The organism is Myxococcales bacterium (assembly GCA_022563535.1).
Lineage (GTDB): Bacteria > Myxococcota_A > UBA9160 > UBA9160 > UBA4427 > DUBZ01.
In genome coordinates, this window is the sequence record JADFNE010000014.1 from 1 (window position 1) to 82211 (window position 82211).

Below are 82211 nucleotides of genomic sequence, written 5' to 3' on the forward strand. Positions count from 1 at the left end.
CGTTAGCCGTCGCGACGGCAATTTCCGCCCGCAGATCTACGTGATGAATGCGAATGGCTCTGATCAGCGAAACTTAAGCAATAATCCTTCATCAGATTCAGAGCCTTTCTGGTCACCGGATGGAACCAGGATCGTTTTCTCGAGCCAGCGTTCCGATGGTGGAAGCGCTAACCCTGACATATATGTCATGAACGCCGATGGCTCCAACCCGCAAAGGCTAACCATCAATTCCGCGCTTGACCTGCATCCATCCTGGTCGCCGGAGGGAGCGAAGATTACTTTTAGGAGCAGGCGTGATGGCAGTACCGATTTCAGTGATGAAATCTACTTAATGAATCCGGATGGCTCAGATCAACAAAGACTGACCAATAATTCTTCGATAGACCGGCAACCTGCCTGGATAAGAACTCTATTTCTCCCCGACACAGGTCAGACGACTTGTTATGTACCCGGCTTCGGTGACGTGAAAGGCTGCGCTGGGACGGGCCAAGATGGAGAATACTCCATCAATCCCATGAGCTTTACCGATAATGGTGACGGCACGGTAACGGATAACCTAACAACTCTCATGTGGCAGCAGGATGGCGCCAGTAGCAGTCTCAACTGGTATGAGGCTTCGGGCACCATGGATGCCACCGATAATCCAACTTCTACTGATGTCTGCGGCTCGCTTGCACTGGGGGGACACAACGACTGGCGGCTACCCACGCCGATAGAACTCATGGGCATAGTGGACTACGGGACAGACGGCCCTGCGATAGACACCACGTATTTTCCGAACACCGCTAGTTTTTCGACTGCACAATATTGGACATCTACTACTCTCAACATCTCCCCGTCAAATGCATGGGTCGTCTTCTCAGACGAGGGAGATGTTAGATGGGCACGTAAGGGAGCCGATTTCAGCAGCCAGCATGTTCGTTGTGTGCGCGGTGTTTCATTTGTAGCCCGCTACACCGATAAGGGAAACGGAACTGTAACGGACAGAGTGACGGGCCTTATATGGCAACAAGAGGATGACAATACAGGAAAGACTTGGCAGCAGGCCCTTGATTATTGCAATGGACTTGCGCTTGCTGGACACAGTAACTGGAGACTGCCGAATGCGAAGGAGCTTGAATCCATCACCGACTACACCAAGAACACACCCGCAATAGACTCCAATTATTTTTTGAACACGGCTGAGGATCATGCTTCCTATTGGTCGTCTACTACCTACAAATTCACTCCGAGCAGCGCGTGGGTGGTGTACTTCAGATGGGGACTCTTACAAGCCGACGGCCAGACCGGCAACCACCAGAAAGCTCGTTGCGTGTACTGAGTCACGCATTCTGCACAGCTGCGTCCAAAAACATTCTGCAGTTGAAGTGTTGCAGTTGCAACGCTCGGGAATTGCATCATAAATCCGACTAGATGCCGATCCACGATTGGCGCCACTCGTTACGCCGATACACCATGGCATGCAGAGTATTCGCCCTCGACGAAGCTACGACTACCGGATCCGCGAGGCGATCTGTGAGTCGGGTGATCAACGACAATTACTTTTGCCGCACCGTGTTGCCTCAGTTTTCAATGCTACCGCATGCCTCGTGTAGGAATCGTACCCGACTGCCCCTAATTCCACTGGGGAATGATTGATTCCGGTGAACTTCAACCAATCCCGGCCCAGAATGCAACCACATAGACATCCGCTCTAATTCTCAGCGACGAGATCTGGGTGTGCGAAATAAGAGGAAAGACAGATGACCGAACCACCGGTAGAGTCCGGAAGCCCCCCTTGCTTCGGGCCACCAGTTTTTTTCGTGGCGAAGATGTGCGGATACGCACGACTTCCTGTGAATCGGGCTTCCATGACCGCCAGAACCGCAGACTCAAGTGCTCTCCCTCTTGCGCCATTGAAGGCTGTTCCCGTTTCGGAACTTACACGCGGCGAGTACGAGTTCGTCATTCGCTTCCTGTTTGGAGTCCTCGCCCGGTTAGCGCGACGGGGACTCGCGATTTCGCCCAACTTGGCAACAGAGATAAACGCGGGCCGCAGTGCTTTTTGAGCGCGAAACCCGCCGTCTCCGGTTCGGGTTGGCCATGGCTTAACGGCCAACACCCCGCGGAATCGCGGAGTTTTCTCGGACTGTTCCCAAGTGCGCGCGCGAAGTCTCTGCAATGCGAGACTAGGTGGCGGAGAGGGTGGGATTCGAACCCACGGTACCGTTGCCGGTACGCCTGATTTCGAATCAGGTACGTTCAACCGAGCTCCGCCACCTCTCCGCGGCCAGGCAGCCTAGCATTATTGTTCTCGACCGGCGTTGGGGAGCAGAGTTCGGGGCGGGTTCTCAGAAGGGCTTCGATCCGCTAGGGTCTTCGCCGAATCAAATCAGCGGGAGAGGGAGAGAGCTACTTGGCGCGAGACGACCTCATTCAGGCAACCGGCAGTGTCGACAAGATTCTGGGCGGCGGCCGCTATCAAATCACCCTCGAGTCCGGACAGGAAGTGACTGCACAGCTGTCTGGCCGAATGCGGCGTTTCCGAATTCGCGTCATTCCCGGCGACCGAGTCACCGTCGGCCTCTCACCCTACGATCCCACCCACGGCTTCATCACATTCCGATTGCGAGAAGGTCAGAGCAGACCCGGCGGCTGATTTCGCGCCGGGTGTTTTTCGACCGGGCGTCGCTGCTGCGAGGAGTTTTGGTGCAATCGAATCCAAAATTCATGGTCGTCGCCGTGTTGCGAGTCATCCAGGCTTGGGATCGACTGCGGCTGGCCTTCCGGTCAGCCCTGAATCCGGGACTCCACATCCACCCGGGCGCCAGCACCAACCTGGCATCCGCCAAGTTCGACCTGGGACCCGGGGCAAGCCTGTCGATCAGTACTGGAGTCACAACCGAACGACGCAATTTGGGCGTGCACTTCGAACTCGGTGCCAATGCAAATGTTGTCATCGAAGACGGCGTGTGGTTGCGCTCGGATGTCGGGCCGGTGTTTCTGCGGGCCTACGCCGGTGCGCGGATTCGAATCGGACCCGAGACCCAACTGAATGCGTGCATGTTGAGTGCCAAGCAAGAAATCACAATTGGACGGCGTGTGCTGATCGGCATGGGGACACGAATCTTCGATTCGGACCAGCATGCCATCGACGTCGAACATCCCGAAGTTACGCTTCCGGTCCGTATCGAGGATCATGCGTGGATCGCGGCGGATGTTACGGTCTTGCGCGGAACCACGATCGGAAACAGCAGTGTCGTGAGCACACGCTCGGTCGTACGCGGTATTGTCGAGCCCCATACGGTGGTCTCTGGAATTCCGGCCAAGCTCTACGGCAAGGTGGGCGATCGAGCTTCTCTGCCGGATTGAATTCGGCCGGATTGAGTCCTGCCAGCTTGAGCCGCTGCCGAAAACCAAAACTCGGAATTCACGACAATGGTCAGTTCCACGAAATTGTTTCATTCCGACAGTCCCGGTGTTCTGGGTCTCGATCCGGCACTCGCTGCCGCCGGTCTCAACGTCGCCGCTGTTCTCGCTCCCAGGGAGTACGACGCCCTGGTTCCCGAGTCCTGGAAATCTCGACATCTGCTCCCGCATGCGGCTTCGGTGATCGTGATCGGCTCGGGCGGGGCAGATTTCTATTGGGCGGCGCGAAAGGCACGGCCCGGCTCAGAGCATCCCGTCGACGAGTATTGCGAAGAGTTGGTCACCCGAGCCGCAGACCGGCTCGAGGCTGCGGGGTTCGCTACCCGCGCGGCTTTCTATTGGGAGCGCCGTACGTCGAACGATTGCGAATCCGGCGAGTTCGCCGATTTTGTCGCGTTGGCTCGAGCCGCGGGCTTGGGCGCTCCCAGCCGCTTGGGGCTGTTGCTCCATCCGCGTTATGGACCCTGGTTTGCCATTCGGGCGTTGCTGCTGAGCGAGCGTCCGCCAGCCGAAGGCGCACGCGAAAAAATAGCGTTTGCGAATCGTTTTGATCCGTGTCCGAACTGCAGCGCACCGTGCGTTGCGGCGTGCCCCGGAAACGCGGTTGGCCGGAGCGAAGAATTCGCAGGGGAACGCTGTGCACAGACTCGCCACGAGGTTCGTGGGTGCGCCACGCGCTGCGACGCACGCATGGCCTGTCCGGAGGGGGCGGATTATCGCTATGACGCCGAAGCCTTGTCCCACCACATGACATCACACTTTCGTACGGATGATCCGAAGCCAGGAGTTCCCCCGGGGCATAGGTTTCGCTGGGACGCTGAAAGATAGGGTCCAACTGGAAAAACCTTTGACACCTCGCTAGATTGCGCGGCCACTACGGACCGAGTTCGTAACCCCCAAAAAAGAAAGAGCGACCGTTTTAGTGGCACCCGACGGTGGCCGATTACCCCCTCCGACTTGCTGGCGCGTCGTCTTTGCTGTGTTGCAACGGCGAACAACAGCGAAGTCAGACGTCAGAAATCAGTCAATAGCCAACGGAAGGCAAGAACATGTTCAACGACCTGGCCTCAATCAGAAACATCGGCATTAGCGCACACATCGATTCAGGGAAGACGACGCTCACCGAGCGCATTCTCTTCTACACCGGAAAGATTCACGCCATTCACGAGGTGCGGGGCAAGGATGATGTCGGCGCGGTGATGGATTCCATGGAGCTCGAGCGCGAGCGCGGAATCACCATTGCCTCGGCGGCGACGCACTGTGTTTGGGACAATAACAACATCAACATCATCGACACACCGGGCCACGTCGACTTCACGATCGAAGTCGAGCGGGCTCTGCGCGTGCTCGACGGTGCGGTGCTGATTCTCTGTGGTGTGGCGGGGGTGCAGTCGCAGTCCATGACCGTTGACCGCCAGATGAAGCGCTACAACGTCCCGCGGATCGCGTTTATCAACAAGCTCGACCGCTCCGGTGCCAACCCCGACAGGGTGACGGGGCAACTGCGCGAAAAACTCAGCCACAACGCCGTCATGATGCAGATTCCGATCGGACTCGAGGCCGAATTCGACGGTATCGTCGATCTGGTCAAGATGAAGGCCTATCACTTCGAAGGGGAAAATGGCGAAAACGTCGTAGAAAAAGAAATTCCCGAAGCGATGCTGGCAGCTGCCGACACGGCCCGCGAAGAAATGCTCGACACGGTATCCATGTTCTCGGACGAGCTCATGGAGGCGATTCTCGAAGAAAAAATAACGGAAGAAATGATCGTCGAGGCCGTCCGGAACGGCGTGCTCTCGCTAGATCTCACCCCGGTTTTTCTAGGTTCCGCGTACAAGAACAAGGGCGTGCAGCTCTTGCTCGACGCCGTCGTCAGCTATCTCCCAGCGCCGACGGATGTCCGCAATACCGGTGTCGATCTCGACAACGACGAAGCCGAAGTGGTGATCGAGTCGGACTTCGACAAGCCGATGATCGCGCTGGCGTTCAAGCTCGAAGACGGTCGCTACGGCCAGCTCACCTATGTGCGTGTCTATCAGGGAACCCTGGCCAAGGGTTCGACGATCATCAATTCGCGCACCGGCAAGAAACACAAGGTTGGGCGCCTGGTGCGCATGCACTCCAACGAGATGCAGGACATCGTAGATGCCGGGGCGGGAGACATCGTTGCGCTGTTTGGCATCGATTGCGCTTCGGGGGACACGTTCACCGACGGCAAAGTCAACTACGCAATGAGTTCGATGCACGTGCCGGATCCCGTGATCTCGCTTTCGATCAAGCCCAAGGACCAGAAATCACAGGACAACATGGGCAAGGCGCTGGGTCGCTTCGTGCGCGAAGACCCGACGTTCCACGCCGAAGTGGATCCCGAGAGCAACGAGACCATAATTTCGGGCATGGGCGAACTGCATCTCGAGGTCTACGTCGAGCGGATGTTGCGCGAATACAAGTGCGAGGTCGAGACGGGCGCTCCCCAGGTGGCGTACCGCGAAGCCATCTCGCGTCGCGCCGAGTTCAACTACACCCACAAGAAGCAGACCGGTGGTTCGGGCCAGTACGGCAGGGTGGCGGGCTTCATGGAGCCCATCGAGCCGGGTGATGAGGGACCGAGTGATTTCCAGTTTTCGAGCGAGATCAAGGGCGCCTCAATTCCGACCGAGTACATCTCTTCGGTCGAGAAGGGCTTCCGCTCTTGTCTCGAGAAGGGCCGCTTGATCGGCTTCCCCGTTCTCGGTCTTCGGGTCGTGGTCAACGACGGCAAGGCGCACTCGGTGGACTCTTCCGAGATGGCCTTCCAGGCGGCAGCCCGGGGGGCGTTCCGCGACGGTTTTGCCAAGGCCAAGCCGATCGTGATGGAGCCCATCATGAAGCTCGAGGTCGAGGGACCCAGCGAATTCCAGGGTGCAATCCTCAAGACCGTGATGCAGCGCCGGGGCCAGGTTGTTGGCACTGTCGACACCGGTGGCTTCGTGCAGATCGAGGCCGACGTGCCGTTGGCGGAGATGTTCGGTTACGCGACAGATTTGCGCTCGTCGACCCAGGGCAAGGCGGAGTTCTCGATGGAGTTCAACCGCTATACGCCGGCTTCGGCGGAAGTCACCAAAGAACTCAAAGAGAAGTACTCGTCTAAGATTCCGGACGATGACGAATAGGTGTAGTGGCGCGATTCTGAGCGAATTGGGGTTCTGTTGATTGGGGGACGCCAGAATCGGCGAGAGGTGGGCTCCGGCTCATGGCTCGCAATCGTTTCCGCGCGCTAGCTTTGAGTTGCTTCTGTGGTTTCAGGTTATGTGGCTTCGGTGCGCTGTTGGTGGCTGCGCTTTACTTCGCCTGAGCCCACCTCTCGCCGATTCTGGCTCGAGGCCGCGCGAATTCAATTGCAGGTTTGGTCGAGAGCGGATTGTGTTGGCCGGATGCCGGCTCGCGGTTGGGCGGGTGTGCGCGGGGTTAGAAGGGCCAGACGTAGGGGATTACTGTCAGGGCGATGATGCCGCAGATGATGTTGAGAGGGAGTCCGACTCGGATGAAGTCGCTGAATTTGTAGCCTCCGGGGCCGTAGACGAGCAAGTGGGTTTGGTAGGCGACCGGGGAAGCGAAGGCGCAGTTGGCGCCCAGCGCAATGGCGATCACGAAACTTCGGGGGTCGACTCCCGCCTGGTTTGCGGCGGCGACTGCAACCGGAAACATCAGGGCCGCGGCGGCATTGTGGTGGAGCATTTCGGCGAGCAGCACCGTAACGATGTAGATCGTGGCGAGCACGGCGAGGGGGCCGTAGGGTTCGGACTGCGAGACCAGAACGTTTGCGATCGCGGTAGCCGCACCGGTCTTTTCGATTGCCGCCGCGACGCCAAGACCCGCGGCGATCACGATCAGAACGTGCATCTGGACGCTCTTTCGCGCCATCCCACCCGTGATGCAGCGGGCGGCAATCAAAATTCCACCGGCGACGAACGATCCGATCGAGATCGGCAACGTATCGGTGGCGGCGAGCACCACCATCACCACGAAGACCCCAATTGCGAACCAGGCGCGGTCGTGGCGTGGCGCATGGGATTCGGGCACCTCGCTGACCAGATAGAAGTCGGGACTGTCGCGGTGTCGCTCGGCAAAATTGGCGGCGGCCTGGAAGACCAATGTATCGCCAGCTCGCAGGATGATCTCGCCGAGTTTTCCCGGCACCCGCTCGCCGTTGCGATGCACGGCGATCACGGCTGCATCGTAGGTGCTGCGAAAACCCGCGTCCTTCAGCGTTTGATTCACCAAGGGTGAGGATCGCGAGACGACGGCTTCGGTGAGACGGTGTTGGTGCGAGCCCCGCGCGGGGGTGTCTTCGTCGTCAATGGGAACCAACCCGCGGATGCGCTGCAAATCGACGATCGTCGAAACCACCCCTGCGAAGACGAGGTGGTCTCCGCCGTGGATGATCTCTGCTGGACCCACGGAGGTGATCGTGTCCTCTCCACGGCGAATCTCGAACAAGAAGAGACCCGGTAGCGCACGTAGCCCCGCATCTTCGATGCTCTGGCCGATCAATCCGCATTCAGGCTCGACCAGCATCGACACCGTGTACTCGCGACGATGTTGGCCGACTTCGGAGGTTGGGTCGGTGCGCGAGGGCAGGATGCGCGGCGCCACGAAGATCAGGTACAGCAATCCCACGAGCGTAATCGGGATGCCCACGGGAGCGAGTTCAAACAGCGCGAGCGGTTTCATGCCGGCCTGGGTCACCAGGCCCGCGACAGCGAGGGTGACGCTGGTACCGATCACTGTGATCGTGCTGCCGAGAATCGTCGTATAGCTGAGCGGGATCAGAAGCCGGCTCGGTGCGACGTGGTTGCGCCGGCACCAGTCGATCAGCAGCGGAGTCATCATTGCGACGATCGGCGCATTGTTGAGGAAGGCGGACAAAAAGCTGAGGGCGGGAAGGGTGCGTACCATGCTGCCGAATTCGGTTTTTGCGCGACCAAAGAGTCTGCCCAGGGTCAGTTCGAGGGCGCCGGTCTCGCGCATCGCGGCCGACAGTACGAAGAGCGCCGCGACCGTAGCCATGGCGGGATTCGCAAAGCCGCTGAAGGTCTCTTCAGGGGTCAGGACCCCGGTCGTACCGAGTACGATCAGCCCGGCCAACATGACGAGATCGGGCGGCGCAAGTCCTCGCACCATTGCCACCAGCACGAGGAAAATCACCCCGAGTGTGAGCCAGCCCTGCCATTCGAGGGAATCCATCGTGGGCGACGATACCGGGAAGTGGCCAAAAGCTCCAACGACCGAGCTGGCATCCGGGTCGGCCGCTGAATCTGGGCAAAAACCAACAGTCGGGAGAATTGCCTGCTCGCAGTCTGCTAGGACTTTGGCAGGCCCTGGAACTCGGCCAGGTGACTCTTCCAGCCAGCCTTGACCGCGTTGGTCTCGTTTCGAGACAATCCCAGTTCTTCGGCGATTTTGGACACTTCGGCGCTCTCGGTGGTGGAGATGGTCCCGTCTGCCGCCGAAACCGCGTACAGGCACTCGACCAGACCCAGTCGCTGCTCTCGGTTGGAGATCTTGCGAAATTCTCTCGTGATCAGGTAGTTCGACGTGCCGCCTTCTTCGCGCGCCTGGCCCAGGCTGATCTCGACGACCAACTTCGCTTCGCTCTCTGCAAGATCTCCCAGGGAGGTTGCCGCCCGCACCATGGCGTCGATTTCGCTGTCCTCGATGCGCAGGTCCGCGTGGGCGATCCGGGCCAACACGTAGGCGAACGCCGCGAGGTAGTGGGCGCGCTCGGGGGCCATGCCATCGAGTGCTGCGATGATTCGATCGAGGGCTTCGGGCTCGGTGTTCGAGCGATCGTCCTGAATGTCGATACCCAAGAAGCGCTTCAACAGGGACACGCTGATTCTCCCATGACGGTGCGGGTGCATTACGCTGGACATCGCAGTTTCGGACACCGGCCCAACCCCGGCAAGGGGCGTGCATGGATCGGCACTGGGTATAGGCACTGGGTATAGGCACTGGGCTAAGCTCGCGAGCGGTGGATATCCGGGGCGGCAGCAGGACTTGGGTAATTGCGGGGGCGCTTCTCGCGCTTTGGGCCGTCGGCATCCGCGTCAACAACGCACTGTTCTATCCGCTTCACTTCGGTTTCGATGCGCCCGCAAATTGGGACTATATCGCGAGTCTTCTGACGTCCTGGCGTTTACCCGCACCGGGCGACGGTTGGTCGACCTCGCACCCTCCGCTCTTCTACTACCTGTCTGCGTTGGTCGGTCGAGCCATGCAGTTGGGCAGTACCACGAACGCGGTGGACGTCGAGGCCATCACCATTGCAGTTCGCCTGATCAGCAGCGCCATCGGTCTGGTTGGAATCGCGCTCGCCGTCGGGTGGGTGCGGCGCAGTGACCCTTTGAATCGGCCGCGGATTTTGATCGCAGCAGCGCTGCTGCTCTTCCTGCCGGTCCATGTCTACGTGAGTGCCATGCTGGGAGAGGAAATTCTCTCGAGTGCCTTGATGTCGGCGGTACTGGTTGGGGTCGCGGTCGATCTGCAGCGCGAACCCGAACAACGACTGCCGCCGATCGCCGTTGCCGGACTCGGTGTACTGGCTGGTCTGGCGTTTCTCACCAAACTGACGGGTCTGTTGGTGGTGGTGGCGGTCGGGTTCGCGTATCTGGCCGATGGACTCCGCCGGCGGGAAATCCCCAAAATGCTGCGGAGAGTTGCAGTGTTTGGCGTCGTGGCGATCAGCATCGGCGGTTGGCCCTATCTCCACAACAAAGCCGAGTACGGCTTCTTCTATCCGCAGAACCTGAGGGTTCACGAGATGATGTTCACGATGCCCCCCGGTGAGCGGGGCCTTGGCGACTACCTGAACTTTCCGCTCGCAACGTTTCGAGATCCCCAGGTGCTGGCGCCAGAGCTGCTGCACTCGGTTTGGGGCACCACCTATACGACGCTTTGGTTCGATGGACATCGCGTGATGCTTCCGCGACGGGAAAGTTCAGTAGCGTACATGGGCTCGCTACTTCTCGTCCTGGGCCTGGTCCCGACACTTGCGTTCGCGCTGGGGTTCGCACGTGGAATTCGTCGCGCTCTGCGCGAACCCGGTGGGCCCGACACCTTGTTCACTGCGATCATTGCGCTGACGCTTGCGGGGTATGTGTTGTTTACCTGGCAGAATCCCTGGTACGCGACACTCAAGGCGAGCTACTTGCTCGGGGCGCTCGTGCCCTATGGGGTCTACACCAGCGAAGTGCTCGCGGAGTGGATGCGTCCGGGGCGGCGGGCGAGACAAATTGCGGTTGCGCTTTCACTGGTTGTGTTGCTCGCGGGATCCGCCGTGACGTTTACCGTGAACCTGGTCTTCGAGAAGGGAGAAGGACCTGGCTTTCGATGGCCGAAAGTCGATCCCAGCCGACACTACGAACGTGTGATTCCAACTCGTCAGATGAATCTGGACACAAACGAGTGGTCGCCGGGGGAATCCTCGCAATGAGCGACGGCGACGATACCCAGAGCAATACCCAGAGCGATGCCTACACGAGACGTCTCGAGACTCTTGGTGACGCCGGTTGGAAGCGTTTCTTTGACGTCCAGGCACCGTACCGCTGGAATATCCGTCGCCTCGCCCTGGGTTTCACTTTGGATGTCGGCTGTGGCATCGGCCGCAACCTGTTGCATCTAGGGGGCCACGGCGTCGGAATCGACCCCAACGCGGATTCGATCGAAACCGCCAGGCGACGCGGTTGTACGGTACTGACCAGCGATGCCTTCGACAGTTCTGAATACGCGCGCGCCGACCACTTCGATTCCCTGCTGCTCGCTCACGTGGTTGAACACATGAGTGTCGACCAGGCGAGCGACCTGGTCGCACGCTACCTCGGTTTCATTCGCCCGGGTGGCAAGGTCGTGCTGATCGCGCCCCAGGAAGCGGGTTACCGAAGCGACGATACCCACGTCCAGTTCATGGACTTCAGCGCATTGGAAGTGATTCTTTCCCGAGCGGGAGTCGAGTACGAACGCAGCTATTCGTTTCCGTTTCCCCGCCCCGTGGGCCGGGTGTTTCTTCACAATGAATTCGTGGTGATGGGTCGCCGACCCGCATCCCGAGTCGGATCGACAGGAGTTCGATCCACTCATCTGTAAAACGCTTCAGATACCTGGGAACCGACTTGAGATAGAGAAGCCGACCCTCCAGCGGGACTTCACGTCGGGGGGCGCAGCAACGAGAAGCGAAAATCTCGCTGGGCATGCCCACGAGAAAGCGGGAGTTGATCGAACGGCAGGACCTGCGCCACCAGACGATCACACGCATGGAACACAGGGATGCCCGGGTAGGCGCCTAACGCAGGAACAAATCCTGAGCCAAGCTCCTGGCGCCGTATCCGAAACGCCAGTAGCCCCGGTTCAAGACCTCGTGTGCGATTGCGGGCAGGCGCGAGAAAAAGCCCGAGGCCATCTGGTCGCGCAGTTTGGCGTGGTGGATCTTGCCTTCGGTCAGGTCGACGACGCTCTGCCGGGGGGAGAAGCCCTTGTCGGCAGCGATGCGGAACCGTTCGCGCGCAGTCGAGAAGAAGGTGACGTTGTGTCGGAACGCGCCAATCGCAAGCTGCTCCCGTGCCTTCCCCAACTGTTCGCGCAAGTTGAAGCGCTGGAGTCCGAACTGATTGGTTCCGTGCAAGCGGTATTCGATCAGGTTCTCCTCGATGATGCGAATGTCGGCGACTCCCGCGATGCTAAAAGTGAGCCACGCATCGTGACAATCGTGCAGATCGGGGAAGGGCAGGTAGACGTTGCGATACCGGGAGCGAAAGGCGAGGGTGGTACCCGCTGCGACGACGTGCTTGACGAAGACTTCGGCGGCGCGTCCCTTGCGTACCAGTGCACGCTCCCGCGGATGGAACCAGAGCGAGTCCCAGAGATTGTATCCGAGGGGTTCGAGCGCTTCGTCTACCACGCGACCGTTGCTGAAGACGGCTCCGGCGTCGGGATGGGTCTCCAACTCGTCGACCATTTTTTCGATTTTGTCGGTGTGCCAGACGTCATCGTGATCGGCCAGGAAGATGAATTCTCCCCGACACAGCGAGACGGCCTTTTCGAAGTTGGGGGTCGTGGTGAGGTTTTCGGAGTTGCATTCGAGTTTTACCTCGAAGGGGGCGCCGTCTCTGAAGCGTTCGAGTGCGGCGATGGTGCCGTCGGTTGACCCGTCGTCGCACACCACCAGTTCATCTGGCAGCTGGCTCTGCTCGGCGATGCTGGCGAGCTGCTCGGCGAGCCAGGGCCCCGGGTTGTAGGTCGTCATGGCGATAGAGATGCGGGGCGCAGTCATTGTTTCAACTCACTGAAACTCGCGAGCACGAGTATGAATACCCGTGTATCGGGCGACGACCATGAACGACCAATAACGACTATCGGTGAACATAGACGACCATAGCCGACGACGGCATTTTGGGAAACGGAATGGGACCGCGACAGGAACGCGATTGGGTTATCCTGCGCATCGCGATCGTTGTGACTGCGCAAGGCAAGGCGCGGGATCTTCAGATTGTGGGAAAGGAGATTGCGTGGCCGGGGTCCAGTTCATCGAGGCGAAGATCGAAGATGTCGAGTTCGGAGACGATGTCACGGTCGTAAAGCCCGTCAATCTCTACGGTTGCAAAATTGGCGACGGATGCTTCATCGGGCCGTTTGTTGAAATTCAGCGCGACACAGTCGTGGGTGCCCGCACTCGGGTTCAGTCACACAGCTTTTTGTGCGAGATGGTGACGATCGGAGAAGATTGCTTCATCGGTCACGGCGTGATGACCATCAACGATCGATTCCAGCAGGGCGCTCCTTCGGCTGAGAAGGAGAATTGGGGGGCGATCAAGATTGGAGACCGCGTGTCGATCGGCAGCAACTCGACACTGTTGCCGGTCACGATCTGTGATGACGTGGTCGTTGGCGCCGGGTCGGTCGTTACGAAAGATATTTCCAAACCCGGAATCTACGTCGGCAATCCCGCGCGTTTCACCAGGGTGCTTTCGTAACGCATTTGGATCGCGCCGGAAGTTTGCGTCGGGCTACGTTTGCTTCGAAAAGAGACTCGGCAACAGCGCGGCGCCGATCGTTCCCGCGCGGTCTCCCAACTCACTGACCAGCAACGGGACCTCTGCCAACGGCTTGGCAAACGAGACCTCGAGCAACGTCTTGCGACAGCTCGGTTCAATCAAATCAAAGGCCGGGGAAATTCCGCCGGTAAAGACGATCGCGTCGACGTCGAGAACGTTCTGCATCGAACGAATTCCCATGGCGAGCACCTCTCCCATCATCTCGAAGACGGCCAGGCCCGCGGCCTCTCCCCCCCGCGCGTTGTCGGCGATGTCACGGATTTCCTCGGCCTCGCCACCGAGCTCCGCATACTTTCGCTTCAACCCCGGGGTTCCGACATAGGTCTCGAGGCATCCTGTTGCCCCACATACGCAGGGCCAGTTCTCATCGCGATTGACCACGACGTGTCCCAACTCTCCGGCGAATCCGTTGGCACCTCGCCGAGGCACTCCGTCGATCACCACGCCGCCGCCGATGCCCGTGCCCAGGGTGAGGATCAAGAAGCTTGGATGCTGCTGACCGTGTCCGAATTGCAGTTCGGCAAGGGCCGCCGCGGTACCGTCGTTTTCGACGCTGACTGGACAGTCGAGCAGTCGGCTGAGTTCGCTCTGCATCGGAACGCCTTCGAAGCCCGGCAGGTTGGGGAGGCGCCAACAGCGACCGCTCGAATCGACTTCGCCGGGGATCGCGAAACCCACAGAGTCGGGTTCGGGGGCGAGTTCGCGGATGGCGTCTGCGATGTCGGCTAGCAGTGCCAGCGGTTCTTTGGTTTTGTCGGTGGGAATCGAGTGCGCTTCGAGCACTTGCGCGCCGTCCACAATCGCGATCTTGATACGCGTCCCACCGAAATCAACACCAATCATCGTCGCGTCAGTATGCCGAAAGCTGCGGGGTTGGATCAAGCCGTGGGTGTGTTCTCAACGCCTCAGGGCGAGAAATGATCGGAAGATCCTGGCTACGGTCGGAGTCAGCTTGGTCTTGTTATATGCGTCGCCGAGCTGGCGGATGGCTTCGGCTTGGGTCGGGTAGGGGTGAATCACCGAGGCGAGTCGCGACAAGCCGACGCCGCCCGCCATCGCCACACTGATTTCGCTGATCATTTCGCCGGCGTGCTTTGCCACGATCGTGGCACCCAGGATCTTGTCCTTTCCCTTCTCGGTGTGAATCTTGACGAAGCCTTCCTCCTCTCCTTCCGTGATCGCGCGATCGACCAGAGCGAACGGACGTAGATAGGTATCGAGTTGGATGCCCTTCGCCATGGCATCGCGTTCGTACAATCCGACGTGTGCAATCTCCGGCCGGGTGTAGGTGCACCACGGAATCGTGAGGGCAGAGAGCTTCTTGCGCCCGAAGAACAGGGCATTTTGAATCACCGCGCGTGACGCGAAATCGGCCGCGTGAGTGAACTGGGTCGACATGCAAACGTCGCCGGAGGCAAATATGTTCTTGTTGTGTGTTCGCAAGCAATCGTCGACCAATACACCCCGGCGATCATGCCGGACGCCGGCCTGTTCTAGCCCGATGCCTTCGACGTTGGGGATGCGACCTGCACCGACGAGAATGGCGTCGACCTCGATTGGGTCTTCCTTCCCTTGTCGCGACAGCCGAAGACGTTTGATCGGCCCGGCGCTTTCGATCTCCTCGACCTGGGTGTCGAGGGCCACGTCGACTCCGTCCCGTTCGAGGGCTGTGCGCAAGATTGCCGCGGCGTCGGGATCCTCCCGGGAGAGGAACTGGCTCCCCCGTGCGATCAAGGTGACTCGACTCCCGAGGCACGCAAATGCCTGTGCGAGTTCGCAACCGATGGGGCCACCGCCAATGATCGCGAGGCGCTCTGGTAGTTCAGTGAGCGAGAAGATCGTCTCATTGGTGTAATAGCCAGCTTCTGCCAGCCCCTTGATCGGCGGAATGAAGGGACGGGCACCGGTGGCGATCACCGCTTTTTTGAAATCCAGCACTGCACCCGCGACTTCGATCTGGTTGCGACCTATGAACTGACCGTCGCCAATGAAAACATCGACTCCGAGATCGTCGCGGAATCGGCGCGCGGAATCGTTCGCGCTAATGCGGCTGCGAATCTCGCGTAGTCGCTCCATCACGCCGGAGAAATCAACTTCGACGCTGTCGTCTGGGACGTTGACGCCAACCGCCGCGGCCGAGCGCAGGTCTCCAATCGCGTGGGCCGAACGCAGTAGCGACTTGGAGGGAATACAGCCGGAGTTGAGGCAATCACCGCCCAACAGTGCGCGTTCGATCAAGGCAACCTTGGCTCCGATCCCGGCGGCTCCGGCGGCCGCGACCAGACCGGCAGTGCCGCCGCCGATCACGACCAGATTGTATCGACCCGTTGGCTCCGGATTGATCCAGTCGGCGGGGTGCACGTTGGCGACCAAAGCTCGGTTGTAAATGTCGTGGGGCGGAACCTCGATCGCAGTCACGGCTCGACTCGTCGTCATGGACTCGCTCACCTCAAAATTAGTCGGTGGGTTGCTTCGCGTTGTCTTCCACGGCCATCGTTCCGGCGTTGGGTGTGCTTTTGGCCAACGCCGTTTTTGCGATCCGGGTGACGATCGTGGTCACGGCGAGGGTTGCCACCAACCCCAACCCCAATACCAAGTAGTGAGCTGCGCCTTTGTCTACATCCCCGGCCGCGAAGGCCGCAGCATCTCCCGCGACCCTTCCGTAGTAGACGTAGAGAAGTGTTCCGGGAAGCATCCCGATCGAAGCGATCAGGTAGTCCCGAAAACTCACGCGCGTCACACCCAGGGCGTAGTTCATGAAGTTGAAGGGAAAGGCCGGAGAGAGTCGCAGCAAGAAGACGATCTTGAGACCCTGGTCGCCCACGGCGGAATCGAGGGCCGAGAACCGGGGATGGTCGCGCAGGCGTTCTTCGATCAATCCGCGCACGAGGTATCGGGCCACGAGAAATGCGAGGGACGATCCGATGACGGCCGCAGTGAAAACGTAGATCGTGCCCTGGACCAGATTGAACAACGCGCCCCCGGTCAGGGTCAGCAACGCCCCGGGCAAGAATGCCAGCACGCCGGCGATATAGGCCGCGATGAACACGATGGGGCCGAGGCTCCCGTGGTCTTCCACCCAACCTTGGAGTTGCGGAACGTAGCCGCCCAACTGCCGTGTGAGCGCAAAGAAGACGCCGAGTGCCACGACGATCCCAGCGATTTTGACGAGTCTTGCTCGGCCCGCGCTCGGGGGAGTGGTCTCAGGGCGAGACATCAGGCGTTTTCCTGCAGTGTCCCGCCGCAGCTCGAACCCGCGCCCGCAGTGCAGCCAAAACAGTGCTCTGCTGTCGCAATGGGTCTGCCATAGAGAAGTCCGAAGTCGTCCAGGTCCCAGATGGTCTTCTGGGGGCCGGGCATCGCCAGTTCGAGCTGTTGGTTGAAGTCGCAGTCGTAGAGGGTGCCGTCGTACCCAATCGAGACGAGGTCTCTGCACATCAAGCTCGAAACCGTCTTCGGATTGAAGTGGTTGACCAGCAATGAGAGATACTCGGAGGCGCGGCCTGAGCGCTCCAGATCGTGGGCGAATCGCTTGATCGGCATGTTGGTAATCGTGAGCAGACGGTTGAAGCGGATGTCGAATCGCGTGCCGAGTTCTTCGCGAAACTCGAGTTCCAACTCGGCTTGGGGTGGCGGGAGTGATGGGCCGCCGGGGTTGTAGACGAGGTCGAGGATCAAGCCGGTGTCGGGGTCGCCGTAGCCGAGTCGACCGAGCAGGCGGAGCCCCTCGATGCTCTTGTCGAAGACCCCCCGCCCACGCTGGGCCTCCACGTTTTCCGCGGTGTAACAGGGCAGCGAAGCCACGACCTCGACCTGGTGCTCGGCCAAAAACTTCGCGGTGTTCTCCTGCCCCGGTTCGAACAAGATCGTGAGGTTGCAGCGATCGATTACTCGCCGACCGAGCCTGCGGGCACCGATGACCAATTCATAAAAGTGTTCGCTCATCTCCGGCGCGCCACCCGTGAGATCGAGTGTCCGGATCTCGGGATTATTCGCGAGCAATTCGAGGACGCGCTCGATCGTCGCCTTGTCCATCGCCTCGCTGCGATTGGGACCCGATTCGACGTGGCAGTGGTGGCAGGCGAGATTGCAGCGCTTGGTGACGTTGAGCTGAAGGGTTTCGCAGCGATTGCGCCGCAAGCCCCGGTCCCAATGAAGTGCGGTATTGACCGCATCATCGAATCGGGCTGGGGTACCGAGAACACTCAACAACAGGAACTCCCTTTGTCACTGGACTCGCGGGTTTCGCGGTAATCGTGGCCCTTGGTTTCGCGCGGGTCCCGGGTATGGCTGCGGCAGCAGTCGAACTCAGCGCGATCCTCTTCGGCGACGGCGACCCGAGGCGGAACCGCGATGATCTGGTCGCTGTACGGCTCCGCGTTGAAGATTTTGTAGGTCTTGGCACAGACGGCCGTCCGTTCGCCGCGCACCAGGGTATGTCCGTCGTCGTCGACGACCTGCTTCCAGGGACCGCGGTAGATCACGGCTTCGTTTGCTTCGAGACGGGCCCCTTCTTTTCCCTTGGTGCCCGTGATCGTAACCGAGCGGAATTCGATTCCATCCACGACCGCAAAGGGCTTGTCTTCCCATTTGTCGATCTCGATTCCGTAGAAACCTGTGCGTTCGAGCTGGGCGAGGAGGTCCGATTCGCAAAACGCCCCCGAAATGCAGCCGCTCCAGAGTTTGGGATCGGCCTTCAGTTCGTCGCTGACCACTTCGTCGCTGACGATGTCCGAGATGGCGATGCGCCCGCCCACGTCGAGCACCCGGTAGATCTCCTCGATCAACTGATGCTTGTCTTCTTCGCGCACGAGGTTGAGAACGCAGTTCGAGACCACGATGTCGATCGATCCGTCTGGAATCATCGGGGCGTCGCGGCGCATCCGATCCTTGGCGTCTTCCAGGGCATCGAGGGAGTCGACGCCTGAAATCGGATTCTCTTGCATCCAGCTGTCGAGTTCATCCATGTCGAGCTTCAGATCTTGAATTCGCCCACGCAAGAATTCGACATTGCGGTAACCGTTCAATTCCGAAACCTTGGGAGCCGCAGAGCGCGCCAGGTTCAGCATGTCCGGGTTCATGTCCACGCCGATGACACTGCCCTCGGCCCCGACAATCTGTGAAGCGATGAAGCAGATCTTGCCACCGCCACTGCCCAGGTCGAGTACGCGGTCTCCAGCGTTTACGTATCGCGAGGGATCGCCGCAGCCGTAGTCTCGCTCGAGTACTTCTTGTGGAATGATCTCGAGGTATTGGGGGTCGTAGTCGATCGGGCAACAGAGTGCAGGCTCACGTGTGTTGGCCGCACGGCTGTAGCGATCGGAGGTAGCACGCTCACTGCTCGGATTCTGAACTGACGTTGACATGTCGCCTGCTTTCCTTTTTAACGATCCGTTTTCGGTATACAAGATCCGAAACACAACATCTGATATACAACACCTGAAATTGAACGGGCGATGATAGAACAAGCCGACATCCGGGCCCGCAAGTGGCGATGAACTCGAATTGGACGAGTTGTTTTGGGCAGAGCTTGCGGGAAGAATCCCCACAGGAATTGAGCGCGGCAGCGCGTCAGTCTCTCGCCCCCAACCCATAGGGATCTCACAATGAGCGACATCAGCTATCAAAATCGAGTGGCGATCATCACCGGAGCCGGCGGGGGTCTGGGGAAGACCTACGCCCTGGAATTCGCCCGTCGAGGCGCCATGGTGGTGGTCAACGACCTCGGCGGCGCCGCCGACGGCACCGGCGCCGGTTCGACACCCGCCGATGACGTGGTCGCGGAAATTGCCGAAGCCGGGGGCAAGGCTGTTGCCAATCACGATTCAGTGGCGACTCCCGAAGGCGGCGAGTCGATCGTGCAAGCCGCACTGGACAATTTTGGCAAGGTCGACATTGTGATCAACAACGCGGGGATCTTGCGGGACAAGACTTTTGCCAAGCTGACGCCCCCTGATCTCGAAATTGTTCTCGACGTGCACTTGAAGGGCGCATTCTTCGTTTCCCAGCCCGCCTTTCGCAACATGAAGGAAAATCAGTACGGCCGATTCGTCTTTACGGCGTCGGGAGCCGGCGTGTTCGGGAACTTCGGCCAATCGAACTATGGTGCTGCAAAGATGGGTCTGGTCGGCCTTTCGAATGTTCTGGCGGTCGAGGGAGCCAAGTACAACATCAAGTCGAACGTGATCGCGCCGATCGCCCGAACTCGCCTGACCGAGAATCTGCTCGGACCCTTGGCGGAGCATCTCGATCCAGGCTGCGTAACGCCGCTGGTCACCTACCTCGCCTCGGATGCCTGCGAGCACACCCACGAAATCTACGACGTGGGCGGAGGGCGATTCGCGCGCATCTTCATCGGCTTGTGTGAGGGCAAGACCTTTGGCAAGGGTGCCAAGCCCAGCGCAGAAGAGATCCGCGACAGCATTGGCGAGATCAACGACACCGATGGGTTCACGATTCCCACCAGCATTGCCGGTGAGATGGAAGCGGTCGTGAAGTCGTTCAAGGACTAGTACTTAAAAATTTTGTTTTGGCTCAGAGCTGCTCGATGTGCGAATCGAGTATTGGCCACTCGATGGCGTCCTGGGATGCAAAAGCCTTCAACAGGAGTTGGCGGTCGGGGTTGTCGTCCTTTCCGCAAAACTCCTTGATGGTCCCCTGGAGCTTTTTGGCCGCTGGCTCGGGAGGGTTGTTTTCTTTGAGGCTTCCGTCTTCGTGATCGATCTCCAGGGCGTCGAGCCATTCGACGAGGATCTCCTTCCTGCATTCCAGAAAGTAGATTGCGAGCATTTCTTCGGCTACGGGATTGTTGTTGACCCGGGACAGGGCCTTGCGCACCAGTGCAGCGCGGCTCGCGAAGGGTTGCTTGATCACGAACTTTGGACGGCTCTTGAACGCCGCCGCCGCGGCGTAGACGGCCTGGGTGAAGCTGCCCGGCGATTTTTCTGCAATTTCGCGAAAAAAGGCCTCGGCCTGCTCGGTATCCATCGCCGCAAAAATTTGAACTGCCCGCATCGTCCGTGCTCCCTGATTTACCCTTGCAGGTGCCAGTAGTTAGCATCCAGTCTCCGGCCCCGCTGCAGGACACCCGCAGGCTCCAGCCCGGGGCCCCCATGGGGCCATTCTCGACGGGAAAACGCCGCGCATATCGGCCGATCGAGGCTCGAAGTCCATTGCGATGTCTTTAGATTGGGAGTCTCGAGGTCGATAAGCTGGGTACTATGATTGAAGATGTGATGTCTGATTCGACTGTCGATGATCCCAGAAAACTCAGCGAACTGTTGGCTCGCATTGCCGAACTTGCGCAGTCCCATAACGTGAGTTCCGTTGTCGTCGGAATCACTGCCGAGGTCGGAAGCCTCCTGTTCTCCGAGTTCGTGGACTATCTACGCAGCGCCTTACGAGTGGAAGACGGGATCTATCGCATGACGCGAGAACGGGCAGTGATCCACCTGGCGGACCTCAATATGGAAGGTGGCCAGGTGGTGTTCAATCGCTTGCTCGAGGAATTCATCGAAGAGTTTCCGATGGCCAAAGAACCGAAATTCGACATCAACTTCTGTTTGGCCGAAGCGGGCTGCGAAACCCTCGCGAACAAACAGATTCTGGCGGAGATTTTTCCCAGCCGCATGCTCCACTAAATCGAAGGCACGATTTGAAGCTGGGGGTCGAGGCTTCTCGCATACTTCGAGGCTTCCGTTTCTCGGCTGCGGCGCTTTACCCATGAGTACGTCTCAGTGCTTTGCCCAGCGTCGCTGGGTGCCGGTTCTCGCTACGGTGCACCTACGTGGGACTCTCGGCGAACACCATTGCGCGTCGGCTCGAATGCAGGGCGCAGCTTTCATGGGGACGGTTTGCCGTCTCAGCCCTCGTCTGTGGATGGTTGTCGTTCTCGACTGTCGCCAGGAACGCCGAGGCGGAAGAGTTCTCGACCATCTCCAGCAGTAGCGTCCTCGGACGCAATACCGGGATTCCGACGGGCACGTCCGATCCGTTTGATACGGATACGGTCTCAGCCGAGCAAGTCGGCCGGGTTGACTTCGTTGTCGAATCCGTCGTCTACTTCAAGAACATGGAGCTCTTCGGGCTCGACGTGGTCGAAGGGGAAACCTTGTTCGGGGTTCTGCTTCCGATCCGGTTCCGCTACCGGGCCCACGAGCGTCTTCAGCTCGAGTTGGGCGGGTTGTTCGGAGAAGACTTCGGGGACTCGAAGCGGCTGAATGTTGCGGAGCCGCTCTTTCGCATCGGCTTTTCACCGTCGCCAAGGGTGCATCTCGTCGCGGGAACGATCTACCCAACCCACTGGATCCACGATGCGCTGGTCGACGATACGAACAAACTGCGCGGTCGCGCTGAACAGGGCGTTCAACTCAGGGTCGATCGCGATCGAGTGAAGCAGGATCTTTGGATCAATTGGCGGGTCCGGGAAACCGGCATGTGGGCGGAAGAGTTCGAAATTGCTTCGGCGAACTAGCTGCGGCTAATCCAGCAAAGGCTTTGGCTCGACGGCCAGTTGATCTGGAACCATGCGGGAGGGCAGATCTCGACCAGCGATCGGCTCGAACACAATCTGTCTTTCATGGTTGGCGGTTCATTCGGAGGGCCCATCGGCAAATCATCTCGCTGCGATCGCGGCTGCATCGATGGACTGCGGCTCGCCGGTCGATTCTTCTACAGCATCAAGAGTGGGCGCGGAATCGAGCGCCAGACAGGGACGGGGTGGGAAGCATCCGCAGCGCTGACGACGCCGCTCAGCCAGACCATTCGGGGCAGACTGCACGCCTCATATTTCGGAGGCAGCAGCTTGCTGGGAGAGCGCGGCGATCCGCTGTATCGCCTCGATCGCTATGCGCAGCTTGGAGGCAGCCTGTTGTTCCGCCCATTGCCCGGTCTGGGGATCGAGACGGGGATCTTGGGACAGTGGACCGACGCCGAACTCAATTTACCTACACGGTAAACTTCGTCTGGGGGCAGGCCTTCGTCACGCCGCTGCGGAAGGTCCAGAGCAAGGCTGCCCCCGGGCTTGCCGCTCCCTAATGAGTATCCGCGAGAAGAGCATCAAGGCGCTCTGCCCAGGGGCCCGGTGTACCGCTGCCGATTTCGCGGCCGTCGAGCTGGACGATTGAAACAGCACCCCGCACCGCATTGACGGCGATCAACTCCCGGGCGTCGGCGATGTCGCCCTTGTCGAGGGTCGCAATGCTGAGTTCGGCAGTGCACTCCGAGATGATGTCGAGCGCGATCCCCGCGATCGCGCCGAGCGCAAGATCCGGAGTTGCAAGGGTTCCCGCACGATTGACGATCAGCAAATTTGTGCTTGCGCCTTCAACGAGGTGTCCGTTCCCGTCGTAGAGCAGCGCTTCATCCGCGCCTGCATTCGTCGAAGCCGCGCGCGCTTCTTCGTAGACTTTCTGATGGGTGAGCTTGGCTCCCGAGAGCGAGCTGGGGCCGTGGTGGCTCATGGGTGCGGTGATTGCGGTCCAGCGATTACTCTCGGGGCCGATGGCGCGCGCCGTGGCCAGCAGGCTTGTACCCGGGCTGCGCGCCCTCGAGAGGGCCTCGATTCTGACGATTCCACTTCCGTCGGCGAAAGCCGCTCGGCCCAGATCCTCGAAGGCACGAAAAACCAATGAAGGATCGAATGCTCCGAGGCCGATCGCCTTGGCGTCCCGCTGCAACCGGCGCGCGTGATGATCGGGGTGATGTGCTCGGCCCGCCGTCACCCGGGCGGTGGTGTAGCAACTGGGCGTACTTTCACTCGATTGCTGGACGAGGCGGGCGACCGCTGGGTCGTTCTCATCAACCAAGCGGCCGTCGAGCCATAGGGTTGTCACAGATCTCGTACCCGACGCTAGCGATCGTCGATGGGGACGTAGCTGCGCACGGTTGATCCGGTGTAGATCTGTCGCGGGCGCGCGATCTTGAAGTCTGAGGACTGGTGGAGTTCCAGCCACTGGGAGATCCAGCCCGGCAGACGGCCCATTGCGAACAACGCCGTAAACATGTTCGACGGAGTTCCGATCGCGTTGTAGATCACGCCAGAATAGAAATCGACGTTGGGGTAGAGCTTGCGCTCAATGAAGTATTCGTCCTTGAGTGCGATTTCCTCGAGTTCAACGGCAATTTCGAGCAGCTTGCTGTGAACGCCCAACTTGTTGAGAACGTCGTGAGAGGCCGCCTTGATGATCTTGGCCCGGGGGTCAAAGTTCTTGTAGACCCGGTGACCAAAACCCATCAGCCGCGAAGTGTCGTCCCGACTCTTCGCGCGCTCGACAAACTCCTTGGCGCTCATTCCTTCGTCGCGAATCTCGGCCAGCATGTCGATCACGGCCTGGTTGGCTCCGCCATGCAGCGGACCCCATAGCGCGTTGATCCCCGCGGCGATTGCACCGAACAGATTCACCATCGACGAACCCACGAGTCGCACGCAACTGGTTGAACAGTTTTGCTCATGGTCCGCGTGCAGGATCAGCAACAGGTCGATTGCCTTTTCGATTACCGGATCCGGTTCGTAGTCTTCACACGGGTTCGCAAACATCATGTGCAGAAAATTGCCGACGTAACTGAGGCTGTTGCGCGGGTACATGAATGGGTGACCGATCGAATGCTTGTACGCGTACGCGGCCAGGGTCGGGAGTTTCGCGATGAGCCTGTGAGACGAAATTTCCACCTGCATTTTGTCTCGAGGTTCGAGGGAATCCGGGTAGAAGGTGGACAACGCACCCACAGCGGCCGAACAGGAGGCCATCGGATGAGCGTCCTTGGGGAACGCGCCGTAAAAGCGCTTCATGTCTTCGTGGAGCATGGTGTGGCGCTGGATCGATTCCTTGAAGGTATCGAGCTGATCTTTCGTCGGAAGGTTGCCCTTCATGAGCAGGTAGGCGACTTCGAGGAAGGAACTCTTGGCGGCCAATTCTTCAATGGGAATGCCGCGGTAGCGCAAAATTCCCTTGTCCCCGTCGATGAAGGTGATTGCGCTCTTGGTCGAGCCCGTGTTCGCGAAGCCCGGATCGAAAGTCGTCAAACCGGTTTCGGCGCGGAGTCCGGTGATGTCGATCGCTTGCTCCCCCTCGGAACCAATCAAGATGGGGAGTTCAATTGTCTGGTCACCGATCTTGAGTATCGCGACTTCGCCCATGTTCATTCCCTCCCCATTCCTCGTTAACGCGCTTGTTACGGCGCCTTACTCCGGTCGATTGTCCCCTCCGCATCTCTGCGGTGGTGCTCCGGCGCAATTCCGTTCAAGGTAAATCGATGAACGTTTCACACTTCCATTGGCATTGGCGATTGATTTCAGCGTTTACAGCCTGAGCCTGTTGGCCGAAAGGCCAAGCAAAGTCTGTCTGATCGGCTACAGCTCAAGTCTCCCCGGCGGCGCACATGGGACTCGACTCTCGTCCGTCGCCTGTCTCATCCGACTTCCGACTCGAGCCTCACCGCCGAAGCGTGCCCCGTGACACTAGCGAAAACGCGCAATTCCCGATAGCCCGACCGCCGGAAACGCTACATAAATCAAGCACTCACGGTGCCATTGTTAAACCTGTTTTTCATCGTCTATCGCCGCGAATCAAGTTCGGGGAGTCGTCAGCGGACGGCCACCGGAGGTGGTTGGGTCCCGGACGGACTGATGACCACCAGTTTGCGCTCACCACTGCGCGAGTGCGCGCGCACTTCGAACTTTGCCACCCGCGGTACTTGATCCACTTTCGTTTGCTTGACGATGATATTGCGACCGCCGGAGTCGAGAAAATCGCGCAGACTCTGCTCGCTGCGCAGGTTGACTACGGGATGTCCCGAGTAATACGCGATGCCACCCGCCAGGGCCGGATGATCGAACACGCCGATTGGAGAACCGCTTTCGCTCAAGACCGCTGCGGCCCGAGAAATTGGTCTGGGAGATTTCTCATCGTCAAAGGCGGGATAGGCGACCGCGAAGACCAGGACTTCCAGCAGGTAGATTCCCGCGAGCGGCGCACTCAACTGAACGAGCGGAGACGCTCGTCGCGCCATCAACAACAAACTCGCGGCCAGGCTGAACGTCGCGATGACAAGCAAGATCGAACCGAATGCGGCGGGCAACGCGAAGCCCGGGTAGCTGGGCAGGGCCGCTCCCCCGTTTCCCCAGACGAACGCGCCGAACCCCAACGCGGCGATTGCGACTCCAGCCAGTGTGGCCCAGACCACTCGCGGCAATTGGTTTCGCCGCACTAGAAACTCGTCGATCGCGGCGCCACAGAGGATCGCGACAGCCGGGTAGGTCGGCAGCAAATAAAGGCCGCGCTTGCCCGCCGAGAGCGAGAAGAAGGCGAAGCACAGTCCCACCCACACGATTAGAAGTCGCGTTCCGTTTCGTTGCACGGAAATCGATTCCCGTGTGGCTGTGCGCCAGACCTGGATCCCAACCCAGGGCCACAACAACGACCAGGGTAGGAACTCGAGGGGGAAGTGAATGAAAAAATATGAAAACGGGCGGACGTGTGCCGTGCCGGAAAAGAATCGAGCAAACACATTTTGGACGATGGCCTGGTCGAAAAAACCCGACGGAGCCATTGCGGTCGCCAGTGCAAGCCAAGCAACCGCTGGTCCTAGAGAGATGGCAAAGCTTCGCGCCGGAAACACTTGTCGGAAGTTTCGCAACTTCCCCTGCCAGGCCAGGTACAGGGCGAACGCCGGGATTGGCAAGAGTGCCACGGGTCCCTTGGTCAGCAGCGCCAGACCCAGCGCAATGTGAAGTGCATAGAACCAGCGACTGCGTTCACCCTCGGCGCCGTTGGGGTTTTCAACTCGACGTCGTCGGAGATCGACTTGACGGTCCAGTTGAAAGAGCGCGTAGAGAGCCAGCAACACGAAGAAGGTCAAGACGATGTCGAGTTGTGCGCGGCGAGCCATATGGGCAAAGCGAAAAACCGTAAGCAACACCGCACCACTGATCATGCCAGCGACAGGGCTTCGCGTGAGTGCGGTTCCAAATTGCAGGGTGAGCCAGATACATCCAACTCCGGCCAGTGCGGAGGGCAGGCGCGCGGCCAATTCGGTGACGCGTCCGGGAACCGCGCCGAACAGGGCGGCCATCCAGTAGTAGAGCGGGGGTTTCTGGGTATAGGGGGCGCCGTTTAGATGTAGCACCACGAGGCCGGTGGAGCCGTGTTCGAAGGATCGGAGCTCCTCGGCTACGGCTGCAAAGCGCGGTTCGTCCGGAGCCCAGAGGTCCGTGGCGCCCAGGCGAAAGAACAGCATGAACGCCGCGGCGATCAACAGCCCACCGATTGCCTGCTGCGGTCTCGCCGCCCTGCGAATGGAGTCCAACCGACAACCTCTCGGAGTGCTGGGGCCGCGCGGGAGTCAGTCTCGGCACTTGCGAGCTGATGACGCTTCAATCTGCGAGCAATCGACGGTACCCTGAATCCCCAGGAGGTGCCCCATGTCCGCGACCGAGATCCACAGCGCCGCTGAAGAACTAGTTGGCCGATTGCGTGAAAGCACGATAAAGACTGTCGATGTGGCTCAATTTCTCGACTCTCTTTCCGGAGAAGATCGCGTCCGAGCGGTTCGTGGGATGGGTGGGAAGGAACAGCGCAGGCTGTACGACGCTGTCGAAGGCTTCGCTCCGGTTCGACTGGTAGAGTTGGTTCCTCCGAGCGTTGAAGACCTCGGAGTCGTGCGGCACTACGGCAAGAACTCTCTTCCATTGTTCACCGAGTTCGAGAAGCGGTTTTCGCGAGCTCCCGATCGCAACCCAGCAGCGCCGGGGGAATTGATGGGGTTCAATTTTCAGACCATGTCCCCGGTTACCGGCCCGGGTTACTTCGTGGCCACCGAAGATGAGCAACGGGGGGAAGTGCTCGTCGACTACCGGCGCCTGCCCGACTGCCATCCCGCCGGATGGCCCGCAATCAAGAGCAATGAACGAGGTCTCTCGCGCTTCGTCTACGGCTTCATGGTCGATACCCTGCGCCGGGTTTCCGAGCACGTGACCATCGGGTCAGCGTCGCGCGACGGGAAGGATCTGGGGAATTGGTTCGTTCTCTGCAGAGAACCGTGAGCGTCAACTCTCGACACTCACGCAGGGGCGGTCGCTGCGTTTTCAGCGACGCGTTCAGCCGCCGGCTCGCTTGACTTTGAAATCGCGCTTCTTCAGTTCTTCAACCAATACATCGCAGTGGTCGCCCTGGATTTCGATCACTCCTTCCTTCACCGAGCCGCCGCCGCCGCAACGTCGCTTCAAATCTTTGGCCAATTCTTTGAGTTCTGCTTCCGGGAGTGCAATGCCGGTGAGGGTTGTCACGGTCTTTCCGTTGCGTCCCTTTGTTTCTCTCCGCACCCGAACAATGCCGTCGCCCTGGTCGAGCGCGACGTCGAGCTTGCGGGGGTTCTTGCGACACACGCAGCGCTTGCTCGGCAGGCCGCAATGCGGACACATGCGGCCGTGGTCCGAGGAGTAGACCAGGTTCGAATCGTCGTTGCGGGGGGCCATGTGCTGGGTGTCTCTTTTTGTCGGGCGGTTAGCCGGAGTGGGAAGCTTCGGCACCGAACAGTCGCCGGTGTTCGACCATGATACAGCGATCCTGAATCACGGTTATTCCTTCCGCGCGTAGCTCCGCGGCAGCGGCACCGTGATAGATCCCCAGTTGCATCCACACCGCCCTCGGTCGAATCTGCAGTTCAAGGATCTCCCGAGCGTGTTCGGGAATATTTTCTGGCGCCCGGAACAAGTTCACGAGGTCTATCGGCACATCGACATCAGAAAGGCTTCCGTACGTTCTTTCGCCGAGGATGTCCCCAGCCTGGGGATTGACCGGAATGATTCGCGCTCCCTGGGCTTGCATGTACTTGGGGATGCGGTGGGCATCTTCGGATTCGTCTTCCTTGATTCCGACGATCGCGATGATTTTGGCGCTGCGAAGAACTTCTCTCAACTCTCGGTCGTCATCCGACATGCGAGAATATCCCTGTTGGGTCAATGCGACGTCGCAGATATTTAGACCGCGACGGTCGACATCGGTCGACACCCTCGATACGGTATCGCGCCATGGGTTTTGCGCAGCACGAGACGAACCGCAAATGTCGGCGACGGGACGCCCCCAGCGGTGTTCTCAGGAAAAAACGACTGCTAGGCCTGTTTACGGCCACGCTCTGCGGGCTGGTCATCGCCACTCCGTATCCCCTTCACCCCGTCTATGCCCAGGAGATGGCCCAAGAGATGGCCCAATTGAGCGATCTCGCCGATCCGATTGAGCGGCTTCGGGAGACGCTGCTTCCCAACGGGCTGAAGATCTACACACTCGAAGATCACCGAACTCCGGTGGTTTCGTTCCAGGTCTGGGTACAAGTAGGTTCTGTGGACGAGACCCGGTACACCGGGCTCGCGCACTTGTTCGAGCACATGATGTTCAAGGGATCGAAGAATCTCGGCCCGGAGCAACACGCCCAGTGGGTGCAATCTCGCGGCGGGCGGATCAACGCTTTTACAAGCCGCGATGTCACCGTGTATCACGAGGATGTGACTTCGGAATCACTGCCCCTGGTGATCGACCTCGAAGCCGAGCGCTTTGGCAATCTGAACATTGGCGACCGTTCTCTCACCAGCGAGCGCGAAGTCGTGTTGGAAGAACGACGACTCAGGTCCGAGGACAGTCCCAGGGGTCGCGCCTCCGAGGCCCTTTCCGCGCTGCTCTGGAAGGCCCATCCGTATCGAAGGCCGGTCATCGGCTGGCGCAGCGATATCGAGGCGGTGACGGTCGAAGCTTGTCGCGCGTTTTTCAAGTCGTACTACGCGCCAAACAACTTCATCATCGTCGTGGTCGGCGACTTCGATTCAGAAGCAACGCTCTCACATATCAAACGATCCTTTGGCGCGCTTCCCCGCGGCCCCGAAATAGTCCGCACTCCGACCGTCGAGCCCGAACAACGGGGCGAGCGACGCGCCACCATCGAATTCGATGTAAAGGCCCCGATGGTGATTGCGGCCTGGCACGCGCCGCCCACGGGTCACGAAGACGGGCCGAGCCTCGATGTGGCGGGCCAGATTTTATCCGGCGGACGGTCGAGCCGTCTCTACCGATCCCTCGTCTACGATGCACAGCTCGCAACTCACGCCAGGGCGTACTACATCGAATACCACCAGGCCGGGATGTTCTACGCGAGCGCGGGGGTGCGTCCGGACAGCTCGATTGACGAAGCAGAGTCACTGTTGTTTTCGGAAATCCGTCGCATGGCAGAGGAGGGGGTCGACGAGGAGGAGGTCGCCAAGGCGACGCGCCAGCTCGAGGTCGCATTGGTCGGGAGTCTGGCCACGAACCACGCACTGGCGAACCGGATCGGAATTGAAATTACGGCATTCGGCAAAGTTCGCCCGTTGGCGAGCCGCCTGGAGGAAATTCGGCGCGTTACCCCAGCGGACGTGCAACGCGTGCTGCGGACCTACGTGAAAGACGACCAGCGCAGCGTCGTGCGGATGATTCCTGTTCATGCAGAACAAACAGATAAAAGCGAGCGGCAAAGCCCATGAAGATTCGATCGGTTCTCGTCGCGGGGGTGACCATTACGGGATCGCTTTGGCTGCTATCGGGTTGTGCCGGGCCACGTCCAGCGTGGGAACTCCCGACGCCACCGGTGAGGGAAGCCCCGATCATCGCCGAGGGTTCACTGATCCGGCGGACCCTGCCCAACGGCCTGCGCATCCTGATGTTGGAAGATCACTCGCGCCCGGTCGTGTCATTTGGGCTGGCCGTGCGCAGGGGCATCGCGATCGAAGCGCCGGGGGAGGAGGGCGTGGCCGCGCTCTGCAGCGAAGTCATGCAGCGCGGCGCTGGAGATCGGAACGCCCTCGCGATGGCGCGTTCGATAGACGAATTGGGCGCGACGTTTGGCGTCGCCGCCTCCTGGGATGCGATCCACATCCGTGCATCGGGCCTGGCGAGAGATGCCGATACGTTTTTGCAAATTGTCGCGGACGTCACACTGCGTCCGCGTTTCGATGAGATCGAAATCCAAAAAGCGCGCGACGAACAACTGGCCGGTCTCGCGAGTGGAAGCGACAACCCGAGGACCCTCCTGTCTTGGCAACTTGCCCGAACGCTGTATCCAGAGCACCGCTACGGAGTCCCCAGTAGGGGACTGCCGGAAAGTGTGCGTGCGCTTTCAAGGGCTGACGTACGCTCCTACTACGATCGAGTCTTCCACCCAAACAACGCAGTCTTCTACGCGACCGGAGACTTCGACAGCGGGCGACTGCTCGAGCAAGTCGAACTCGCGCTGGGGGCCTGGGCACGACACGCAGTTCCAGACCCGGTGGCTGCGCCGCCCCTACGGGTTCCAACGGCGCGCAAGATCGTAGTGGTGGACCGTCCGGAACTGTCCCAGGTGCGAATCGCGGTAGCCCACGAGGGCCTGCGACGCAGCGACCCGCGGAGAATCCCCGCCTCGCTGCTGAACGACATCTTGGGAGGGAGTGGGTTTTCGTCGCGTCTCACCGTGAGCATCCGCTCAAACGCGGGACTCACCTACAGCATTCGATCGGGCTTCGCGCTGCGCAGACGTCCCGGGCGCTTCAGCGTTACGACGTTTACCAGGGTGAATCAGGTGCGTCCGATGCTCGATCTATTGCTCGCAGAAGTGAAAGCGATCCGCAGCGATCGGCCGATCAGCGAGTACGAACTGCGCAACGCCAAGGCCTTCAGCGTGGGACAGTTCGCGCTCGGTCTCGAAACCTCGGTTGCGGTCATGGGGAGTCTGGTCAATCTCGATCTCTACGACCTGCCGGAAGATTCCCTCGACACCTATCGTGGACGCATACAACAGGTGACTCATCCCGAGGTCAAAGCGCTGGCGCAGGAGCTACTCTACCCCGACCGCGCCGCCATCGTCGTAGTGGGTCCCGCCGAAAAGTTGCTGCCGGAACTCGAGTCTCTCGGTCCGATCGAAGTCGTGACCTGGTAGTCCGAGTTCGAGGACGCGTCCCGGCTAACGCGGTGAGTAGCGCGCGGAAGTAGCCCGCAGCTCGGCGATCACGTCGTCGCGCAGAGACGCAGGTTCAAAGACCTCAGCGCCGGCACCAAAAGACATCACCCAATTGCGAAGTTCTGCGCTGCCCCCAACCTCCATCGTCAACTCGACCCCCCCATCTTCGAGCTCCGCAATCTTCTGACTCGGGTGCCAGTTGTGCTCCGTGACATGGGTTCGCCAGCTGGCATCGAAGCGAATTCGCACGCTGACTGGCGTCTCGGAAATCACGCCGAACGCGCTGGAGATGAACGCCTCGAAATCGAATGCTTCGTCGACCTCGAATGGTTTCGAGAGCGACGAAATCGCAAGGATCCGATCGACCGCAAAGGTGCGGATCTCCCCCGACCGGTGGTCGTGACCCACTACGTAGAGTCCCCCGCTGCGATACCAGACTCGATAGGGATCGAGTTCGCGGGTGTTCTTCTGCCCGCTGCGCGCTGTGCGATATTCGATCTCGACGGTCGTCTGGCTGAGCACGCTTTCGTTGAGCTGTCGAATCGTCTCGGACAATTGCTCGTAGCGTTTGTGTGGGCCGGGGAGGACGCGAAAGGAATCGGTGAGCCGGTTCAAGTAGGCGCCGAGTTCGGGACCGAGCCCGGCGCGAACCTTGCTGAGTGCCGAGCGGATCGAATCGTGGAATACCGTGCCCTCGAGCACCCGCAGTAGATCTTCGCTGAATGCCAGTGCGAGGAGTTCATCGGGTGTAAAGGGAACGTCGCCCAGGCGGAACGAGTCCATGAAACGGTAGAAGACGCGGTTGTCCCGCTTTTCGCTCACGACGGGGAAGCCGGCGTACATCAGCGCGTCGAGGTCGCGATACACAGTGCGGCGGACGCAGTCGAGGTCGTCGGCCAATTCGTCGAGTCCAACGCCTGTGCGGGTCTTGGCCAGGCGCTGAATGAGTTGCCACTGTCGCGCGAGCTGATCTCCCCGCATGCTTGCCCCCTCCTTGCTCCCGCCTGGTCGCTGGAGCTTAACCGAGGGTGAAGCTGCGCTACATCGGGTCGTCCGAAAAGAATCTGGCGAGTTCGTCCTCGTGCTCCCGGGCGTCGCGGTGGCCGAGTTCGATCAGGGGTCGCGCGTAGGCCTTGTCGAACAGCAAATACGAAAGTAAATCCGACTCTCTCGCCTCGGCACCCGTTCCAAGCATGCGCATCAAGACCCGCAAAAATGGTGAGAGTGAGAACTCGTTTCGGGAATCGGTCAGGAGTTGGCCTGCCATGATCCCGAGGTCTTGGGAGGGGCGAATCACCAGATCGTGAATCTTCTGCAGCGGACGCCCGTCGCCGGTTGCGACCGAAGTTGCATTGACCTTCTCGAGAAAATCCTCGCCGAAGGTCATTTCTCCATTTTTGATGAAGCGGTTGATCAGATGAAGTCGCGCGAGGTCGGAGTCGACCGGGCTCAGCATCAGCGCGTTCAACACCTTGCCCGCGAGGAACAAGGGATTGCCAAAGCCTTCGGTGCGCTGCTGGGCGAGTTCTTCGGACTCGGTCGCGGCGACGTTGCGCCCGGTTCCGATGACCAGCACGCGATTGGCTCCGAGTCGTACCGCGGGGGCCAGTGGCGTATTGAGCCGGAGTCCACCGTCGGCGTAGTAACGCGATCCAAGCCGCACGGCGGGGAACAGCATGGGAATTGCCGCCGAGGCGAGGGTGTGCATCGGGGACAGGCGAATGGGTTGCATGCGGATGCTGCCCTGGCTCGCCCAATGGGGCAGGCTGCGTTCCTTCTGTTCGACGAAGACCACCGCATGCCCCGTCGCAATCTGGGTGGTGGTGACGCAGACCGCTTCGAGCAGCCCGGCGCGCAGGTTGCGGCGAATGCCGCGCCAGGGAATCGATTCGAGGACGAGGCGTTCGAGTGGACGCGTGTCGAGCAGCCCGTACAGACGATCCGGACGCTGTCCTTCTCGCAGTTGCCGAGCGACCCGTCGCACGCCGAGCAGTCGACCGGGAATCTGAAGCATGTCTCGAGTCGTGAAGCGAAATATCTCGTCGACCCGCATCCGATCCCAGATCTGCTTCAGCAAATCGCCGCGTCCGCTCTCGCGGTCTGCCGTCGCCGCCAGGAAGGCGGCGTGAATGGCGCCGACCGAAGTCCCGCACACCACGTCAAAATCGATCGGCTTCCCGAGGCGATTGGGCAATTCCTCGAACAGGTAGTTGAGCACGCCGGCTTCGTAGGCGCCCCGGGCGCCGCCGCCCGCCAAAATGATTGCGCGCTTGACCTTCGGCGGTTGAGCCTGAGCAGCCAAGTCGAGGTCTAATTCACTCGCTCGACGTACGCTCCCGTGCGGGTATCGACCCGGACCTTCTCTCCTTCCTTGAGAAAGAGTGGGACCTGGATCACCGCGCCGGTTTCGAGCGTAGCGGGCTTGGTGGCCCCGGAGCTGGTGTCGCCTTTCAAGCCCGGGTCCGATTGAGCAATGGTGATTTCGACGAAGGAAGGCAATTCAATGTTGACCGGATTTCCCTTCCAAAAGAGCACATCGACTTCGGCGTTTTCGAGCAAGAACTTTGCGTTGTTGCCGATCACTTCGTCCGAGATCGGGATCTGGTCGTAGTCCTTGGTGTCCATGAAGATGCAGCTTTCGCCGTCTTTGTAGAGGTACTGCATGGTCTTCTCTTCGATATCTGCTTCGTTCACCTTCTCGCCGGCACGAAACGTCTTGTCGACGGTCTTGCCGTTGAGCAGGTTCTTGATCTTGGTGCGCACGAAAGCGCCGCCCTTGCCGGGCTTTACGTGTTGAAAATAGATGATGACATAGGGCGAGCCATTGATGTCGATCTTGAGTCCGTTCTTGAAGTCAGAGGTGCCTAGTGCCATTTTCCGCTCGTCTTCACTTTTCGTGTAAGGGGTGATTTTGGGCCGTGCATCGTCGATCTATCCCTATCGCAATTCCCCGCGCGATTCTTGATCTCGCAGCGTATGGGAAAGGGCGCGCAGCATAGCTGAGAGCGGTTGGGAACGCATTTCTCAGCCAAATCAGCGTGATGTGCAAGAGACGTGTAACCGATGGCCCGCTAGATGGGGGCGCTCTCCAACTGGAAGCGGCCGTCGACCATTGGGCCCGGGGCGATCCGGTAGCCCGGCTCGAAGCCCAGTTCCAGTCGCGCGCGTTCGGTGTCGAGGGTGAATCCGTAGTTGAGGTGGGGTGTGGTCGCACTCGTGGCGCTGGCTCTCCCGCCCATGAAGCTTGAAAGGCGTGACGCCAACGGGATCAATCCGCTGGGGATCGGCACGCTGGGTTCTCCCGTCCACTTGGCAAAGACGCTCAGGGGGACGGTTTCGAACCCCGCAATGTTGAACACACCTCGGGCCGTGCCGTGCAGCGCGAGTTGTATGGCGCGGACGACATCCTTTTCCGACACCAGGGCGCAGATCGGGTCGAACCCCATGGATCGAATGCGGGACTTCAGCGTCGCCGCCAGGATCGGGTTGAAGTAGACCTCGCTGCCTGTGCCCACCACCGATGGCAACCGGAGCAGCACGACTCGCAGTCCGGGGTTCTGGAACTCACCCTGGAAAATCATGTCGGCATTGACCCAACAGCGAATCTCCGGCGGTGTGTCCGGTGCCAGATCCAACTCACTCGACTCAGTGAACAGGTTGGCGTTCCCAGGCGACAGGCGATACACCAGCGCACTGCCCAGACAGATCAAGTTGTTGAGATCGCGCAATTCGAGTGCATGCTTCAGCACGAGTCGAGCTTCGGCGGTCTGCGAAGTCAGGCCGCCGGCCAGGGGCGGAACACTCGTGGTCGGCCATCCGTGGGCGGGGACATAGATCAGCGAATCGATGCGCGCTTCCTTGACCAGAGATGAATTGAAATAGGTCGCCATGCTGCGATGTCGCGCGAGATCGATTCGCGAATACGTGAGCCGGCGCTCGTCGGAACTCAGAAACCGGTCAAAGACGCTCGGGGGCGGGCCGGGGCCGAGTGCCACGATGCGCTCGACGCTCGGGTCGTGATACAAGCTCTTGACCAGGCGCCGACCGATCGGCGAATCCGCGTGGGTAACGGCAATGCGACACCCATACGCCGCTTCGGTTCGAATCGAACTCATCGGTGCTGATCGACCAGCCGCTGCACGGCGCGTCGGACTTGCCGTGACAAGAAGCGGAGAAGCTCCGGGTCACGAGCGTCTTCGGCGCTATAGCGCTCGTAGAATCGCAGGGGTTCGCCGTATACGATTTCGTAGGAAACCGGATAGGGGAGCAGACCTAGCGGACCCAACCACGGGAAGGTCGGAGTGATGGGCAACATGGGCATGCCGAATCGTTTGGCAAATTTGCTGAGGTCGAAGAGTACGGGCATCTGGTCGTCGCTTCCCACGACTGCAGTCGGGACGATCGGAGCGCCGGCGGCGAGGGATTGTTCGATGAAGCCCACGCGGAAGTCCTGCAAGCGGTAACGCTCGCTGAAGGGTTTGAGGGCGCCGTTCATGCCTTCCGGGAGCACCATCACGGCCTGACCGCTCGCGAGCAGGTCGGCGAAATTCTCACGGCTTCCCGTCACCTGTCCGGCCCGAGCGTAGAAGATGTTGACCCACGGCAATGTCCCCGCCCAGCGATCGACCACCGTGCGCGCCAGGCGCGGCGGATCGCACTTGAGCAAGAGGTCGGTCACCACCATCGCTGCGTCGAAGGGAAGCACCCCCGCGTGGTTTCCGGCGAGAATCACGGGCCCACGCTTCGGAATGTTCTCGTGTCCGCAGCTGCGCACGCGAAAGTAGATCCGGTAGAGCGCCGTGAAGATCGGAAGCGTGTTCCGCACGACATCGGCGGAAAGACCAAACCGATCGTAAGCGGCGTCTCCACCGGCCAGGTGGGCAATCGAGGCGATCCGGCGCCGTTCCTCGTCGCTCAGCAGCCGATCGACCCAACTCGTTCGATCGGGAAGCTCGACCTCAGAAAGTTCGGGCACCTCGATCCACTCGCGTTCCTTGACTTGCGTTCGGTTGCGGACCGCAATCGCGGGGCGCCGGGGCGAATCGATTCGAGGCCTGCGCGCCGCTGGCATGGCGTCGGTCTGACGCAAGAGCAGCATGCCTTCGAGGAAGGGGTCTGGCTCATCTTTGTCGACGGCAAACGGATCAGAGCCGAGTGCGGGCTTGGGCCGGCGCAGCGCCCGGGGCGCTATGCGGGATTGAGAGTTGGACGAGTGGAGAATGGCAGTGTCGGTTGCATGAGTCATGAGGGGGGCTCCTTTCGTCTGGCCAATTGGCCGTCCAACTGTTTTTTTAACTCGTGGGTTGTTGCCTCGCTTCGAGTTCCTCGGCGATGGACGCCATTACCTCTGCGCCTCGATCCTTGGGCGCGAATTCGATGATCGACAAGCCGCGAGACTGGGCCTCGTCAATTTTCACGTTGTAGCCGACAATGGCCAAAGAGAGTTCTTTCGGGAAGCGCTGTTCGAGCTTGTTGAGGATTTCGTGAGCGAGTCGAGTGCGGCGATAGAACATCGGGACCACCATCACGAGTTGAAGTCCGGGTTTGTCGTAGCGACTGCGCACCATTTCCAGGGTGCGCATCATTTCGGCGCATCCATCGAGGGCGAGAAAGGTGAGGGGGACTGGAACCACCACCTCGTCGACGGCCCGCAGGATGTTCAACGTGAGGGGCCCAAAGGACGGGGGTGCATCGAACAGGATGAAGTCGTAGTCCGAGGTGTTGGGGGCTGCGTCGAGGGTCTGGGCCAGGCGGTTCGTTGCATCCTCGTCGGTCAGCAGCCCCCCAGTCCAATTTGGAAAAAGCGCCAAGGACTTGTTCGCGACGATTACATCGAGGTTCGCAATTCGTGTAGACATTGCCGGGAGTGCCCTCGGAAGCGCGTCTCGATCCCCTCGTCGCTCCGAAGCCTTGACGGTTTCGCCCAGGATGCTGTCTACCAAAAGTTCGATCGCGCTGTGCCGGGGGCGACGCACTTCCAAACCCAGAACCTTGCCGAGTTGCCCCTGCGGGTCCATGTCGATTGCGAGAGTCCGCCGGCCGCGCCGAAGCGCCAAGTGAGCGGCGACGTTCGCGACAAGAGTCGTCTTGCCGCTGCCTCCTTTTTCATTGATGAAGGCAATTCGACGTGGAATGGGGACCCCCCAATCTGACACATCCGGCGAATCCAATTAGGTTACTTGAACTAGTAGCCCGCCGTTTTATTCGCCCAGTACTTTCGTAGACGTGACAATGATGATTGTCAACAACGATTTGAAGCACGGGGCTTTTCCAGGGCACAACTCAAGAGAATTCCGGGTGTGCCATCCATTGCCCACTGCTCTCCCCACACGCGATCGGAGAACGGAAATCGAAAAGGGAAAGGGCCCGCAAACATCTGGTTTGCGAGCCCTGAACTCACGATCGCGTGATCGGAATCGTCAACCCTTCGCGGCTGCGACGGCCTCCGTGAGCGCGGGAACGATATCGAACAAATCGGCCACGATTCCGACATCGGCCACTTCGAAGATCGGCGCGTCGGCGTCCTGGTTGATGGCGACGATGTAGTTCGAACCCTTCATGCCCACCAGATGCTGGATCGCACCGCTGATGCCGCAGGCGATGTAGAGCTTCGGGGTCACGACCTGACCCGAAGATCCGACCTGGTGCGCGTGGGGGAGCCAGCCGGCGTCCACCACGGGACGTGAGGCACCCATTGCGCCGCCCAGAGCGTCGGCCAGGGGCAGGATGATCTCCGGGAACTTTTCCGGGTCGCCCACACCACGGCCGCCGGACACTACGACATCGGCCTTGGTGAGGTCGATACCGGTGGTCTCACCCATCTTGATCTCGACAAACTTGGCCTTGGATCCGCTCAGATCGACGTCCAATTTGTTCACCGCACCGTCCGAAGAACCTGCGAAGGGCTCCATTGCGCCGGGCTGTACGGTGGCGACCGCTGGGCCTGCGACGCTCAGCTGGGCGTCGAGCTTGCCGTTGAAGATCCGGCGGGTGAGGGTCAGGCCCGAACCGCTGGCTTCGATGTTCGTGCAATCGCTGACGAATGCACAATCGAGTTTGGCGGCGATGCGCGGGGCGACATCCCAACCCGTCGGCGTGTTGGACAGCAGCACGAGGTCTGCACCAGACGCCTCGACCGCCGCCAGGATGGCGTTCCGGAAAACTTCGACGCCGTAGTTTGCAGCTTCGGGGGAATCGACCAGATAGGTCTCTCCTCCGCCCTTGCTGGCCAGGTCGCTCGCGATGGCTTCGACGCCACTCCCGATCACGAGGCTCTTGACCTCGCGGTCGCTGCCCCCGGCCACTTTATGTGCAAACGCCACCAACTCGAGGCTGGCGTCGCGTAGTTTTCCGTCATTGATTTCTGCTACGACGAGAACACTGCTCATTGTAAATCTCTCTTCCGTCGGCTTAGAGAAGCCCGAGCTCTTTGATCTTGGTGATGAGTTGCCCGACGACTTCGTCGGTCGATCCTTCGAGGATCTCCGCGCTGTCGCTCTTCGGGGGAACGAAGATCTTTTCGATCTTGGACTTGACCGCACCGGCGCCCGCTTGATCTGCGACGCCCAGGTCGGCCATGGTCTTCACGTCCAGGGGCTTTTTCTTGGCCTGCATGATGCCCTTGAGCGAGGCGTAGCGGACCTGATTGGCGCCCGTCTGAATCGCCACGACACAGGGTTGCGGAAGCTCGATGACATCGAGGGCACCGCCTTCGAGTTCGCGTTCAACTTTGACACTGTCACCGACCTCGACATGGAGCACGCCGGTGGCAGAGGGCATATCGAGCATCTCGGCCAGCATGGCCGGGACTGCGGATGAGTTGCCATCGTCAGACATGAAGCCCGTGAAAATGAGATCGGGATTTTCTTCTTTTGCGATTGCGGCCAGGATCTTTGCGCAACCGAGCACGTCCGATGCGTCGGCATCCTCGTCGTTTACGTGGATGGCTCGATCTGCGCCCATGCCAAGCGAGGTTCGCAGGGCCTGGGTGACGCGGTCGGGACCGATGGAAACGACGAACACGTCAGCTTCACCGGCATCCTTGAGTTGAAGCGCCTGCTCCAACGCGTACGTGTCGTAGCTATTGATTTCGAACTTGATGTTGCTGTCCTGGATCCAGGTGCCGTCGGCGTTGACTTCCAAGCGGGCGTCCTGATGCGGGACCTGTTTTAGACACACCATGACCTTCATGGGGGGAAACCTCCGGAGTTGCTGTGATTTTGAACTGGGCTCGCAACGGGTTCGTCCCGGAGCCCTGAAGAGCGCCGGAACCCTAACGGACGATTCGTGGCATTTCAACGGGGGCCGCAAACTCGCTCAGGAGGCCCCGAGCCAGCACTGCCCAGAGCTTGGGCAGGGGTGCAAAAGAAAGTCAATTGAGGCTCAGGGGCAGGTCAGATCGCGCTAGATCGCGCTGTAGTGCTTGTCGCTCCAATCGAGCAGGTACTGGCAGACCTCGTCGTAGATCTCGTCGCTGCTGCGCAGCGATTCTCCCGGGACGGCAAAGTTCGCGTCGGCGTCCTGCACACTGCGGATCTCGGTCGTCGTCCCCATGCGGCGCACGGTCTTGACCAGGGATCCGATGTCGCATTGGTGATCGCGGCTTCCCTGCACGAAGAGCGTGGGAGAGGTAATGCGGTAGAGCTGTTCCGCGCTGATGGCCTCCGGCTCGCCTGCCGCGTGCAGTGGGAAGCTGATCAGAAACGTCCCCCCAATGCGAATCTGGCTCGTGGCGATCTGCGCCGCGACTCGAGCTCCCAGCCCGTGTCCTCCAATGAACACGTGGGCAGGGGAGGTGGTCGGGTCCCGGTGCAGGGCGGCGATTGCCGTGCGGAAGGTGCGGATCAGCATTTCGCCAGTGTCGGCGCTGGCGGGCTCGCGGGCTTCCGCAAAGGGAAAATTGAAGCGAAGGGTCAGAAACCTTTCGTTGGTCAGCCGGTCTTGCAGGTGTTCGAGCAAAGGGTGGTGCAGATCGGAATCTGCGTCGTGGGCGATCACCATCGCAATGCGCTGGCAGGTGGGCCACCACTCGGGGATGCCCAGAACAGCCGAAATAGACTCGTTCCCGTGAATCGGTGCCACGAGTGGAATTTGCAATTCCTGGAACTGTGCGGTTTGCTCGACCAAGAAGACCCCTCTGGGGGACACCATATAGCACGGAATGGCGAAATTAAGTTCACCGGGATGGGAAGGGCGGGGGTTGAGATCGAACCACCCCCCGTGAGCTGCGGCTCTACGATCGCCTGCGCGCCACTTTGATCGAGCGACAGCCCGGAGCGGACAGTGGCTTGCGCGACATTCTCATTGGGGATGCTCGCGGAAGCAACGTTCGTTGTACTCGCACCAATCACAGAGTTTGTTGCGTCGTACGGGGAATTCCGTCGCCGCTTCGATGCGGTCGATCAGGCCTCTGGTTTCGCTGCGCAGGGTTTTCAGCTGTTCGGGGGTCCGCGTCGAGGTTCGCTGCTCCCGGCGCTGCAAGTAGTGCCACACCAGGCGATAGGGTTGTTCTTCTCCGTAGCGCTCGAGCAGTCCCAATTGATAGAGCGCCAGTTGGCGGTCGTTGTTCAAGTCCTTTTGGGGCGGGACGTAGCGCCCGGTTTTGTAGTCGTGGATTTCAATCGCGCCGTCCGATCCCCGCACAACCCGGTCGATCACGCCCCGCATGGCGTAGCCAGTTGATTTGCCGTCATTTTCGTCGCCGTTCTTTTCGCTCTTCTTGTCGCCGAGGTCGAACGTCACCTCTTCTTCGATTCCGAGCGTCTCGGTGTGATCGAAGGGATGGAAGCGGCGGTAGTAGTACTCGATACAGCGCACGCCCAGGTCGCGGTAGAAGGAAACTGGCGTCCCCTGGCGCACGATCTTCACGCGCTTGACGTCGTAGTTTTCGTCCCAGAAAGCGTGGTAGCGGAAGATCACCTGTTCGAGGGAGGGGATCTGACCTTGCCCGACGAATTCATACAGCCGCTCGAGGACTTCGTGAACCCGCTTGCCCATGAAAGCCTCGATCCCCTCGCTTTCAGACGGGATCTCGAGGATGTACCTGTACTCGAACTGCTTGGGGCACTTCTCGAAGCTGGAGAGGCGCGAGTGGCTGTACACTGTCATGGCGTCACTCAGAAGAATCGAAAAATGAAAAATAGAAATGAGCTACAGAGAAGAGGTACTCAATCCGAATCCGGGCTGCCACGCGCGGATGCCGATGTGGCCTCCGAAGGGCCAGGGAGCGGCCCAAGAGCGGTCGCCTGGCGAAGGCGGGGGTTTTGGGGCGGGCTGCTAGACTTGTCCGACGCGCCAGTGAAGAAAGGATCAGGCGATGACGGGCAAGAACGCAGAAGCAAGGAACGGGCCACGTCTCGTGGGTGATGACGATCAATTCGAAGGCGTCGTCGAGTCCCTCACCCGGTGCGCAGAAGACGCGCTTTCCCAGGCGGCGTGCGGAGGGATCGTCGATCCCGCCGAAGCCATTTCCTGGACTGAATTCGCCAAGCGTTTGATCCTGTATCAGCGCGACGAAGAATCCCTGCGCGGCGAAGTACCCGAACTCGCACGAGGGCTTGCGCAGCTGTTGTGCGAAATCGAGCTGCCGGGGGGGGCTGAACCCAAAGCCCTGACCCGTCAATTCATGAGCAAGTTGGTCGAGGTTCGCAACAAGTTGGCCCTCGATGTCGAGGCGGCCTACCAGGGTGATCCGGCTTCTCAGAGCTATACCGAGATTGCGGTTTCCTATCCCTCGCTCCAGGCGTTGACAGTCCATCGCATCGCCCATGAGCTTCACCTCCTGGGCGTGCCCACACTGCCCCGGATCATGAGCGAGTACGCCCACAGCACGACCGGAATCGACATCCACCCCGGAGCCACGATTGGTTCATACTTCTTTATCGACCACGGAACAGGGGTGGTGATCGGAGAGACCGCCGAAGTGGGCGACCGGGTGCGTCTCTATCAAGGTGTAACCCTGGGCGCGGCCTCTCTGCGCGACGGTCCATCGCTCCGAGGGCACAAGCGCCACCCGACGGTCGAAGACGATGTCACGATCTATGCAGGCGCCACGATTCTGGGCGGCGATACGGTGATCGGCGCCGGCAGTGTGATCGGCGGCAACGTCTGGATCACCAGTTCGATCAAGCCGGGCTCGCGAGTGATCGCCGAGGCACCACGTCAGGCCGTGCGCGGGGAAGACCCCGCCGCTGCCGCGCAATTGAAGTGGGATATCTGAACGTGCGGTATTCGCGCGGGCGTCGCACCGCCTTGCTGTCGATCGTCGGGGCCGTGCTCGTTTTGGGGTTCTGCGCCGGCACTGCCTCGGCAATCGAAGGCGCTCCCCCGTGGAGCTATGCGATGGCGCATGATCTGATGAGCCCGTTTTGCCCGGGGCGCACCCTCGCCGAATGTCCGAGTCCACAGGCGACCGATCTGCGCTTCTGGATCCTCACCCAGGCGGCAGCGGGGGTGAGCGAAGCGGACGTGCGCATGATGCTTGCGGAGCGCTTTGGCGACGTACTCCTGGCCGCACCGCGGGCGGAGGGTTGGGGACTCACCGCATACGTCGTCCCCATCGCGTTCTTCGTGATCGGCGGGCCCGTTGTCGTGCTCATCCTTCGCCGCCTCACGACCGGGAGCCATGCCGCGGCTGCGCTCGGAGCTGAACCGGTCAGCGTCAACGACTCCGCCAGTGACTCCGTCATCGATCCAGATCTGGAGCGACAACTGGAGAGCGAACTCGGAGACTACTGATTGATGGCACAGTCAGAGTTCTTCTTTCGCATCAGTCCAGACCGGGTACTCGAGGCGGTCGAATCCGAAGGCTTTCAGACGACAGGCCATTGCATGGCACTGAACGCCCTGGAAAACCGGGTCTACGACGTGCGTCTCGAAGAAGGAAACCCGGTCGTGATCAAGTTCTACCGACCCGGACGCTGGAGTCGGGAGACCATCCTCGACGAACACCGGATGCTCTTTGCCCTGCGCGACGCAGAAATTCCCGTGTGTGCGCCCTTGGTCTTCGACGACGGCGAAACCGTGCACGAGATTGAAGACATTTTCTATGCCATCTGGCCGCGGACTGGGGGGCGCTCGCCCGACGAACTCGCCGACCACGAGGTCGACGTGCTGGGCCGGCTGCTCGCACGCATTCACAACACGGGTGCGGCGACTCAAATAAAGCATCGTCCAACCCTCGATGCCGCAACCCTTCCCCTGGCATCGCTTTCGCTGCTTGAAGACCGTGGCTTTCTGCCTCCGAGCGTCGCCAAACGCTACCGCGAGGTCGTCGAAGCGGTGGTCAGCGTGTACGAAGAACGCGTCGGCGGAATTGAACTGCTTCCAATTCACGGGGATTGCCACCGCGGCAACATCCTGCGCAACGACGCGGGTTGGTCCTTTCTCGATTTCGACGACATGATGATCGGCCCAGCGGTGCACGATGTCTGGATGATGATCCCGGGGCGCGACATCGAGGCGCACCGCCAGCGCGATCGCCTGGTCGAAGCCTACGAACAATTTCGTCCCTTCGACCACCGCAGTTTCGAGTTGATCGAACCCCTGCGCGCTTTCCGCTTCATCTTCTACGCCGGTTGGATCGCCAAGCGCTGGGAGGATCCGGCGTTCCCCGACGCATTCCCCCATTTCGGAACTGAGGAGTACTGGCAAAACGAAACGGCCGATCTCGAAGAGCAGTTCGATCTGATTGAATCCGGCGACGATGTGTTCGAGGAGGGCGACGCCCGGGCGGCGGCTTCGGAAAGCGAGGCCGAGGGGGGACTCACGAACAAGGATTTTTTCTGGGATCTTTGATCTTCCCGCCCCCCACTCGCTACAATCTCCCCGCAAAATAGTCCGTGAACACCAACGGGAAAGTCACGTTCATGTCCGCACCACCCTCCAAAACTACACCCAAAACTACACCGCACGACATTCCTCATGACATCGAGGACGCGATTCTCGAACTGAAACGCGAACGTTCTGCGATCATCCTCGCCCACTACTACCAGGAATCCGAGATCCAGGATCTCGCCGATGTGGTGGGGGACTCGCTCGCCTTGGCCCAGGCCGCTCAGCAGGCCGATTGTGATGTCATTGCGTTTTGCGGCGTGCACTTCATGGCCGAGACCGCGAAGATTTTGAATCCGGACAAGCCCGTGGTGGTTCCAGATCTCGATGCCGGCTGTTCATTGGCGGACGGATGCCCGGCCGATGCGTTTCGCGACTTCATCGATCAGCATCCGGGTGCGGCAGTGCTGACCTACATCAACGCCTCGGCCGAAGTCAAGGCCATGAGCGATCTGATCTGCACCTCGTCGAACGCCGTCAAAATGGTGGAACACCTGGGCGATTGCCCGATCATCTTTGCGCCGGATCGCCACCTGGCTCGCTACGTGGGCAAGCAAGCCAAGCGAGAAGATCTGATCGTGTGGCAGGGGGCGTGCGTCGTCCACGAGTTGTTCAGTGCGAAGGGTCTGGCGAAACTCAAGGTGCAGCACCCCGATGCGGAGGTTCTGGCGCATCCCGAATGCGATCAGGCGGTGCTCGACCAGGCCGACTTCATCGCCTCGACCACGGGGATCATCAAGCGAGCGGTCGAGACACCGGAGATCCCGTCGATCATCGCGACCGAGGACGGTGTCTTTCACTCGATCTGGAAACAAGTGCCGGACAAGGTCTTGTTCCAGTCACCCGGCATGGACGAAAGCTGCGCTTGCAACCGGTGTCCCTACATGCGCCTCAATACCCTCGAAAAGCTCTACCTGGCACTGCGAGACCTCACCTCCCAGGTGGAGGTCGAGGAGTCGATTCGCGTCAGGGCACAGGTTCCGATCGAACGGATGCTTTCCCTGTCCTGAGAGCTGCGAGGGCAGGGCGATGGACTGCTAGAACTCGTACGCTTTTTTGAGTTCCGGATCGCCATCGGCCAGCATGCGCGCCAGATCGATCATCACCTTGCACTGCTTGAACGTGGCGTCGTCCTGCATTTTGCCATCCAGCATTGCGGCACCGGAACCGTCGCCCATGGCTTCGACGACACGCTTGGCAAACAGAACTTCCTCGGTGGGTGGGCTGAAGACGCGCCGTGCGATCGAGATCTGTGACGGGTGGATACTCCAGGCTCCGACGCAGCCCATCAGGAATGCATTGCGGAACTGGTCTTCGCAGGCCAACTCGTCTTTGATGTCTCCAAAGGGTCCGTAATAGGGATAGATGCCGTTGGCCGCGCAGGCGTCGACCATGCGGGCCAAGGTGTAGTGCCACAAGTCCTGTTGGGCCGAGACCCGTGCCGAGTCCGGAGCGCCTTCTACCGGGTCCGTGCGCACGAGATATCCAGGATGGCCACCACCGACTCGGGTCGTTTTCATTCTGCGACTCGCAGCGAGGTCGGCGGGTCCCAGGGAAAGGCCCTGCATGCGGGGCGATGCTCCGCAGATTTCTTCGACGTTCGTGACCCCGAGTGCGGTTTCCAATATGGCGTGAAGCTGTATCGGTTTTTTCAGCCCCGCCTTCGCTTCGAGTTGAGCGAGCAATCGATCCACGTAATGGATGTCCCACGCCCCTTCGACTTTGGGCACCATGATGACGTCGAGTTTGTCGCCGATCTCTAGCACCAGACGGGTGATGTCGTCGAGCATCCAAGGCGAATCGAGGCTGTTGATGCGGGTCCATAGCTGGCAGGAACCGAGATCGGTGTTGCTGGCGATCTGGATTAGGCCTTCCCGTGCGGCTTCTTTCTTTTCGAGCTTGATGGCATCTTCGAGATTGCCAAGCAACACGTCGCACTTGCGTGCAATCTGCGGAACTTTGTCGACCATTTTGGGATTGCTCGGGTCGAAGAAGTGAATCATGCGCGACGGGCGCAGAGGAATTTCGCGCAGCGGTGTCGGGGCTCCGAGGGCGAGCGGTTGAAAGAAATCCTTGGCACTTCGCATAGGGAGTTCTCCTGAGTCGTTCGCGTAATCTATGGCTACCCATTGCGACGAGCAATCCAACCGGCTTTTAGCCTCGTCGCAGTTTCGATGAGCCCTCAACCCGATAGCCAGAATGGTCGATGTCTGATCAAATTAGCTGCAAGCGGGATCGAATGACCAACCCCAAATCACTTACTGTCGTACTCATCGACGATAGCAAGATTGTGCTCGCCCAACTCGAGGAGTTGGTCGGTACCCTCGACGGCGTAGAGGTCGTCGCGACGGCCTGTGACGGGACCGGAGCGATTCGCATCGTCCGCGACCAGTCCCCGAACCTCGCGATCATGGACATCGTCATGCCCGGTATGGATGGACTCGCGGCGTTGCGGGTGATCAACGCAAATTTCCCAGAAACGCGAGTTGCGATGTTCTCTTCGGTAGCCGGTTCGGCCTCGAAGGCGGAAGAAGCGTTTAGACTCGGCGCCATTCAGGTCATCAGCAAGCCGATCGACAATCGGATGCTCGAAGCCCTCTTCGAGTCGGAACTTGCGTGGCGAGACAGCGCAGATTCACGGGGCTAGGGGGATGGCGGTCAAGTTCTTCGGTCAATTTCTCATAGAGCAAGGAGAAATCGACGCCGGGCAGCTCCGCGAAGCCCTGGAGCTGATGGACTCCGAAAACAAGCAACTCGGGGAGATCGGGATATCAGAAGGGATATCTGTGCCAGGCAGACGCCGATTCGATCAATATTCTGCAGCGCACGCGGAATCGACAGTTCGGCAAGCTCGCCGTGGAAATGGGGTTGCTCAAATTGCCCGAACTCTACGAAATCATCGCGATCCAGCGAGAATCTCGGCTCTTTGTAGGTGAAGCGTTGGTGCGGCTGGAGAGTCTCCCCGCGGATCGCCTGCCAACGCTACTGGATCAGTTCAAGCTCGATCAGTCTCCCTACGAGCCCGGTCGGCGAGACCGAGTTCCAGAATTCGAGCACAACCCCGCAGCAAATCTGGTGCTGGATCTCCTTCCCGTATTCTGCCTGCGTTTGGCCAAGATGCCGTTGAAGATCGGCGAAGGCCAGCCGATGTCCGAACTGTGTTCCTATCCAATGGGTGTTGGCGTCGCAATGAGCGGGAATCCCGGCCTCATCATGACCCTCGTGTTTGATGAAGTCTTTGGACGACGGATTGCGTCGCGCGTCTCTGGGCTCGAGGCAAGCCGTCTGAGCTCCGATCTCATCTACGACGGGATTGGAGAGTTTCTCAACGTGGTCGGTGGAAACGCAGTTGCGATGCTCGAGCGAGAGGGGATCATGGTGGAACTGGGGCCGCCGGTTCGCGATAGCGGGCTTGAAGCGGGGACGGGGTTTGAGCTCGTGATTGGTGACGGGTGTGCTGCTTTGATTCTCGAGAGCATTTAGGGGCGTTCGGCTAGGTGTAGTGAGATCGTCTTTTTGCGATGACGGCGCGGTCTAGTTCGAAGATCTTGGTTTTTTTGTAGCCCGGGGGAGCGTCGTCGTAGTTGGCGCCCTCTTCGAGATTGAACTTGTGGCCGTACAATCGCGATTCGACGATCCCCAGGTCCGAGCGTTGAGGGTGATCGCGCTTGGCCAATATTTCCGTTGAGGCGAAGACAGTCTCTCCCGCGGCGAGCGGGGCGGTGTGTCGACCGGTCTTGTAGAGGACATCGCCCAGGGTGTTGTCGCCGATATCCGGGCCGGAAATTCCCAGGCAGAGCGCAAACGGGATGCCACCGTAGATGACGAGTTGGCCCCCCAGATAGCGCTCGGGGTCCAGATCGATCATGTGTTGGTTGCAGTGCACCTGTGACGTGTTGTCGAGGATGCCTGTGAGGTGGATGTGCTCGCTGGTCACGGTTCGACCGCGGGAATGTGCCAGCAGGGTGCCGGGCTCGAAATCTTCGAAGAAGCCGTCGTCGCCAGCGAGGTGTGCGATTTCTGCGTAGTTGTTCTTGGCGTCGTACTCCGGGAGCCACAACTCGCAATCGATTGCGTCCGGTTCGAGTTCGAAGCCGTCGATCGTGGCATCGGCGTCGCCCTTGAATACCTGCACCTTGCGCTCGAAGGTCAACACGATGGCTTCGTCGCTGCCGCCAATGTTCTTGCGCGCGGTCGACTGGACATGAACGATCCCGAGATTGGGTCGGCTGGCAGAGGGCCTCACCCCGAGAATCTTGGTTTCGACTTCGATCGTGTCGCCAGGATACACCGGTGCACCGAAGCGCATGTTGATGTACTCGAGGTTGGCGCGCGCGTTTTCAGATATGTCTCCGACGGTCTGGCTGAACGCGACGAGCATCACCAGGCCAGGCGGACACACGAGGTCTCGGTACCCGTGAGCCTGGGCGAAGCGTCGGTTCTTCGAACAGGGATGGGTTGCAAATGAGAAATCGCCGAAGGTTGCAAAGAGTCCATCGGTTACGGTCTTTCCCCCACGATGTCGCAAGACTTGCCCGGGCCCAAAATCCTCCAAGAAGTTGCCGGTCTTCTTGTGCAGGACGCGCAGGTTTTCGCTCATGGAAGTTCCTCGGCCGAAGGGGCGACAACACTAGCAAGCCCGCGTGACAACGCGGCTTTTCGGATGTCTTTGCCTCATCTCAAAAGTCCGCTGGGGCGGAACCCTACCAATGAATCAAAAATCACCTACAAATACAGTTCGCCAGCTAGCAATGAGCGTCCGGGATTTCCCCGGATTGGGTTAGACCAGACCAGACCTCTCCCGAGGGGTTGTTGGAGTGGATGACGTGATCATCGGAGTCCCGAAGGAAACTGCAGCCGACGAGCGCCGGGTGGCGTTGGTCCCCGAAGGCGTCAAAGCCCTGAAGAAGCTGGGAGTCGATGTGCTGATCGAATCCGGCGCGGGTGTCGCCGCCGGATTCACGGACGCAAGCTACACGGACGCAGAGGCCAAGCTCGCCGCCAGCGCCGCCGAACTCTACGCTGTCGCCGACATCGTGATCAAGGTGCAGCCGCCGCAGGGAGATGAAATTACGGCGCTGCGCGAAGGCACCGCCCTGATCGGTCTGCTCAAACCGCTAGACATTCCCGAACTGGCCGTGCAGCTCGCCGCACGCAATGTGAGCGCATTCTCGGTCGAGTTGATGCCCCGCATCAGCCGGGCCCAGTCGATGGATGTGTTGTCTTCTCAGAGCACGATCGCCGGTTATCGCGCGGTCTTGCTGGCCGCGATGGCATTGCCTCGGGTGTTCCCAATGATGGTGACGGCGGCGGGTACGCTGCGTCCTGCGAAGGCGTTCATCATTGGTGCGGGTGTGGCGGGCTTGCAGGCGCTGGGCAGTGCGAAGCGACTCGGAGCCATTACCTCCGCGTACGACACCCGGGTGGCGGTGCGAGAGCAGGTTCAGAGTGTCGGGGCCAAGTTCATCGAGCTGGACCTGGATTCAGGCGATTCCGAGGACAGCGGCGGCTATGCCAAGGCCGAGACGGAAGAGTTCTACGTCAAGCAACGTCGGGAGTTGGGCAAACACGTCGCGGCCTCTGACATTGTGATTACGACCGCGCTGGTTCCCGGCCGCCAGGCGCCGCTTTTGATCACTGCGGAAGCTGTCGCGAATATGCGACCCGGTTCCGTCGTGGTCGATCTGGCCGCCGAGAAGGGCGGCAACTGCGAACTCACCGAAGCGGATAAAGACATCGTGGTAAACGGTGTGACGATCATCGGCCACACCAATCTTCCTTCCGAAGTTCCCGCTCACGCAAGCCAGATGTATTCGAAGAACCTGACAACCTTCCTCGGGCACCTGCTCGACGATGGCAAACTGGTGATCGATCGAGAGGACGAAATTACCAGCGGCACCCTGGTTTCGTACCGGGGTGAAGTGGTCAGCGAAATGATCCGTTCCCGCCTCGAAGCGAACGGATAAGTCAGAACGAATCCAGCAGTACGGCAAACGTAAAGCCAAGGAGAAGGCTCATGCTCGAAGCGCCCGCCATTGCAGCGTTGACCATCCTGGTTCTGGCCCTGTTCGTCGGAGTCGAGATCATCACCAAGGTTCCGCCGTTGTTGCACACGCCGTTGATGTCCGGTTCCAACGCCATTTCCGGCATCACCATCGTGGGCGCGATCCTGGCCGCCGGGAGTGACCACGGAACCCTCTCCACGATATTGGGGTTCATCGCCATTGTGATGGCCACGGTCAACGTGGTCGGTGGCTTCCTGGTGACCAACCGCATGCTCTCCATGTTCAAGAAGAAGCCGAGCAAGTCATGACGCCGACTCTGATTCAATCCGCATATCTGGTTGCGGCGATCCTGTTCATTCTGGGTCTGCGCAATCTGTCTTCCCCCAAGACCGCGGTCACCGGCAACTTCCAGGCTGCGGTGGGCATGCTCATCGCCATCGTCGCAACCCTGGCCGACGCCTCTGTCGTCAGTTACGGGGTGATCATGGCGGGTATCGTCGTGGGGGCTCTGGCGGGCTCGGTGCTCGCACTGCGCATCGAAATGACCGCGATGCCCCAGATGGTCGCTCTGCTGAACGGTTTCGGCGGTGCAGCTTCTGCGCTGGTCGCCTCGGCCGAGATCTTCGGTTCGGACACAACCGGCACGACACTGGAAGGGATCGTTCCGATTGCCATCGTGATCTCAGTCCTGATCGGTTCGATCACATTGACCGGCAGTCTGGTGGCCTTTTCCAAGCTTCAGGAGCTGATCGGAGGCGCTGCGATCCGCTACCCGGGACAGCAGTTCGTGAACGGGGCCCTCGGCCTGAGCATGCTGGGAGTTGCTGCTCTGGTGGTGATGAACACCGGCAACCTAGACGCCTTCTATGCTCTCGTCGGCATCTCTCTCGTGCTCGGCGTGGTGCTCGTGATCCCGATCGGCGGCGCGGACATGCCGGTCGTCATCTCGCTGTTGAACTCCTGTTCCGGTATTGCCGCCTGCGCGACCGGCTTCGTGCTCGACAACAGCACGCTGGTCGTGAGTGGCTCGCTGGTGGGGGCATCCGGCCTGATCTTGACGCAGATCATGTGTGTCGCGATGAACCGCTCGATCGGCAACGTCATTTTCGGCGCCTTCGGATCGGCCGGGCAAACCGGCAAATCGAGCGGTGAAGTTCAAGAGCAAGGCAACGTCATCTCCTACACGGCGGAAGACGCTGCGGTGATCTTTTCGAGCGCCCAGACGGTGATCGTGGTGCCGGGTTACGGCATGGCGGTTGCCCAGGCACAGCACGCGGTGCGGGACCTGACCGACACCCTGGGCGAAAAGGGGATCGACGTAAAGTTCGCCATTCATCCAGTGGCCGGCCGCATGCCCGGGCATATGAATGTGCTGCTCGCGGAAGCGGATGTTCCGTACGACCAACTCATCGAAATGGACGAGATCAACCCGCTGTTTCCCGAAACGGACGTGGCGCTCGTAATCGGCGCAAACGATGTCGTGAATCCTTCGGCGCGGGATGATAAGGGAAGCCCCATTTACGGCATGCCCATCCTCAACGTGGATTCTGCCGAGCATGTCTTCGTGATCAAGCGCAGCATGAATCCCGGCTTTGCCGGCATTCAAAATCCGCTCTTCTTCAAGGACAATACGATGATGATCTTCGGCGACGCCAAGAAGGTCGTGATGTCCTTGGCCGAGGCAGTGCGCAAGTACTAGGTACTAGCCAAGAACTCTTCGATCAGTCGCCGCGATCCGGCAATCATCGACTCTTCGCGTAGGGCGTCGGGTTGGTTGTATCGCAGGACCTGACCGGCGAAGTCGACATATCCCCCCCCGGCTTCGTGAACCAGCAGATCTCCGGCGCAGACATCCCATTCGCTCTTCGGCTTTACCGAAAGGTTGAAGTCCGCGTCGCCACACGCGACCAGGGCGAGCTTCCACGCAATCGAACCCATCGGGCGGAGTTCGCCGAACAGTGGGGCGTAGGGCTCGAGCTTGCCGGCATTTTCCTCGCTGCGACTGACCGCGGCCCGGGCACCGGCGAGGGTTTTGCAATCCGAGACGCCTGCCGGCTGGCCGTTCTTGTAGACCCCGTGCCCCAACCGTCCCGAGACCGTGACTTCGGCAATGGGGTTGTGCACGACGCCCACGACCGGTCGCTGGTCTGTGACGAGACCGATGGAGATTGCGAATTCTGGGATCTGTTTGGCAAACTCGCGGGTTCCGTCGATGGGGTCGATGATCCAGACGCGAGCTTTCTCGAGACGGGAGTGGTCGTCGGTGGATTCTTCCGTGAGGAAACCGTCGTCTGGAAATGCTTGCGCGAGAATTTCTCGGATCAACGCGTCGGCGTCGAGATCGGCTTGGGTGACCGGATTTCCCTTGGACTTCTCCCACGACTCGGGTCCGTCACGGAAGCATCGCGCCACGAGTTCGCCCGCTCGCTGCGAGGCCACCAGGGCAACCTCGAGTTCCTCGGCGTACTCGTTTGCAGGAGTCAAACCTTGGGCCCTTCGTTCGCGGTGGACGCGCGGTCAGTAGGGGGATTGGATAGAGAGTTTGGGTCAGTAGCCGGCGATGTACGGCAGAGCGTTTCCCGTGGTCTCGATTTGATCCTGCGCTTCCAGCAGCAATCCCATCGCATCCCAAGTTCCTTCGAGAAATTGGATGCGGCTGCCGTCGTCGATATGGATGGGGATGGTGCCGCCTCGGTAGCTGAGCGTGCGAGTTTCGAGGTCGATCGTCACGTCCTGTTCCGGGTCTAGTTCGACGCTGTCCATCAACTTGGCCAGGGGGTCGTCGTCCAGGGTTACGCAGACGAGGCCCAGCGCGGTGCAGTTGCCCGCGAAGATCTCGGCGAACGATGCACCGACGAAGCCGTTGAATCCGAATCGCATCAACGCCTGGGGGGCGTGCTCCCGAGACGATCCGCAGCCGAAGTTCTTGCCGACGATCAAAATCTGCGCACCCTCGTAGGCATCGTTGTCGAGGGCGTGATTGCCCTTGGCCGCCTTGCGAGCGTCCTCGAACAGGTGCTCGCCCATGGTGTCAAACGTCACTTCCTTCATGAAGCGCGCCGGGATGATGCGGTCGGTATCGATGTCGTCTCCGCGCAGGACGCAAGCATGGCCCATGACCTTGTCGATCGAACGTACTGCCATGACTAGAGGACCTCCCTTACATCGACCACTTTGCCGGCGATCGCGGCCGCAGCCACCATGGCCGGTGACATCAGCAGCGTTCTCCCGGTGGGAGAGCCCTGTCGTCCTTGGAAATTTCGATTGCTTGAAGACGCACAGATCTCTCGTCCCCGCAGCTTGTCGGGATTCATCGCCAGGCACATGGAGCACCCCGGCTCTCGCCACTCAAAGCCGGCCTGTCGAAAAATCTCATCGAGTCCTTCTGCCTCGGCCAGCCTCGCGACCTCGTGGGAACCTGGAACCACGAGCGCTCGCACACCGGGCTTCACCTTGCCGGTCTTGGCGACTCGAGCGGCCTCGCGCATGTCGGAGATGCGACCGTTCGTGCAGGACCCGATGAACGCAACATCGATTGGCGTGCCGGAAATTCGCTTGCCCGGGGTCAGGTCCATGTAGTCGAGGGCTTCGGTGATCGATGCCCGTTCTTCATCGGGCACTTCCGCGGGATTCGGGATGCGTCCCCCCACGCCAATGTTCTGGGCTGGGTTGATTCCCCAGGTCACCGTCGGTTCGATCAATTCTCCGGCGAGTTCGATTTCGTCGTCGAACTCGGCGCCGGAGTCGCTGGCGATGCCGCGCCATACCGCGACGGCGCGGTCGAACGCCTCACCCTGGGGCACCCTTGCGCGACCGCGCAAGTATTCGAAGGTGGTCTCGTCGGGATTCACGTACCCGCAGCGCGCACCCCCTTCGATCGCCATGTTGCACAAGGTCATGCGCTCTTCCATCGTCATGGCATCGACCACGGGGCCCGCATATTCGTACGCGTAGCCCACGCCACCGTTGACCCCGAGTTCCCGGATGATCGCGAGGGTGACGTCCTTTGCGTAGACACCGTGTCCCAGTTTCCCGGTGATGCTCACCCGTCGAACCTTGAGGGTCGCCATCGCCAGGGTCTGGGTGGCGAGAACGTCGCGCACCTGGCTGGTGCCGATCCCGAAGGCGATCGAACCGAACGCACCGTGGGTCGAGGTGTGGCTGTCGCCGCAGGCAATGGTCATACCGGGTTGCGTCAGCCCCAGTTCGGGTCCGATGACGTGGACGATCCCCTGCTGACCGCTCGGGATGTCGAACAACTCGATCTTGAAGTCCCGACAGTTTTTTTCGAGCTCGCTCATCATGGCCTCGGCCATTGGATCCGAAAGTGGGCGGATGCGGGTGTCGGTCGGAACGATGTGATCCACGGTCGCGAATGTCCGCGCGGGAAAGCGAACCCCGAGTCCCAGTTCGCGAATCATCGCGAAGGCCTGGGGGCTGGTTACTTCGTGGATCAGGTGAGTCCCGATGAAGAGTTGCGTGTGACCGGTCGACAGTTCGCGGACCGTGTGCGCGTCCCAGACTTTTCGGAACAGGGTTCTGGGCTTCGTGTCGCTTGTTGTGCTCATGGCGCAAGTTCTCCGAATCTACCGGGCCGCGATTGGGCGTTCTACCCGGGACCTGTGCAAAGGAGCGGACCGAAACGTCGTTACGCGATTTCGTTCACCGCGGGTCCGTGTTCACCGCCCGTTCCGCCGCCAGATCCTCGCGCGCAGCTCGAATAGGGGATTGATCAACTCGGGCTTGATAGCACGCGTCCGGGCTCACGGCATTGCGGCCCGATGCGCCGTTAGAATGCTCGAGCTACCCGCGGGTGAGATGGGTCGCGAGACGCGGACGGATCTTCAATCTTCCTCCGTCCCAGTCACTCCGATCTTCTCCATCTGTACTACTGTCCACTTGAACTGGCCCCCCGATTAGACGCGCACACCTCATGCGCATAGCCTGATTTGCCCTTTACCCTCGGAGCACAAGCTCACCCCAAGTTCATGGCAAATTGAGAGGATCCATGCCGAGCGATCTCTCCCCCCAGCTCCGTCAGCAAGTTGAGAACACCATCCGCTTCCTCGCCGTAGATGCCGTTCAAAAGGCGAATAGCGGTCATCCCGGGGCACCCATGGCCCTGGCCGGACCCGTCTTCGAACTCTGGGATTCGCAGATGCGATTCGATCCCGAGGATGCGGAATGGCCGATGCGCGATCGTTTCGTGCTGTCGAATGGTCACGCGTCGATGCTGTTGTATTCGCTGCTGCATCTGTGGGGCTACAAGCTGCCGCTCGAAGAGCTGACGAGGTTTCGTCAGCTCGGAGCGAAGACGCCCGGACATCCGGAGTATCGCGAGACGCCCGGTGTCGAAGTCACCACCGGACCCTTGGGACAGGGGATTGCCCACGCAGTCGGTATGGCCCTGGCCGGGCGCATGACGGCCGCGCAATTTGGTTCGTCTTCCTCGTCGTCATCGTCAGAACACGAGAGCAGCGCGGGTGCACCCGGAAGCCACATGGTCTACGGCGTGTTGAGTGACGGCGATTTGATGGAAGGAATCTCCGGTGAAGCCTCTTCATTGGCCGGCCATCTCGGTTTGGGCAATCTGGTCTTCCTCTACGACGACAACCAGATCACGATCGACGGCGGCACCGAACTCGCATTCACGGAAAACGTCAAGCAGCGATACGAGGCCTACGGCTGGCATGTAATCGACGGACTCGACGGTCGCGATTCCGCGGGGATTCGCGTTGCCCTCGAGCGCGGCAAGGCCGAGACCGAGCGGCCCAGCCTGATCATGGTGAGTACGGTGATCGGACTGGGGAGCAAGGCGATCGAGGGAACGAGCAAGGCTCACGGTGCGCCCCTGGGTGCGGAAGAGGTGGTTCGCGCCAAGCAAAACATGGGCTGGCCGACGGACCCCGAATTTCTGATACCGGACGAAGTCAAGGCCTACCTCGCAGAGCGCATCGAGCAAAAGCGCAACGAACGGCGCGCGATCGACACCCAGACCGCCGCATGGCGAGCGGCTGAGCCCCAGCGAGCCGCGGCGTGGGATGCGGCGCGAGCGCGCAAGCTTCCCGCCAACCTCGCTGCGTTGTTGTGCGAAGGCATGGACGGCGAAGCCGCGACCCGCAAGCACTCGGGCAACGTCTTGCAGAAGCTATCTGAACTGGTGCCCTTCATGGTCGGGGGGTCTGCCGACCTCGCGGGTTCTGCCGCTCCGCCGATCATCAAGGGCGTGGGGACGATCGGAATCGACGAGGGGCAGGGTCGCTTCGCCGGACGCAACATCCACTTCGGCATTCGCGAACACGCGATGGGCGCGATTACCAACGGCATCGCGCTGGATGGGACTTTCATTCCCTACTCGGGAACCTTTCTGATCTTCAGCGATTATATGCGGCCTTCGATCCGGTTGGCCGCCCTGATGAAGCTGCGCTCGATCTTCGTCTTCACCCACGACTCGTTCTTCGTCGGCGAAGACGGCCCCACGCATCAACCGATCGAACAAGTTGATTCGCTCCACCTGATTCCTGGCCTCACGGTGTTTCGCCCGGCGGACGGACTGGAAACCGCGATGTCCTACGCCTGGATCCTCGAACACGCGGAGGGACCTGTGACCTTGGCCTTGACCCGCCAGAACCTGCGACCCCTGGAGCGGTCGGCCGACTTCGATCGCGAGTCGATCTTGAAGGGGGGCTATATCGTCCGCGAAAGCGAAGGCGAACTCGACGCGGTGATCCTGGCGAGTGGTTCCGAGGTGATGCTCGCCTGTGACTGCGCCGCCAAGCTCGCAGCCTCGGGGATCCACGTGCGGGTGGTTTCGGTTCCCTGCCTGGAACTGCTGAATCAGCAGCCCGACAGCTATATCGATTCACTCGTGCCCGACAACGTTCCCGCCATCGCAGTCGAGGCCGGCTCCGCACAGAGCTTCCGCGCCCTGGTCGGGCGCCGCGGAATGATCTGGGGGATGAAGGGGTTCGGCGCGTCGGCACCGGGGGGCAACCTGGCTGAGCATTTCGGGTTTACTCCAGACCAGTTGAGTGAGCGCATTCGCGAATTTCTGGCAAAGTAGCTTGGTCGACACCACGGACGACGATAATCGGTATCTAGTCCTGAACTCGGCGGACCTCAATGCGGATTCACTGCGCGGACTGATCGAAGAGTTTGTGAGCCGCGACGGGACCGACTACGGACAGCTGGAAAGAACGCTGGATCAGAAAGTTGATGCGGTGATGCGTCAACTCGAAGTTGGGGAAGTTTGCATTGTCTTCGATCGGGAAGAAGAGCGTGCGAATCTTATTTTGGCTTCGGAACTCTAGGGTTCGCTTTCCTGGATGTAGGTCTTCTCTTTGAATGCCATCGCGACCGGTACGAAGATTACGGCCGATGCAAACATCAATCCCGAAAAGAACAGGAAGTAGCTCGCGCCTTCGAGGCTGGAGGAGCCGTCGGGGTTTTGGATGAATCTGTTGATCGCCGCGGTGACGAGATTACCGAGGGATACGCTCATCAAGAAGAGCGACATGATGAAGGACTTGGTTCTTCGCGGTGCCTGGGTATAGGAAAACTCGAGCGCGGTGATGGATACGAGTACTTCGGCCGCGGTGATGATCGCGTAGGCGACGAGCTGCCAGCCGATGCTGGGAGTTTGGCCCGCTTCGATCCAGGTTTCGATCAACGCGCAGATCAAAAACGACCCGGTCGCGATGAACAACCCCGCCGAGATTTTGCGCAGGGGGGTGAGGACGATGAACCGCCCCAGCATTGGATAGACGAACTGGGTAAACAGCGGGATGAAAATCAGAATCAGGATTGGATTGAGGGCCTGGATCTGAGAAGGAAGCCATTCGATTCCCAAGAATTGGCGATCCATCTTGTTGGCCTGCAAGACCCAGGTCGATCCAGATTGATCGAATAGCGCCCAGAAGATGGCGATGAAGAGATAGACCAGGCCGAGGCGCAGCATGATGGCAATGCCTTCGCCGCTGAACGCTTGCTTGATAAAGGCACGGCCCCCGGGTGGGATATGGACGAAGCGGTTGCGCCCGAACCAAAAGACCCACGTCGCCAGGATCATCAACGCACCGGGAAGGCCGAATGCTGCGTGGGGACCGTAGTGCTCGAGCAAGAGCGGAGTGAGTAATGTCGAGATCGAGGCCCCGAGATTGATTGCGAAGTAGAAGTACGAATAGATCTTTGGCAATAGCTCGGCATTGGCGTCGCCGAACTGATCGCCCACATGAGAAGATACGCAGGGCTTGATGCCGCCAGATCCGATCGAGATCAAGCCGAGTCCGATCGCGAGTCCCACGATCGTGTCGTCCATCGCCAGCGCCAGGTGGCCCAGGCAGTAGACAATCGAGAGGCTCACGATCGTTCGGTATTTCCCGAGAAAGACGTCGGCGAGCAGGGCACCCGCGATCGGGGTGAAGTACACCGCCGTGCTGAATAGATGGTAGTACTCCGTGGCCTTTGCATCGCTCAGCACCGCGAGATCGCCAGCCGAGTCGCGCAGGTACTGGGTCATGAAGATGACCAGGACCGCCCGCATGCCGTAGTAGCTAAAGCGCTCGGCCGCTTCGTTGCCGATGATGAAGGGGATGCCCTTGGGCATCTCATCGCTGTTTACGGGAGCAGTTCGGTATTGGCTGCTGGCCATCTAGCCTTCGGCCGGGCCAGGGAGGGTGAGCGCGTGTTCTGGGCAGCTTTCGTGGTCGTGCCGGATCTTCATCTCAGTTCCTTCGATTTGGCGGCTGCATGATCCGTAATGTGGTTGGGCGCGTCAATTGGCGCGGATCACTCAGCGGAAGTGCCGTCCAGGGGGGAGTTTTGTGCGCTGAAGTGTGTTCTCTGTGTTTTCCGTTGCATGGGCTGCCTTCGAAGTCAGTGCCGCAAGGTGTCCGACCTTTACGTGGATCACACCTCGAGCGTTTTGCAGAGGCCCAGCGATCTCGATGATGGCGCTGGTCGCAAGCGGTACCCGGAAGCGGCGAAACATGTCCGGGGTCAAGATGGCGTTCGAAGTGCCGGTTTCGTCTTCGAGGGTCAAGAACGTGAAGCCCCTGGCCGTGCCCGGGTGCTGGCGGACGATCACATGGCCCGCCGTGCGCACGAAGCGACCGTTCTCGACGCTTCGCAATTCCACTGCCGAGAGTACCCCTCTGCGGCGCAAGCCCTCTCGCAAGTAGGCCAGGATCTGCGGGCCGGTCGTGAGCCCCGACAGCCGGTAGTCGGCCAGGGTTCGTTCGATGGGCGACAACTCCGCCAGGGGAGAAGCTGCCTGTTTGCGCTTGGGCTTGCGCCTGCGGTTGCGATCGCGGTCTGTTTGGCTGCGCGCTTCCGGCGGCAGCCCGGCAAACAGCGACCGCGGATCGCGTTCCAGCGCCGCAACCTGCCACAGGGCGGCGCGGCGATGCTCTCGTCCGGGTGCTCCGGGGAGCATCGCGAGTGCCCCCAACTCGGCGAGCGCCGTGATCTCGTCTCGCTTGAGCGTCACCCGTTTTGTGAGATCGGGCATGCCGTGAAAGGGGCCCACGGCGCGTTGCTCGAGCAACTGTTCTGCCGCTCTTTGACTCAGGCCGCCTACGTAGCGCAGTCCAATACGCACAGCGGGTACCGGGCGCTCGGCTCCGTCATCGTTGATGTCGGCGATGACGCCGGGCTCGAGAGTGCATTGCCAATCCGAGGCCGTGACATCCACGGGACGCACAACCACCCCGTGTCGCTGAGCATCTTTCACCAGGGTTGCGGGGTTGTAGAAGCCGAGGGGATAGCTGTTCAAGAGTCCGGCGAGAAAGGCCGCGGGGTGGTGTCGTTTCAGGTAGGCCGAGGCGTAGGCGATCAGTGCAAAGGATGCGGAGTGAGATTCGGGAAACCCGTAGCGCGCGAACGATGAGATGTACTGCACGATCTCATCCCGGGCTTTCGCGCTCACCCCGCGCTCCGTCATACCCGCGCGCAAGCGCGCTTCGATGCGATCCATCCGCTCTTCAGAGCGCTTGAAACCCATGGCCCGGCGCAATTCTTCTGCTTCGCCACCGCTGAAGCCCGCGGCGATCATGGCGATGCGCAGAATTTGTTCTTGAAACAGGGGAACGCCCAGGGTGCGCTCGAGCACGGGCTCGAGAGAGGGATGGGGATAGCTCACCTCTTGTCTGCCCGCGCGCCGCTCCAAGTAGGGGTTGACCATCTGTCCCACGATGGGGCCCGGGCGGATCAGGGCAATCTCGACCACCAGGTCGTAGAAGCATTTGGGTTTCAGCCGGGGAAGCGTCGCCATCTGGGCTCGGCTCTCGATCTGGAAGACGCCGATCGTATCAGCTGCGCGCATCATGGCGTAGGTCGCGGGGTCGTCTTGGGGCAGCTTGGCAAGATCGACTTCGATGCCTTCGTGTTTTTGAATCAGGCTCGTTGTGACTTCCAACGCCGCCAGCATGCCCAGGCCGAGCAAGTCGATTTTGATGATGCCCATCTGTGAGCAGTCGTCTTTGTCCCACTGCACCACCGAGCGGTCTTTCATGCTGGCGGGCTCGATCGGGACGACTTCGTCGAGATGGCCGGCGGCGATCACGACCCCGCCACTGTGTTGTCCGAGGTGCCGCGGCAAGCCGCGGATTTGTTCGACCAGGCCGAGCAGTCGGTGGATACGCGGGGCCGCGGGATCCACTCCCGCCTGGGCAAGTGTGGCTTCGAGGGTGTCGAACTCGTCGCGGTGGTCGATGCTCGCAATGAGTTTGGAGAGTCGCCCAATCGTCTCGGGGCTCATGCCCAGCACCTTGCCCAGCTCCCGCACGGCGAGTCGAGTGCGGTAGGTAATGACGTTTGCCGTCATCGCGGCGCCGCGCTCGCCGTATTTCTTGAAGACGTATTGGATGACGGTTTCGCGTTGATCCCCCGAAGGCAGATCCAAGTCGATGTCGGGCCACTCTCCGCGCTCCTCCGAAAGGAAACGCTCGAACAAGAGCTTCATCCCCACCGGATCGACGGCGGTGATGGCCAGGGAATAACAAACGGCACTATTGGCCGCCGAGCCCCGACCTTGAACCAGGATGTCCCGACTGCGGGCAAAGCAGCTGATGTCGTGGACGATCAGGAAGTATCCCGCCAGACCCAGCCTTGCAATGATCGCGAGTTCGTGTTCGAGCTGGCGATGCACTGGGCTCGGCAAGGGAGCGCCGTAGCGGCTTCGCGCACCCTCGTAGGTGAGTCGGCGGAGCGCTGCATCTTGGCTCTCCCCGGGCTCGAGGGGGTATTCGGGGAAGTGATACTCGAGCACCTCCAGGCCGAAGTGACAGCGTTCTGCGATGGTCCGGGTTGCGTGGATCCAGTCGGGACGATCGGCAAAGCGTGCCACCATCTCATGGCGTGCCTTGAGGTGACGTTCGCCGTTGCGGAGTAGCCGCCTGCCCGCGCGATCGAGGGACGTCCTGGCATAGAGACACGTCAGTGCATCGAGCAGGTTTCGTTCTTCGGGCCGAGCTGTGCGCACGTCGCCACTGGCGACAACCTGCACTCCCTGGGATTCGGCCATGGCGCTGGCGCGCCGCGCCGCGCGTTCGTGGTCGCGATCGAGGTGTCGCGAAACGTCGACCCATAACCGCGCTCGCTCGCCTTGATCCCCAGCACGTGCCCCGAACAGCGCGTGGCTGCGATCGAGAAATGTCGCATCGAGTGTTGCATCTCCCCGGACCAGCGCAGTGAGGCCGTCGGCATGTTCCTCGAGTTCATCCCAGGTGAGGAAGGGAGCCGACTCCGGGCGCGGTCGGTTCGGGGAGTCCTTGCTCTTCTTCCGTTGTCCCAAGGTGAGCAGTCGCGAAAGGTTGCGCCAACCCTTCGCGGACTCGACCAACAAGAGCAGCTCGCCCTCGATCGGTTGTCCCGGGCTTCGCAACCGGATCTCCGCACCGTGGATCGCCCGCACGCCGTTGGCCGCGCAAGCCCGGTGAAAGCGCGGGCTTGCGTAAACCCCATCGCGATCCGCCAGGGCGAGGGCCGGGTACTCGAACTCGGCGGCGCGCAGGGCGATGGCTTCGGGAAGGGACGCCCCTTCGAGAAAGCAAAACGCACTGCGGGCACGCAGCTCGATGTATTCATTTGCGGGCGGGCGACTGCGGCCGTGCTTCGGGATGCTGGGGGGCATCCAGCCATTTTCGTCTTACTTTCGCCTTTCGTCAAGCGGGCTTCTCGCCGGGCGGGCTGCTAGCGCGTGTAGATGCTGCCGAGCATCGGTGGGTCGCCGATGTGTTCGAAGTGTTCGGGGTTGAGCACCGTCGGGTCGACGAGTTCGGCGAGCAGCGCGATCAGCAATGCAAGCAAGAAGCTGCCAACGATGCCGAGCTGTAGATAGCGTGCACTCGAGCGGATCGGCTCGGTCGGCGTCGATGCGGGGTCGAGTACGCTCACCCGCGGTCCCTGTTGTGATCGCTCGAGTTCCTCCGCCAACTTTGCGTCCTGAACTTTGCGCAAGAATTCGAGGTAATTTTCTTCGAGCACACGAGAGTTTTGGGTCAGCGCCTCGAAAGCTTCGGCGTTTTCGGGGATCTGTGTCGCACGACGATCCAGAGCCGCCATTTCTCCGTCGATCTCGGAAAACTCGAGTCGCAAGTTCTCGAGGCCGCGCTCCACCACCGCGAGCCGGGCATCATGAGCGAGTTTGGACTCCTCATAAACCTGGTTCACTTCTTCGCGTTGATCTTCGAGCTGTTCGATTTGCTGCTGCAGTGCGATGACATTTGGATGCTCATCCGTATGAAGTGAACGTTGGGAGATGAGAGAAAGCTTTAGATCGGCGAGTCGAGCCTCAGCTGTGCCCCCACCGCCGGCGGTACGAGGCGCTGCCAGTCGCTCTTCTTCGGACAAGATCTGATCGCTCAAATTTTGCCGATGGGTCTCGAGGCGCTCGAGTTTTCGGAGGACGGTCTCCTGATCCATTGGCATCGATCCGCGGTGAGTCAAATAAAACTTGGTAATCGTCGTCTTGATTTCGCGAAGCTTCCCTTCAGCGCGCGTGAGTTCGCGTTCCATGAACTCCGTGGTTGTTCGCGCCTGTTGATTCCGGCGGCGGATGCTCGAATCGATGAAGCCGGCCGCGAGTTGATTTGCAATCACGGCGGCGACTTCCGGATCCGCGGAGGAGTACTCGATCGAGAAAATCGAGGCGTTTTCCTGCCCGCGTCGTCTATTACCGCGGACGGTGTCATCAGGCGCGATTGAAATATTTTTGCGCATTGACGCGATGATGTCCGCAAGCTCGGTTTCGGCGCGCTCATCGGAATACAAGTCGTATTTTTCAATCAACTTACCCAGGTTCTTGTGGGAGAGAATCTCGCCCGCCATGGCGTTGATGTTCGAGAGCGAATCGAGGCCAGAAACCGTCGAGCGGACGAACTCTTCCGGAATCTGTTGGTTGGACACGAGGACCGTCGCCTTTGCGAGGTACATCGGCTTGAGGGTGAAGTAGAAAGACGCGGTTGCGAGGATTCCAATGACAAAAGAGATCACCATCCAGATCCACCGACGGCGGATCAGGCCCAGGGGATCGAGAGTGATCGCCTTGATCTGGGCGACGATGGCTCCGCCGCCGGCCTCGTCCTCGGCCCATTCTTCGCTAAAACTCATTCGGATTCATCATTTGCGTAGTAGTAATAGTCGTCATCTTGCGAGTGCCTCGGCACCGGCACGTCGTTGAGCACCTTGCCGAGTACTTTCTCAGCCGGAAGGCGATCGAGCATCTCCTGGAACCGGTGCGCCCGGGTCGCGCCCGCTCGTGCGACTGCCACACAGTATCCGGCACTGCGCATGATCAAGGTGGAGTCCGGCACCAGCAGGGTGGGTGGGGTGTCGATGATCACGGCCGTGTAGCGCTCTTCGAGGTCGCGAATGAATGTTTCGAACGCCGGAAGCACCAACAACTCATGGGCAGCGCGATGAGGTTGGGCAGCCGGGTACAGGTCGATCTCCGGATTGAGCAAGCGGATACAGGTCTGTTCTAGCTTTGCTCGGCCCGTCAGGACCTGCTCGATACCCATGGAAACCTCAACCTGGAACTCTCGTGCGAGGGATGGATTGCGCAGATCAAGATCCACGAGAGCCACACTGCGCTCGCTGAACAGGGCTGCGATCGAAGCGGCGATATTGCAGGCGACGATCGTCTTGCCCTCGTTGCGATTGGCACTCACGATCGCGAGACTTCGCGCAGATCCTCGGTCGACTTCCGTTCGCAGCCTCAAACAGAGATGCCTGTGGCGTTCGACGTGAAAGATCACACGACTGAGGGTGTTCGGAAGGACGGTCGAAATCTCTGCTTCGCTGCGCTTATCCGTGGCGTCGTGGCCCGACCGCTCGGAAGCGCCGAGATCGCCTGTGCCTTCGGCTGTAGACGCTTCTTCTTTGGCGCGATTCATCGCCGCAGTGACTTCCCCCGTAGTCTCTTCGCTGTGGCGAGGTACCGCATTGGTCCCGGCCTCGACCTCTACCTTGGAAGCGTCGGAAGCGTCGGAACCGTCTACAGGCTGGTTCGCCCTGCGCAGAGCGTCGGCGATTTCACCCACGGTCTACTCCAACTTCATGGGCCGTCGGAAGGCTGGCCTGTCGAATTCCATCCATGTCTTTGGCCTTCGTTTCGATAAATTCGGGTCCGATCGGTTTTATGCCCTTGGCGTACGCCGAAAGCAAGACCCGATCGGCCAACAGACTAATCAATCTGGGGCAACCCTGAGAAAAAGCAAAAAACGAAACTTCGACGCCCGCCTCGAACACATCGTCGAACTCAGCTCCCGCTACCTTCATGCGGTGGGCGAGATAGGGGATCATCTGGTCGAGCTTGAGAGGCACCATGTGGTGCTCGACAGCAATGCGCTGACGCAATTGTCGCAGGTCAGGACCCGCCAGCATGTGCAACAACTCGGGCTGTCCGGTCAAAACAATTTGCATCAACTTCGAGGTATCGGTTTCCAGATTTGAGAGCAGCCGCACCTCTTCCAGAGTTTCCTGATCGAGATTTTGCGCCTCGTCGATGATCAGTACCGTGTTGCGGCCCTTGCGCAGCTGTTCGAGCAGCATGCGATTGAGGGCGATGATGTAGTCTGCCGTCGATTCGAATTTCCCCTCGATGCCAAATTCCGCTGCGATCAGTTTCAGTAGATCCAACGGTGTGAGGGCAACCGTATTGAGAACCAGCGCGGTGTCGGTGTCCGGCGGAATCTGGGCCATGGCTGCGCGCAGGAGTGTCGTCTTCCCAGTACCGACCTCTCCGGTGAGCAGGAGGAAGCCCTTGTGCCGGGTGATCCCGTAGACGAGGGTCGCCAATCCTTCCTGATGGGTTTCGGAGAGCCACAGGAAACGTGGGTCGGGGGTAAGTGAGAAAGGCGGCTCGCGGAAGCCGAAAAATGCTTCGTACATCGGCGTCCTTATCGGTCTTTGGGGGGGTATGAGTGAGGGATTGTAGTGCAACTTCGCTGGAGTACGGCAGGTAAATTGCCGTGAATCTGCACTTCGTACAGCCGCGGGTGGCGGTTGTCCAGGCTTTGATCCGCGTAGCGGTAACTCTGCCCCATGGGGCATGATTTCCCATTTTGATAGCGAGTAGGTGAACGGAGCTTTGATGCTCGTCGCGTCGCTCGCGGACAGTTCGACTCCATCTTGGAAGTGACTGCGAGGGCCGACTTTCGGAGTATGATGGGTTGAGATGACTGGGAAAGCAGTGTCAGCCACAATTCTTGTCGTAGACGACGAACCGCCTCTGCTGCGGCTGGTCGCCCGAGTGCTCGAACGGCAGGAATTTACGGTGTTGACCGCGTCTGACGGTGACGAAGCGATCGACCTGTTCGACAAACATATCGACTCGATCGACGGTGTTCTCCTCGATATTTTCATTCCACCCAATGGTGTAGCCGAGGTGATGGATCACATGATTTCTGCGCGCGGCGATCTCGTTGTGATTCTCTCGAGCGGCGACGATCCGGAACCCGCGATCGCGGAAAAACTAAAGAGCCAGGGAGGTGCGTTCCTGCGCAAGCCTTATCTCCCCAAGGCGATGCTCAAGTTGCTCGAGACTCAGCTCGACACGAAGCGTCAGTCCCGACGAGAGCGCGGCCACGACGAATCGGTTCCGGGGCGCGAGCAGGAAGACGTTTGAGCGTGGCATCTGTCGTCGTCGTTGGAGCGGGTCTTGCTGGGTTGTGCTGTGCCTGGCGTCTGCAGCGCGCGGGGTTTGACGTCGAAGTTCTCGAGCGAGCCGAGCAGTCCGGGGGACGGCTGCAGAGCGAGCGAGTCGACGAATTCCTGCTCGAAGGGGGGGCGACGTTCTTTACCAGTCACGATCGAAGCCTCCATTCGATCTTCGATCATCTCGATCTCTCGAGCGAAGTTCAGTCGGTATCGCGGTTCCCGGATGCATTGATCAAATCGGGTGAGTTCACAGCGATGCGACCGAATGAGGATCCATTGCTATTGCGCTCGAAGCTCATCTCGCGAAGGGCGAGTCTGCGTCTGCTCCGCCTTCGCCTCGAAAGCAGACGCTTTCGCAATCATCTCGGTGCTCCAGACCAGGAAGCGATCTCGAGCCTCGAGTCGCAAGACGTTGCGAGTTATCTCGATCGAATCGTCGGAGAGGAGATTCGCGAACAAATATTCGTGCCCTACCTGTCTGCCGTTCTGGAGTTGAATTCGGAAAATCTTTCGGCGATGTATCTGCATCAGCTCATCGGTCGAGTCGCGGGTGCGCGACCCCAGTATCTGGTCGGAGGCATGGTGCAGCTCACAGCTCGCCTCGCGCGCGGGATCTCCATTCGCAACGGCTGCGAAGTGACGAGCATCGAAACTCACGACGACGGTGTGCGGTTGCGTTACCGAGCGGGCGAACGAGAGGGCAGCGTTGCGGCAAACGCGGTCGTGGTGGCGATCCCCGGATCACAGGTAGTGGACATCTGTCCCAAACTCACACCGAACGAGCGAGGCTTTTTTGAAGGTGTCCGCTATTCGCGTGGGGTCGTGGCTCACTTGCTGTTCGACGAAGCGATGTCCTTTCCCTATCGCAGCGTTTCGTTCGCGCGCCGCAAGGGTTTCGGACTCTACGGCGTGCAGGCAGCCCACCACAAACGCGGCGCTGCACCCAACGGCGCGGGTCTGCTGCGCGCGAGCCTCACCGAGGCGGCCAGCGAACGCGTCTTTCGAGGGTCCAATGCCGAGGTGCAGGCCATGGTTCTCGACGATCTCGCTTCGACACCGTTCGGGAAACTCTCTCCCCGGCGTGTTGTCGTGCATCGGGCTGCGGCGGCGTCACCGGTTTTCTATCCCGGCTATCTCGCGGGTCTCCAACGCTTTGCCGCGCGTTCCGAGCGATCTCCACGAATCGCGTATTGCGGGGACTACCTGATCGGGAACGGGGCCGAAGCTGCCTTGAACAGCGGCATGCGGGCGGCGTCGCAGATCGCCCGTGGATTCGATTAGACTGGACCGCAGTCATGCCGGACGAGCGAACCTCTCTTTCTCCTGACCACCCGAAACCCGATCCGCCCGAGTTCGAACGGGTCATCCTCCACGCCGATATGGATGCCTATTTCGCGTCGGTCGAGCAGCGCGAGCGTCCAGAATTGCGCGGCTTGCCGATCGCAGTCGGAGGCGAGGGCGGGCGGGGTGTCGTAGCCGCCGCGAGTTACGAGGCCCGGGTGTTCGGCGTGCGCTCCGCCATGCCCTCGTTCGAAGCGCGCAGATTGTGCCCGGAGTTGATCTTCGTTCGCGGCAATATGGCGCTCTACGCGCGCGAGTCTCGGCGCATCTTTGCGATCTTTGACGAGTTCTCTCCCCGGGTCGAAGGTCTTTCTCTCGACGAAGCCTTCCTCGACTTGACGGGCACACAGCGGTTGCTCGGAACGCCTCGGGAGGTTGCTACTCGCTTGCGCGCACGGGTTCTGGAAGAGACGCAGTTGACGGTTTCAGTCGGAATCGGACCAGTGAAGATGGTTGCGAAGATCGCGAGCGCCGCGGCGAAGCCCGACGGGTTGCTCGAAGTGCATCGCAGCGACGTGCGTGCGTTTCTGGCCAAGCTTCCCGTGCGTGCGATCTGGGGTGTGGGACCCGTGGGAGCCGAACGTCTGCACGCGGCGGGCTTCGAGAATTTGGGCCAGTTGGCCGATTGCGATCCAGAGCGGGTTAGGCGCAGCGTCGGACAGTGGGGAGTCGAAATCGCACGTCTGGCCCGGGGCGAGGATATTCGCGACGTAGAGGCGTATCGCGAGCCCAAGTCCTACAGCGAGGAGAACACCTTCAACCAGGACGTCTCGGAGACGGCGTTACTCGAGGCGACGATTCTCACCCACGCCGAATCGGTTGCCAGGCGCTTGCGCAGGGATGAACTCAAAGCACGGGTCGTCGTATTGAAGTGGTGTCCCGCCGAGCGACGCGCTCCCGGTCCGCGGGGCTATCCCGCGCGCTCGCGGCAGATCACGCTCGCCGAAGCGACGGACGACGGGGATCTGATCGCGCGCGAAGCGCGCAAGCTGTTGGCGAATGCGGATCTCGGCGGGTCGGTTCGCCTGATCGGAGTCTGCGCCGAGGGACTCGAGAGCCGCGAGGCACCTCAACTCTCGTTGTTCGATGAAGCCCCGGAGAAGAAACGGCGCAGCGAACTCAATCGAGCGCTCGACGAAATTGCCGACCGCTTCGGCGCGAAGGCTCTGCAGCGCGCGAGCCAGGGAACTGCGGAACGGGCGGGACTTTCCATGCAGATCAAGCGCGGCGAAAAACTAGAGGACTAGTCCTCTAGTTTTTCCCAACAACTTTTTCCCAACAATAAACGCGCATCGGGGGCATGTTGAGCAGCTCGGTCTGGACATTGGCGCGTCCGAATACGTCGTTGCCCAGACTCTCGACCCGATCGCGAAACTGGTAAGCGACAAAGCGACCGTCGATGGGAAGTGCAGCGTGTACCGAGCGCAGGATGCTCAAGCCGAGTTCCCAGTCCATGGTTGAAAACGGAATGCCCGAGAGAATCACTTCGGGTTGATTGAGCCCGTACTTGCCGAGTGCTGCGGGAATGTCGGCCGCGCTGCCTTCGTGCACGATCAGGCGTGGGTCGCGCAGGGTCGCCTTCAGCAACTTCACGAAATCTGGATTGATCTCGATTGCGAGCAACTTTGCGTCGGGCGCCATCTCGCGCAGGAAGGCCTTGGTCGTGCCGCCGGTTCCGGGTCCGAGTTCGATCGCGAGTTTGGCGTTGGCAAGGCCGGCGGTGTTGACGATGCGCTTTTCCATGAAGCGCGAGCTTGGGATGATGGAGCCAACTTCTTTGGGGCGATTCAGGAAGCCGCGCAAGAAGGCCAATCGGTGATCCTGGCGCGGGTCGTTTTGGCTTGCACTCATGCTGGGGCATCCTTCGGGTCTGCTGACACGGTCTTGTGGGTGGATTGCGGTTCCTGGTCTTTATGGCGGCGGATGTTAGTCGTAGATTGCATCGATCTGCCAGTCTCGATGCACCCAATCAAAACACAGGCGAAGGATTGTTCCGTCACTGACTTGTACGTCGAAGTGGTCCAGTGCAAAGCGCCCCTCATCAGCCCACCAGCGCCCGGTCGTGCGCCACGGTCCGGCGACGTTGATGATCCGACCGCAAGCGACTGCGCTGCGAATGACACAGGGGCAGCCGTCTTGAATCTGGACCTCGGCTAGCACGGGAGGACGCAGGGCTCGCACGACGAGAGAGGTGCCGTCTGAATCCACAACTCCTTTTTTCGAGATACTGTTTTGTAAGCTTGTGTTGCCCGAGAAGGGTCTGAGTTCAAATGCATTGGGGTGGTTGTCGTCCACCACAGCGGGTGCCCCGACCTTGCCCGGGCCGCAGAGAGATTCAAGTTCTGCCAAGGTGCGGTCAAGAGCAGCCGGGTCGGGTCCCGGGTTGCGGAAGAGATCCAATTGGTCGCTGCGCGGAACGCGACCTTCGGTGCTGACCGCGATCCCTTCGATCGGCGCTTCGGGGGGATGGGCTTCGAGGGCCTGGGTGACCAGGCGCAGCAGCACCCGGTGATCGCGGGTGGGTGCTGCGACTCCGATGCGGCGATGGTCTCGTCCGCCGCCGCAGAGGTCAAGTTCGAGGTCGATCGGGCCGCTGGCCAGGCCGCGCAGGAGCAACCGCTCGGCGAGTCTTGCGAGCATGCCCCGCAACACGAAGGAAAGCGGTTCGAGGATTTCGATCGGGTATTCGAGATCGATCGCTTCGCGCAGACGCGCGTCCCGGGGTTCGGGCAAAGGAGGTTCGACCTCGAGGCCCTGGGCTCGGGCGACCAGGTGCAAGATGCCTGGACCCAAGCGCTGGGCCAACGCCCGCTTCGGTAGGGCGAGCAAGTCCCTCACGCTGTAAATACCGAAGCGGGTCAACTTCTGGGCGAGTTCGTCGCTCGGACTCAACAGATCGACAGGAAGAGGGGCGAGGATCGCTGCTTCGTTGCTTGGCGTGAGGATGCAGCACGCAGGTTCTTTCACACTTGATCTTGCCGCACTTGATCTTGCCGCACTTGATCTTGCAATGAGGTCGCTGCCAGTCGCCTGGGCGAGCGCGGGAATGGCCAACTTGCGCGCGACGATTTTGGCGATGCCGCGGGTGGAGGCGATGGCGATGGTTCCCGGGAGCCCCAGAGATTGTGCGCGTGCTGCGAGTGCCGCGGCAAAGCCGGCTTCGGAGTGATAGATCGAAGAGACCCCCGTGGCATCGAGAAAGACCGCGCCTTCACAAACGAAGATTCCCGCAGCCCTTGGCGCGAGTGCCACGCGAGGCGAGAAGGAGAGGGCGATGTCGCGCAGGGCTTCTCGGGTCGTGCGTTCGAGTGCGGGGGAAGCGGTGCGAATCGTTACCTGGGAAGACAGGTTGCGGACATGGCTCACGCTGCAGGGCGTGGTAAGGCCTGTGGCCACGGCTTCGGGGGAGAGCGCGATGATCTCCGCCCGGGCGTCGGCGCCTGTGGTGCCCGTGGTGCCCGTGGTGATGGCGAGGGGCCGCCCGGCGAGGTGGGGGTGGGCGCGCAGTTCAGCGCGCAGGGGAAGGTCGGGAATGAGGAGACAAGCGATACGCATGGGGGCTACGCCGCGCGAGACGCGGCTCTCGATTTCAGTTTGATCTTCCGGTCTTTCGCATGATCCGGCCGGCAGCGAGCCAGCAGCGCGCGGGTTTCAAGGGATTCGAGGAGAGCAGGTGTCCCGGTGAAGTGCGCGATGGCGGGCTGCATCTCGAGGGCGAGTGCCGCTCGGGCCCCCGCGAGCCGCTCATCGGAGAGCAGGATGAGGGTGTTCTGCTTCCTCGCGGTGAGCCGCGTGAGGCGCAGCCAAGCCGCCTGTGGGATGAAGGTCTTGTTGTCTCTTCGATTCAGCTTTGAATTCCGCGCTCGAACCCGGCGGCTGAGGTCCAACACCACGAGGTCAAAGCCTTCGGTTTCGAGAATGCGTTCGGTGCAGCGCAGAGCAACGAGGGATTGTTGCGCCCGCACCCAGAGCACGCGTTCGAGCACCACCCCCGCAGCTTCGGCCGAAGGCGGATCGAAGGCCTCTGCACAGTCGACCCATGCGACGTGGACCCCGCTACGGGTCGCCCGAGCGAGCAAGCCGAGCACCAGGGTGGTGCGGCCCGAGGAGGTCGGCCCGAAAATTTCACTCAAACAGCCAGCCGGAAAACCGCCGCCAACCAACTCGTCGATATCAGACAGACCGGTGGGATACCTAGCGGAATACCTGGACGAGTCGTTCCGGCGCTGGCTCGCTGTTTGAATGGTTTTCTGCAGCTCAGGACTCAGCTCGCGATCGAGCTCGCGAAGCAGAGCTTGAAGCCGGGACGGCTGTAGGGTCGCATGCGGGGGAGGCATGATGCTACTTTCGTCTTATTTTCGCCTTTCGTCAATGGGGAAATACGCGGACTGGGGAGTTTATGGGTTGGGTCAATCGTGTTCTCGGAGTGGATGGGGGAGGGGGTGTTGCGGGGCTTTGGGGGTGAGGATCGGGGGTCTTGCTGTACTGGGCGTGTTGCCATTTGGGCAATGAGGGAAAGGGAGGTTTTCGGGGGTGATGGGTTAGTGCGGGGTGTGGCGGTGGCGCGGACAGGGGGTGAATGAAAGTTCACGAGTTGTGGTTGTGTTTATTTTATTTATCTGACGCATTATTAGGTTGATTGGGGCGATGGTTCTGCTACAGTAGAGGCATGGCAGTAATCAAGCAGTTGGAACTCGCTGACTATGTCTTGCAGAAGCGCATGACCTCTGGACATGGGGGACCGCGCAAAGGGGCTGGGGCCAAGCGGGTTGGACGTGGCCAGGTGCCTCATCGACAACGATCTGATTTTAATAAACTCACTCCCGCCCATGTGACGTTGCGTGTTGTAAAGGGACTCTCGAATCTTCGGCAACGATCACTCGTGATGGAAGTGCGGAAGACATTCTCCCGGGGGTGTGAGCGCGGCGACTTCCGGTTGGTTGAGTACTCCATCCAGCACAATCATCTTCACATGATTGTCGAGGCTGAGTCTCGAGATGCCCTCTCCCGGGGCATGAAGTCGATTGCTGCTCGGTTTGCACTGGCTGTGAATCGTGTCTTTAAGCGAACCGGTAAGGTGATTGCAGGCCGGTATCACGTTCAGCTTCTCACTTCGCCCCAGCAGGTGCGCAACGCGCTTCGTTATGTACTTCTCAATATCCGAAAGCACTTCAAACAGCGAAACGGCCATGCGCCACCCGTGAAGATCGACGAAGCCTCTTCGGGCAGTCAGTTCGACGGCTGGCGCGCAACCTCAAAGAGCTTGCGCGTGAAGGCATCCACCGAGGAAGAAGTAGGAGTCGCCAAGGCGGTGAGTTGGCTCCTCAGCAAAGGCTGGCGCAGACGCGGCCTGATCGACCTCTCCGCAATTCCGGGCTAAAAACTCTCCCCCACCCAGTTCCCCCGCCGAAGCCCACCCCGTCCGCACTACCAAACCGTCCTTTCCCTCATTGCCCAGCGGGCAACATGCCCAGTAAAGCAAGCTCCCCCGAGCCGCCTCCCCCCGCAACCGAACGGAGTAATTCCCTATCTAGCAACAACGCCCACCCCCAAGCTCAATCGGCAACGCAGTAGGCCCCCACAACATCATCGATCGCAGATACTCCTCAGGCTCTCCAGATCCCGAGAATTCCGGAAATCGCCGCAACAGTGTCGTAATCGCAATCTCCGTCTCCAACTTTGCCAACAGCGACCCCATACAGAAATGGTTGCCGAGACCAAGCCCGAGATGCTGGTTCTCCGTTCGCCCAAGATCCAATTGCTCCGGATGCGAAAACTGCGCCGGATCGCGATTGGCAGCAGCCAGAACCACCACGACCAGATCCCCCGCGCGAACTCTATGCCCCCCTACCTCGCAGTCTTCGATTGCGGCTCGATCGGTCAGCAGGATCGGACCCGCGAACCTCAAGAACTCATCCACTGCGGTTTCGATCAACGCTGGATTGTCCTGCAACCGCTTGCGCTCGCCCGGGTTGCGCAGCAATTGGACTACCGCGTTGGCGATCAGATGAGTTGTGGTTTCGTGTCCGGCCACCAGGATCAAGCTCACGAGTGCCATCAGGTCGCGCTCGTTCATGCGGTTGCCATCTTCTTCCGCTTCGAGCATCGCCGACAGTAAGTCATCCTTCGGGTGGGCCCGGCGTTCTTCGAGCAGCGGGCGCAGGTAGGCGTTGAGCTCTCTCACGGCGGTGCGAATGGATGCGTCCCCGCCCCGAGCTTGAAGCGGGTCGAGGAGTTGTACGAGTAGCCTCGACCAGGCCGCGAACTTCTCGCGATCCTTCGACGGCAGACCCAACATTTCCAGGATCACAGCGATGGGAAGCGGGTGCGCCAGATCGCGGATCAACTCGACATCTTCGCTCTTCGCCATTTGATCCATGAGATCGTCGACGACGGCTTGAATGCGGGGTCGCAAGCCTTCGACGCGTCGCGGGGTAAAGGCCTTGCTCACCAGTCCGCGGAGCTTTCGGTGTTCGTCGCCGTCGAGCATCAGCAGGTTGCGGTCGATCATCGCCCAGAATTCAGGGTCTTTTTTGGCACTCTTGGCGATGCCCTTCATGACCTTCGTTTGGCTGCGATCGGTGGTGAAGTTTTTGTCGCGCAGGATGAACTGGACGTCTTCGTAGCGGGTGGCGATGAACGCCATGAAGACGCGGCTGTAGTAGAAGGGTCGTTGCTCGCGCATGCGTCGAAACGTCGCATGGGGGTCTCGCCGGAACTCGGGCAAGAACGGATTGAATGGCCCGAACAGGGGTCCGCACAGACGCATCAGCCATTCTTGCGCCACGATCCACTGCAAGAGTCGCAGCACCATTGCATCCTCCCGTCGGACAGTTTTAACCAATTGTCAGAATAGCTCGATGGGAGATCCGGGCGAGATTTCCAACGATGAAAACGAGACAATTTCAGAAAGTTCCGGCGCGCTGCAGCGAGGAAGACCGGCGACCGTCGGGTATGATCTGCGGCGGCAGGTAGACGTTGATCGATAGACACTGATAGATAGATAACAACAGGTAGAAATGGATGGCGATCAATCGAGTCAAAGAATTGTGGCAACGCGGCGAGATCGCCTATGGGGCCTGGCTGTCCATTCCGAGTTCGCTGTCGAGTGAAGCGATGGCGCGTGCTGGTTTCGACTATGTCTGTATCGATCTCCAACACGGGCTGATCGATTATCCCGCTGCGGCTGAAATGTTGGTCGCGATCAGCTGCAGCGATGCCACACCCTTCGTGCGAGTTCCCTCCAATGATGCTGCGGCGATTAACCGCGCGCTGGACGCAGGGGCTCTGGGAATCATCGTTCCGTTGATCCATACCGCAGACGATGCCTGCCGAGCGATCAGTGCATGTCGCTACCCGCCGGAGGGCAGCCGAAGTTATGGACCCGTGCGGGCTTCCATGACCTGGGGGCCGGACTACTTCGAAGCAGCCAATGATCTAGTCGTCTGCGTCCCGATGATCGAAACCCGACAAGCGTTGGCGGAAATCGAATCGATCATCGCACTGCCGGGGATCGACGCCATCTACGTCGGGCCCAACGACTTGAGTCTTTCGCTGGGGCAGCCACCGGGTCTCGACAACGACGGGGCCTACCAGGAGGCCTATCGCTCGATCGCCAAGAGTTGTGCGGCCCGGGGAATCGTTGCGGGTATACACGGCACGGCCGAACTCGCAGCCAAGCACGAGGACACTGGCTACCGCATGGTGACCGTGTCGAGTGATCTTGGATTGCTGAAACGGGGAGGGGAGCTGGATCTCGAGCGGGCAAAACAGCGCTGAGCATCCACAATGCCTTCCGGGCGTGCGGTGGTAGAACGCCTCGCTTTGCTGATCACCCGTCACTTCCAGAATGTCCTCGACCAGGACTCGCCGACGCAGGACAGCAGGACCGGGATTCGAACTCGACGTTGGCTTCCTGGCGGTTTTTTTCGCCGGTAGCGATGGGGACGAACTCGGTGCCAACAACTCTCCCGGGAAGGGCTCTTTACTCACGAGCAGCTTCCACTCGCTGCCGTCGATATCTGGGAGAACCGTGCAGCCGCAACCGCGTGGTTCGTTTGATGCGGGACAACGGCCTTCGCGGGATTCCTCGGCGGCGTCGCTGGCGGACGAAGCCCACGGGCACTCGGCCGGATCACGTTCAAAACCATCTGGCTCGAGACTTCACTGCGGACGAACCCAACACCAAGTGGGTGACCGACATCACCTACATCCGAACTGCCGAAGGGTGGCTCTATCTGTCGGTGGTGGTGGACCTCTACTCCGGGCGGGTGGTGAGCTGGTCGATGAGTGCCCGCCAGGATCGCCAATTGGTACTGCAGGCTGTCTTGATGGCGCTGTGGCAACTCCCCACTTTCAAGGTGTTACGACGACCAATTGAATTCACCCAGTTCACCAGCGATGAATACCAGCAGTTTGGACTTCCCCCAAAACAGTGGATGCTTCGGAGGCTAGAGCATTGAGCCAGCCAGAGGAGTCCCATTTGGACGGAAGCCACGCCCCAGACCTCCGGCCGCAGAAGGCTGCTGGGACGCAACTTCAGACCGATCGAGAAGAGCAGCAGATAGACGCCATATTCGCCGAGGACGGCGAGCAACTCGCCGCCGTCCAGGCGCAGGGCGTGAAGGATGAAGCCCCCCGCAAGGAATCCGATTAGCGGAGGAAGCCCGATCAGACGGGCACCGAACCCCAGAACGAATGCAATCAAGATCGCCATAGTCGTCACGACGAGAACCTGTCACGGGAGCGGGCTAGATCTGATCCGCCAGCGGAAAGAGCCCGAAGAACCAATCCAAAAACCGTTGCAAGCCGTCGTCGGCAGGTTGGCGCGTGACTTTTCCGGCGCTGGATTCCCAATAGAGGCGACCCCCTTCGTCTAGCTGCACCCGCCAGGCGTTCGCCGGCTCGAGGTCTCTCGCAACAATGGCGGCGAATTGGCCGGCTAGCGCAGGATCCCGAATCAGGAGTCCATTCTCGGTATTCAGCTCTACCCCGCGAGGCGAGATATTCAGCGCACCGATGTACATGCGGCTTCGATCCACCATGACCACCTTTGTGTGCAGAACATGGGTCCTCGCGGCGACTGGCGGTGTATCAATGCCCCTCGTCCAGAGGCGGTCTGAACGCATCTCGTAGAGTTCGACACCGGCCGCGAGTAGGGGCTTTCGCCACTTCTTGTACTGGCTGCTCGCGATCGCGTGATTGTTCGACGCGAGGGAGTTGGTCAAAACACGGACGCGAATCCCACGATCCGTCAGCCCGGAGAGATAATCCACGAGGTCCTGTCGCGGGACGAAATATGCGGAAACGATCGTTAGTTCGCTCTCGATGCCCGAGACAAACTCACCGATCGACCTAAACACCTGATCCGGAACTCCATCGCGGAGCGCGGCCGGGTCGTCGCTCACCGCTTCCGAGGGGCCATAGGTCATCCGGTCCAGCATCCCCACCAATCGCTCGTTCCAGGCGATGGGCTCCAGGGGAAACTCGCGGAGCCGATCGTGCGCGCCGTCCAGTATCCTTTCTACCCGCCGGAAGAGACGCGTCAAGTCTGCAGAGTTTCTCCGTTCCTGCGCGAGCGCTTCGATGGGGTGGGTCCACTCGTCGTTCCAAAAAACATCGAACGTCTCTGCGAGATCAGGTACGACCGGGCCGATAGCGAGAACGTCGAGGTCCTTGAAATTCTTCTCTTCGTTGAGCCCAAAATACTCATCCGCCAGGTTTCGCCCGCCCGCAATCGCCACATGGTTGTCGGCGATCAGGACCTTATTGTGCATTCGATGATTCAGCTCGGGGCGACGGACAAACTCCCATACGCGTCTCACGGTGTTGGGCCTATTGGCGTAACTGCCCCGATTCCAGGGATTGAAGGTGCGAATGTCGATGTTCGGATGTTGCTGGAAGCCCTCTTCATCAGTGTCATCGCGAGTAAGCAGAAAGTCGTCGATGAGGACGCGTACCCGAACTCCGCGATCTGCCGCTCGAAGAATGTGGCGCGCCAGCAAGGCCCCTGCCGCATCTCCCTTCCAGAGATAGCACTGGAGATCCAGGCTCTGGGTCGCCGAATCGATCAGCGCAAAGCGCCACCGCAGCGCCTCTGCGTTGTGGTCGAGCAACAGGAGCCCCGATTCCCCCGGGCCCGCTCGCCGGGCGGCTTCCTCGCTCAGCCGCGTCAGAGGTCCCCGCTCTGCTGGTTGTAGAGTGTGTCCGCGAGGTCGCGCCCCATCGGCCGCCGGTTGACTGGCGCAGAAAACCGCGATCATGAGCACGAGGCCGACGGTAATTCGCTTGCCGAACTTGCTCTCGATGTCCTGCGCGGTGGCTGGCGTGTCCTCGACTGTGTCGTGCAACGAGGCGGTGGCAAGAGTGGCGGGATCCGTCGGCACGACAGCGAACTCAGTTGGGAGGGTCTGCTGCAGATGCGTGTGCAGAAAGTCCGCTGCCTCGCTCGAGCAGCCACTCCTCGCGACTGCAGTAGAGGACCGGCACGACGAAGAGCGTGAGGAGCGCGATCAGCATGCCTCCGAAGGCGGGAATCGCCATTGGCATCATGATGTCCGCGCCACGGCCCGAGGAGGTAAGAATGGGAAGCAGTGCCAGCAGCGTCGTCGCCGTCGTCATCAGACAGGGCCGAATGCGGCGCTGGCCCGCTACCAAAACGGTTGCGCGTATCTGCTCCACGCTGTTCGGCCGCTCCCGAGCAAAGGTGCGGTCCAAGGTACTGGACATCAGTACGCCGTCGTCGGTGGCAATGCCGAAGAGCGCAATGAAGCCAACCCAGACCGCCACCGACAAGTTCACGGGTGAAATCCCCAGCGTGTCGCGGAGATTTACACCGAACAAGCTGACATCGAGGAAGTGGGGGCTTCCGTAGAGCCAGATCAGGATGAAGCCACCGGAAAAGGCAATGGCCACGCCACTGAACACGATCAGGCTCGTCGTCACCGACTTGAACTGGAGGTAGATCAACAGAAAGATGACGAACATGGCGAGGGGTAGAATCAGCATCAGTCGCTGTTGCGATCGAACTTGATTCTCGAATGCTCCGGCGAAGACGAAGCTCACTCCCGCCGGGACCTCGAACTCCCCCGAGTCGATTGCGTCTCTGAGGTGGCGGTCCGCGGCGCGCACGACCTCCACCTCGGAGTGGCCAGCCTTCATATCAAAGACGACATAAGAGATGAGGAAGGTGTCCTCGCTCTTGATGACCTGCGGGCCACGTACGTAGCGAATTTCGGCGAGTTCGCGCAGTGGAATCTGAACTCCGCCGATACCGGTTATCAGCACATCGCCAAGGGAGTCGGGTCGATCGCGCAGCTCACGCATGTACCTCACTCGCACGGGGTAGCGCTGACGCCCCTCCACCGTACGTGTGATGGTGCGGCCGCCGATCGCGACCTCGACGATATTCTGCACTCCCTGAACGCTGATCCCGAAGCGCGCAATCGCCTCCCGGTCGATCACGATCTCGAGATAGGGCTTGCCGACGACGCGGTCCGCGATGACCGCGTTCGCGTTGACTTCCGGCACTTCCTTCAGGAGACGCTCGATCTGCAAGCCGGCCGTTTCGAGCGCTTCGAGCGTCGGCCCCTTGATCTTCACCCCCATCGGTGCCCGCATGCCGCTCTGGAGCATGACGGTGCGCGCCGCGATCGGCTGCAGCTTCGGTGCTGACGTCACACCGGGGAGCTGTGCTGCGTTTACAATTTCAGTCCAGATGTCATCTGAGCTCTGGATCTTGTCCCGCCACACTCGATACGAGCGGCCAGAAGGGTCGGGAATCAAGTCGCCCGCCGCGTCGCGAGTGAAGCTGTCGCCATCGTGTACGAAACGCAGGGGACGGCCTTGTTCGTCGCTGAGATATTCGGAGCGGTAGTTGACGACGATCTCGAACATCGAGATGGGTGCAGTGTCGAGTGGGCTGCCGGCACGACCAAGTTTTCCGACAACCGTGTCTACCTCGGGTACTGACGCAATCAGCCGATCGAGCGTCTGGAGCTGGTCCAGCGCCTCGCCGATGGACGCGTGTGGCATGGTGGTGGGCATGTAGAGGAAGGAGCCCTCGTCGAGGGCCGGCATGAACTCCTGCCCAACTCCCGGGAAGGCCCGGGTGAGCGCGCGCCAGGCAGGGTTGGCCCGCGCAAAATCGGGTACGAAGCCGAGGGTGACGTCCACGCCCATCCAGGCGGTCATTCCGAAGAGGAAGGTCACCGTGGGCAGTAGGGCGAAGCGCAGCTTGTGCGCGAGAAATGTGGCCAGCAACCACGGATAGGCGCGCTTGAATGCGGCGAAGGCGCCGAGTAGCACGCCGAAGCTCACTGCGACGAACATCAGGTTCGCAAAGTTGCTGCGCTCACCACCGAGTGGCACCCAGTCAGCCGCGAGAGCAATGGCGACGCCGACGACGACCAGTGCGAGCTGCAGCCATTCGCGCCGGGATCGTATCGCGCCAGGAAGACGCGCTTCCAGCAGCTCGAGCCCTGCGTAGGCGAGCGCGAATCCGCCCATCCAGGGCGGGCCAACGAATAGCAGCACCGCCCCTAGGGCCAACACTGCGATGGCGCCGGGCGCTGGGCGGTCAGAGCGTCCCGAGCGCCGCGCGAACAGCCACGTCGCGAGCACCGGCAGCAGGGTGAGAGCGGAAATCGCTGCGCCGATCAAAGCGAAGGTCTTGGTGAATGCCAGGGGTTTGAACAAGCGCCCCTCCGGTCCGTCCATGAAAAACACCGGAAGGAAGCTCACCACTGTGGTTGCGACTGCGGTGAGGAGTGCGGGGGCGACCTCTGCCGCCGCCAGGTGGACGCGATCCCGAACGCTGTCTGTGGAATCCGGATCGTCCATGTGTTGCAGTGTGTTTTCGGTGAGCACAATGCCGAGATCGACCATGGTACCGATAGCGATCGCTATACCGGAGAGCGCAACGATGTTGGCGTCGACGCCGAAGCGACGCATGCACACGAACGAGAACAGGACCGAGAAGGGCAACAGGCTGGACACGAGCATCGAACCGCGCAGGTGTCGGACCATGACGAGCACCACGATGACGGTGATGAGGATCTGCTGGAATATCGCCGCGCTCAAAGTGCCCAGTGTCTCGTGGATGAGCTTTGTGCGGTCGTAGAACGGGACTATTGCGAGCTTGGACACTCGACCGTCTGCCAAGCGCTTCGAAGGAAGCCCCGGCGAGATTTCTTCGATTCGCTCGACAACCCGATCGATCACCGCCAGCGGATTCGCGCCGTAGCGCGCCACGACAACGCCGCCGACCGTCTCGGCGCCCATCTTGTCGAGCGCACCGCGCCGCGCCGCCGGACCCAGTCCAACGTGCGCAACGTCTTCGATGTAGATGGGGTTTCGCTCCGAGGAGGCAGTGATGGCCGTTCGTGCTAGGTCGTCGACGTCCTTGAGGAAGCCGACGCCGCGCACCAGGTACTCAACCCCGTTCATGTCGATGGTGCCCGCTCCCACGTCGAGGTTCGATTGCGCGACTGCGCGCTCGATCTGTTCGATCGTGACATTGCGCGCGCGCATCGCATCGGGGTCGACGTCGACCTGGTATTCCTGAACGAAACCACCGATCGAGGCAACCTCGGCCACCCCCGCTACACCCTGAAGCGCGTAGCGCACCGTCCAGTCCTGAACGGAACGAAGCTCGTGGAGGTCCCAACCGCCGGTGGCGTGGCCCTCTTCATCTTGCCCCTCGAGCGTGTACCAGAAGATCTGACCCAGGGGCGTCGCGTCGGGGCCGAGGGCTGGCGACACCCCGTCTGGCAGCGTTCCGGGTGGCAACGACGCAAGCTTCTCGAGAATACGCGAACGGGACCAATAGAATTCGACGTCCTCCTGGAAGATCACGAAGATCGACGAAAATCCGAAGTACGAAGCCGAGCGGATCGTCTTGACGCCGGGAACGCCCAGCAGTGCCACGGTCAGCGGATAGGAGACCTGGTCTTCAATGTCCTGGGGAGAACGGCCCGTCCACTCGGTGAAGACGATCTGCTGGTTCTCGCCGGTATCTGGAATCGCGTCGACGGGCACCGGATCGCGTGGTAAGCCGACATCCCAGTCGAAGGGCGCGTTGGCGACACCCAAGGCGAGGAACAACCCTGCGAGAAGGGTGACGATGAGCGTGTTGTCGAGACACGCTCCGATCAGCCGGCCGATGAGGGTGTGCCGAGGATCCACCTCACATCCCCATTAGAGCGTGCGGGTCAGTCGTGGCCTCACTGCCCTCTGGATTCATCATGCTGGGCTTCGCCTGGATCTGGATCGACGCGTCGATCTTGAAGGCGCCGTGCGACACGACGCTTTCGCCTTCTTCCAGGCCGTGCAGCACGATGTAGGTGTCGCCCGCGCGCGGTCCCAGGTGGATCTCCCTGGACTCGTACGATGTGGAATCGTCCGCTGCTAGGGTGGCCACATA

Annotated in this window: 73 protein-coding genes, 1 tRNA gene and 1 pseudogene; 33 read left to right on the top strand and 42 right to left on the bottom strand. The window is 60.4% G+C overall.

Translation table 11 applies throughout. The annotated features are described in order from the left end of the window. Positions 1-1321: DUF1566 domain-containing protein (locus IH881_06395; GenBank protein MCH7867310.1), on the top strand; the 1321-nt coding region annotated here is incomplete at its 5' end. 852 nt (positions 1322-2173) lie between these two features. Here IH881_06395 and IH881_06400 read toward each other — a convergent pair. Beyond that, a tRNA-Ser gene (locus tag IH881_06400) sits at positions 2174-2265 on the bottom strand. A gap of 130 nt (positions 2266-2395) precedes the next feature. Between IH881_06400 and infA the strand changes: the two genes are divergently transcribed. The 4 genes from infA (at position 2396) to IH881_06420 (ending at position 6560) form a co-directional block, all read left to right on the top strand. After that, positions 2396-2638, top strand: coding sequence for a translation initiation factor IF-1 (gene infA / locus IH881_06405; protein ID MCH7867311.1), 243 nt, complete (start codon positions 2396-2398; stop codon positions 2636-2638). A gap of 50 nt (positions 2639-2688) precedes the next feature. Beyond that, positions 2689-3351, top strand: coding sequence for a hypothetical protein (locus IH881_06410; protein ID MCH7867312.1), 663 nt, complete (start codon positions 2689-2691; stop codon positions 3349-3351). 66 nt (positions 3352-3417) lie between these two features. Further along, positions 3418-4236 carry a hypothetical protein gene (locus tag IH881_06415; GenBank protein ID MCH7867313.1) on the top strand — a complete coding sequence of 273 codons (819 nt, stop codon included), beginning with the start codon at positions 3418-3420 and terminating at the stop codon, positions 4234-4236. A 221-nt stretch (positions 4237-4457) separates the two neighbouring features. After that, positions 4458-6560: an elongation factor G gene (locus IH881_06420; GenBank protein MCH7867314.1), complete on the top strand. Its 2103-nt coding sequence runs from the start codon at positions 4458-4460 to the stop codon at positions 6558-6560. Positions 6561-6855: 295 nt separating this feature from the next. Here IH881_06420 and IH881_06425 read toward each other — a convergent pair whose 3' ends face one another. Next, positions 6856-8634 (bottom strand): SLC13 family permease, encoded by a 1779-nt coding sequence (locus IH881_06425; GenBank protein MCH7867315.1) that lies wholly within the window; start codon positions 8632-8634, stop codon positions 6856-6858. A gap of 116 nt (positions 8635-8750) precedes the next feature. Beyond that, a complete protein-coding gene (locus IH881_06430) occupies positions 8751-9281 on the bottom strand; it encodes a TerB family tellurite resistance protein (protein MCH7867316.1) in 531 nt (176 codons plus the stop codon). A 140-nt stretch (positions 9282-9421) separates the two neighbouring features. Between IH881_06430 and IH881_06435 the strand changes: the two genes are divergently transcribed. Together IH881_06435 and IH881_06440 are read left to right on the top strand one after the other, a co-directional pair. After that, positions 9422-10882 (top strand): glycosyltransferase family 39 protein, encoded by a 1461-nt coding sequence (locus tag IH881_06435; GenBank protein MCH7867317.1) that lies wholly within the window; start codon positions 9422-9424, stop codon positions 10880-10882. Then, on the top strand, positions 10879-11532 hold the full coding sequence (locus IH881_06440) for a class I SAM-dependent methyltransferase (protein MCH7867318.1): 654 nt from the start codon (positions 10879-10881) through the stop codon (positions 11530-11532). Before IH881_06435 ends, IH881_06440 begins: the two co-directional genes overlap by 4 nt. Positions 11533-11728: 196 nt before the next feature. Here the strand turns inward: IH881_06440 and IH881_06445 are convergent, their stop codons facing one another. Further along, positions 11729-12715, bottom strand: a complete 987-nt coding sequence (locus IH881_06445) for a glycosyltransferase (GenBank protein MCH7867319.1) — start codon at positions 12713-12715, stop codon at positions 11729-11731. Positions 12716-12950: 235 nt separating this feature from the next. Here IH881_06445 and IH881_06450 point away from each other — a divergent pair, with 235 nt between their 5' ends. Then, entirely contained in the window at positions 12951-13415 is a 465-nt protein-coding gene (locus IH881_06450) for an N-acetyltransferase (protein MCH7867320.1), read from the top strand. 33 nt (positions 13416-13448) lie between these two features. On the opposite strand, the gene IH881_06455 is transcribed toward IH881_06450, so the two are convergent. From IH881_06455 to IH881_06475, 5 genes are read right to left on the bottom strand one after another with little or no spacing between them, the layout of a single operon-like run. Continuing rightward, complete coding sequence (locus tag IH881_06455; GenBank protein MCH7867321.1) at positions 13449-14339, bottom strand: ROK family protein; 891 nt, start codon at positions 14337-14339, stop codon at positions 13449-13451. A 54-nt stretch (positions 14340-14393) separates the two neighbouring features. After that, positions 14394-15932 (bottom strand): mercuric reductase, encoded by a 1539-nt coding sequence (locus IH881_06460; protein ID MCH7867322.1) that lies wholly within the window; start codon positions 15930-15932, stop codon positions 14394-14396. A 19-nt stretch (positions 15933-15951) separates the two neighbouring features. Continuing rightward, on the bottom strand, positions 15952-16713 hold the full coding sequence (locus IH881_06465) for a TVP38/TMEM64 family protein (protein ID MCH7867323.1): 762 nt from the start codon (positions 16711-16713) through the stop codon (positions 15952-15954). Next, positions 16713-17705: an arsenosugar biosynthesis radical SAM protein ArsS gene (gene arsS, locus IH881_06470; protein MCH7867324.1), complete on the bottom strand. Its 993-nt coding sequence runs from the start codon at positions 17703-17705 to the stop codon at positions 16713-16715. The genes IH881_06465 and arsS overlap by 1 nt, the downstream gene beginning before the upstream one ends. Then, a complete protein-coding gene (locus tag IH881_06475; GenBank protein ID MCH7867325.1) occupies positions 17702-18862 on the bottom strand; it encodes a methyltransferase domain-containing protein in 1161 nt (386 codons plus the stop codon). Before IH881_06475 ends, arsS begins: the two co-directional genes overlap by 4 nt. A gap of 240 nt (positions 18863-19102) precedes the next feature. Here IH881_06475 and IH881_06480 point away from each other — a divergent pair, with 240 nt between their 5' ends. After that, a complete protein-coding gene (locus IH881_06480) occupies positions 19103-20008 on the top strand; it encodes an SDR family oxidoreductase (GenBank protein ID MCH7867326.1) in 906 nt (301 codons plus the stop codon). 22 nt (positions 20009-20030) lie between these two features. Here IH881_06480 and IH881_06485 read toward each other — a convergent pair whose 3' ends face one another. After that, positions 20031-20510, bottom strand: a complete 480-nt coding sequence (locus IH881_06485; protein ID MCH7867327.1) for a hypothetical protein — start codon at positions 20508-20510, stop codon at positions 20031-20033. A 221-nt stretch (positions 20511-20731) separates the two neighbouring features. Between IH881_06485 and IH881_06490 the strand changes: the two genes are divergently transcribed. The 3 genes from IH881_06490 to IH881_06500 all read left to right on the top strand — a co-directional run bounded on the left by IH881_06490 (position 20732) and on the right by IH881_06500 (position 22452). Then, positions 20732-21136 carry a hypothetical protein gene (locus tag IH881_06490; GenBank protein MCH7867328.1) on the top strand — a complete coding sequence of 135 codons (405 nt, stop codon included), beginning with the start codon at positions 20732-20734 and terminating at the stop codon, positions 21134-21136. A 146-nt stretch (positions 21137-21282) separates the two neighbouring features. Then, positions 21283-21969, top strand: a complete 687-nt coding sequence (locus IH881_06495) for a hypothetical protein (protein MCH7867329.1) — start codon at positions 21283-21285, stop codon at positions 21967-21969. Positions 21970-22008: 39 nt separating this feature from the next. After that, the gene (locus IH881_06500; protein MCH7867330.1) at positions 22009-22452 is read left to right on the top strand and encodes a hypothetical protein; all 444 of its coding nucleotides are present in this window, start codon (positions 22009-22011) and stop codon (positions 22450-22452) included. 76 nt (positions 22453-22528) lie between these two features. On the opposite strand, the gene IH881_06505 is transcribed toward IH881_06500, so the two are convergent. The 3 genes from IH881_06505 to IH881_06515 form a co-directional block, all read right to left on the bottom strand. Continuing rightward, positions 22529-23329, bottom strand: coding sequence for an aminotransferase class IV (locus IH881_06505; GenBank protein MCH7867331.1), 801 nt, complete (start codon positions 23327-23329; stop codon positions 22529-22531). 17 nt (positions 23330-23346) lie between these two features. Then, the gene (locus tag IH881_06510) at positions 23347-24633 is read right to left on the bottom strand and encodes a citrate synthase (protein ID MCH7867332.1); all 1287 of its coding nucleotides are present in this window, start codon (positions 24631-24633) and stop codon (positions 23347-23349) included. 446 nt (positions 24634-25079) lie between these two features. After that, positions 25080-26801 (bottom strand): glycosyltransferase family 39 protein, encoded by a 1722-nt coding sequence (locus IH881_06515; GenBank protein MCH7867333.1) that lies wholly within the window; start codon positions 26799-26801, stop codon positions 25080-25082. Between the two features lie 115 nt (positions 26802-26916). Here IH881_06515 and IH881_06520 point away from each other — a divergent pair, with 115 nt between their 5' ends. After that, a complete protein-coding gene (locus IH881_06520) occupies positions 26917-27537 on the top strand; it encodes a hypothetical protein (protein ID MCH7867334.1) in 621 nt (206 codons plus the stop codon). A 54-nt stretch (positions 27538-27591) separates the two neighbouring features. Here the strand turns inward: IH881_06520 and IH881_06525 are convergent, their stop codons facing one another. Both IH881_06525 and IH881_06530 read right to left on the bottom strand, forming a co-directional pair. Continuing rightward, positions 27592-27969, bottom strand: a complete 378-nt coding sequence (locus IH881_06525) for a translation initiation factor Sui1 (GenBank protein ID MCH7867335.1) — start codon at positions 27967-27969, stop codon at positions 27592-27594. Between the two features lie 28 nt (positions 27970-27997). Continuing rightward, positions 27998-28432, bottom strand: a complete 435-nt coding sequence (locus IH881_06530; protein ID MCH7867336.1) for a CoA-binding protein — start codon at positions 28430-28432, stop codon at positions 27998-28000. Positions 28433-28524: 92 nt separating this feature from the next. Between IH881_06530 and IH881_06535 the strand changes: the two genes are divergently transcribed. Both IH881_06535 and IH881_06540 read left to right on the top strand, forming a co-directional pair. After that, a complete protein-coding gene (locus IH881_06535; GenBank protein MCH7867337.1) occupies positions 28525-30003 on the top strand; it encodes an insulinase family protein in 1479 nt (492 codons plus the stop codon). Next, positions 30000-31433, top strand: coding sequence for an insulinase family protein (locus IH881_06540; GenBank protein ID MCH7867338.1), 1434 nt, complete (start codon positions 30000-30002; stop codon positions 31431-31433). The genes IH881_06535 and IH881_06540 overlap by 4 nt, the downstream gene beginning before the upstream one ends. A gap of 24 nt (positions 31434-31457) precedes the next feature. Here IH881_06540 and IH881_06545 read toward each other — a convergent pair whose 3' ends face one another. From IH881_06545 to IH881_06590, 10 genes are all read right to left on the bottom strand, one after another. Further along, complete coding sequence (locus IH881_06545) at positions 31458-32435, bottom strand: WYL domain-containing protein (GenBank protein ID MCH7867339.1); 978 nt, start codon at positions 32433-32435, stop codon at positions 31458-31460. Positions 32436-32493: 58 nt separating this feature from the next. Further along, positions 32494-33756, bottom strand: a complete 1263-nt coding sequence (locus tag IH881_06550; GenBank protein ID MCH7867340.1) for a patatin-like phospholipase family protein — start codon at positions 33754-33756, stop codon at positions 32494-32496. 8 nt (positions 33757-33764) lie between these two features. After that, positions 33765-34328 (bottom strand): elongation factor P, encoded by a 564-nt coding sequence (gene efp / locus IH881_06555; GenBank protein MCH7867341.1) that lies wholly within the window; start codon positions 34326-34328, stop codon positions 33765-33767. 197 nt (positions 34329-34525) lie between these two features. Continuing rightward, positions 34526-35569 carry a hypothetical protein gene (locus IH881_06560; protein MCH7867342.1) on the bottom strand — a complete coding sequence of 348 codons (1044 nt, stop codon included), beginning with the start codon at positions 35567-35569 and terminating at the stop codon, positions 34526-34528. Continuing rightward, positions 35566-36699: an acyltransferase family protein gene (locus tag IH881_06565; GenBank protein ID MCH7867343.1), complete on the bottom strand. Its 1134-nt coding sequence runs from the start codon at positions 36697-36699 to the stop codon at positions 35566-35568. The genes IH881_06560 and IH881_06565 overlap by 4 nt, the downstream gene beginning before the upstream one ends. Positions 36700-36745: 46 nt before the next feature. Then, positions 36746-37588, bottom strand: coding sequence for a ParA family protein (locus tag IH881_06570; protein MCH7867344.1), 843 nt, complete (start codon positions 37586-37588; stop codon positions 36746-36748). A gap of 285 nt (positions 37589-37873) precedes the next feature. Continuing rightward, positions 37874-38842 (bottom strand): electron transfer flavoprotein subunit alpha/FixB family protein, encoded by a 969-nt coding sequence (locus IH881_06575; GenBank protein ID MCH7867345.1) that lies wholly within the window; start codon positions 38840-38842, stop codon positions 37874-37876. Positions 38843-38864: 22 nt separating this feature from the next. After that, positions 38865-39644, bottom strand: coding sequence for an electron transfer flavoprotein subunit beta/FixA family protein (locus IH881_06580; GenBank protein MCH7867346.1), 780 nt, complete (start codon positions 39642-39644; stop codon positions 38865-38867). A gap of 213 nt (positions 39645-39857) precedes the next feature. After that, positions 39858-40580: a hypothetical protein gene (locus IH881_06585; GenBank protein MCH7867347.1), complete on the bottom strand. Its 723-nt coding sequence runs from the start codon at positions 40578-40580 to the stop codon at positions 39858-39860. Between the two features lie 174 nt (positions 40581-40754). Next, positions 40755-41561 (bottom strand): PD-(D/E)XK nuclease family protein, encoded by an 807-nt coding sequence (locus tag IH881_06590; GenBank protein MCH7867348.1) that lies wholly within the window; start codon positions 41559-41561, stop codon positions 40755-40757. A 208-nt stretch (positions 41562-41769) separates the two neighbouring features. On the opposite strand from IH881_06590, the gene IH881_06595 reads away from it, so the two are divergent. The 4 genes from IH881_06595 (at position 41770) to nadA (ending at position 45295) form a co-directional block, all read left to right on the top strand. Further along, complete coding sequence (locus IH881_06595; protein MCH7867349.1) at positions 41770-42672, top strand: hypothetical protein; 903 nt, start codon at positions 41770-41772, stop codon at positions 42670-42672. Between the two features lie 2 nt (positions 42673-42674). Then, the gene (locus tag IH881_06600; protein ID MCH7867350.1) at positions 42675-43190 is read left to right on the top strand and encodes a cytochrome c-type biogenesis protein CcmH; all 516 of its coding nucleotides are present in this window, start codon (positions 42675-42677) and stop codon (positions 43188-43190) included. A 3-nt stretch (positions 43191-43193) separates the two neighbouring features. After that, the gene (locus IH881_06605; GenBank protein ID MCH7867351.1) at positions 43194-44249 is read left to right on the top strand and encodes a serine/threonine protein kinase; all 1056 of its coding nucleotides are present in this window, start codon (positions 43194-43196) and stop codon (positions 44247-44249) included. Between the two features lie 71 nt (positions 44250-44320). Next, on the top strand, positions 44321-45295 hold the full coding sequence (nadA, locus tag IH881_06610; GenBank protein MCH7867352.1) for a quinolinate synthase NadA: 975 nt from the start codon (positions 44321-44323) through the stop codon (positions 45293-45295). A 27-nt stretch (positions 45296-45322) separates the two neighbouring features. Here the strand turns inward: nadA and IH881_06615 are convergent, their stop codons facing one another. Beyond that, the gene (locus tag IH881_06615; protein MCH7867353.1) at positions 45323-46372 is read right to left on the bottom strand and encodes a CoA ester lyase; all 1050 of its coding nucleotides are present in this window, start codon (positions 46370-46372) and stop codon (positions 45323-45325) included. Positions 46373-46491: 119 nt separating this feature from the next. On the opposite strand from IH881_06615, the gene IH881_06620 reads away from it, so the two are divergent. Both IH881_06620 and IH881_06625 read left to right on the top strand, forming a co-directional pair. Continuing rightward, the gene (locus IH881_06620; protein ID MCH7867354.1) at positions 46492-46932 is read left to right on the top strand and encodes a response regulator; all 441 of its coding nucleotides are present in this window, start codon (positions 46492-46494) and stop codon (positions 46930-46932) included. Between the two features lie 221 nt (positions 46933-47153). After that, positions 47154-47768, top strand: a complete 615-nt coding sequence (locus IH881_06625; protein MCH7867355.1) for a hypothetical protein — start codon at positions 47154-47156, stop codon at positions 47766-47768. Positions 47769-47778: 10 nt separating this feature from the next. Here the strand turns inward: IH881_06625 and IH881_06630 are convergent, their stop codons facing one another. Beyond that, entirely contained in the window at positions 47779-48885 is a 1107-nt protein-coding gene (locus tag IH881_06630; GenBank protein ID MCH7867356.1) for a hypothetical protein, read from the bottom strand. A gap of 226 nt (positions 48886-49111) precedes the next feature. Here IH881_06630 and IH881_06635 point away from each other — a divergent pair, with 226 nt between their 5' ends. From IH881_06635 to IH881_06645, 3 genes are read left to right on the top strand one after another with little or no spacing between them, the layout of a single operon-like run. Further along, a complete protein-coding gene (locus tag IH881_06635) occupies positions 49112-50251 on the top strand; it encodes a Re/Si-specific NAD(P)(+) transhydrogenase subunit alpha (protein ID MCH7867357.1) in 1140 nt (379 codons plus the stop codon). 50 nt (positions 50252-50301) lie between these two features. Further along, positions 50302-50598 carry an NAD(P) transhydrogenase subunit alpha gene (locus tag IH881_06640; protein ID MCH7867358.1) on the top strand — a complete coding sequence of 99 codons (297 nt, stop codon included), beginning with the start codon at positions 50302-50304 and terminating at the stop codon, positions 50596-50598. Then, a complete protein-coding gene (locus IH881_06645) occupies positions 50595-51989 on the top strand; it encodes an NAD(P)(+) transhydrogenase (Re/Si-specific) subunit beta (protein MCH7867359.1) in 1395 nt (464 codons plus the stop codon). The genes IH881_06640 and IH881_06645 overlap by 4 nt, the downstream gene beginning before the upstream one ends. Here IH881_06645 and IH881_06650 read toward each other — a convergent pair. The 3 genes from IH881_06650 to leuC all read right to left on the bottom strand — a co-directional run bounded on the left by IH881_06650 (position 51986) and on the right by leuC (position 54858). Continuing rightward, positions 51986-52774: a 3'(2'),5'-bisphosphate nucleotidase CysQ gene (locus IH881_06650; GenBank protein ID MCH7867360.1), complete on the bottom strand. Its 789-nt coding sequence runs from the start codon at positions 52772-52774 to the stop codon at positions 51986-51988. The genes IH881_06645 and IH881_06650 overlap by 4 nt on opposite strands. Before the next feature lie 63 nt (positions 52775-52837). Beyond that, entirely contained in the window at positions 52838-53434 is a 597-nt protein-coding gene (gene leuD / locus IH881_06655; protein MCH7867361.1) for a 3-isopropylmalate dehydratase small subunit, read from the bottom strand. Between the two features lie 2 nt (positions 53435-53436). Then, positions 53437-54858, bottom strand: a complete 1422-nt coding sequence (leuC, locus tag IH881_06660) for a 3-isopropylmalate dehydratase large subunit (GenBank protein ID MCH7867362.1) — start codon at positions 54856-54858, stop codon at positions 53437-53439. Between the two features lie 440 nt (positions 54859-55298). On the opposite strand from leuC, the gene tkt reads away from it, so the two are divergent. Together tkt and IH881_06670 are read left to right on the top strand one after the other, a co-directional pair. Beyond that, positions 55299-57353 (top strand): transketolase, encoded by a 2055-nt coding sequence (gene tkt, locus IH881_06665; GenBank protein ID MCH7867363.1) that lies wholly within the window; start codon positions 55299-55301, stop codon positions 57351-57353. Position 57354: 1 nt separating this feature from the next. Further along, on the top strand, positions 57355-57600 hold the full coding sequence (locus tag IH881_06670; GenBank protein ID MCH7867364.1) for a YheU family protein: 246 nt from the start codon (positions 57355-57357) through the stop codon (positions 57598-57600). Here IH881_06670 and IH881_06675 read toward each other — a convergent pair. The 5 genes from IH881_06675 to IH881_06695 form a co-directional block, all read right to left on the bottom strand. Continuing rightward, positions 57597-58940, bottom strand: a complete 1344-nt coding sequence (locus IH881_06675; protein ID MCH7867365.1) for a POT family MFS transporter — start codon at positions 58938-58940, stop codon at positions 57597-57599. The two genes, IH881_06670 and IH881_06675, sit on opposite strands and share 4 nt — an antisense overlap. A 141-nt stretch (positions 58941-59081) precedes the next feature. Then, positions 59082-62420 carry an error-prone DNA polymerase gene (locus IH881_06680; protein MCH7867366.1) on the bottom strand — a complete coding sequence of 1113 codons (3339 nt, stop codon included), beginning with the start codon at positions 62418-62420 and terminating at the stop codon, positions 59082-59084. A 59-nt stretch (positions 62421-62479) separates the two neighbouring features. Next, positions 62480-63898 (bottom strand): hypothetical protein, encoded by a 1419-nt coding sequence (locus IH881_06685; GenBank protein MCH7867367.1) that lies wholly within the window; start codon positions 63896-63898, stop codon positions 62480-62482. Then, positions 63895-64830, bottom strand: coding sequence for a CpsD/CapB family tyrosine-protein kinase (locus IH881_06690; protein ID MCH7867368.1), 936 nt, complete (start codon positions 64828-64830; stop codon positions 63895-63897). The genes IH881_06685 and IH881_06690 overlap by 4 nt, the downstream gene beginning before the upstream one ends. After that, positions 64823-65680, bottom strand: a complete 858-nt coding sequence (locus IH881_06695) for an AAA family ATPase (GenBank protein ID MCH7867369.1) — start codon at positions 65678-65680, stop codon at positions 64823-64825. The genes IH881_06690 and IH881_06695 overlap by 8 nt, the downstream gene beginning before the upstream one ends. Positions 65681-65981: 301 nt before the next feature. On the opposite strand from IH881_06695, the gene IH881_06700 reads away from it, so the two are divergent. Genes IH881_06700 through dinB form a run of 3 tightly spaced genes read left to right on the top strand, consistent with a single transcriptional unit; the run spans position 65982 to position 69036 of the window. After that, a complete protein-coding gene (locus tag IH881_06700; GenBank protein ID MCH7867370.1) occupies positions 65982-66416 on the top strand; it encodes a response regulator in 435 nt (144 codons plus the stop codon). Positions 66417-66418: 2 nt separating this feature from the next. Continuing rightward, a complete protein-coding gene (locus IH881_06705) occupies positions 66419-67729 on the top strand; it encodes an FAD-dependent oxidoreductase (protein ID MCH7867371.1) in 1311 nt (436 codons plus the stop codon). A 14-nt stretch (positions 67730-67743) separates the two neighbouring features. Further along, positions 67744-69036 (top strand): DNA polymerase IV, encoded by a 1293-nt coding sequence (gene dinB, locus IH881_06710; GenBank protein MCH7867372.1) that lies wholly within the window; start codon positions 67744-67746, stop codon positions 69034-69036. Positions 69037-69040: 4 nt separating this feature from the next. Here the strand turns inward: dinB and IH881_06715 are convergent, their stop codons facing one another. From IH881_06715 to IH881_06725, 3 genes are all read right to left on the bottom strand, one after another. Beyond that, positions 69041-69640, bottom strand: coding sequence for a methyltransferase type 12 (locus tag IH881_06715; GenBank protein MCH7867373.1), 600 nt, complete (start codon positions 69638-69640; stop codon positions 69041-69043). Positions 69641-69715: 75 nt separating this feature from the next. Then, the gene (locus IH881_06720; GenBank protein MCH7867374.1) at positions 69716-71344 is read right to left on the bottom strand and encodes a hypothetical protein; all 1629 of its coding nucleotides are present in this window, start codon (positions 71342-71344) and stop codon (positions 69716-69718) included. Positions 71345-71349: 5 nt separating this feature from the next. Further along, a complete protein-coding gene (locus tag IH881_06725) occupies positions 71350-72126 on the bottom strand; it encodes a hypothetical protein (GenBank protein MCH7867375.1) in 777 nt (258 codons plus the stop codon). A gap of 332 nt (positions 72127-72458) precedes the next feature. Between IH881_06725 and IH881_06730 the strand changes: the two genes are divergently transcribed. Beyond that, a complete protein-coding gene (locus tag IH881_06730) occupies positions 72459-73169 on the top strand; it encodes a transposase (GenBank protein MCH7867376.1) in 711 nt (236 codons plus the stop codon). Between the two features lie 150 nt (positions 73170-73319). Here IH881_06730 and IH881_06735 read toward each other — a convergent pair whose 3' ends face one another. After that, complete coding sequence (locus tag IH881_06735) at positions 73320-74603, bottom strand: cytochrome P450 (protein ID MCH7867377.1); 1284 nt, start codon at positions 74601-74603, stop codon at positions 73320-73322. A gap of 209 nt (positions 74604-74812) precedes the next feature. Here IH881_06735 and IH881_06740 point away from each other — a divergent pair, with 209 nt between their 5' ends. The 3 genes and pseudogenes from IH881_06740 (at position 74813) to IH881_06750 (ending at position 76445) form a co-directional block, all read left to right on the top strand. Then, positions 74813-75568: a hypothetical protein gene (locus IH881_06740; GenBank protein MCH7867378.1), complete on the top strand. Its 756-nt coding sequence runs from the start codon at positions 74813-74815 to the stop codon at positions 75566-75568. A 236-nt stretch (positions 75569-75804) separates the two neighbouring features. Further along, positions 75805-76134, top strand: a pseudogene (locus IH881_06745) (DDE-type integrase/transposase/recombinase). Positions 76135-76247: 113 nt separating this feature from the next. After that, positions 76248-76445, top strand: coding sequence for a hypothetical protein (locus IH881_06750; protein MCH7867379.1), 198 nt, complete (start codon positions 76248-76250; stop codon positions 76443-76445). A gap of 94 nt (positions 76446-76539) precedes the next feature. Here the strand turns inward: IH881_06750 and IH881_06755 are convergent, their stop codons facing one another. The 3 genes from IH881_06755 to IH881_06765 all read right to left on the bottom strand — a co-directional run. Next, positions 76540-78174, bottom strand: coding sequence for a phospholipase D family protein (locus IH881_06755; protein MCH7867380.1), 1635 nt, complete (start codon positions 78172-78174; stop codon positions 76540-76542). A 10-nt stretch (positions 78175-78184) separates the two neighbouring features. Beyond that, entirely contained in the window at positions 78185-81973 is a 3789-nt protein-coding gene (locus IH881_06760; protein ID MCH7867381.1) for an efflux RND transporter permease subunit, read from the bottom strand. Position 81974: 1 nt separating this feature from the next. Further along, positions 81975-82211, bottom strand: a 237-nt coding sequence (locus IH881_06765; protein MCH7867382.1) for a hypothetical protein, incomplete at its 5' end; no start/stop codon positions are given.

Excerpts from the sequence above, each read along its gene's own strand:
- IH881_06415 (MCH7867313.1), top strand. The coding sequence starts at position 3,418 with ATGGTCAGTTCCACGAAATTGTTTCATTCCGACAGTCCCGGTGTTCTG.
- IH881_06420 (MCH7867314.1), top strand. The coding sequence starts at position 4,458 with ATGTTCAACGACCTGGCCTCAATCAGAAACATCGGCATTAGCGCACAC.
- IH881_06425 (MCH7867315.1), bottom strand. The coding sequence starts at position 8,634 with ATGGATTCCCTCGAATGGCAGGGCTGGCTCACACTCGGGGTGATTTTC.
- IH881_06440 (MCH7867318.1), top strand. The coding sequence starts at position 10,879 with ATGAGCGACGGCGACGATACCCAGAGCAATACCCAGAGCGATGCCTAC.
- IH881_06445 (MCH7867319.1), bottom strand. The coding sequence starts at position 12,715 with ATGACTGCGCCCCGCATCTCTATCGCCATGACGACCTACAACCCGGGG.
- IH881_06455 (MCH7867321.1), bottom strand. The coding sequence starts at position 14,339 with ATGATTGGTGTTGATTTCGGTGGGACGCGTATCAAGATCGCGATTGTG.
- IH881_06460 (MCH7867322.1), bottom strand. The coding sequence starts at position 15,932 with ATGACGACGAGTCGAGCCGTGACTGCGATCGAGGTTCCGCCCCACGAC.
- IH881_06465 (MCH7867323.1), bottom strand. The coding sequence starts at position 16,713 with ATGTCTCGCCCTGAGACCACTCCCCCGAGCGCGGGCCGAGCAAGACTC.
- IH881_06475 (MCH7867325.1), bottom strand. The coding sequence starts at position 18,862 with ATGTCAACGTCAGTTCAGAATCCGAGCAGTGAGCGTGCTACCTCCGAT.
- IH881_06480 (MCH7867326.1), top strand. The coding sequence starts at position 19,103 with ATGAGCGACATCAGCTATCAAAATCGAGTGGCGATCATCACCGGAGCC.
- IH881_06485 (MCH7867327.1), bottom strand. The coding sequence starts at position 20,510 with ATGCGGGCAGTTCAAATTTTTGCGGCGATGGATACCGAGCAGGCCGAG.
- IH881_06490 (MCH7867328.1), top strand. The coding sequence starts at position 20,732 with ATGTCTGATTCGACTGTCGATGATCCCAGAAAACTCAGCGAACTGTTG.
- IH881_06510 (MCH7867332.1), bottom strand. The coding sequence starts at position 24,633 with ATGGGCGAAGTCGCGATACTCAAGATCGGTGACCAGACAATTGAACTC.
- IH881_06520 (MCH7867334.1), top strand. The coding sequence starts at position 26,917 with ATGTCCGCGACCGAGATCCACAGCGCCGCTGAAGAACTAGTTGGCCGA.
- IH881_06525 (MCH7867335.1), bottom strand. The coding sequence starts at position 27,969 with ATGGCCCCCCGCAACGACGATTCGAACCTGGTCTACTCCTCGGACCAC.
- IH881_06530 (MCH7867336.1), bottom strand. The coding sequence starts at position 28,432 with ATGTCGGATGACGACCGAGAGTTGAGAGAAGTTCTTCGCAGCGCCAAA.
- IH881_06535 (MCH7867337.1), top strand. The coding sequence starts at position 28,525 with ATGGGTTTTGCGCAGCACGAGACGAACCGCAAATGTCGGCGACGGGAC.
- IH881_06540 (MCH7867338.1), top strand. The coding sequence starts at position 30,000 with ATGAAGATTCGATCGGTTCTCGTCGCGGGGGTGACCATTACGGGATCG.
- IH881_06545 (MCH7867339.1), bottom strand. The coding sequence starts at position 32,435 with ATGCGGGGAGATCAGCTCGCGCGACAGTGGCAACTCATTCAGCGCCTG.
- efp (MCH7867341.1), bottom strand. The coding sequence starts at position 34,328 with ATGGCACTAGGCACCTCTGACTTCAAGAACGGACTCAAGATCGACATC.
- IH881_06560 (MCH7867342.1), bottom strand. The coding sequence starts at position 35,569 with ATGAGTTCGATTCGAACCGAAGCGGCGTATGGGTGTCGCATTGCCGTT.
- IH881_06565 (MCH7867343.1), bottom strand. The coding sequence starts at position 36,699 with ATGACTCATGCAACCGACACTGCCATTCTCCACTCGTCCAACTCTCAA.
- IH881_06575 (MCH7867345.1), bottom strand. The coding sequence starts at position 38,842 with ATGAGCAGTGTTCTCGTCGTAGCAGAAATCAATGACGGAAAACTACGC.
- IH881_06580 (MCH7867346.1), bottom strand. The coding sequence starts at position 39,644 with ATGAAGGTCATGGTGTGTCTAAAACAGGTCCCGCATCAGGACGCCCGC.
- IH881_06590 (MCH7867348.1), bottom strand. The coding sequence starts at position 41,561 with ATGACAGTGTACAGCCACTCGCGCCTCTCCAGCTTCGAGAAGTGCCCC.
- IH881_06595 (MCH7867349.1), top strand. The coding sequence starts at position 41,770 with ATGACGGGCAAGAACGCAGAAGCAAGGAACGGGCCACGTCTCGTGGGT.
- IH881_06605 (MCH7867351.1), top strand. The coding sequence starts at position 43,194 with ATGGCACAGTCAGAGTTCTTCTTTCGCATCAGTCCAGACCGGGTACTC.
- nadA (MCH7867352.1), top strand. The coding sequence starts at position 44,321 with ATGTCCGCACCACCCTCCAAAACTACACCCAAAACTACACCGCACGAC.
- IH881_06615 (MCH7867353.1), bottom strand. The coding sequence starts at position 46,372 with ATGCGAAGTGCCAAGGATTTCTTTCAACCGCTCGCCCTCGGAGCCCCG.
- IH881_06620 (MCH7867354.1), top strand. The coding sequence starts at position 46,492 with ATGTCTGATCAAATTAGCTGCAAGCGGGATCGAATGACCAACCCCAAA.
- IH881_06630 (MCH7867356.1), bottom strand. The coding sequence starts at position 48,885 with ATGAGCGAAAACCTGCGCGTCCTGCACAAGAAGACCGGCAACTTCTTG.
- IH881_06640 (MCH7867358.1), top strand. The coding sequence starts at position 50,302 with ATGCTCGAAGCGCCCGCCATTGCAGCGTTGACCATCCTGGTTCTGGCC.
- IH881_06645 (MCH7867359.1), top strand. The coding sequence starts at position 50,595 with ATGACGCCGACTCTGATTCAATCCGCATATCTGGTTGCGGCGATCCTG.
- leuD (MCH7867361.1), bottom strand. The coding sequence starts at position 53,434 with ATGGCAGTACGTTCGATCGACAAGGTCATGGGCCATGCTTGCGTCCTG.
- leuC (MCH7867362.1), bottom strand. The coding sequence starts at position 54,858 with ATGAGCACAACAAGCGACACGAAGCCCAGAACCCTGTTCCGAAAAGTC.
- tkt (MCH7867363.1), top strand. The coding sequence starts at position 55,299 with ATGCCGAGCGATCTCTCCCCCCAGCTCCGTCAGCAAGTTGAGAACACC.
- IH881_06675 (MCH7867365.1), bottom strand. The coding sequence starts at position 58,940 with ATGGCCAGCAGCCAATACCGAACTGCTCCCGTAAACAGCGATGAGATG.
- IH881_06680 (MCH7867366.1), bottom strand. The coding sequence starts at position 62,420 with ATGCCCCCCAGCATCCCGAAGCACGGCCGCAGTCGCCCGCCCGCAAAT.
- IH881_06685 (MCH7867367.1), bottom strand. The coding sequence starts at position 63,898 with ATGAGTTTTAGCGAAGAATGGGCCGAGGACGAGGCCGGCGGCGGAGCC.
- IH881_06695 (MCH7867369.1), bottom strand. The coding sequence starts at position 65,680 with ATGTACGAAGCATTTTTCGGCTTCCGCGAGCCGCCTTTCTCACTTACC.
- dinB (MCH7867372.1), top strand. The coding sequence starts at position 67,744 with ATGCCGGACGAGCGAACCTCTCTTTCTCCTGACCACCCGAAACCCGAT.
- IH881_06715 (MCH7867373.1), bottom strand. The coding sequence starts at position 69,640 with ATGAGTGCAAGCCAAAACGACCCGCGCCAGGATCACCGATTGGCCTTC.
- IH881_06720 (MCH7867374.1), bottom strand. The coding sequence starts at position 71,344 with ATGCGTATCGCTTGTCTCCTCATTCCCGACCTTCCCCTGCGCGCTGAA.
- IH881_06725 (MCH7867375.1), bottom strand. The coding sequence starts at position 72,126 with ATGCCTCCCCCGCATGCGACCCTACAGCCGTCCCGGCTTCAAGCTCTG.
- IH881_06730 (MCH7867376.1), top strand. The coding sequence starts at position 72,459 with ATGGCAGTAATCAAGCAGTTGGAACTCGCTGACTATGTCTTGCAGAAG.
- IH881_06735 (MCH7867377.1), bottom strand. The coding sequence starts at position 74,603 with ATGGTGCTGCGACTCTTGCAGTGGATCGTGGCGCAAGAATGGCTGATG.
- IH881_06740 (MCH7867378.1), top strand. The coding sequence starts at position 74,813 with ATGGCGATCAATCGAGTCAAAGAATTGTGGCAACGCGGCGAGATCGCC.